Origin of the sequence: Pseudomonas sp. PDM22 (assembly GCF_014851965.1) — a bacterium.
Lineage (GTDB): Bacteria > Pseudomonadota > Gammaproteobacteria > Pseudomonadales > Pseudomonadaceae > Pseudomonas.
Window position 1 is genome coordinate 1 of record NZ_JACVAR010000005.1, and the last position, 114,655, is coordinate 114,655.

Sequence of the window (114,655 nt, forward strand, 5' to 3'; positions counted from 1 at the left end):
TGTACGTGGCCGTCGGTATCTCCGGCGCCATCCAGCACCTGGCGGGCATGAAGGACTCGAAAGTGATCGTTGCGATCAACAAGGACGAAGAGGCGCCGATCTTCCAGGTTGCCGACTACGGCCTGGTGGGGGACTTGTTCGAGGCGGTGCCGGAGCTGCAAGGCGCGATGTGAGCCGCGGCCGGCGTGCCCGACAAAAGAAATCCGGGTCGCCACGCGCATGGCCGAAAGTGATCTAGCTTGAATGGAGGGGAGCCGGCGTCGGTGCCGGCTCCGCGAGCAGATCGGCGCCGCGTCCGTGTGCGCCGCACGTCCCTCACCCCAGGTGACGAAACGCCATGGACTCCCCGAAGAAAGCCCCCAGCAAGAAAGCCGGTGCCTCCGAATCTGCCGTGCAGTTCCGCTCCCGCGAGGAGCGCCTGGACGCCGGCCGGCGCCTGCGGCAGAAGATTCCCCGCGAAAGCCATGGCAAATGGAAGTCGCCCGGGCGACAGCGCGATGTCATCGCCATCCTGGAAAAGTCCAACCGCGACCGCCTCAAGGACCTGGTGCCGATCCGCTACGGGCGCATGTTGCGCAGTCCGTTCACCTTCCTGCGGGGTTCGGCTGCACTGATGGCCCATGATCTCGCCGGGCTTCCGCATATCGGCGTGAAGGTGCAGGCGTGCGGCGACTGCCATCTGCTCAACTTCGGGTTTTTCGCGACCCCCGAGCGCAACCTGGTCTTCGATCTCAACGACTTCGACGAAACCCTGCCTGCGCCCTGGGAATGGGACATCAAGCGCCTGGCGGTGAGTTTCGCGGTGGCTGCCCGCAGTAGCAGCATCGCCGATGCTCGCGCCCGCGAAATTGCCATGACCTGCGTGCGGGCCTACCGCGAGAACCTGCGCTCCTATTCGCGCATGAGCCCGCTGGAGGTCTGGTACTCGCGCCTGGATACCCAGGCCCTGCTGGACATGGCGCCCGATGCCAAGGCGCGCAAGTTTCGCCAGCAGCTGTTCGACCGAGCCCGCGAACGGGTGGTGGAAAGCGCCTTCCCGAAGATCGCCGAGCAGGTGGCCGGCCAGCCGCGCATCATCGACCAGCCGCCGATCATCTACCACGTCGCCGAAGCGGACTTCATGCAGCGCGTACTGAGCAGCCTGGCGGACTACCGCGGCAGCCTGTCGGACGATCGCCGGGTGCTGTTCGAGCGTTACCGCCTGGTCGACGCGGCAGTGAAGGTAGTCGGCATCGGCAGCGTCGGCACGCGCTGCTTCATCGCGCTGCTGTTTTCCGAGGAGAACCACCCGCTGATCCTGCAGTTCAAGGAGTCCTGCCGCTCGGTACTCGAGCCTTACGCTGGCAAGTGCCAGTACCGCCACCAGGGGCAGCGTGTGGTGATGGGCCAGCGCCTGATGCAGTCCTCCAGCGATATCTTCCTTGGCTGGATGCGCAGCCCGGCCGGGCGCGACTACTTCGTCCGGCAGCTGCGCGACATGAAACTGTCGGTGCCGGTGGAACGCATCAGTGCCGTGCAACTGGAGCGCTACGCCGATATCTGTGGGCTGACCCTGGCCCGCGCCCACGCCAAGTCCGGCGACGCCGCAAGCATCAGCGGCTACCTGGGCAAGGGCGACGCCTTCGACAAGGCGATAGGCGACTTCGCCTTGCTCTATGCCGATCAGACCGAACGCGACCACGACGCGCTGGTCAAGGCCGCGCGCAGCGGGCGAGTAAAGGTGTTGATGGAGGAAGAGTAGGGCGTCCTGCGAGCTGTTTCGCGCAGCGGCGGCGCCTACGAGGGACTGCTCCTGTCTTCTGATCACTTCTCCTGCAAAAGAGCATGCAAATGGAAGCATCCGGCAAGAAGATGACCCTGACCGGGCTCACCACCCTGGTCGCGGTCAACATGATGGGCTCGGGCATCATCATGCTGCCCACCAGCATGGCGCAGCTGGGGGCGATCTCCCTGCTGTCCTGGATCATCACCGCCATCGGTTCGATGGCCATCGCCTACTGCTTCGCCCAGTGTGGTATCTACTGCACCCGCTCGGGAGGCATGTCGGCGTACACCGAGGAAGCCCACGGCAAGTCGGCGTTCTTCCTCTGCTCCTACCTGTATTTCCTGTCGCTGGCCATCGGAAACGTGGCCATCGCGATCTCCGCAGTGGGCTACCTGACCCCCTTCATTCCCTGGCTGGGCACCGGCGCCATGCCGCTGTTCATCGGCAGCGTGGCGCTGATCTGGCTGACCACCCTCGCCAACTTCGGTGGCCCCAAGGTGACCGGGCAAATCGGCTCCCTCACGGTCTGGGGGGTGATCATCCCGGTGGCGGGCCTGTCGATCATCGGCTGGTTCTGGTTCGACAAGCAGGTGTTCGACGCTGCCTGGAACCCGAACAACATCGCCATGGGCGACGCCATCACCCAGAGCATTCCGCTGACCCTCTGGGCCTTCCTCGGCATGGAGTCGGCGGCGCAGAACTCCGACGCTGTGGAGAACCCCAAGCGCAACGTGCCGCTGGCCTGCCTGCTGGGCACCCTGGGCGCGGCAGTGGTCTACGTGCTGTCGACGACGGTGATCATGGGTATTGTGCCGAATGCCGAACTGGCCAATTCCAGCGCGCCGTTCGCCTACGTTTATGCGCAGATGTTCAATCCCGTGGTGGGCAATATCATCATGGCACTGGCGGTGATGGCCTGCGTCGGTTCGCTGCTGGGCTGGCAGTTCACCCTGGCACAGACGGCCAAGGTCACCGCCGACCAGCACATGTTCCCCCGCCTGTTCAGCAAGGTCACGCTGCTCGGCGCACCGATCCTCGGGCTGGTGGCCAACGCCGCGCTGCAGAGCGCCATGGCGGTGTCGACCATCTCGCCCAACGCCTCGGAGCAGTTCGGCAAGCTGGTCAGTCTGGCCGCGGTGACCAACATCGTGCCGTACATCACCGCGCTGTCGGCGCTGCTGGTGATCATGCAGAAGGCCGGAGTGACCGGCTTCCCGCACCACCGCAACGTGGCGGCGTTACTGATCGCCATGGCGTACAGCTTCTACGCGCTGTACGCCTCGGGGATGGAGGCGGTGTTCGGCGGGATGCTGGTCACTGCGGTGGGCTACCTGATGTTCGGCTACATCGCCGACCGCTTCATCGATCCGCAGGCGAAGCTCAACGTGGAGGCCCGGCCATGAACCGCTGGCTCCCCCGCGCCATCCTCCTGCTGGCCGCCGCGTTGCCGCTGGTCGCTCCCGCCCAGACCCTGGAGCGCATCCGCAGCAGCCACACCCTGAACCTGGGCTACCTGCCGGAGCGCCCGCCGTTCTCCGCCAGCGAAGGCGAGGGCGCCGTCGGCTACGGCATCGACCTGTGCCAGAAGGTCGCCGACCAGTTGCGGACCCAGCCGGGTCTGGCGCAACTGCAGGTGCGCTTCGTCGCGTTGAATGCCGACAAGGCGCTGGAAACGGTGGGCGCCGGCGGCGTCGACCTGCTCTGCAGCCCGATGGTGGAAACCTTGAAGCTGCGTCAGGACCTCGATTTCTCCCTTCCGGTGTATACCGCCGGCCTGGGCGTGGTGGTCCGCAAGGATGCGTCGTTCTTCCTGGTGCGCTCGCTCAACGGCGAGGTGGACCAGAGCGGCCCGACCTGGCGTGCCACGCTGAACCGAGGTCTGGCGGCCTACACCTTCGCGGTGCCCGGCAATACCAGGGTGGAGACCTGGGTGCGCGAACGCCTGCGCCTGCTCAAGGTTCTGGTCACCGTGCAGGCCGTAGCCGGCCCCACGGAGGGAGTCGAAGCGGTCGCGGGCGGCAAGGCCGATGCCTTCTTCTACGACCAGATGACCCTGCGCAGCCTGGTGGAGCACAGCGCTGGCAGGGCCAACCTGATGGTCCTCAGCCGGCGCTTCGAGTTTGCCCCGGTTGCATTGGCGATGCCGCGCGGCGACGAGGACTTCCGCCTGCAGGTGGATACCGCGCTGAGCGAGCTGTATCGCTCTGACGATTTCGTGCCGCTGTACAGCAAGTACTTCGGCGCACCAAGCGAGCTGGACCAGAGCCTGTTCAAGGTCTATTCGCGGCCGTAGGCCGGGCCGGATTGCAGGCGGGCACTTCGTTGCCCGCTTGCGTTTCAGGGTTGCGCGAGCAGATGGGCGTTGGTGTCGATCAGCGTCTGCGCGACCTCCACCAGGCCGTTGATGGCGAACTGCACGCCCATGCACACCAGCAGGAAGCCCATCAACCGCGAGATGGCGTCGATGCCGGACTTGCCGGTGGCCTTCATGATCAGGTCCGAGGCGCGCAGGCAGCCCCAGAGGATCAGCCCGGTGCAGAGGAAGATCAGCGGTGGCGCGACCAGGATCACCCAGTTCGGGAAGCTGGTGCTGTGCTTGATGCTGGCCGCGGAGCTGATGATCATCGCGATGGTGCCGGGCCCGGCGGTGCTGGGCATGGCCAGCGGGATGAAGGCGAAACTGGTGCGTTCGGGCAGGTCCTCGCGGGAGTCAGGGGAGGGCATGGGCGCGGGGAACAGCATGCGTCCGCCGATGATGCAGAGGATGCCGCCGCCGGCGACGCGCAGGCCCGGAATCGAGATGCTGAACACTCCCATGATGAACTCGCCGATGTAGTAGGTCAGCGTCATGATGATGAACACGTAGCAGGCGGTCAGCAGCGCCTGCTGGTTCTTCTCTTCGCGGCTGAAACCCTGGGACAGCGCAAGGAACAGCGCGACCGTGGTCGGCGGGTTGATCAGCGGCAACAGGGCCAGCAGCCCGAGTAGGATGGCGTCGAACAAGCTGCTCATGAGCGGGCGTTTCTCCAGTGACGGACGGCTGGGGGAAGTTTAGGTGCGAATCCGCTGGCGGCGCGGAAACTATCGTGACCGGCTCGACGCTGGCAGTACGGCCGCTGATCTACGCTGTAGACGATAAGGTTGCCGCTTCGCTGGGCCTTTTGTCGTTTTCGCCAGGAGCCACTTCCCCGATGTCCGAAACCCCGTCGCAATCCCGATCCGGCTTCGACTGGCAGCGCTGGCTGCCCGGCCTCGTCACCCTGCGCAACTACCAGGCGAGCTGGTTGCCCAGGGACCTGGCCGCCGGGCTGGTGCTGACCACCATGCTGGTGCCGGTGGGGATTGCCTATGCCGAGGCTTCCGGCGTGCCCGGTATCTACGGGCTGTACGCGACCATCATCCCGCTGCTGGCCTACGCGCTGTTCGGGCCGAGCCGGATCCTCGTGCTCGGCCCCGATTCGGCGCTGGCCGCGCCGATCCTCGCGGTGGTGGTGCAGTACGCGGCGAGCGACCCGCAGCGGGCCATTGCCATCGCCAGCCTGATGGCGCTGGTGTCCGGCGCGGTTTGCATGATCGCCGGCCTGCTGCGCCTGGGCTTCATCACCGAACTGCTGTCCAAGCCGATCCGCTATGGCTACATGAACGGCATCGCACTCACGGTGCTGATCAGCCAGTTGCCCAAGCTGTTCGGCCTGAAGGTCGACAGCGAAGGACCGCTGCGGGATATCTGGCAACTGGGCCAGGCACTGATGGAGGGACGCGCCAACTGGACGAGCTTCGCGGTGGGCGCCGGCAGTCTGGTGCTGATCCTGCTGCTCAAGCCCTACAAGCGTATTCCGGGCATCCTTATCGCGGTCATCCTGGCGACCCTGGCGGTCAGCCTGTTCGACCTCGGCAACCAGGGTGTCAAGGTGTTGGGGCAGCTGCCGCAAGGGCTGCCGTCGTTTGCCTTCCCCTGGGTGACCGATATCGACCTGGTGGAAGTGGTGCTGGGCGGCGTCGCCGTGGCACTGGTTTCCTTCGCGGATACCAGCGTGCTGTCGCGCACCTACGCGGCACGACTGAAAAGCCCGGTGAACCCCAACCAGGAGATGTTCGGCCTGGGCGTGGCAAACGTCGCCTCAGGGCTGTTCCAGGGCATCCCCATCAGCAGCAGTTCCTCGCGTACCCCGGTGGCCGAAGCTGCGGGGTCGAAAACCCAACTCACCGGCATCATCGGCGCGCTGGCGGTGACCTTGCTGTTGCTGGTGGCACCGAACCTGATGGAGCACCTGCCCAACAGCGCGCTGGCCGCGGTGGTGATCGCCGCCGCGCTGGGCCTGTTCGAGTTCGCCGACCTGAAACGCATCTACCGCATGCAGCCCTGGGAGTTCTGGCTGTCCATCAGTTGCTTCGTCGGCGTGGCGGTGTTCGGCGCCATTCCGGGCATCTGCATCGCCGTGGTGATCTCGGTGATCGAATTCCTCTGGGACGGCTGGCGGCCGCACCATGCGGTGCTCGGCCGGGTCGATGGAGTGCGCGGCTATCACGACGTAACGCGTTACCCGAACTCCCGGCGCATACCCGGACTGGTGCTGCTGCGCTGGGATGCGCCGCTGTTCTTCGCCAACGCCGAGCAGTTCCAGAATCAGGTGCTGGCGGCGCTGGACGAGTCACCGACGCCAGTGCAGCGGCTGGTGATCGCCGCGAGCCCGGTGACCAGTATCGACGTGACGTCTGCCGATATGCTCGCCGAACTGGACAAGGTGCTGGAGCAGCGGGGCGTCGAGCTGCAGTTCGCCGAGATGAAGGACCCGGTGAAGGACAAGATGAAACAGTTCGAGCTGTTCGAGGGCCTGGGCGAATCGGCGTTTCACCCGACGCTGGGCGCCGCCGTGGATGCCTACCTGGCCGATTCCGGCGTGGACTGGAAGCCTTAGGCCGCGCGGGCCCGCGCGCGGCGGCCATCGATCCAGATGAGCATGCCGCTGGCGTAGAGCGACACCGCGAGGAACAGCGCCATGCGGATCGCGAAGGCGCGGTAGACGTCCTGGCCGCCGGCGCTGTCCGCCACCGACTGGCCAAGCAGGATCAGCATGGTGGTCAGGCAGCTGACCCAGTACGCCGGGCTCTTGCGCGTGGTCACGGCGGCGTACAGCCGACGGCCTTGCCAGAGGGTGAACAGCAGCACCCAGAGGAAGAACATCCACAGGTGCACGAACAGGCTCAGGGCGCCCCACACCATAATCGCCAGCACGCCGGCCAGCAGGGTGGAGCCGATCAGCTCGCGGCTGGCATGGCGCGCACGGGTTTCCCCCGCCTGCTGGCCGAGGCTCACCGACTTCATGATCAGCGGCATGAAACGGTCCGGCGCGATGATCGCCAGCAGAAAGGCGGGCATCACGATCAGCGTAGCGCGCAGGGCGATCCAGGCGGCTTCCTGCTCATTGGGCAGGGGCGGGGCTGGGGGCGAGGGCGCATCCGCGGGCTCCGGGAACAGGGCGTGGGCCACGGCGGTGCTCAGCACGGCCAGCAGCATGCCCTTGGCCAGCGCCTCGACCACCGACAACGCCAGGGTGAAATCGCTGGTGCCGGCGGCGGCGATCATGGTCAGGCCGATCACCAGTAGGTTCGCCAGCAGGCCGTTGCCACCGCGTAGCGCATAGCGGAACACGCAGTACAGGCCGACGCCGACCAACAGCACGCCGCTGAGGGGCGCGTGGCGCAGCAGCGGGATCAGCAGCAGGCCGATGCCGCAGCTGAGCATTACCAGCACCGCCAGGGCCGGAGCCGCCTTGAGCGGCAGGGCCTGGGCGCGCATCGCCAGCAGGAGCACGGCAAGCACGGGGGCGAGGAACGGGATCGGCATGCCGATCCCGTAGCTGGCCGCCAGGCACAGCGCCGTGCCCCAGGCCAGCCGGAGCGCACGTTGGCGCCGCAGTTCAATAGGCATACGACAGCCAGCTCATCAGCCACATGAACACGCGGCCGAGCAGGTTCAGCGGATTGCCTTCGCTGGGCAGCGCCATGACTTCGGCCTGACCGCCCACGCGCAGGCCGGCCGGGCTCTCCAGCTGGTCGCGGTCCAGCTCGACTATCACCGGGAAACGCTGCGCCGAGCGCAGCCATTCGCGGCTGTTCTGCACCGTCGGCAGCGAGCCCGGCGGCGTGCCCTGGCCGACGCTGACGCCGTAGCCGATGCTGCGGACGCGCCCGGAGAGCAGCTCGCCCGGCAGCGAGTCGAGCACCACCAGCACCGGGGTGCCGTTGTGCAGGTGGCCGAGATTGTTCTCGGTCATGTCGGCGCTGATCCACAGGTCGTGGATGGCGATCAGGGTCATCACCGGGCTGCCGGGGCCGACATAGTGGCCGACGTCGGTGCGCAGGTCGGTGATCAGTCCGTCGGAGTCGGCGCGCACCGTGGTGCGGGCAAGATCGAGGCGGGCCTTGGCGACGTTGGCCGTGGCGCTGCGCAACTGGGCGTTGTCTTCATCGTGGCCGCCTTGCTGTTCGCGGGCGCGCTCGACTTCGGCGCGGGCCGCCGCGACCTGGCTGGCCGCCTGTTCGCGGGTTGCCTGCGCGCTTTCCAGACGGCGCACGGAAACCGTGCCGGGGTCTTCCTGGTACAGCCGCTGCAGGCGCTCGGCATCCTGCCGGGCCTTGCGTTCGTTGGCCTGTGCGGCGGCAAGCGAAGCCTGGGCCGAGTCGATGCCGGCGGTGCTGGCACCGATCTGCCGGCGCACGGTGTCGAGGTCCGCCTCGGCGCGCTGCAGGGCGATGCGGTATTGCTCCTGATCCAGTTCGAAGAGCACGTCGCCCTTGCGCACTTCCTGGTTGTTGCCCACCGCCACGCGCTTTACCGAGCCGGCTACCTCGGCGCTCACCGCGATCACGTAGGCCTGCAACCGCGCCTGCTGGGTATAAGGCGTGAAGCGATCGGCGAGCAGGTACCAGACCAGGCTGACGACGATCAGCAGCAATACCAGGCGCATGCCGCGATCCGGCGCGGATTTGCCGGGGGCGGGAGGCGAGGGCGGTGCCGGCGGGGTAGCGGGGGTGTCGCTCATTTCGGGCTTCCTTGATCCTTGGCGGCTGGAGAGGGCTCATCGAGCAGGTCACCCCAGTCGGTGCGTTGCTGCATCTGTTGCCGGGTAGCGGAATCGATGGGCGCGCGCTGGCTGTCCCAGCCGCCGCCGAGTGCCTTGTACAGCGCCACCAGGCTGCTGACGGCGTTGCCGCGGCTGACCAGGTAGCCGTCCTGCTGTTGCAGCAGCAGTTGCTGGGCATCGAGCACGCGCTGGAAGTCGGCGAAACCTTCGCGGTATTGCGAGCTGGCGAGGCTCAGCGAGCGCTGCGCCGCCTGCGAGGCCTGCTCGCGGATGCCGGCGCTCTGCAGTGAGCGCACCAGGCCACTGGCGGCGTCGTCGGCTTCGCGCGCGGCGTTGCGCACATCCTGCTGGTACAGCTCGATCAGTTGCTGCAGGCGCGCATCTTCCACGCGCACGGCGTTCTTGCGTCGGCCGTAGTCGAAGGGGTTCCAGATCAGGCTCGGGCCGGCGGCGAGGTTGAAGCTGTCGGGCAGGTTGCTGGCCGAGACGAAGCTCCAGCCGAGGCTGCCGATCAGGCTCAGCGACGGGTACAGGTCGGCCTCGGCGACGCCCACCAGCGCCGACTGCGCGGCCACCGCCTGTTCGGCGGCGCGGATGTCCGGGCGGCGCTGCAACAGGCTGGCCGGCACATCCTGGAGAATCGCCCCGTTGGGCATCGGCAACTGGCCGTGGCGCGCGAGCAGCTCCGGCATCTCGCCCGGCGGGCGGCCGAGGAGGGCGCAGAGGATGTTGCGCAGAGCGTTCACCTGGTTCTCGAATTCGGGGATGGTCGCTTTGGTCGCCAGGTACTGGGTACGCGCCTGCTGCCAGTCCAGCTCGTCGTTTTCTCCGTGGCGGAACAGCCGCTCGGTGATTTCCAGGCTGCGCTCCTGGCGCCTGGCGTTCTCGCGGGCGATATCCAGGCGCGCCTCGGCGGTACGCAGGCCGAAGTAGGTGTCGGCGACCTGCGCGCGCAGCAGCACCATGGCGTCGGCGTAGTTGGCCTGGGAGGCGAAATACACGGCGTCAGCCGATTCGATGGCGCGGCTGAAGCGGCCCCAGAAATCGATCTCCCAGCCGATGTCGAAACCCACGCTGGATTGCCAGAACACCGAGTCCCGTGCGCTCGGCGCGCCGTGCTGGTTCTGCTTGAGGTAGAGGCTGTCGGCGCTGATCTGCTGCAACTGCGGATAGCGTCCGGTCTCGGCGATGGCCAGTTGTGCGCGCGCCTCGGCGATGCGCAGGCCGGCCACGCGCAGGCTGGTGTTGTGCGCGTCGGCCTCGGCGATCAGGGCATCCAGGGTCGGGTCGGCGAAGACCGTCCACCAGCGGCTGAAATCCGGCGCAGCCGCACGCTGGCCGGCCTGCTCGAGCAGCGGCGTGCTCCAGCCGTTCAGCCACGGCTGCTCCGGCTTCTGGTAGTCCGGGCCGACCTGGGTGCAGCCGCCCAGCAGGGCGGCGATGATCAGGATGCCGCGTGTGACGCGCTCTGCCATGGCGATCCCTGGTTCATTCGGCCGGCGTGGCGGGCTTGTCCATCTTCGGCACCTGCTGGTCCACCCATTGCCAGAACAGCTTGTAGGTCACGGCGAGGATCACCGGGCCGAGGAACAGGCCGATGATGCCCTTGACCACCATGCCGCCGAGGGCGCCGATCAGCACCACCGGCATCGGCACGTCGACGCCGCGTCCGAGCAGCAGCGGCTTGAGTACGTTGTCGGCGAGCCCGGCGACGAAGATATAGATGGCGAACACGATGGTCGTGCCGGTGAAACCTTCGGTACTCAGCACATAGATGATGACTGGCAGGGTGACCAGGCTCGCCGGTGCCTGGGCGATGCCCAGCACCAGCACGATCAGCGCGAGGATGCCCGCGCCGGGGATGCCCTTGATGACGAAGCCGATGCCGATCAGCAACATCTGGATGAAGGCGATGCCGATCACCCCCAGGGCCACTGCACGGATCGTTGCGGTACACAGCGCGGCGATGTGCAGGCCGCGTTCCGCACCGGAAATCCGCTGGGCGATGCGCTGCGCGGCGATGGTGCCCATCTCGCCGAAGGCCATGATGATGCCGGAGATGATGATGGCGCCGACGAACAGCAGGAAGGCGCCGCCGGCACTGGCGGCGGCGCCCAGCAGCATGCGCCCGGCGTCCTTGATGTTGGGCATCAGGCCGCGCAGCACATCGGTGAGGCTGGTGGAGGCGGCCAGCCAGAGGTCATAGACGCGCGGACCGATCAGCGGCCACTCGGCCACCGAAGGCTGGGGCGCCGGCACGTGCAGGGTGCCGCTCTTGAGGATGTCGCCGACGCTGCCGGCGGACTCGGTGATGGACATTGCCATCAGGTAGATCGGCACAATCAGCACCAGCAGCACGAACAGCACCAGCAGGGTGGCGGCGTGGCCATCCTTCAGCCCGGTGCGTGCCTTGATCCTGCCCAGCACGGGATAGAGGGTGACCGCGAGGATCACCGACCACAGCATCAGTTCGAGGAACGGCTGGAACACCTCGAAGGAGAAGATCACCAGGGCGGCGACCAGCCCGGCCTTGATGAGTATGTCGAGCATGCCCTGGGAGAGGGCTCCGTCGAGCTTGAATCCTGGTTGCATGGCTGTTCTCCTCAGGCGGGGCGGTCATTGCGCTGTTCGGCGCCTGGTTGGGGTGGTTCGGGTGGTTGTGGGGTGGGTGGAGTGACACCGGCAAGACCGCTGCCATCGTCGGCGAAACAGCCACCCGGTTCGTCGTCGCGGCCCTGGCGGTGCAGTTCCAGCAGCGATTGCACTTCCTGCAACTGGTAGCGGCGTACCCAGGCGGCGGCCTGTTCCTCGCTCACGCCCAGTTCGATAAAGGCGCGGCGGCCCATCTCCAGGCTGGAGTGGAAGGTCTCGCGCACCGGGTTGGCGCCCCGGTCGAGTAATTGCAGGACCTGCTGGCGGTTCAGTGCGCGGGCGATCACCCGGGTCCTGGGGTAGAGGCGGGAGAGGGCGTCCACGGTGTTCAGGTTGATCTGCGGGTCGTCGGTGGCGACTATCACCAGTTCCGCCTCGCCGACCTTGGCGGCGTGGAGGATTTCCGGCCGCGTCGGGTCGCCGTAGTACACCGGCACGCGACCTTCCTTGCCTTGGCGAACGATGGCGTCCATCGAGGTATCCAGCGCCACCACCGGCACACCCTGGGCCTGCAGCAGGTTGGCGACCACCCGCCCCATACGGCCCATGCCGGCTATCACCACGCGCGGCTCGCCGCTGACTTCCGGCGGCCCATCCGGCACCTCGCCGACGGACGCATCGCCGCGCAACTGACGGGCCAGCGCCATCATCACCAGAGGCACCACGGCCATCGACAGGGTAATGACCAGGACCAGCACGTCGTGGACCCGCTGCTCCAGGAGTTGGTGATCCAGAGCCAGCTTGAACACCACGAAGGCAAATTCGCCACCGGACGCCAGCACCACGCCCAGGCAGAGCGCCTCGGAACGTTCCAGTCCGCCGGTGAAGCGCCCAAGGCCGAACAGCAACGGCAGCTTGATGCCCACCAGCAGCACCGTCAGGCCCAGTACCAGCAGCGGCGCACTGACCAGCAGGCTGAGGTCGGCAGTCATGCCCACGCCAACGAAGAACAATCCAAGCAACAGGCCCTTGAGCGGCTCGATCTGGGATTCCAGTTCATGGCGGAACTGCGACTCGGCCATCAGCATGCCGGCGAGGAACGCGCCCAGCGCCATGGAGACACCGACGTGCTCCATGATCCAGGCGGTGCCCAGCACCACCAGCAGCGCGGTGGCGGTGGAGAGTTCGCGCAAGCCCGAGCCGACCGCCCAGGTGAACACCGGGCGCAGCAGGTAACGGCCGCCGATGATCACGATGCCGATGCCCACGGCGACCGTCAGCAAAGGGCGCACGCCTTCGTTGGAAGGGTCGCCGCTGCCCGCCAGCAACGGCACCACGGCGATCAACGGAATGGCCGCGATGTCCTGGAACAGGAGGATGCCGACAGCCAGCCGGCCATGGGGTTTGCCCAGTTCCTTGCGCTCGGCGAGCACCTGCAGGCCAAAAGCGGTGGAAGAGAGCGCCAGGCCCACACCCAGTACCACGGCAGCGGCAGGTGACTGGCCGAACAGCAGGAAGGCGATCAGCCCGAGTACCAGGGCCGTCAGCCCTACCTGCAGCGACCCTACGCCGAACAGCGAGCGGCGCATCATCCACAGGCGCCGCGGGGAAAGCTCCAGGCCGATGATGAACAGCAGCATCACCACGCCCATCTCAGAGAGGCGGCTGACGTTCTCCGGGTGGCTGACCAGGCCCAGCACGGACGGGCCGATCAGGATGCCGGCCAGCAGATACCCCGGCACGGCGCCCAACTTCAGGCGTTGCGCCAGGGGTACGAGAATGACGACCGTCAGCAGGAAGATTACCGTCGCCTGCAGCAGGCTCCCGTCATGTGGCATTCATCAGCCCTCTTGTGGTTCCTTGCGGGCCACTTGGCCCTGTCGATACTGCCCGGCAGGTGTTCTCCCGCCGGCTGCTTCCTGGCTGCCACGTCACCCCGCTCCCAGGGCTTCTCTGGGGAAAGAGAGCAGGGGGCTTGCATCTGCTACTGCGCCGCTCAGGCACACGCATCGCACAGGCCTCACGTTGTGGAGGACCTGGCGAGTGCTGATCGGTGAGAAATGAGTATGGGTGATCCGCAGCTTTTTGCCGGCCGGCGAGCTTAAGTCGCTATCGCCCACCTAGAAAGGCAACTCCAGCAGATTCAAATACTTACGATGGTTCGGGGAAAACTAGAGCTTCCAGATCGGACCGTAGCTGCCAAAGCAGGCCTTCGACAGCGCCTGCGGGCGTACGCCGTGGGTTTCGTATCCGCCGAATTCGTTGATTTCCAGGGTCAACTGAGGGGTGAGTTCCTTGCCACTTTTCAGCCGCACGCTGTCGAACACCCGCAGCTTCTTGCCGGTGTTGACCACGCTGGTCTCCATCCAGGCGTCGGGCGTGCTGGCTTCGTCCAGACGCGCCAGAAGTGCGTTGTAGAGCGGCAGGTAGCGGCCATCGGGAGCCTTGCAGTCGATATTGATCTTCTTCACCAGGGCCTCCGCCTCGGCGGAGCTGAAATACAGGCGGCTACCGAAATCCTGCTGCAGCCTGTCGACGTAGCTGCCCTGGCCATCGTTCTTCGCGGCAGCCGTCATCGGTTGTGGGGAAAGGTCCGCCAGACACGACTGCCGGCTTTTATAGAAGGTGTGAGAAACGCGAACACCCGTGGGCTTGTAGATCGCCGAAGTGATCAGCACGTCGCCATTGGCGCTCAGGTGATCGCCATCGGGAACGTATTCGCCGCCATTGCCCCAGACACCGTCCGGGAGCCCGTTCGGCCATTCGCTGCAGGTGGCTGGCGAAGTATCGCGGCGAAGCTCGTAGAGACGGCCCTGGAGAAAAGCCACCTGGGCATGAGCGAAGAATGAAATCAGCGACAGGCAGGATGCGATAAGCAGTCGAGTCCGATTCAAGAAGTGTCTCCTTGTTGCCCATCGGTGTTCCGGCAGGCCATACGCACAGAAGAATAGTCGGGCTCGTGCCAAATGCTTTCGAAGTTGTCGCAGGGAGCGCCCAGGGGGAAATGTACGCAACCCGCTGATTGATTCACATCGAGCAAGAGTTGGCCCAAGCGACAGGCGGGGGAAGAACGGACCGATTGATTGACTCAGGTCCATGAACCGCGAAGGTCGATTTGTCCGCCATTTCCGCGTCCTTCAGACTGGTTGTCTTGTATACAGTTTCTGGAGTCGATGATGCGGAAGTCCCTCTCAGCACTTGCTTTTACCATCCTGGCGTCACAAGGCGTCATGGCCGGCGAGACCACGACCACGGCGGTCGGAGGCGGTATTGGAGGCGCTCTGGGGAGCGTGGTGGGCAATGCCGTCGGTGGCAGCACTGGTGCGGCGATCGGCGCCGGGGTCGGCGGGGCGGCAGGCGGCGCGATGTCGGCGAAGGACGGGAAGAAGACCGAAGCGGCCATTGGTGGCGGCCTCGGTGCGGCGGGCGGCCAGGTGGTCGGGAGCAAGGTGGGCGGATCTACTGGCGGCCTTGTGGGCGCGGGCCTCGGTGGCGCGGCGGGCAGCGCCATCGGCAACAACCTGGCCGACGATGGCCATGACCACCACGACAACCACCACAAGCACAAGCACCATCATTGACCGCCATTGCCGGCGCGCTCCTGCGCTCTGGCAATCTGCCTCTCAGGACGTGGTCAGGGCCACGATGATGGGGCCGCAGACTGCCAGCAGCACGTTCGAAATGGCGTAGCAGACCGTGAAGCCGACGACCGGGGTGTTGCTGCCGGATTGCTCGATGATCTTGTTCATCGATGCGGCCTCCGTCTGGGCGCCGGCCAGGGCACCGAACAGGATCATCGGGTGGAGCCCCAGGACGTAGCGACCGAAATAGAGCGTCACCAGCGGCGGAATGATCGTGACGATCGCTCCCGCGACCAGCAGGGCGGCGCCTTGCTCCTGGATGGCGGTGATGGCGGCGGGTCCTGCCAGCAAGCCGACGACGGCACCGAATGCTGTCAGGCCGAACTCGGAGAACGCCCATTGTGCGGCCGGAGGCAGCGCACCGAGCTCGGGATGACGCGAGTTGAACCAGCCGATCAGCAGCCCCGCCAGCAGCACGCCGCCGCCGATGCCCAGCTCGACGGGAATCATGCCGATATGGGTCGAGAGCATGCCGACCAGGGAGCCGATCACCATCCCCAGGGCATGGATGGCAATGTCGCTCTTGTAGTTGCTTGTGCGGATGCGACCGATCTGCTCGGCCAGGGCCTCGACACTCGCGGTACGGCCCACCAGCGTAATGACATCGCCCCGGTGCAGCACCGTTTCGGGCAGCAGTGGCAGCTCCAGCCCCTGGCGGGTGATGGTGCGGATATAGCAGCCCATGCGCTCGGCGCCGATCAGCATGGCCTTGATCTGGTGAATGGTCTTGCCGGCCAGCTTGCGGGAGGTGAGCACGATGTCGGCGTCGCGGGTGGGAAACGACATGCTTTCCGGGTTGTCGATTTCCGGGCCTATCCATTGGCTCAGCTCGGGCACGGCCTCGCGCAAGGCATAGACCGCGAGTATGTCGCCGGCGCTGAGCTTCAGGTCCGCTGAACGCTCCAGAATCTGCCCGTTGCGAATGACCCGCTCGATACTCAGCGACGCGTGAAGCGCTTCGATGTCCTGGATGCGCTGGCCAAAGGCGGCGGGCACGCTCAGGCAGTGGGCGCGCACGACGATGCGGGTGTAGGGAATGCTGATGGCGTTCTCTTCCCGTTCGATGCCCAGTTGACGCTCCAGCTCCCTCGCCGACTCCTTCAGGTCGACCCGCAGCAGCCTGGGGGCGATGCTGCCGACGAAGACCACCAGCCCGATGGTGCCGAACACGTAGGTAATGGCGTAAGCGACCGCCATGTGGCTGTTGAGCTGGGATTTCGCCGCTTCATCGATGGCCAGTTGTGCTATCGCGCTGCTGGCGGTCCCCATGATGGCCGTGTCGGTCAACGCGCCGGCTCCCAGCCCGGCGGTAAAACCCGCGTCGAACTGGAAGATTCGGTTCATGACCAGGATGGTGGCCAGTGCGGTGGCGCACAGGACGACGGACAGCACGACCAGTTTGACCGTGCCGCGGTTGAGGCTGCCGAAGAACTCCGGCCCGCTCTTGAAGCCCACGGCGTAGATGAACAGCGCGAAGAATACCGACTTCAGCACGTGCGGCACTTCCAGGCCGATCTGACCGATCAGCAAGCCCATCAGCAGAGCACCAGCCACCGATCCCAGGTGAAATTCGCCGATGCGTACGCGGCCCAGGAGCACGCCCAGCGCGATGCCCAGGAAGACCGCTATCTCAGGGTTGGCGCGCAATGCATGCAACACGAAGTCGACCATCGACGAATCTCCCTCTCGTAATGGGCTGCAGTTGAAAAGCCGGGGCTGGACTCAGTATGGCTGGACCCGAGGAAACCGTGAGCAGGCCCGCTGACCATTTGGTCCGGCACTCTTCAAGCGGCCCCCGGCGATTATTCGACTAGTCTTCCCCGACATAAGCGTGGCGCGAATCGGGGGCAGTAGCGCGTACACGGCAAGCCGAGAGTCCGCATGTCGACCTCCAGCGATCTGATCATTTGCGAATACTGCGATGCGGTGTACCGGCGTGAGCCGCTCCAGCGCCATCAGCGTGCCCTGTGCGAGCGCTGTGGCGGAGTCCTTCACCGGCACAATGCGCTGACGATTCAGCAGCGACTGGCCCTGGCCATTACCGGCGCCATCCTGCTGGCGTTCGCCCACAGCTACCCGGTGATGACCATCAGCATGCAGGGGCTGAGCAACTCCGCGACGCTGTGGGATTCGGTGATGATCCTCAGCAGCGGCAGCATCACCCTCATCGCGCTGGTCGTGGCGCTGGCGATCATCCTCGCCCCGGTGCTGCAGATAACACTGCTCATCTGGGTGCTGGCGTTCGCCCAGGCCGGGCGCCGGGCGCCGGCTTTCGCCTTCAGCATGCGCTGGCTGGAGGCCCTGCGCCCGTGGAGCATGCTGGAGGTCTGCCTGTTGGGAACCATGGTCGCGGTGATCAAGCTGGCCGGCCTGCTCGACGTGATCCCCGGCATCGGGCTGCTGGCCATGGCGGCGCTCAGCGTACTGATCCTCTATATCGCCGGGAAGGATATCCGCGAACTCTGGGAGCGCGTATGAGCCGTCCCCCCCTGGCGACCGAACTCAACCTGTGCCTCTGCCATGGTTGCGGACTGGCCTGCGATGTCCGTGAGCACGGCCATCACTGCGGGCGCTGCGGTGCGCCGCTGCATGTGCGCAAGGGCGAGGCCGTTACGCGCGCCTGGGCGTTTCTCATCGCCGCCCTGATCTTCTACATCCCCGCCAACCTGCTGCCGGTGATGCATACCGAGATGCTCGGCCAGGGCATCGACAGCACCATCGGCGGCGGCGTGCTCGAGTTCTGGGAAAGCGGGGCGTGGGATATCGCCCTGATCATCTTCATCGCCAGTATCGGCGTGCCGGCGGTCAAGTTCCTGGCCATGGGCATGTTGCTGCTGACCGTGCAGCGACGCAGCAGCTGGGCGCAACGCCAGCGCTCCCAGCTGTATCGCCTGGTCGAACTGATCGGCTACTGGTCGATGCTCGACGTGCTGGTCGTCGCGCTGGTGGCCGCCCTGGTGCAGATGCGCGAACTGGGCACCATCGAGCCGCGAGCGGGCATTCTTTTCTTCGGCCTGGTGGTTGTCTTCACCATGCTTTCCGCCATGAGTTTCGATCCACGGCTTATCTGGGACGACGGAGACCCTATCGATGCAGCAGGACACCCTTAAGCCAGGCACGCCGGGGGCCGCGCCGGTGCGCACGCGGCGCTGGAACGTGTCGATGGTCTGGATTGTGCCGATAGTCGCGCTGCTGGTGGGCGCCTCGCTGATCGTGCGCAACTGGATGGAGCAGGGGCCGACCATCGAAATCTCGTTCAGGACCGGCGAAGGCCTGGTCGCGCACAAGACCCAGGTCAAGTACCGCAGCGTGGTCATCGGGGAGGTCGAGGCGGTGGAGCTGGCCAACGACAAGAACAGCGTCAACGCCACGGTGAAGCTCAACAAGGAAGCGGAATCCTTCGCCACCCAGGGCGCCAAGTTCTGGGTGGTGCGCCCACGTATCGGTGCCGGTGGCGTTACCGGTGTGGACACACTGCTGTCGGGCAACTTCATTGGCGCGGATGCCGGGGAGTCGCGGGCGCCGCAGAAGCGCTTCACCGGGCTGGAGGCTCCTCCGCCCATCACCTATGGCGAGAAGGGCAAGAGCTTCGTATTGCGCGCTGAAGACCTCGGCTCGCTGGATATCGGCTCGCCGATCTATTACCGCAAGATCCCGGTGGGGCAGGTGACCTCCTATGCCTTGCGCAGCGATGGCAAGGGCGTGGACCTGGGCATTTTCGTCGAGGCACCGAACGACGCCTTCGTCACCCAGAACTCCCGTTTCTGGAACGCCAGCGGCGTGGACGTCGATGTGGGCGCCAACGGCCTGAAGGTCAATACCGAGTCGCTCTCGGCACTGCTGGTGGGTGGGCTGGCCTTCGGCACGCCGGAGGGAAGCACCGACGTGGCGGCTGCCAACGACAACCAGGTCTTCGACCTGTACGCCGACCGCGAGGGCGCCCTGGCGCCGCCGTCGGGTATCGCCCAGTACCTGCGCCTGCGTTTCGACCAGTCGATGCGCGGGCTCAGCGTGGGCGCGCCAGTCGAGTTCATGGGCGTCGAGTTCGGCAAGGTCACGGGCATCCAGCTGGACTACGACGAGAAGCAGCAAAGCTTCCCGGTGCTGGTCGATGCGGTGATCTACCCGCAGCGACTGGGCCCGGTGCACCAGAAGATGGTCCGGGCGTTCAACAGCACGACCGGGGATGAGGCCGGGGTCACCCGTGTGATCAGCAGCTTCGTCGAGCACGGTATGCGTGCCCAGGCGCGCAGCGGCAACCTGCTGACCGGCCAGCTGTACATTTCCCTGGACTTCTATCCCGACGCCAAGCCCGTGGCCTTCGATGGCACTGCCCGGCCGCTGCTGATCCCCACGGTTCCCAGCAGCCTGGAAAAACTCCAGGAGCAGTTGCAGGCAGTGGTGGAGCGTATCCGCAAGCTGCCGCTGGAGAGCATCGCCAACAATCTCGATGGCAACCTGCGCGAGCTGCAGGGCAGCCTCAAGCAGTTCAATACCCAGACCTTGCCCGCGGTGACCAGCACCCTGGCCGAGGTGCGTTCGACCCTGGCCACGGCCAACTCGGCGCTGGGCGAGAACTCGCCGCAGCGGGAGAAACTCAGCGATACCCTGAATGAGCTGGATCGCATGTCACGCTCGCTGCGCGATCTCTCCGACTACCTCGGACGTCACCCCGAATCGCTCATCCGTGGCAAACCCAAGGGTGCGGATGCGGACAACCTGCAGCCATGAGCAAGCACCGTACACAGGAGAGAAAGCCGATGCCGAAGTCATCCCTGCTGCCATTGGCGGGACTGTTCGCGCTGCTGGGGGGCTGCAGCAGCGCGCCGGTGCACTATCACACGCTGCTGCCGGCCCAGCCCGGCAGCCCCGCCAGCGGCCAGGTGCGCGTCGAGCGCGTGCTGCTGCCGCCGCAGGTGGATCGCTCGCAGATGGTGGTTCGCCAGGGCGGCAGCGGCCTGGTGATCCTCGAGACCGAGTGGTGGGGCGCGAATCTGGTCGACGAGTTCGGCAACGCCCTGCAGGACCAGCTCGGTGCGCCTGCACCCGGCGCGTCGCTGTTGCGAGTGGAGGTCCAGCGATTCGATTCGGTGCCGGGGCAGTATTCACTGCTGGAGGCTCAATGGCGCTTGCGCAAGCACGGCAGCGAGAAATCCCTGACTTGCCACAGCAGCCTGCAGAGCCCTGCGGAGAATAGCGTGGACAGCCTGGTGAGCGCGCATCAGAGCAACCTGCGCAAGCTGGCGGAGCAGGTGGCGCGGGCCAGTGCAGGGGGCGCGAGCGCCTGCCCCTGAGCGGCGGCGGGGAAGGGCAGTGCTGCCCCATCGAGAAAATTCGATACCGAAAAAGGGTACCCTTGGCAGCGCTTGCGCCCGCTTCTGGCACAGGCTGACGCGTTACAGGAGATAACACTTGATGGAGACTTCGTCCCGCCCCCACAGCACCCTCAATCCACCGGTTTTCTATACCAGCGCCGCACTGATCTTCCTGCTCGTGCTGTACGCCGTGGTCTTCCAGGCCGAGGCCCAGACGCAGTTCGACAGCGTGCAGCGCTGGATCTTCGGCAATGCCAGCTGGTTCTACATCCTCGCCGTCGCGCTGATCCTGATCAGCGTGGTGTTCCTCGCCATCAGCCGCTACGGTGACATCAAGCTCGGCCCCGATCACAGCGAGCCGGAGTACCGCAGCAGCAGCTGGTTCGCCATGCTGTTTTCCGCCGGCATGGGCATCGGCCTGATGTTCTTCGGCGTCGCCGAGCCGATCATGCACTTCACCAGTCCGCCGGTGGGCGAGGCGGGCACCGTCGCTGCGGCCCGCGAGGCAATGAAGATCACCTTCTTCCACTGGGGCCTGCACGCCTGGGCGATCTACGCCATCGTCGGCCTGATCCTGGCGTATTTCAGCTTCCGCAAGGGCCTGCCGCTGACCCTGCGTTCGGCGCTCTATCCGCTGATCGGCGAGCGCATCTATGGCCCCATCGGTCACGCAGTGGATGTCTTCGCCATCATCGGTACCGTATTCGGCGTCGCCACTTCCCTGGGCTACGGCGTGCTGCAGATCAACAGTGGTTTCCACCACCTGTTCGGCCTGCCGGTGAATCCCACGGTGCAGATCATCCTCATCACGGTGACCTGCGGTCTGGCCACGCTTTCGGTCGCCAGCGGCCTGGACAAGGGCATCCGCATCCTTTCCGAGCTGAACCTGGCGCTGGCCGTGATCCTCATGCTCTTCGTGCTGCTGCTCGGGCCGACGGTCTTCCTGTTGCAGACCTATGTGCAGAACACCGGCGCCTACCTGTCAGACATCGTCAACAAGACCTTCAATCTCTACGCCTATCAACCGACCGACTGGATCGGCGGCTGGACGCTGCTCTACTGGGGCTGGTGGCTGTCCTGGTCGCCCTTCGTAGGGCTGTTCATCGCGCGCATCTCGCGTGGCAGGACGATCCGCGAATTCGTCTGCGGCGTGCTCTTCGTCCCGGCTGGCTTCACCCTGCTGTGGATGACGGTGTTCGGTGATTCGGCCATCCACATGATCCTCAACGAGGGGGTGCGCGACCTGGCGACAATCGTCGACCAGGACAGCTCGCTGGCGTTGTTCGCCTTCCTGGAGCACTTCCCACTGTCGAGTGTGGTGTCCATGGTGGCGGTGCTGATGGTGGTGGTGTTCTTCGTGACATCCGCCGATTCCGGCGCACTGGTGGTGGATATGCTGGCCTCTTCCGGGCATGCCCATTCGCCACTGTGGCAACGTATCTTCTGGTCGGTGAGTATCGGTGTGGTCGCCGTGGCGCTGCTGCTGGCTAACGGGCTCAAGGCGCTGCAGACGGCGACCATCGCCAGTGCGCTACCTTTCTCGATCATCCTGCTGGCGTCGATCTGGGGCTTGTTCCGCGCGCTGCACCTGGACGCCACGCGGCGCGGCTTGCGCAACCAGGCGTTGCCCGCACCGCGCCATGCCCCCCATCACGAAGGCGGCTGGCAGCGCCGCCTGCGCAACATCGCCATGAAGCCACGCCGCGCCCACGTCACCCGCTTCATCAGCGAGGTGGTCCGCCCGGCCTGCGAGGAGGTGGCAGCAGAGCTGCGCAAGCAGGGGCAGGAGGTCACGGTGGTGGAACTGGACGATGGCCGTGTCAGCCTCGACCTCTCGCCTTCGGGCGAGGCGCACTTCCGCTATGAGGTTCGCCCGCGGGCCTTTACCAGTCCGAGCTTCATGGTGCTCGACGACAGCGATGGCGGTGAAGCCCGCAAGTACTTCCGCGCCGAGGTGCATCTGCGCGAAGGTGGCCAGGATTACGACATCATGGGCTGGAGCCGTGACGACGTGATTGCCGATATCCTGGATCAGTACGAGCGGCATCTGCACTACCTGCATGTAGTGCGCTGAGGCCTGTGGTGGGCTCCGCCGCCATTGGCGGGGCCCGTCGACAGGGGCTGCGGGAAAGTCTCAGTCAGTGCCGGCCGGGGCTTTCCCGTCCAGGTAGGGAGCGGCCAGCTCCAGCGCACCGCGTCCGCCCCGGCGAAGGCAGGCCAGCAGCGAAAGCCAGGGGATATCGGTCATCACCACGGCATTGCTGGTCAGTGTCTGCACCTCGCCAGCGGTGCCGCCTGCGGGGCCACCGTCAGGCATGTAGACCAGCAGCCAGTCTTCCCGGCTTTCCAGGCACAGGCCGAATCGGTAGCCGCTGTCCTGGATGACCATCACGACGCGGGCGCCTTCGATGTTCTCCATGCCGGTGAATCGGGCTGTCGCGTCCTTGAGCAACTGGTAGCCCGGCAGATTGCCGAGCAGCCGGTCTTCCAGCGCCCGTAACGCGCTGGAAGCTGCTGCAGTCCTGGCCAGCAGACCCGCCAGGAAGCAGAAGAGCAGCAGCACGAAGATGGCCGCCACGGTGACGGAGGTGGCTCCCGCGACAGAAAAACCCGCGAAGATCGGCAGCACCTTCTGCAGCGGGCCACTGAGCAGATGGATGGCCTTCTCGATGAGGATGAACAGCAGTACCAGCGGAAGAATGAAGAGCAGCCCGCCGGCAATGGTGGTCTTGATGAATCTGAACATGCGCAGTCTCCCTGGCTTGGCGGCCTGACTCCATGGGATAGCCCCAGGCCCTTCATATCGCATGAGCTTAGACGTGCGCTGAGCAAGCACCCGGCGAATCTGCCCGCCAGTCAAGCCGGGCACTGAGCCCTCCACGACAGGGCATGCGCCAGGCGAGAGCCTGGGCGGAGGGCTGCCGCTCCTATCTTGCTTCCAGATTCGGCAATTGCTGTCGCCAGCGGGCAATGCGATCGGCTGCGCTCATACCTAAGTATGAGTTTCTGAATCCCTACTTCGTCGCTTACGTCGTTCTCTCGTACTGATTAGTTTTCCCGGGCCAACACCAACCACGGGAAAGCCGCATGACAACAACAAAAGCGCGCGCCGGATTCGCCCCCAACGCACTGGCGCTAGCCGTTGCACTGGGCTGTGCCGCACAGGCCCAGGCCGTCACGTTCAATATCGGTGAAGTCGAGGGAACCTTCGACTCGTCCCTGTCCGTGGGGGCCAGCTGGGCGCTACGCGGTGGTGATCCGGACCTCATCGGCGTCAACAACGGCGGCAAGGGCCTGTCGCAGACCACCGATGACGGGCACCTGAACTTCAAGAAGGGCAAGACCTTCTCGAAGATCTTCAAGGGCATCCACGACCTCGAGCTGAAGTACGAAGACACCGGCGTGTTCCTGCGCGGCAAGTACTGGTACGACTTCGAACTCAAGGATGAAAGCCGGCCGTTCAAGGACATCGACGACAGCGGTCGCAAGGAGGGCGCGAAGTCCGCTGGCGCGCAGATGCTCGATGCCTTCGTCTACCACAACTACACCATTGCCGATCAGCCGGGCTCGGTCCGCCTGGGCAAGCAGGTGGCGAGCTGGGGGGAGAGCACCTTCATCCTCAACAGCATCAACTCGATCAACCCGATCGACGTTGCCGCCTTCCGCCGCCCCGGCGCCGAGATCAAGGAAGGCCTGATCCCGGTGAACATGTTCTACGTGTCGCAGAGCCTGACCGACAGCCTCTCGGCAGAAGCCTTCTACCAGCTGGAGTGGGACCAGACGGTCGTCGACAACTGCGGCACCTTCTTCTCCCAGGCGGACGTGGTGGCCGACGGCTGCAGCAACAACCTGCGCCTGCTGACCAACAACCTCGCCGCCGGCAATGCCATCAACGCCGCGCTGCCTGGAACCACCATGGACATCGACCAGAACGGCGAAGGCACCCTGGTGCGCCGCAGTGGCGACCGCGATGCCCGTGACGGCGGCCAGTGGGGCCTGGCGCTGCGCTACATGTTCGACCCGCTGAACACCGAGTTCGGCGCGTACTTCATGAACTACCACAGCCGTGCGCCGTTCCTCAGCGTGACCGCACCTTCGCAAAGCCTCTACAACGTGGCTGGCCGCACCGGTGCAGCGGCCCCCCTGGTGGTGGCGGGGAACTCCAGTTACTTCATGGAGTATCCGGAAGATATCCACCTGTACGGCCTGAGCTTCTCGACCACGCTGCCCACCGGAACCGCCTGGAGCGGCGAGGTCAGCTACCGGCCCAATGCGCCCGTCCAGCTGAACACGACGGACCTGCTGTTCTCCGGCGTCGGGCCACTGGCTGCCATCAACCCGGTAGCCTATGCCGCCTACGGCAATGCCTCGGTACTGCAGGCCACTCCGGGAGGCGACCTGCACGGCTATCGCCGCAAGGAAATCACCCAGTTCCAGACCACCCTGACGCACTTCTTCGATCAGGTGATGGGCGCCGAGCGCCTGACCCTGGTGGGCGAGGTGGGTGTGGTGCATGTCGGTGGGCTCGACTCGACCAGCGAGGCGCGTTACGGCCGCGACCCGGTCTACGGGCCGGGACCGCTGCCCGCTACCGGCCCGGTCAACACCTGTCGCGCGCTCAACCAGACCACCATCGCTGGCGCGGTGGGCAACAACGACTACACCAACCTGACCACCAACTGCACCGATGACGGCTACGTCACCGCCACCTCCTGGGGTTACCGCGCCCGCGCGATCTGGGACTACAACAGCGTCTTCGCCGGGGTGAACCTGCGGCCGAACATCAGCTGGTCGCACGACGTCCATGGCTACGGTCCCAACGGCCTGTTCAACGAGGGCAGCAAGGCCGTCAGCTTCGGCCTCGATGCGGACTACGCCAACACCTACACCACCAGCCTTTCCTACACCGACTTCTTTGGCGGCGACTACAACACGTCGGTCGACAGGGACTTCGTCGCGCTCAGTTTCGGCGTGAACTTCTAACCCAGGGGACCCTGCCATGCAGACTCAGAAAACACTGTTGAAATCCGGCGTTCTGGCCCTCTCGCTACTGGCCAGCAGCGTGATGGCAGCCGCCCCGGCGGCCGAAGTGGCGCAGCTGGGTGGAACCCTGACGCCCATGGGCGCCGAGAAGGCCGGCAACGCCGACGGCAGCATTCCGGCCTGGACCGGCGGCCTGCCGGTGAATGCCGGGGCGGTCGACGGCAAAGGCTTCCTGGCCGACCCGTTCGCCAGCGAGAAGCCGCTGTTCGTCATCACGGCGGTCAACGCCGAGCAGTACAAGGGCAAGCTCACCGAAGGCCAGATGGCGATGTTCAAGCGCTATCCGGACAGCTACAGGATCCCGGTATACCCGACGCACCGCACCGCGGCGCTGCCCGATGACATCTACGCCGCGATCCGGACCAGTGCCCAGCACACCGAGCTGGTCGGGGGCGGTAACGGCCTGCAGAACTTCGACAGCCACTACTACGCCTTCCCGATCCCGAAGACCGGCGTGGAGCTGGTGTGGAACCACGAAACACGTTACCGCGGCGGTAACATCCATCGCTACATCACCCGCGTGCAGCCGCAGGTGGATGGCTCCTTCTCGATGGTGCACTTCGAGGATGAAGTGTCCTATCCCGCCAACCTGCCGGATTTCGACAAGGCCAAGGGCGACAACATCCTCTTCTACTTCATCCAGCGGGTGACCGCGCCGGCGCGTCTGGCGGGCAACGTGCTGCTGGTGCACGAGACCATCGACCAGGTGAAGGAACCGCGCCAGGCGTGGCTCTACAACGCCGGTCAGCGCCGCGTTCGGCGTGCTCCGCAAGTTGCCTACGACGGCCCGGCAACCGCTGCCGACGGCCTGGCTACCTCCGACAACTACGACATGTACAACGGCTCGCCCGATCGCTACGACTGGAAGCTGGTCGGCAAGAAGGAACTGTACATCCCCTACAACAGCTACAAGCTCGACTCGCCGTCGCTCAAGTACGACGACATCATCAAGCCGGGGCACATCAACCAGGACCTGACCCGCTACGAGCTGCACCGGGTCTGGGAAGTGGTGGGTACGCTGAAGGACGGTGAGCGGCACATCTACGCCAAGCGCCACATGTTCTTCGACGAGGACACCTGGCAGCTGGCCGAGGTCGACCACTATGACGGCCGTGGCCAGCTGTGGCGTGTCGGCGAGGGCCATGCGCAGCAGTATTACAACCAGAAAGTGCCGGGCTACACCGCCGAGACTCTCTACGATGTCATCTCCGGCCGCTACTCGGTCATGGGCCTGAAGAACGAAGAGAAGCAGAGCATCGTGTTCGGCGCCAAGGCGCTTGCCGCGGACTACACCCCGGCAGCATTGCGCCAGACGGGCGTTCGCTGACGTCATCAGTTCACCGAGCAACTCCGTGTTGGGCGGCCGAACAGCCGCCCTTTTTTATGCCTGATCGTCGGCAAGCCCAATACAGCCTCAAGGGCAAGCCGTACCATGGCGGACTTTGTATCAGCGAGTAACGCCATGCCCACGGCGAACATCTATTCAGACCCGTGCCGCGTTCCCTCGTTGCCTACCGGCTTTCTGCCGCGCCCCCGACTCAGCAAGACCTTGCTCGCTGCGCGCTGCCGGCTGCGGCTGATCTGCGCCCCGGCGGGAAGCGGCAAGAGCGTGCTGCTGCGCGAGTGCGCCCTGGCCCGTCCCGAACAGACCCAGGTGCTGTGGCTCGACCTGAAAGGCCTGGTGCTGGATGACGTGGCCTTGCTGCGCCTGCTCGCTTCGGCGCTGGAGCTCGTCGACAGCGATCCCATCTCGGTGCTCAACTGCCTGGCGCAGCGCGAAGCTGCGCTCTGGATCATGCTCGATGACCTGCCGCGAGCGGCAGACGAGCGCATCGACCGTCTCCTCGAGCTCCTGCTGCGGGCGTCGGCGCCGACGGTGTCCTGGTGGATCGCCAGTCGTCGCAGGCCTGCCTGCAAGCTGGAGCGCCTGTTGCTCGACGGCGAACTGCTGGAGCTCGGCGCAGAAGACCTGGCCATGACGGCCACCGAATTGAGCGAGCTTTTGGGCAGCCTGTATGGCGAGGTGCCGGTTACCAGCGTGCAGACCCTGATGATGCAGACCGATGGCTGGTTCGCCGGCATCCGTCTGCGCCTGCATGGTCGAGACCCCGGGCAGTTGCCGGAAGCGATGCAGGGCAACGCGCTGGTGAGACGCTACCTGGAACAGGAAGTGCTGGCGGAGCTTTCGGCGGAGTTGCGGGATGCGCTGTGCAAGCTGTCCTGCCTGCAGGACTTCGACGATTCCCTGTGCGATCACGTACTGGGCGCAGGCGAAGGCAAGCAGCTGCTTCAGCAACTGCTCGACGCGGGTGTGTTCATCGAGACGCTCGATGCGGACCTGGGATTGCATCGTGTTCGTCCGGCGGTGGGTAGCATTCTGGCGACGGAAGTTGCCCAGGGCCTGAAGCGTGCGTTGTACCGCCATGCCTGCCAGTGGTCCGCCGGGCGCGAGCAGGTTCGCCAGGCAATCGATTACGCGCTGCTCGCGGAGCAACCCGAGATTGCCGCCAGCCTGTTGCAGCACTTCACCCGCGATCGACTGCTGCACGGCAGCCAGATGGCCCGAGTGCTCCGATGGCGCAACCTGCTGCCTGGTGAGCTGATCTCCAGTACGCCGCGCCTGCTGATCCTGAACTCCTGGGCGCTGCTCATCAGCGGCCGCCTCGACGAGGCGGAGGTCTGCGCAGCGCAATTGCAACGCTTCCTGCCGCAGCCGACGGCGCAGCGTCAGCGCGAGTTGCTCGCACAATGCCAGGCGCTGACCGGCAAGCTCGAATACCACCGGGGCAAGGCCGACGCACGGCATATGCGCGAGGCGCTGGATCATCTGCCGGAGTCCGCCTGGGCGCAGCATGTGATCGTGCTCACCGCGCTGATCGAAGTGGAAATCGTCGACGGGCGAATGGAGACGGCCGAGCAGTTTCACCGCGATGCCATCAAGATGGCGCGCCGCCATGGGAGCCGCATGCTCGAAGCAGTATTGCTGCTGCAGCAGGTGCAGCTGCTGGAAATGCGCGGCGAACTCGCTCAGGCGCTGCACCTGACCGAGCAGTTGCACCGGGAGTTGTGCGTTGAAGGCAAGGGCGAGGCCAACCCCCTGCGCGGCCGGACACGACTGCGCCTGGGTGCCTTGCTGGCGCGGCGCGGCGACTACGCCGTTGCCCGCGGGCATTATGAAGCCGGGTTGCAGGAATGCTTGGACTGCGAAGACCCGGCGGCCTCCTGGGGCTACATCGGCCTGGCCGAGCTCGATGCGATGCAGAAGTCGCTCGGCCAGGCTCATCAGCGTCTGGCCGATGCAGAGCGCCTGCTGCAGTTCCGCAACATCACCGAGCCGCTGTACCAGAACCTCCTGCTGCTCGGTTACGCCCGGCTGTGGATTCAGGAAGGCAATGCCGGCCGCGCTCGTAGCGCACTGGAGGAGGGACTGCGGCAGTACAGCGGTGCAGAGTGCTGCAGGCCACCGTACGGCAATCCCGAACTGGTCCAGCATCTGCAGGTGGCGCTGCTGCATGCACGGCAGGCGATGGGTGAAGAGGTCAGCGATGCCTTCGAGGACATGCTCAAGGCGGCCCTGCGGCAGGAGCGTCGCAGTCTTGCCATAGAGTTGTGGTTCGGCATGGCCGAAGCACTCTATGCCAAGGGGCAGCAGGGCGGCGCGCAGCGGGCGTTGCTCGATGCGATGGCACTGTCCCGGCAGACTGGCATGCTAAGCGCCGAGTATCACTGCAGCCTGCGCAATCCCGGCCTGATTCGCTGGGGCAAGGACTCGCTCAGGCCGAAGGACCAGCAGGCCGCCGCAGTGTTGCTCAGCCCGCGTGAGCTCTCGGTGCTGAAGATGATTGCCCAGGGGTTGTCCAACCAGGACATCGCCGAGCAGCTGTTCATTTCACTGCACACCGTGAAGAGCCATGCGCAGAAGATCAACGTGAAACTGGGAGTGGCCCGGCGCACACAGGCCATTGTCCGGGCCAAGGAACTGGGGCTGGTGCGGTAGCCTCCAGCTACGCTAGCGGTAGGGCGGATCTTCGGGGTCAATTGCGGCGCTGCCGTCGAGCAGTTGTCGCCGGATCGCGCGCGGCGTGTCATCGAACCAGCGGCGACAGGCTCGGTTGAACACGCTCTGTTCGCTGTAGCCCAACAAGCCCGCGACCTGGGACATCGGCATGTGGCGCTCGGCAAGGTAGCGTTGCGCGCAGGAACGTCGAGCCTGTTCGAGCACCTGCTCGAATCCCGTGCCCAGCTCCGCCAGGCGACGTTGCAGCACCCGCTCATGCAGGCCGAGTTGCTCGGCGATCAGGCCGATCCGGCAGCGCTGGGTGGGCAGGGTCCGCAGGATCAGGTTTTCCACCTGACGTACCAGGCCGGCGGCGGCCTGGGCATCGAAGGGCCGCAGGTAATCCAGCATCACCCGGTGCAGCTGCGGGTCCTGTTGTTCGATGCGCATGCCCAGTTGCTCATTGCTCAGGACCAGGGCGTTGCAGTCCTGGTTGAAGTAAGCCGGGCTCCTGAAGTAGCGCTTGTAGCGGGCGGGGGGCAGTGCGCCGGCTCCGCTGAGCAGCACGGAGCGAGCGCTGAACTGGCTGCCGCACAGAAGCTTCAGGGTGTTGTGGCCAACCCCCAGTGCCAGCTCCTGCATCTGCCTCAGGCGCGTGGGGCCGGGCAGGCGAATCTCGATCAGCAGCCGCGGCGCCTGACGATCACTGCGGTCGAGCTGCACATCGATGCCGGGACTGTGATAGCCGATGAACCGCGAGATTTCCTCCAGCGCCTGGCCTACCGTGGCCGAATTCCGCGCGATCAGCGCCACCGGCCCGAGCACCTGGAGGTCCTGGTACTCGGCCATTCGCAGGCCCAGGTCGGGGCAGTCCAGTTCGTTGGCGGCACATTCGAGCACGCCCACCAGGGCGCGCAGCGGTACCCGTGCCTCGTCGTCTTCGAGTGCGGCGGGGGCTATCTGGAAGCGGTGCAGCAAGTGCTCGCAATCCCCGCCCAACTGAGCGATCAGTTGCGGAAAGCCGATGAACGAGGTCGTGCGGATGAGGGCGGTCACAGTCGTCGAAAGTCAAAAACAAGTCGTTGAAAGTCAATTAATGTGCGCCTCGGCGGCGAAGAATTCCAGCGGTCTGCGCCGAGACATGCTGCTCGGTGCGTATCGCCCGCGAACCGAGAAGAACAAGTATGGAATTCGACTACATCATCGTTGGTGCCGGCTCGGCCGGCTGCGTACTGGCCAATCGTCTGAGTGCCGACCCTTCGCTACGGGTGTGCCTGCTGGAGGCGGGTTCCGAAGACACCTCGCCACTGATCCACACGCCGATCGGCGTAGCCGCCATTCTGCCGACACGCCACGTCAACTGGGCGTTGCAGACGGTCCCGCAACCCGGCCTGGGCGGCCGTGTTGGCTACCAGCCGCGCGGCAAGACCCTGGGCGGCAGCAGCTCGATCAACGGCATGATCTACATTCGCGGGCATCGCAGCGATTACGACGACTGGCAGGCCCTGGGCAACGCGGGCTGGGGCTATGACGACGTGCTGCCGTACTTCCGCAAGAGCGAGGGCCATCATCTGGGGGGCTGTGACTACCACGGTGGCGATGGCGAGCTGTACGTCGGCCGGGTGCAGCCGCACTCGGTCACCAATGCCTTCCTCGATGCGGCCCAGCAGGCCGGGCACTCTCGCAATGCCGACTTCAACGGTGCCGAGCAGGAAGGGGTAGGGCACTACGACGTGACCATCCGCGAGGGCCGGCGCTGGAGCACTGCCTCGGCATTCCTCAAGCCCATCCGCGAGCTTCGCGGTAACCTCTCGGTCATTACCGGAGCCCAGGCCCAGCGCATCCTGCTGCAAGGCAAGCGCGCAGTGGGCATGCAGGTGTCGGTCAAGGGTGAGCGCCTGGAAATCAGGGCACGCAGGGAAGTACTGCTGAGCGCAGGGGCCTTTGGCAGTCCGCAACTGCTGATGCTTTCAGGCATTGGTGCGGAGGCCGAACTCAACCCCCACGGTATTGCGCTGCAGCACGAGCTTCCGGGCGTTGGGAAAAACCTCCAGGACCACCCGGACTTCGTCGCCTGCTACAAGAGCCATGACACCACCCTGTTGGGCATCTCCGCCAGGGGCACGGTGCGCATGGGCAAGGCCTTCTTCGATTACACCCGCCAGCGTACCGGTCCCTTCGCGAGCAACTGTGCCGAGAGCGGTGGCTTCCTGAAAACCTCCGCGGGCCTGGCCCGCCCGGATATCCAGCTGCATGCGGTGATCGGCCCGATCGACGACCACGGTCGCAAGCTGCACTGGGGACATGGCTTCAGCTGCCATGTCTGCGTGCTGCGGCCGAAAAGCATCGGCAGCGTCGGTCTGCACTCGGCCGACCCTTTCGCCGCGCCGCGCATCGACCCCAATTTCCTCGGCCATGACGACGACGTCAGCACGCTGCTGAAGGGATACCGCATGGTGCAGGACATCGTCGGCCAGGCACCGCTGGCCAGGTACGGCCTGAAGGACCTGTACAGCCAGAACCTCTCCAGCGACGAGCAACTGATCGAACTGCTGCGCAAGCGCACCGATACCGTCTACCACCCGGTTGGTACCTGCAAGATGGGCAGCGACGAGATGGCGGTCGTGGACGGGCAACTGCGTGTGCACGGTATCGAAGGCTTGCGGGTCGTCGATGCCTCGATCATGCCCACGCTGGTTGGCGGCAACACCAACGCCCCTTCGATCATGATCGCGGAGCGGGCCGCGGAGTGGATCATCGCTGCCTGAGTGCCGCCAGAGCAGCAGGACCCCCGAAGATCGTGGCGGGCCCGCCCAGCCCAAGTGGGCGGCCCGTCAGCGAATGCCCAGCGCGCGATCCAGCGACCAACTGCCGGCACCGCGCCCGATCAGCCACAGCAGCAGGCCCGCCCAGACCAGGTGGGTGGGCCAGGCGTCCGGATAGACGAACACCTCGATCACCGTGGTCATCCCCAGCAGCGCCAGGGCCGAAAGGCGGGTGAACAGGCCCAGCACCAGCAGCAGCGGGAAGAGGTGCTCGGCGTAGGTCGCCAGGTGGGCGGCGATCTGCGGCGGCACCAGCGGCAGCATGTACTCGGTGCGAAACAGCTCGTAGGTGCTCGGGGTGATGGTCAGGAGCCCTTCGACCTTGGTGCGCCCGGAGAGGAAGAAGGTCGCGGCGATTCCCCAGCGCGCCACCAGGCAGAGAAAGGTGTCGCCGAGCAGGTGCTGCAGGAAGTCGGCCATGCGGTTCCAGCGTTGGCGCAGGCCGGTGCGGGGCAGGGTAGTGCGGGCGATGTCCATGGTGGTCTCCTCACGCGAGGGCGATGGGACGGAAAACCCCGGCGCCGAGCAGGCGGCCGAACAGGTCGTGGAAGTCGAGATCCGGTTGCGCCTGAAGTGCCTGGGTCGATGCCTGATCCAGGTTGTCTCCGGCTGCACAGGCGTCGAGAAAGGTACAGCCGCCGACCTCAAGCGCGTGCCAGGCGACGCCATCGGAATGGCCGACCAGTAACGCGCCTTCGCCTTGCCAGGGCAGCTCTTCGGGTATCGGCAGGGCTTCGCGGTTGCAGCGCCAGATGCTGTAGATCGGCTGCTCGGCAAACCAGCGCCAGCGCACGCAGGCACGCGTTTCCAGGAGGCAGGTGGCAAGATCCGAGGCGGTCATGCCGGCCAGGCTGGCGAGGTCGAGGCGCGCCTCCTGAGGTGCGACGAAGGCCTCCGTCCATGACCGGTCCAGGCGCGCCACGGCGCCAAGGTAGGGCAGTTCCCGTGCGGGTTCGAATGCATCGAGGAAATCGGCAAAGCGCTCACCGTAGAGGATCAGGCGGGCATCGTCTGGCGGCGTCTCGCGGGCGTGAATGGCTGCCGCCGCGCGCATCCAGTCGGTACCGACCAGGCGCTCGATGGTCGGGAAGTTATCGCACAGCGCATCGACGCAGCCCTTGAACACGGTGTTGCGATACACCTCGAAGGCCGCCTGTGTGATCACGCCTTGCAGCGCCGGAGCAGGGCGCCGGTAGATGGCGTCGACAAAGGCATCCTGGAAGGCGCCAAGCGAGCTCTTCATGGTTTCACCTCCGCCAGGTTGAGGATCGCCTGAGCGATCTCGCGCTCGGCCAGCAACTCTTCGAAAGCAGGCAGATGGTCGTCGCGCTCAATCAGTGTCGGCCTCGGGCCGATGCGCTGGATCAGGTGTTCGTAGAGCGCCCAGACCGGCTCGGCGACCGGCGCATCGTGGGAGTCGATCAGCAGTTCGCCACCCTCGTCGCGGCTGTGGCCGGCCAAGTGGATTTCAAGGATGGCCGCTGCCGGGAAACGGTCGAGGTAGCGTCTCGCATCGAAGCCGAGATTGTGCGAGCTGACATGCACGTTGTTGACGTCCAGCAGCAGGCCGCAGCCGGTGCGCAGCGCGAGCTCCGTGAGGAATCCGATTTCGTCCCAGTCGTGGCCCTCCAGGCGCAGATAATGGCTGGGGTTCTCGATGGCGATACGCCGGCCCAGGGCTTCCTGGGTGCGCTGGATGTTCTCGGTGATGCGCGCCAGGGCCGCATGGCTGCGCGGGAAGGGCAGCAGGTCCGGCAGGTACTGGCCGCGCCAGGTCGACCAGGCCAGGTGCTCGGAAATCAAGTGCGGTTGCACGCGCTCGACCAGCGCGCGCAGATGCCGAAGATGGGGCTCGTCAGGTGCAGCATCGGCCGCCAGGGACAGCGAAACCCCGTGCAGCGATAGCGGATGGCGTTCGGCGATCCGCTCCAGCCAGGCAAGGCGGGGACCGCCGACCATGTAGTTCTCCGGATGCACTTCGAACCAGAGACCCTGGGCGGAGCAGGCCAAGGCCTGGGCGTAGTGTTCGCCCTTGAGCCCCAGCCCGGCGCCCGGTTGATGGAATGCGTTCATGGTCGGCGGCCTTGGCTCAGGCCTTGCTCGGCGTCAGCGAGCCCATGCCGTGGGGCGTCTTGATCGTGGTGCAGGTGCCGGCCGGAACGTTCTTCCAGTGCATGCCGTCGTAGTCCTTCTTGGCGCTGCCCGCGCAGGTGGTGCCGGCGCCGGCCTTGCAGTCGTTCTTGCCGGCCATGGCGACGCCGTAGCACTTCTCCATGGCCGCGCCGTCGCTGGCCTTGGTGTTCATGTCGTCGGCCAGGGCGGTGCCGGTGATGGCGGCAAGGGCGAGGGCGGCGGTGGCAAGGGTCAGGTTTTTCATGGTGCGGTCTCCCGTTCGGTTTAGGGGCCGCGGAAGGCTTTCCGGCGGCTCGGTGAGTAGTTCGCCGGGAGAGGCGGTCCGGTTACAGCGTCGCGAAATTTTTTTGAGAATTTTTTGGCGCGGCCCTAACGTATTGAACCAAGGCCTGTTTTTTCGCAGGCGAACGGGACGCCAGCAGGCTGGGGCGAGACCGGGAAAGAATTCACCTTCGGTGTAACCAGGACGGTCGATGCAACGAACTACCAGCCAGGAAACGTTGATCGCGCGTGAGGCGCAGCTGCAGGCACTGTTGCTGCGTGGCATGGACGGTGACGGCAGGGCCTATCGCGAGTTCCTCAGCGCACTCGCCACGCACTTGCGGGCCTTCCTGGGCCGGCGCCTGAGCCAGCGTCCCGGCGAGGTCGAAGACCTGCTGCAGGAAGTGCTGCTGGCGGTCCACAATGCCCGCCACACCTACCGTGCCGAGCAGCCGCTGACCGTCTGGGTGCAGGCAATCGCGCGCTACAAGCTGGCCGACCACTTCCGCGCCTTTGCGCGCCGGGAGGCGCTCCACGATCCGCTGGCGGATGACGAGGGAGAACTGTTCGCCGTCGAGAATGGCGAACCCGCGCAGGCCAGCCGCGACCTCGGCAAGCTGCTGCAGCAACTGCCAGACAAACAGCGCCTGCCGATTGTCCATGTGAAGCTGGAAGGGCTGTCGGTAGAGGAAACCGCCAGCCTGACCGGGCTTTCCAGTTCCGCCGTGAAGGTCGGCATCCACCGCGGGCTCAAGGCCCTGGCGAACATCATCCGAGGGTTGCGAAGCGATGAAGACCAATGAACTGATCGACCTGTTGAGCGCAGGCGAGGGCGCAGTGGACCGTCACGCTCTGGGCAAGCGCTTCGCCATCGCGCTGCTGGCCGGTGCCCTGGGCGCACTGCTGTTGATGGCGGCAATTTTCGGTGTACGCCCCGACCTGGGCGAGGTGGCGCGCACACCGCTGTTCTGGGCCAAGGTCGCGCTGCCCGGCAGCCTTGCCCCGCTTGCCCTGTGGCTGAGCAGCCGCCTGGCACGGCCAGGCGTGGGCGGCGGGGCGGCCTGGGTGCTGCTGGCGCTACCCGTGCTGCTGGTGTGGATCGGCGGAGCGGTGGAGCTGGCCGGAGTACCCGCCGACGCCCGCACCGGCCTGATCCTCGGCAAGACCTGGCGCACCTGTCCGCTGAACATCGCGCTGCTTTCGGTGCCGACTTTCATCGGCGTGTTCTGGGCACTGCGCGGCCTCGCACCGACGCGCTTGCGCATTGCCGGCGCCGCCGGCGGGCTGCTGGCGGGAGCCACGGCGACCCTGGCGTACTGCCTGCACTGCCCGGAGATGGGCATTCCATTCTGGGGTGTCTGGTACCTGCTCGGCATGCTTCTGCCGACCGCGCTGGGTGCAGTGCTCGGGCCACGGCTGTTGCGCTGGTAACTGCGCGGCAACCCGTCCGGGATAGGCATTGTGCATGCCGGACATGGATTTCTCTCGCAGCTTGCGAGCTCCTTCGGCCATTGCCTCCGTTCAGCGGCAGCTATCGAGTCAAAGAATTTTCCCCGAGGCAGGGGCCGCTTCTGTCACCAAGACCTCCAGAAGCTGGCTACGCTTGATTCAGTTTGTTCTCAGCAGATCGGCTTTGCTTCCAAGGAGCGATGGGATGGGGCGTTGGATCGGCGCAAGGCTCAGCTTGATGCTGGTGGTGTTGGGATTGGCCTGTACGGTTGCAGCCAGGGCCGAACCTGCGTCAGGCCCCGATGCAACCGAGGGCATCGCCGCTGACCCCGTGGAGCTGAAGATCGCCAACCGCAGCATCGTCGTGTTCCGCGCCACCTTGCTGGGCGAGACGCCGGCAGGCCGACAGCAGCGGGCCAAGGCAGTTATCGAGGATGTACTGCAAGGGACCGACGACCTGCAGGTCAGCACTGCCCCCATCCTCCACAGCTACATGGTTCTGCTGGGCGGCCGGCGCGCCTTTATCGTTTCGCCACAGGACCTCGATTCGCCGGAAGGCTCTGTGCAGGAGGCCGCAGCAAGGGCTGCCGCGAACCTCAAGGTGGTGGTGGAGGAAACCGGCCAGGCGCGCAACCTTCGATTCCTGCTCAAGGCCCTGGGGTACTCTGCAGTTGCCACCGTCCTGTACGTGTTGCTGCTGAGGCTGGTGCATTTCCTCAGGCGCAAGGTGCGAGGCCGGCTACCACAGCTGATGCGCGAGCGGGCCCGGCAGATCAGGGTGGGGCAACTGCAGCTGTTCGACATGCAGTATCTCTACTACCTGGCGGATCGGCTGATCTGGCTGTTCTGTTGGGCAGTCGTGTTTCTGCTGAGCTACGAGTGGCTCAGCTATGTGCTGTCGCAATTCCCCTATACCCGGCCCTGGGGAGAAAGCCTCGACGTCTACCTGTTCCGGCTGCTGGATTACCTGCTCAGCGGGATCGTCAGCGCGATACCGGGCATTGCGGTCGCCGTGATGATCTTCTTCATCGCCCGGGGCATCAGCGGGTTCAGCAAAAGGCTGCTGGAGCGCCTGTCCCGGCCTGGCACGATTCGCTGGTTGACCGAAGAGACCCTGCAGCCCACCACGCGCCTGACTTCGCTCGCCATCTGGTTGTTCGCCGTCGTCATGGCGTATCCGTACCTTCCCGGTTCAGGGACCGAGGCGTTCAAGGGGCTGTCGGTGCTCGTCGGCCTGATGATCTCGCTGGGGGCTTCCAGCGTGGTGGGGCAGGCTGCCTCCGGCCTGATCCTGACCTACTCGCGGACCCTGCGTGCCGGGGAGTTCGTGCGCATTGGCGACCACGAGGGCACCGTGACGGAGGTCGGTATGTTCAACACCACTATCCGCACTGGCCTTGGCGAGGTGCTGACACTGCCGAACTCGATGATCACCGGGTCGGTCACCAAGAACTACTCGCGGATAGTGCAGGGCCAGGGTTACGTCGTCGACACCGTGGTCACCATCGGCTACGACACGCCCTGGCGGCAGGTGGAAGCGATGCTCATCGAGGCTGCCCGGCGTACGGATGGCATCTTGCAAGTCCCGTCGCCTTACGTGTTCCAGACGGCCCTGTCGGATTTCTATCCCGAATACCGACTGGTTGCCCAGGCCATCCCCAGCGAGCCCCGTCCACGGGCGCAATTGCTGAGCATGCTGCATGCCCATATCCAGGACGTGTTCAACGAATATGGCGTGCAGATCATGTCGCCGCACTACCTTGGGGACCCCGATATTGAGAAGGTGGTGTCGCGCGAAAACTGGTATGCAGCGCCTGCCAAGCACCCTGAGGCTGACTAGAAGAAACAGGGAAGGGTCGGCCCGGTGCCGACGTAACCTGAACAAACCCACCAGGGCGCGCCCATGCCTGTGTGGCCGCCGCGAGCTAATCATTCCCGGCGGCCGCTATGTAGCCGTTATCGGCGAGAGCATCTGGCCGATCTATCGAGACTGGCTGCCGAACAGCGAAGAACTCCGCAAGCACCTGTTCCTGGGAGTCGAGACGAGCTCGACCAGCGACAGGTGCGCCGGGCCCTGATCGCAAAGGGCGACGAGTTTTTCGCCTGCCTGCAGCGATGAGTGAGTTTGCTGGAAGCCTGTTGGCTGACGAGTTGCTGCGGTTGCGAAGCCTGCTGGAGAAACTGCTGTCGCTGCAAACACCGGAAGCTCGCGTGGAGTTATCGTCGAAGTTTACCCAGCTTCGATCCCCAGCTTTTTTAGAGCAGGAGTGAACGCACGCACCGAACGCTGTGCAAGCAAATGGGGTCGGTGCAGGTGAAGGGTATGGGGGACATCGGTAGAAACCGGATATGGAGCGATGGCCATGGGAGAGCGGCCTGAACCTGATATGTAATTTAACATAATATACATTATGCGAAGTTATCTATGCAGCGCACAGGGTCGAGTGTCACAGAATCAAAGTCCCCGGTTGGCTGTTTTGCCCTGGTGCCTGTCTTTCCTGAAAACTGGATTTCCGTCGTCCAAGGCAATCCATCGCTCATGGTGCGCCTCGACTCCTGACTGAGGTTCTTCAGAAGCTGCACCTGTTCTTTGTCGTTGATGGCGCGGCAGTACCTGTTGAGGCAAATCGCATCTCTTATCCTGTCCCGGCCTGCGGGCGGAAACCCATGGCCGCCTTGCAATCGAAAGCGGCCAAGCCACGCAGATCACTCGCTACTCGGAAGCTTTCCCTGTTGTACCGCTGACTCCCAGTTCCCGAGCGACTTGCTGCAGCCTTTCCAATGACACCGGCTTGCTGACATGCGAGTTGAAGCCGGCGGCATGGGCATCCTCCGCATCCGCGGCAGCGCCATAGCCAGTCAGCGCCACAGACGGTGTCTGGGCGTGCTGTGGCAATTGGCGAGCTCTGCGCATCAGCTCGTATCCATCCATGCCAGGCATACCGATATCCGAGAGGATCAGATCAAAGGACGAGTCTTCCAGGCATCTCAAGGCTGTCGGACCATCCTCGGCGGTCGTCACGTCCGCGCCCTCGATCGTAAGCAGTTGCTCCATGATCAGGCGGATATCCGGTGAGTCGTCCACCAGTAGCAGACGGGCTCCGGCAAAGGGGCCGGTAGACTCCTGCAACGTGTCCACGGGCAGGTCGAACTGACGGTAAAGCGGCAGCCACACCGTAAATAGTGCGCCCTGCCCTCGCCCTGCAGACGACGCTTCGATCCGCCCTTGCTGCGCTTCAACCAGCTCGCGCACCAGTGCCAGGCCGATACCAAGGCCCGGTGTGTGACTTCGTTGCTGCTCATTGCTGGCCTGGCCGAACAGTTCGAATATGCGTGGCAGATCTTCCACCGGGATACCTTGGCCATTGTCCCGCACCTGGATGCGCAACATGCCCTCATCCTGCTCGAGGGCGACCTGGATATGGCCGCTGGCGGGAGTGAACTTCACCGCATTGCTCAGCAGATTCCAGAGGATCTGTTCGACACGTACCGGGTCCGCCTCGGCCACCAGCGGGTCATTGCCACGCGCGGGCATCTGCAGATCGATCAGCAGGTCCTTCTCATGAGCTTCCGCGGACAAGGCGCCAACCACTTCCTCGATCACACTCTGCAGGATGACCGGCGCCAGATTGAGCTTGAGTTTGCCGGTATTGACCCGCGACAGATCCAGCAGGTCATCGATGATGCGTGCCTGGCTGCGTACCGAGCTCTGGATGCCTTCGATGGCGCGCGAGGCCACCGCATGCGAGCGCACCGCAGACAGGCGCGCAATCAGCTCGGCATTGAGCTGGATGATATTCAGCGGATGCTTGAGTTCGTGGGACATCATCGCGAAGAACTCATCGCGCAGACGGATCTTCGCCTGGTTCTGCTGCAGGCGGTGTTCCTGCTCCGTTTCCGCGCGCTTTTTGCTGGTCACGTCACGGCCGATCTTGGCATAGCCATGTGGGCCGCCATTGGGCAGCGCAGTGGTCACGCTGCTGCAGAAGAAGGTGCTGCCGTCCTTTCGCAGGTGCCAGCGATCGGTCTCCACCCTCCCCACCTGCCGCGCCACCCGCAGTTCTTCGCGCAGCACGCCGGAGCGCTGGTCATCCTCGCTATGCAGGATATCCAGGCTCTGCCCTATCACATCGGCCTCGCGGTAGCCGTAGGCGCGTTCGGCGCCCTTGTTCCAGCCAGTGATGCTGCCGCTGCGGTCCAGGGTGACAATGATGAAGTCCTGAGTGCTTTCCACCGCGAGGCGCAGGCGCTCCTCGCTTTCCCGGGCCTTGTCTTCAGCGAGGCGCCGTTCAGTGACGTCGATGAATGTCAGCACCGCACCGTCGATGATGTTGTCGGTCGTCCGGTACGGCAGCATCCGCACCAGGTAGCGCCTTTCATCCTGGCTGGAAACTTCGCGCTCAATGGTTCGCAGGGACTCGAAGCTGCTCGACGCATCGCGGGCCAGGTCCGGGTAATCCAGCCGGTGGGTGATATCCAGCAACGAGCGTCCAGTGTCGGATGCGATGATGCTGAAAATCTCGGTGGCGCGCGGGGTGTAGGACTTGATGCGCATGTCGCGGCCGACGAAGACGGTGGCGATGTCGGTGGACGCGATGAGGTTCTGCAGATCGTCGTTGATCTTGCCGGTTTCCTCGACCTTGGTCTTGAGCTCCTGGTTGACCGTGATCAGTTCCTCGTTGATCGACTGCAGCTCTTCCTTGCTGGTCTCCAGTTCCTCGGTCGTCGAACGCAGCTCTTCGTTGATCGCCTGCAGTTCTTCGTTGGACGCCTTGAGCTCTTCCGTGGACGTTTCCGCCTGCTCGATGGTCGCCTGCAGCTGCTCCTTGTTGCGCTGAAGTTCACTCTCCAGCTGCGAGAGCACGCTGTCCTTGACGTTCTGCTGATGGCCGTTGGCGTCGCCACTCATGGTCTCTTCGACTTCATCGAAGATAACCAGGGCGAAGTCCGAGTCCATGTCGCGGAATGGCCGGATGACCATGTTGATGTAGGACGTGGTGCCATCGCGCTCATGCTTGACGCGCCGCGCCTCGACACTCTTCCCGGTCTGGAACGCCTGGAACAGCGCGGTGCGCAGCTCCAGGCGCAGCGACGGATGGACCAGAGACAGCAGATTGTGCGACGGCTCGCCGCCGACATAGCGCAGGTAGCGCCCTGCCTGGTCGGACATGTGCACGATGCTCGACTCGTGGTTGACCACCACGCTGGGCGGCGCGTACTGCTCCAGCACGCGCTGGTGCAGGTCGGCAAAGGACACACGGCGACGCTCGGCCGGGCGCTCGTTGCTCGCCTGCGGCGTATCGGCAAGGGGCATCACCGGCAGTGGCGAGGTCGGCCGGCCCATGACCGCGCCGGCCTTGGCGCGGTAGATGCGGTTCTTCTTGTCCACCGGGGTGAAGAGCTCCTGACAGACGTCAGCCGATTCGGAACTGCCCAGGAACAGGTAGCCGCCCGGCGCCAGGGCGAAGTGGAACATCTGCAGGATGTCCGCCTGCACTTCGCGGTCGAGGTAGATCAGCAGGTTGCGGCAACTGATCAAGTGCAGCTTGGAAAACGGCGGGTCGCGCAGCAGGTTGTGCATGGCGAACAGCACGCGCTCGCGGATTTCCTTTTTCACCCGGTAGCGCGTCTGCTCCTTGGTCACGTACTGGCGCAGGCGCTGGGGCGTGATGTCGGGAAGGATCGCTTCGGGGTAGACCCCGCTACGGCCGATGGCGATGGCGTGCTCGTCGATGTCGGTGGCGAACACCTGGAACTGCCGGTCGATCTCCCGGTAATCCACGTGCTCGGCGAGCAGGATGGCCAGCGAGTACGCCTCTTCACCGGAGGAGCACCCGGCGCTCCAGACACGCACCGGGGCATCGCTGGTTTCCGGCATGTCGAACAGGCCCGGGATGATGTCGCGCTCCAGCGCTTCGAAAGCCTCGCGATCACGGAAAAAGTTGGTGACCCCGATCAGCATGTCGGCCAGCAGGTGCCGGGTTTCTTCCGGCGCGCCCTGAAGGAAGGCGCGGTAGGCCGGCAGGTCCCCCAGGCGATTGACCTGCATGCGCCGTTCGATGCGCCGCAGCACCGTGGCGCGCTTGTAGTGCTTGAAGTCATGGCCGGTGCGGGTGCGCAGCAGACTCAGGATGTCCTTCAGAGCGGTTTCGGCGGCGCGCGACTGCTCCGGGTCCTCGATGGAGCGGAACGGCGTGGCGACGTCGGCGTCTGCGGGCAGTTGCATGTTGCGCATGCTCTGCCACAGGTCGATGAGTTTCTGCGGCATGTCGCCCACCGGCAGGACGAAGTCCACCTGGCCGGTGGCAATGGCACTGCGCGGCATCTCGTCGTACTCGGCGTCGTCCGGTGACTGGGCGATGGTCACCCCGCCCTGCTCTTTCACCCGCGACAGCCCGGCCGAACCGTCGCTGCCGTTGCCGCTCAGGACAATGCTCACCGCGTGCTCGGCGTGGGCGTCCGCCAGCGTGCGCATGAAGATATCGATGGCGATGTGGCGCGGCTGGCCGGGGTTGAGCTCGGTCACGCGCAGGTAGCCATCGTTCATGGTCAGCTGCATGGCCGGGGAAATCAGGTAGACACAGTTGCGCTCGATGGGCGTCGGCTCACTGACCTGCTGCACCTTCATCTTGGTGACTTTCTGCAGGATCTGGTGCGCGCTGCTCTCATGATTGGGCGAGAGGTGCATCACCACCACGAAGGCCATGCCGTTGTCGTTGGGCATGTTTTCGAACAGCCGCAGCAACGCACCCAGACCACCCGCCGACGCGCCGATACCAATCACCGGGAAGTTGAGGTGGCTGGGCTGCACCTTCAGCTTGAGGCCTTCGGCGGCGGGGATCTCTTCACTCATGGCTCAGGGTTCCTTGGATCGTGTTCCTGCGAGTCAGGCGGCCGGATCGCCGGCAGGCCGAAGAGTAGCAGCGTTGAGCATCGAAACCGAGATTCGGCGCGCCAAATTCGAAAGCGGCTATCGACGTCTGCGCCACCTGGAACGGGCGTACCGTCAGGCTTCGTGCATTGCTGCTTGCTCCAGCAGAAGACCACGGGTCGGGCAATCGGGTTCGTAATTCCTGCGCTCGTAGGAGGTGGATCGTGCATTCTGCCGCCGCCGAGCCCGGGCGCCATGCGTTCTGCATACCTTGCATGCGCACCTTCAATCACAACCATTTGAAAATATTGATTTTAATATTTTGAAACAGCTGGCATGCCCGGTGCAAAGGCAGGTTCAGGCCCAGCCAAAGGAGCACCGCCCATGATTGCCAGCGCCGATACCTCCCTCACTAGCACTCTCGATCACTCCGGCGTCGCCTGGCCGGCGATCTTCGCCGGCGCGGCCGCCGCCGCGGCACTGTCGCTGATCCTCATTGTCCTAGGCTTCGGCCTCGGGTTCTCCGCAGTGTCGCCGTGGCCTGGCGATGGCGGCAGCTTCAAGCAGATGAGCATCTCCACGTTCATCTGGCTGGCGATCACCCAGGTGCTCGCTTCCGGTCTGGGCGGATACCTGGCCGGACGCCTGCGGGTGAAATGGGCCAGCCTGCACGGCGATGAAGTCTATTTCCGCGATACCGCCCATGGCTTCCTCGCCTGGGCCATCGCGACGCTGGTCACCGCCACCCTGGTGATCGGCTCGGTCAGCAGCCTGGTGGGTGGTGGCCTGCAGGCGGGCGCCACGGTGGCCGCCGGCGCGGCGGCGAGTGCCACCAGCGCTTCCTCCGGCAAGGACGATAACGACGCCGCCTACTTCATCGACACCCTGTTCCGCGACAACCGGCCGGTCGCCGTCAGCGATGACGCCGCCCATGCAGTCGCCTCTCGTATTTTCGTGCGCGGTCTGGCCGAAGGGCAATTGAGCGCAGACGACCGCACCTACCTCGCCCGAGTGATCGCCCAGCGCACCGAGATCAGCCAGGCCGAGGCCGAGCAGCGCATCGATGCCGTGTTTGCCCAGGCGCAACAGGCCAAGCAGCAGGCATTGCAGGCCGCCGACACGGCCCGCAAGGTCGCTGCCGGTTCGGCGCTGTGGATGTTCGCGGCGCTGCTGTGCGGTGCGTTCTTCGCCAGCTTCATGGCCATCCACGGCGGCCGCCGCCGTGACGCAGAGCTGCTGGTGGCTCACCACCTGCACTCCACTTCCCCCGCCCACTCCATTCGCTGACAGGAGACTCACCATGCGCTCGATCCTCCTTTACTTCCTCGGCGTGCCGATCCCGATCATCATCCTGATCGCGCTGTTCTGGCATTGACCTCCCGTTACGGGGATGCGGGAGGGTAACCCCTACCCTCCCGCAGCACTTCTGCGTGACAGACTCCCGCGGCACCGCTCGTGCATTGCGGCTGAACTTCTGCCCCCTACCCGGCCCCAAACCTACTCCTGTCATTCGCGATAAGGAGCAACCATGGAGTCGCTGTATGCCTGGCTGGACCTGAGCCAGCTCGGCCGCTTGCTGTTGGTAGTGGTGGCCGCCGCCGCGGGATTCCTCATCCTGCGCTTTCTGATCAGTCTGGCGCGCAAGCGCCTGGAGGGGCGTACCAGCCAATGGGCGCGCTACGCCGCGGCAATCGCCGGGCGCACCAGCAACGTGCTGGTCTTCGTCTTCGCCTTGATGCTCGCGCTCAAGCTCACCACCCTGCCCGACAACTGGAGCACCGCCCTGTCGCACGCCTGGTTCGTCGTGCTCGCGCTGCAGGTCGCCTGGTGGCTGGATGTCTGCGTGCGCCTGTGGACGCACAACCTGTCCCGCTCGCGCTTCGGCGGCATCCAGAACCCGGTAATGGCAACGATTGTCTCGGTGGTGGTGCTGGTGGTGGTCTGGGCCGTGATGCTGCTGTCGATCCTGGCCAACCTGGGCGTGGACATCACCGCGCTGATCGCCAGCCTCGGTGTCGGCGGCATCGCCGTGGCACTGGCGGTGCAGACCATCCTCAGCGACATCTTCGCCTCGCTGTCGATTGGCTTCGACAAGCCCTTCGAGATCGGCGATTTCGTGGTGTTCGGTGACGTGGCCGGAACCATCGAGCACATCGGCTTGAAGACCACGCGCATCCGCAGCCTGAGCGGCGAGCAGATCGTCTGCTCGAATGCCGAACTGCTCAAGCAGACGCTGCACAACTACAAGCGCATGAACACCCGCCGCATCGTTTTCCAGTTCGGGATCAGCTACCGGACCTCGGCTGAGCAGGCCAAGGCGGTTGCCGACCTGGTCAGGGAGATCATCGACGAGATCGACGAAGCGAAATTCGATCGCGCGCATTTCCTCTCCTTCTCCGAGAGCCGCTTGCTCTACGAAGTCGTCTACATCATGCAGACGGCTGACTACAACCGTTACATGGACGTGCAGCAGCGGATCAATCTGAGCTTGCTGGCCGGCATGCAGGAGCTGGGCGTCGAGTTCGCCTTCCCGGTGCGCGAGCTACGCAATGTCTCGGCTGTTCGCGACTTGCGCGAGCGGGATCGCGGGGTATTCGATGCACAGCGCCAGGAAGGATCATCGCGCGGCACCAGCCACTAGCGTCAGTCAGTGGGAGCCGAGCGCTCGTAACGGGCGTTGAAGGCCTGGATGAACGCGTTGCGCAGGATACCGAGGAAAGCCTGGAAGGCACTGATGTCCTGGCGATGGATATTGCCGTTCAGATCCACACGGGTAGCGAACTGGTCCTTGCGCTGGTTCTTCAACACCGTCTCGCCACCACCGACCAGGGCTTCCCAGATCGAACGGAACAGGCCCTTGTCCTTCTCCTCCACATCCTGTTGCCAGTTGAACACGTCGACATCGCGCAGCAGCGGTTTGATGTAGCCGCTGAGGCGGCCGTTGTCCGCTTTCGCTTCGATCACCAGGGTGCCGTGGCCACGATTGAAGTCGAACTTGCCGTAGGCGGAGGCGAAGTCGTTGACCCGGCGCAGCTCCACCTCGCTGGCGCGCAAGCGCAACTGGAAGTCCTCGAAGTCGGTGAACGGGTCGAATGACGCCTCGACCTCCACCGGCGCCTGGTCGAACAGGCGCCCACGCCCCTCGAAACGGGCGACCCGCTCGCCCTGCTCGTCCGCCACGTTGGTGAGGTTGTACAGGCTTGCGTTAACCGCGCTGGCAGACAGGTGCACCGGTGGATTGGACTGGTAGTTGTGGAAGCGGATGCGCCCATCCTCGATGCGCAGCTCGTCCAGAGTGATCGGCAACAGCTTCTCCAGCTGCGCATGCCAGTTGGTGCCGGCACCGCTCTGGGATTCCTGGCTGCTGCCGCCATCGACGAAATTCAGCTCCGGCCGCAGGAAGATCACCCGCGCCACGATCCCGTGCTCGTACCACAGCGCATGCCAGCTCACGGAAAGGTCTATCACTGGCGCGTCCAGCAGCGGCACCGGCACCTTGCCGCTGACCTTGACGATCTTCAGCCCGTTGATGCGGTAGGCGCCGCGCCACAGCGCGAGGTCCACATCGGTGATCTGGCCGTGATAATCGCCCATGCGCTCCAGTTGGCCGTTGAGGTAGTCGCGGATCACATAGGGCAACGCGATATGCGCGACCAGCAGCAACAGCAGGATCGCCAGGACGCTCGCCATGGGCACGCTGTAGCGCCTTTTCATCCCTGTCTCCAAAGGTTCTCAGGCAGTGGACCGGCCTGGTGGCGAGCGAGTTCAGGGAATTGCTGCCGCCCGGCTGCGACAACGGCGCGGCGGCGAATGATATTCAAATGCCATCATTCTGTGGTTTATTCGGGTTTTCAGGCTTTGACCCGGAGGTTGCGTGCCGCCGATTTTCAGCAAAGGCACCTACGAGCTGTTCACCCCCGGCGGGGTCGGCAAGCGTATCGGCGTGCTGCGCAACGGCCGCGTCGAGTTGCTGAGCAGCCCGGATCGCTTCCGCGTCTACGCCAACCATCTGTTCATCGAACTGGATGGCCAGGACCTTGGCGAATGCATCGGCGAGATAGACGCCAGCGGCCAGGCCCAGTGGCTGGATGGGCGCGCCCTCTTCCGCGTAATACCGGTGTCCTCCTGAGGCGCGCCGCGTCAGATCAGGAGCAGACCGACCGCGAGCTACGCGGCAATGGCCTCATTTCTCGGCAATGCCACTGAGGGTGATGCCGTACCGGCGCAGCAGCTCGGTACTGGAGGCATCGCCGTGGTGGTCTCTTGCCGCTCCGTACTCACCGGCGGGCAGGTTCTGCCGCACCCAGCCCAGGAGGAACGCCGTCGCCTGCTCGATGCTCGGGCGCCCGTCGTGGTTCATGTCCAGCGTGCTGGTGTTGTTGTCCTTCTGGTAGCTGATCACCCATTCAGTCATAGGTACCTCCTCGGTTCGCTGCATTGCGCCTGTGCAAGTGAGTCGCCCGGCCCGCTGGAGTTGCCCCGGTGCGACAGACGGACCGACCGCCTGCGAGTCAACTCGAACCAAACGCCGCCAGCACCTGCCTACGGAATACCGGAGGCCCTGGCGCCTTGGCATTCAGCAGCGGGAGAGCGACATGAGCAAACAGAATCTGAGCGGATGGGAACGGGCGGCCTCCATCGCCGCAGGCATTGCAGCAATCGGCCTGGGCGTGCGACGTGGCGGGCTGGCCGGCTGGTTGCGCGTGGGCGCTGGAGTGCTGGCGGCCAAGCGCGGCCTGAGCGGGCACTGCCAGGTGAAGGCGGCGTTGAACAAGCCGGTCCTGGAACCGTTGCGCTCCGAACGGGCCGCTGCGGTGCCCTCCCCTGGCGTGGCGGATTCGACGGTGTCGGAAGCGCGCATCGACCATGCCCTGGAAGAAACCTTCCCGGCGAGCGATCCGATCTCGCCCTGATCCTGTGCGGCACCCCGGCCGTCAGTCATGCAGTTCTCCTGTTCGGTCACGCAGCCTTGAGCGCTTCGCCCAGTGCCTCGTTGAACGCCTTCAAGTCACCGGGGTTGCGCGACGTGATCAGCGTCCAGCCCTTGGCCGGGCAAACCTCCACCTGGGCGTCGCACCAGTCGGCGCCGGCGTTCACCAGGTCGGTGCGCACACTGGCATAGGAAGTCAGTGATTTCTCGGAGACCACACCGGCGTCGATCAGCAACCAGGGGCCGTGGCAGATGGCGGCGATGGGTTTGCCTGCCTCGCTGAATGCCTTGACCAGTCGTTGAGCGTCCGCGTCCTGGCGCAGGGTGTCGGCATTCACCGTACCGCCGGGGATCACCAGCAGGTCGTAGTCACCGGCCTTGAGGCCCTTGATCCTGGCGTCGGAGTTCACCTGGATGTCCTTCTCGCTGTCGTGCACCCAGGTCTGCGCCGAACCGCCCTTCACGCTGGCATGGATGACGGTGGCGCCCTGCGCTTTCAAGGCACGCATCGGCTCGAGCAGTTCATCGCGTTCGATGCCGGCATTGGCGGTGATGATCAGGACGTTCCTGCCTTGCAGATTATCAGTCATGGATAGACCTCCTCTGGAGCAGGACGCCGCTGGGGCGCCCTGCTCGCGGATGGGTTGCGGTTGTGACGGATCAATGCGCCCGCGCCACCGAGCGCAGGAGATTGGCACTGAGCTTGTCGGCATTGCAGCTGGCGACGTTGGCCAGGGAGACGATGCCCACCAGACGCTTCTCGCGGTTGACCACGGCCAGGCGGCGCTTCTCGATCTGCGCCATGTTCTTCGCCACATGGTCGACGGATTCGTCATCGAAGCAGTAGCAGACGTCCTCGCTCATCACTTCGCTCACCGGCGTGCTCAGGTTCAGCCCGTCGGCCAGGCCGCGCACAACCAGGTCACGGTCGGTGAGGATGCCGCTGAGGTGGTCGTTGTCGTTGACCAGCAAGGCGCCGACGTCCACCTGCCGCATCAGCAGTGCAGCCTCCTGCAGCGTGGTGTCCGGGGAAATGGTGCGCACCTCGCGGCTCATGATCTCGCGTACGGCCATGGAGCTGCGTTCGGTCGAGCGGTCGCTTCGGGCTTGGTCTCTCATGACATGTCCTCCTGTGTCGTGGCTGTCGTTCGGTGGAAAGACAGTCGCCGCGATCGTTCGATGTTTCCGTCGCACCGGTCATTCAGAAGTGCTTGTTTCATCGGCAGTCTTCGGCGCCAATCTGCGCGCCGTCGACCTCGTGGATCAGCCCCGGCTGCAGCTCTTAGGACTCGCGCTGAGTCCGCGTGGCGCCGTGGAAAACCATCGCCGCGAGGCATGACTGGATCTCAATCCCCCGGATTGCGCTCCTGCTGTTCTTCCCGGTTGGCCACTTTCTGTGGCGAACCTTCCGTGGCGTTGTTCTCCTCGCCCATTTCCTCGTAGGTCTTGCGCAGCTTCTGCAGTTCTTCGCTGCCCATGTCGTCCAGCCCCATGAGCACGCGGTGGGCGTGATGGGTGGTGCGCAGGAGTTCGTCGATCTTGATGTGCAGCGCGTCGGTGTCGCGGTTCTGGGTGCTCTGGATGAGGAACACCATGAGGAAGGTGATGATGGTGGTCGAGGTGTTGATCACCAGTTGCCAGGTGTCGTTGAAATGGAAGAACGGCCCGCTGAGCGCCCACCCCACCAGCAGCACGCAGGCCAGGGCGAAGGTCAGCGGGCGCCCGGCCCATTGCGACAGGGCCTGGGCGAAGCGCGAGAAGCTGGCCCCGGCCTTTTTCTCGTCGGGGGAATCATTCGCCGCGTTCGACATGGACAGTGCGCTCAGGGACGGTGATGGTGACTTCGCGCGGCGGCGTCGGCTTTTCCAGGACCTTGTGCTTCCGACCGCCGGGTTTGCCGGCGGAAGCAGTCCGAGGGGCGGTCATGGCGTGCTCTCCGCAATAGGGGTACCTGTCCGGTAGAGGCGGCGCCCGCGCCACGAGTTCAGAAAAACCATGGCCGGGAGCCGCGATCGGCTGAAGGCGAGTTCACGGGCATGGCACGCTCCTGCAGGTCGCCCCACGGGATGCAAGCGCCTGCAACGCACACCCGGCTCAATACGCGTCAGGCGTCGCGCCCTTCTTCTGGGTGTTGTCGTGGTTCTTGCTCTTCTGCTTGTCCCTGCTTTCCTGGGACTGCACCTGGCTGTTGTCGTCGGTGCGGCCTTCGTCCTTCTGCTTCTGCTGCGAAGCCGGCGGCGTAGGCGCCTGGCCGGGGCTCTGGCCGTGGGGCTTTTCGTTGGTCGGCACCTGGTTGGTCGCCTCGGCGGCGTAGGCTGGAATCAGTCCGATGGACAGCCAGGCCAGCAGAACGGCGGCAAAGGGCCGGGTGAGTCTGGTCTTGTTCATGGTGCGCTCTCCTCTGGTTGGATCAATTCGGGGTTGGATCAGTTCGGGGGTTGGATCAGTTCGGGTTGGATCATTTGCGCGCCAGCAACTGCCGCGCGCTCTGGCGCAGCACGCCCCAGCGGCGCGGGTCGCCGGGCAAGGCGCCGAGCAGGTTGCGCGCCTGCTCGAAGCTGATGTGCGGCGGCAGTGGCGGTACGTCGGGATCGGTGAGCACCTCCAGCAGCACCGGGCGGTCGGATTCGAAGGCTTCCTGCCAGGCTGCGCCCAGATGCGCGGGGTCGGTCACGCGGATGCCGCGAAAGCCCAGCAGCTCGGCATAGCGCGCATAAGGGAAGTCGATGACTTCCTGGGCAGCGGCAAACTCCGGGTCGCCGGCCAGGGCGCGCTGTTCCCAGGTGACCTGGTTGAGGTCGCCGTTGTTGAGCACCAGCACGATGAATGTCGGGTTGTCCTTCCAGCGCTTGTGGTACTGCTGCACGGTGACCAGTTCGGCGTTTCCGTTCATCTGCATGGCGCCGTCGCCGACCATGGCAATCACCGGGCGCTCGGGGTGCGCCAGCTTTGCCGCCAGGGCGTAAGGCACTCCGCTGCCCATGCTGGCCAGCTTGCCGGAGAGCGAGCCGAGCATGCCGGGGAGCGCACGCAGGTCGCGGGCATACCAGTTGGTGTGGGAGCCGCTGTCGCCCGCCAGGATCACATCGTCCGGCAATTGCGGCGAAAGCTCCCAGAACACCCGCTGCGGGTTGATCGGTTCGGCGGGCTTCATCGCCTGCTCGCGCAGCTCCTTCCAGCTGTTCTCCACCGCCTTCTCGATACGGATGCGCCAGGTACCGTGGCGCTTGGGCTTGAGCAGCGGCAACAGGCGCTGAAGGGTTTCCCCGGCGTCGCCCAGCAATACCTGGTCGATGGGGTAACGCATGCTGACGTTGCGTGCCTGCAGGTCGATCTGCACCGCCCTGGCCTGCCCCGGCCTGGGCAGGAATTCGCTGTAGGGAAAGGTGGTGCCGATCATCAACAGCGTGTCGCAGCGCTCCATCAGCTCGGCGCTGGCGCGGGTGCCGAGCAGGCCGATGGAGCCTGTCACGTAAGGCAGGTCATCGGCGATCACCATCTTGCCCAACAGCGCCTTGGCAACACCCGCGGAAAGCGCCTCGGCCACCGCTTCGACTTCCTGGTGAGCCCCCAGCGCACCGGCACCGACCAGGATGGCGACCTTGCGCCCGGCATTGAGGATTTCCGCGGCGGCCACCAGCTCTTCCTCGCGAGCGTAGGGCCGCGGTGCGATGAAGCCGACGCCCGAATAGACATGGCCATGCTTGTGTGGCGGCTTTTCCGCCGGCATCTGCTGCACGTCGTTGGGGATGATCACCGTGGCGACCTGGCGCTCGCTGCAGGCGACCCGCAATGCCCGGTCGATCACATGGAGCAACTGGCTCGGGCTGGCCACGGTCTCCACATAATTGCTCACGTCGCGGAACAGCGTATGCAGGTCCACTTCCTGCTGGTAGTCGCTGCCCAGGGAAGTCACCGCCTGCTGGCCGACGATGGCCAACACCGGCTGGTGGTCCATGCGCGCATCGTAAAGGCCGTTCAGCAGGTGGATGGCGCCCGGCCCGGAGGTCGCCAGGCAGACGCCCACTTCACCGGTGAACTTGGCGTGGGCGCCGGCCATGAAGGCAGCCATTTCCTCGTGGCGCACGCGAATGTAGTCGAAGTCTTCGGCGTGCCGGCCGAAGGCTCCCATGATTCCGTTGATGCCGTCGCCGGGATAGCCGAAGACGCGTTGTACGCCCCACCGGGTGAGGCGTTCGAGCAATTGATCGGCGACCGTCTGGGACATGCTTTCCTCCGTTGGATTGGCGAGGGAATTGCGCAGCGCAGGCATTGCGCCCCTTTCTCGACCGACCGGCCCTGTCGGGACGGGTTCAGAACAATTCGTCAGCGGCGAGGCTTTACGAGGTGTCTTTCCAGCGTGGTCGCCTTCCCTACGAACGGCACGCAGAGGGTTTGAACCCATGCGCGGCAAAGTCAGTCCGGATGAATAAGCCCCTCACCATCGGACATCGCCATGACCCAGGATGGCCTGAATGCACTGTGCGCCCTGCTCCAGGATTTCGAACTGCCGCTGCACGCCGACCAGCAGCAAGCCACGCTCGGCCACGCGCTGCGCACCCTGAGCGACAGCGGCCTGGACCTGCTGCCCAGCCCTGGGAGCGGCGCCACCCTGCGCCGCTGGCAGGCTCTGTCGGCGGTAGCCGGCAGCGATCTGTCGCTGCTCAAGCTGTACGAGGGGCATACCGACGCCTTGGCCATCCTTGACGAACTGCAGGGAGAAACCCGTCCCGGCACCTGGGCGGTCTGGGCGGCCGAGCCGCCGGGTACCAGCGTGAGGATCGTTGCCCGCGAGGCCGGGTTGGTGCGCATCAGCGGCAGCAAGCCATGGTGCTCGGGCGCCTCGCTGGTGGAGCACGCGCTGGTGACGGCCAAGGATGAGCAGGATCGCCCGCAGTTGATTGCCGTGACCCTCGACCAGCCGGGCGTAAGGATGGGCGATGGTGATTGGCATGCCGTCGGCATGGCGGCAACCCGCAGCGCCACGGTTGATTTCCAGGGGGTACTGGCGCGCTGCGTAGGCAATCCGCAGGCCTATCTGCAGCGGCCGGGTTTCTGGCACGGCGGCGCCGGCATAGCCGCCTGCTGGTACGGCGCTGCCAGTTGCCTGGCCAGTTACCTGCGCAATGGTCGGGCCGAAGACGTGCACGCCATGGCCCACCTGGGCGCGGTGGATGCCGCGCTGGCGGGCGCCGCCGGTGCATTGCGCGAATGCGCCAGCTGGATCGACGACAACCCGGAGGCCGACTCCGAGCTGCCCGCGCGCCGGGTACGTGCCCAGGTCGAAGGCGCGGTCGAGGCTGTGCAATGGCACGTCGGCCACGCCCTTGGCGCCACGCCTTTCTGCCGCGACCGGCGCTTCGCCCGGATTGCCGCCGACCTGCCGGTATTTCTCCGCCAGAGCCACGGCGAGCGCGACCTGGCGCACCTTGGACTGCAGCTGGCGAACCAGCGCCACGAACGGTGGGCGTTGTGAGTGACGCTTTCAACCTGATCGCCGGTTCGGCCGGCACGCCCACCTCAGCCTGGCGGGCCGGCGGGCAGTTGGACCGGCTGCCGCGAATCAGCAGCCGCGAGCTGTTCCCGGCGGGCCGGCGGTTGGTGGTGGTGGCGCCGCATCCCGACGACGAGGTACTGGCGTGCGGCGGCCTGTTGGCCAGTCTTGCCGGTGATCGCGAGGGGCTGCTGATCTCTGTCACTGATGGTGAAGGCAGCCACCCGGACTCGCCGCACTGGACGCCGCAGCGCCTGCGCACGACTCGGCAGGAAGAAAGCCGTCGCGCACTGGCCGAACTGGGTCTCGATCTCCTCTCATGGCAATGGCAACGCCTGCACCTGCCGGACAGTGGTGTACAAGCCGATGCCCTGGCAGAGGCGCTGACCGAATGGCTACGACCCGGCGATCGGTTGATCAGCACCTGGCGCCACGACGGCCACCGCGACCACGAGGCCACCGGGCTGGCCTGCGCCCAGACCGCCGCTCGCTGCGACGCCCGGCATATTGAAGCGCCGATCTGGGCCTGGCACTGGGCCTCGCCCGGCGACCCGCGCCTGCCCTGGGCCAGGGCGCACCGACTGGATATCGACAAGGCCGCGATGCAACGCAAACGCCGGGCGATCCACGCGCACGCCAGCCAGCTCGAAGGCCCCCGGCCGATCCTCGATGCGCGCCTGCTGGAGACCCTGCTGCAACCCTTCGAGGTGTATTTCCTGTGAGCGCACTGACCTCCAGCCATTTCGACGAGATGTTCCGTGACGATCCTGACCCCTGGTCATTCCGCTCATCCTGGTACGAGCGCCGCAAGCGCGGGTTGATCCTTGCCAGCTTGCCGCGCGGCCGGTTCGCCAGTGGCTACGAGCCGGCCTGCGCGAATGGCGAGACCAGCGCCGAACTCGCTGGCAGGGTCGACTCGCTGCTGTGCAGCGACTTCAGTGCCGAGGCCCTCGCCCTCGCCCGCCAGCGTCTTACCGGGCTTGAGAACGTTCGGCTGGCCAGGCACTGCCTGCCCGCCGACTGGCCTCGGGAGCGCTTCGAGCTGATCGTGCTGGGTGAACTGGGCTATTACCTGGCGCCTGACGACTGGGCCTGCATCTGCCAGCGCGCGGCGGCCAGCCTGCAGCCGGGCGGCGTGCTGGTCGCCTGCCACTGGCGCCATCCCATCGACGGCTGCTCCCTCACGGGGGATGCGGTGCATGAACACCTCGCACGGGCAATGGCCGCTGCAGCCACGGTCAGCCATGTCGAGCCGGATTTTCGCCTGGAGCTGTGGTACGGCGAGGCCGCTGCATGATCGGCGTACTGGTGCCGGCACATAACGAAGCGGAACTGCTCGGCGCCTGCCTGACGTCGCTGCAGCAGGCGGCACGGCATCCGGAGCTGAACGAGGAAACGGTGTGCATCCTTGTCGTGCTGGACGCCTGCACTGACGGCAGCGAAGCCGTGGCGCACGCAGCGGGTGTCTCCGTGCTGCGAGTCGAAGAACGCAACGTTGGCCATGCCCGCCGCGCCGGGGCGGCGCGTCTGCTGGAACTGGGTGCCCGCTGGCTGGCCTGCACCGACGCGGACAGCAGCGTCGACCGCGACTGGCTGGTGCGCCAGCTGGCTTTCGGCGCAGAAGCTGTCTGCGGCACTGTACGCGTGGAGGACTGGTCGCCCCGCCTGGAGCCGGTTCGCCTGATCTACGAAGATCATTACCAGAGCCACGAGGACCACCGGCATATCCATGGCGCCAACCTGGGCGTCTGTGCCCGCGCCTACCAGCGCGCCGGCGGCTTCCGCCCGCTGCCTGCGGACGAGGACGTGCACCTGGTCCGCGACCTGGAGCGCAGCGGCGCTCGTATCGTCTGGACGCACCAGACCTGCGTGACGACCAGCGCTCGTCGTGATTGCCGGGCGCGCCACGGTTTCGGCGAGTTCCTTGATGGACTCGCGGCACCTTCTGGATGAACGGGCGGCGCCGTGTGGCTCAGCCGACGATCAGCCGGTTGGCCCGCTCGCCGACCACCATCTCGGTGATCCAGCGCACCAGGATGTCGGTGTAGGCGGCCTGGGACGTCTCGCTGCTCAGCGCATGGTCGGCCTGGTCGATGATCCGGTGAGTCAGCGAATGTGTGCGCTGGAAGGCTGCGCGGTAACTCATGATGGTCGGGTGCGGGATATAGCTGTCGTGCTCGGACTCCACCAGCAACACATCGCCGTGAAATCCGGAACAGGCCTTCAGTGCGCGGTTGCTGGCCGCCGGGATCAGGCTGGAGCGGTAGGCCATCAGGTCGTCGCGGGGCAGGTCGCGCTTGGGCACGTCCCAGTCCTCGTCGCGGTAGATCGCCGGCACGCGCAGGGCGAGCCAGCGCACAGCGCGCAACTCGGTGAGGATCGCGGCGAGATAGCCGCCATAGCTGGTGCCGACCACCGCGATGGCGCTGGAGTCGATGCGTGGGTGCGCCGCCAGCCGATCATAGGCGGCCAGCAAGTCGCGCAGGTTGTCTTCGCGGGTGATGGAAGCCTGCAGCGCTTCGCCAGCGCCGTGGCCGGCCAGGTCGAAGGTCAGGCAGACGCAGCCGAGCCCGGCGATACCGCGAGCGCGATTGAGATCGCGCTCCTGGCTGCCGCCCCAGCCGTGCACGAAGAGTACGCCGGGTACATGAGTGCGCGGGCTGAGGAAATTACCCTGCAGGCGCAGGCTGCCGACATCGATATCGATGCGCTCGTCGCTGGAAAACTCACGGGGAAACAGCTCGTCACGGGAAGACATAAGGCGCCACCATTGCGTACTTCATGAGGAAATCGCCGTGCTCGTCCGGCCCGCGATACAGCACGCGAACGTTGTCCGGCAGGGGTTTGTCCTCGAAGATTTCGAACGTCGAGGCACGCACCACGCACAGCGCCGGATCGGCGACGAAGGCTTCCAGCGCCGCCAGTTCCGCACCGCTGGCACCGCCGATGCGCCAGGACTGCTCCAGCACGCCCGAGCAACGCTGGCCGTGGACGTCCAGGCCCTGGGCGACGTCATAGTTGCGCCGCGAGGCGAAAAAGGCCGGCAGCAACTGATGCGCGGCGCGGTCGAACTGCATCGCCTGGTGGATTGCCAGTTTCACCGATTCCACCAAGTCCAGTGCGAGCAGGCAGGCGAAGTCGCCACGCACCACCAGCAGGTCACTACCGCCGTAAACCCGCTCACCGCGCGGATTGCGGTTGCGCTGCTGGACGCCGTGATAGCTGAGCAGAACACCATTGATCATTACCTGGCCGACGCTGTGGGTCTGCGGCTCGTCCAGGTCGTCCTCGATCACCAGCCCTTCCTGGTAATCATCTTCCTCGTAGCAAGCCAGGGCCTCTGCCAACTGGTCCGTATCCGCCACGACCTGCTGGCCCTGCCCGCCCCGGCTGGCTGCCGGCTTCAGCCGTTGCGGGCCTCGCTGCAGGCGGGCGCTGGCACAACGCACGGCGTCGTTGTGGGAGAACACGCTGTGGCCATCGAGCACCAGCGGTTTTACCCGTGCAGCGAATGCGTCGCTCCAGCCGCGCGGGGTCAGGGTCGGTCGGTCGATCAGCGGGTGGACGATGGCCTTGCCGCCCTGGAAGCCGTATTGCACATAGCCGCCGAACAGGTCCAACGGGCCATGGATGCCAAACTCCTCAGCCTGTTCTCGACCTGCCACCGTGGCATCCGGCACCCAGTAGAACTGCTGGCCGGGCTGCCGGTGCGAGGGCGGTTCGGAGCGGAAGTCCAGGCCCTGGATCTGCGCCAGCCAGGAGGCCAGCGCCTCGTGGGTCTGGCGGTCTGCAGGCTGCGCATCCGGGTCCAGCGAGCAGGCCACGACCAGGCGTGGGCGATCGGCATCGTTCATGAAGCGTCCCTCGGTCAGGCTGTATGAACAACCTGACTGACGCAGCAGTCATCGGTTCTACACAGATGACGAACTGCTGGAGTCGACCATGAATCAGCACCGCAACGACCAGGACCGCGAAGCACAGATACGCCAGAAGGCCTATGACCTCTGGGTTGCCGAAGGCAAACCCAGCGGCCAGGCCGCCCGCCATTGGCAGATGGCCGAAGAGCACCTGGGTCGCTCGTTGCCCGTCGAGCGCGCTCAGGAGCTGGACTACAAGGGCAAGCGCAACCCTCGCCGCGAAGCGTAGCGGCAAGGCGTATTGCAACCGACGCAGAGGGCCATCGTGCATTCTGCTGGTCGCACATCGCCACGCTCCCTTCCGAATTGCCCATCCGATCAAGCAGTTAGCGCCACGTCGAAGACTGGTACGGACCCTGCTTGCAGCAATGCCTGTCGGCCACAGCATTTTCGGTCGCGTCTTCTGCCCCTGCCTGATGCCCCTCCAACCGAGCGGCTCCCGCGCTGACCGGGATGCCGCCACGTCGGTAGTGCGCGTCGGCAGAAATTCGAAACTTCGCCCGCTGGGGGCCGGTCCCCCGCAGGACAGGACAAACACCACGGAGAACCACGGGGCTGGCAGGAAACGCCAGTCGCCCTGACGAATCGAGGAGTCAACGATGCGTAACCAGCTGGCCGATGTGCGCCTGGAAGAAGCCACAGTCAACCTCACCCCGATCCCGTCGGCCGATGGTACGCCGCCGCAGCGGCGCAAACGGATACTCTTCGCCACCTCCGAATTCAGCGACTTCGTCAAGGCCGGCGGCCTGGGTGACGTCTCTGCCGCCCTGCCCCGCGCGCTGCTCGCTGATCACGATATCCGGGTGCTGATCCCCGGTTATCCGCAGGTGCTCAAGGGTGCTATCGCCTGCAGGATTGTCGGACGCCTGCCAGGCCGCGCCGCGCTGCCGGCCTGTGACATCGGCGAGCTGAAGCTGGCCGACGGGCTGGTGGTCTACGCGGTGATCTGCCCTGAGCTCTATGACCGTCCCGGCACCCCCTATGTCGACCAGAACGGCCACGAATGGGCCGACAATCACATTCGCTTCGCTCGCCTGAGCCTGGCCGCCGCCGACATCGCGGCCGGCGTGAGCGCGCTGGCGTGGTCGCCGGACCTGCTCCACGTCAACGACTGGCCCACCGCACTGGCACCGGCCTACATGGCCTGGCGCGGGCAGACCACACCCAGCGTGCTGACCATCCACAACCTCGGCTACCAGGGTTCCTGCCCGCTGGGCTGCTGCGCCGAGCTGGGCCTGCCGGACTCCGCCGGCTTGCCGGGCAGCATGGAGTTCTACGGCAAACTGTCGTTCCTCAAGGCCGGTATCAGTCATGCCAGCCACATCACCACGGTGAGCGAGACGTATGCCCGTGAGATCACCGGGCCGGACCTCGGCTGCGGCATGCACGGCGTGCTTGCCCAGCGTCGTGATCGCGGCCAACTGAGCGGCATCACCCATGGCATCGATGCCGGCTGGGACCCGCTGACCGATCCGCACCTGATCGAAGGTTTCGACGCCTCGCACATTGCCGGCAAACGCCGCAATGCCGACTACGTGGAGAAGCAGTTCGGCCTGCTCCCAGGACGCGGCCCGCTGTTTGCAGTGGTCTCGCGGCTGGTCCAGCAGAAAGGCATCGACCTGACCCTGGCGATCGCCGACGAGATGGTTGCCGCCGGTGGCCGGCTGGTGTCCATCGGCTGCGGCGAGCCGGAGCTGGAGCAGGCCATGCGCGAGCTCGCCGAGCGCTATCCGGGCCGGGTCGGCGTGCAGGTCGGTTTCGACGAGACCACCGCCCGACGCATCTATGCCGCCAGCGACTTCCTGCTCATGCCCTCGCGCTACGAGCCGTGCGGCCTCAGCCAGATGTACGCCCAGCGCTTTGGTTCGCTGCCCATCGCCCGGCACACCGGCGGGCTGGCCGACACCATCATCGATGGCGTCACCGGCCTGCTGTTCCGCGACGAGACCCCCGCCAGCTACTTCGACGCCGTGCGCCGCGCACTGAACATCTACCGCTACCCCGAACTGCTGCACGCCATGCGCTGCAAGGCCATGGAGTCGCCGCTGCCCTGGGACGAGGCCGTGCGTCCCTATACCTCCCTCTACCAGCGCCTGTTGCAACGGGTGCCGGCGCAGGCCGTGCGATGACCTTGCAGCACGGCGCGATGACACTGCCCGACGGCAAGGTGCGGTTTTCGCTGTGGGCGCCGGATGCGCAGCGCGTTGAGGTGGAACTGGGCGGTGGCAAACGCCACGACCTGGAAAAGATCGACGACGGCTGGTTCAGCGCCGAGGTTCCAGCCATCGTCGGGCAGACCTACCGCTACCGCATCGACCACGACCTGCTGGTGGCGGATCCGGCTTCGCGGGACCAGGCCGGTGGTGTCGAAGGCGAAAGCCGTGTGGTCGACCCCGGCGCCTACCGCTGGCTGTACCCGAACTGGCGCGGCCGACCCTGGCACGAAGCGGTGATCTACGAAGTCCACGTCGGACTGTTCGATGGGTTCTCGGCGCTGCAGGGGCGACTGGAAGAGCTCGCCGCGCTGGGTATCACCGCCATCGAACTGATGCCGCTCAATGCCTTCCCCGGTCGGCGCAACTGGGGTTATGACGGTGTGCTGCCCTACGCGCCGTCGTGTGCCTATGGCGACCCGGACAATCTGCGCCGACTGATCGACACGGCCCACGGTCTGGGGCTGATGGTGTTCATCGATGTGGTCTACAACCACTTCGGCCCGCAGGGCAACTACCTCGGCCGCTACGCCAGCGCCTTCTTTCGCGCCGACCAGCAGACGCCCTGGGGCCAGGCCATCGACTTCCGCCATCCGGCGGTGCGCGAGTTCTTCATCGGCAACGCCGAAATGTGGGTGCGCGAGTACCGCGTGGACGGCCTGCGAATCGACGCCGTGCACGCCATCTCCGACAAGGGCTTCCTTCTTGAACTGGCCGAACGCGCCCGCCGGGCCGCCGAAGGCCGTGAGCTGCACCTGATCCTGGAGAACGAACACAACGAGGCCAGCCTGCTGCAAGGCGAGCGCGGCTTCGACGCCCAGTGGAATGACGACCTGCACCACTGCCTGCACGTCCTGCTCACCAGCGAGAACGAAGGCTACTACGTCGACTACTCGCACACCCCGATCGAACAGTTGTGCCGCTGCCTGCGCGAGGGCTTCGCCTTCCAGGGCGAGACCGACTACCGCGGTATCGCCCGCGGCGAGCCCAGCGGCCAGCTGAGTCCTCAGGCCTTCGTGGCCTTCCTGCAGAACCACGACCAGGTCGGCAACCGTGCGCTGGGCGAGCGCCTCACCACCCTTGCGCGCACGGACCAGTTGCGCGCGGCGAATGCGCTGGTGCTGCTCGGCCCCATGGTGCCGATGCTGTTCATGGGCGAGGAATGGGGCGAGCAGCAGCCCTTCCTGTTCTTCACCGACTATCAGGGTGAGTTGGCGCGGGCTGTCACCGAAGGCCGACGAGAAGAGTTCAGGCGCTTCAGCCGATTTTCCTCGCCGGGCGCTGCCGCCTGGATTCCCGATCCCAATGACTACCAGACCTACGTGGCTTCCCGGCCTCGTCCCGAGCCGGGTGACGACACCTGGCGAGCGCACTGTCGGCAGTTGCTGGCGCTGCGTCAGCGCTGGCTGACACCCCACCTGCCCGGCAGCCGCGCACTGGATGCGCAACCGCTGGCCGAGCGTGCACTGAGCGCGAAATGGCGGCTCGGCGACGGCAGCCTCTGGCGCATCGACCTCAACCTCAGCTCGGACGACGTCGCCATCGAACCGCCGGGCGAAGGCGCCCAGGTGCTGTTCTGCTGTGGCCAGGGTGTGGCGCACTACCGCCACGGCTGGTTGGGCGCCGCCGCGTTGGTCGCCAGCCTGGAGACGACCTGATGAGCGGTGCGCAACTGGAACGCCTGGCCAGCGAAGCGGGCCTGGCCATCGACTGGATGGATGCCGATAACCGCCCGCAGCGCCTGACCGCCGAGGTGCAACGCTCTGTGCTGGAAGCGCTTGGCTTCCCGGCGCAGAGTCCGGAGCAGATTCGCCAGAGCCTGGATGCGCTGGAGCGCCGCCAGGCAGAACTGCCACCGCTGATTACCGCCGACCAAGGGCAGCCGATTGCCGTTCCGGTGCCACCTGGGAGTCGCTACAAGCTGTTCAACGAAGACGACAGCGGCCACAGCGAAGGCCAGGTCGACGAACACGGACAATTACCCGCGATCGAGCAATCGGGCTACTACCCCCTGCACCTGGGCGAGCGGGAAATCATCCTTGCCGTGGCGCCCCCGCGTTGCCCGTCGGTGGCGCAGTATTGTGGCGGAAGGCAGCGTGTCTGGGGCCTTTCCGCGCAGCTTTACTCCCTGCGCCGCGAGCAGGACGGTGGCGCCGGCGACATCGCCGCCCTCGCCCAACTGGTGCGTACGGCAGCCGGGCAAGGCGCGGATGCCATCGCCATCAGTCCGGTGCACGCCATGTCCCCCGCCTCGCGGGAGATCTACAGCCCGTACTCGCCGTCGAGCCGGCTGCTGTTCAACGAACTCTATGCAGCGCCTGGATTTGTACTGGGCGACGAACCGGTACGCGAGGCGCTCGCCGCCGCCGGGCTGGAAGCCGAACTGGCGCGCCTGCAAGCGCTGCCGCTGATCGACTGGCTCGGCGTCGCCCACCTGCGCGACCGCCTGCTGACGCAGCTCTACGGGCAGTTCCAGCATGAGGCCGGCGAGCTGCACGAAGACTTCCTCGCCTTCCGCAATCTCGGTGGCGCCGAACTGCTGCAGCATTGCTGCTTCCAGGTCCTGCAACTGCGCCGCGCCGAAGCCGGCGACGGGCTGGACTGGCGCTTCTGGCCCGAGGATTACCGTAACGCCGGCAGCACCGAGCTGGGCCATTTCATGGTCGACGAAGAACAGGCGATCAGCCAGCAGGCGTTCGGCCAGTGGTTGATCGCCCGCGGCCTGCGGCAGGTGCAGACCGACGCGAAAGCCGCCGGTATGGGCATCGGCCTGATCGCCGACCTCGCGGTGGGTGCCGAACCGTCCGGCAGCCAGGCGTGGATGCGCCAGGATGAACTGCTTACCGGCGTCAGCGTCGGCTGCCCGCCGGACATCCTCAACCACGCCGGGCAGAACTGGGGCATCTGCGCCTTCTCCCCGGACGGTTTGCGGCGCAATGGCTTCCGCGCCTTCATCGAGATGTTGCGGGCGAACCTGCGCTACGTCGGTGGTCTGCGTATCGATCACATCCTCGGCCTGCGCCGGCTCTGGGTAATTCCAGCCGGCGCGGAGCCACAGGACGGCGCCTACCTCGATTATCCGATCCAGGACCTGTTGCGGCTGATCTGCCTGGAAGCAGAACGCGCCCAGGCAATCATCATCGGCGAGGACCTCGGCACCGTGCCACCGGGGCTGCGCGAGGCACTGGCCGAGCGCGGCATCCTGGGCATGCGCGTGCTGCTGTTCGAGCAGCAGCACGGCCGCTTCATCGCACCGGCACAGTGGCCAGACAACGCCCTGGCCACCAGCACAACTCATGACCTGCCGACCCTGGAGGGCTGGCAGAAAGGCCGCGACATCGACTGGCGCGAGCAGCTCGGCCAGCGCAGCCGCGAGACCGCCGCGGACGAGCGCAATACCCGCCAGCACGAGTCCTTCGCCCTGCGCCGGGCCCTGGGCGAGAACCAGATCCAGTCAGACCCGGTGCTGGACGGCGCCATCGAGTTCCTGGGGGCCACGCCTGCGCCGTTGGTGTTGCTGCCGCTGGAAGACGCCCTCGCCTGCATCGAGCAGCCCAACCTGCCAGGGCCCGGCGATGCGCATCCGAACTGGCGACGGCGCTTCGAGCGCAACGCCGCAGAGATGCTCGACGACCCGCAAGTGCGTGCGCGCATGGAACGCCTGCGCCGTGCGCGTGACGGAGGGCGTGAACATGGCTGAAATCCGCGCCACCCTGCGCCTGCAGTTCCACCGGGAGTTCACCCTGGATGACGCCCTGCCCTGGCTGGACTACTTCTCCCGGCTCGGCATCAGCCACCTGTATGCCTCACCTCTGCTGGCTGCGCAGCCGGGCTCGATGCACGGTTACGACTCCGTGGACCCGACCCGCATCAGCGAGGAGCTGGGCGGCGAGCCAGCGCTGCGCCGGCTGGTGGCGGGCCTCCGGCAGAACGGCATGGGGCTGATCGTCGACACCGTGGCCAACCACATGCGTATCGGCGACGCCAATCCCTGGTGGCAGGACGTGCTCGAGTGGGGCCTGGACAGCCCCTATGCGCACTTCTTCGACATCCGCTGGCACAGCGACGACCCGCTGCTGGACCAGCAGGTGCTGCTGCCGTGCCTGGGCGAGGACTATATCGACGAGGTGACCTCGGGGCGCATCTGCCTGGATTACGACAACGCCAGCGCGCGCTTCCTGCTGCGCTACGGCGAGCAACGATTCCCGGTCTGCCCATCCAGCTACGGGATGATCCTCTGCCACACCGAATGCCCCGAATTGCTGGCCCTGGCGCCGCGCTTCGTCGAGTTGCACCACCATCCGCTGGGCCGTCATCTGGCGCAGGCGCTCTGCCGGGAAGCGGCCGCTCCGATTGCCGACAGCGGACGGCTCACCACCCTGCTGGCGTCCTACCGCGAGGATTGGCACAGCCTGCACCGCCTGATCGAGCAGCAGCATTACCGCCTGGCCAACTGGCGGGTGGCGGCGGACGACATCAACTGGCGGCGCTTCTTCGACATCAACGAGCTGGTAGGCCTGCGCGCCGAATACCCGGACGTGTTCCAGGCCAGCCACGCCTACCTGCTGCAGCTGATGGACGAAGGGCTGATCGACGGCCTGCGCATCGACCACGTGGACGGCCTCGCCGATCCGCGCGGCTACTGCCGACGCCTATGGCGGGCCACCCGCGGCGCACCGGTCTACGTGGAAAAGATCCTCGGCCCCGACGAAGCCCTGCCGGCGGACTGGAAGGTGCAAGGCACCACCGGCTACGACTTCATGAACCAGGTGTCGCAGCTGCTGCACGACGCCCGTGGCGAGCCGTTGTTGCGCCATCTGTGGCTGGAGGTCAGCGGCCGGCAGGACGGGTTCGCCGAGGAAGTCCGCCAGGCGCGCAAGCATGTGCTGGCCTCGCTGTTCGCCGGCGACGTCGAAGGCCTTGCACAGCAGCTCTGGCACATAGCCCGGTTCACCCTGGCCAGCCGCGACATCCCCTTGGGCTCGATCCGCCGCGCGCTGTTCCAGTTGCTCGCCGCCTTCCCCGTCTATCGCACCTATGTCGACGCGCTGGGCCGCTCCGAGCAGGACGAACACTTCTTCAGCCAGGCGCTGGAGCAGGCCCAGCAACACCTGGAACCGGGCGACCAGCGCACCCTCGGCTGGCTTGATCGCATGCTCGGCGGCGAGGCGCTGCGCAGACAGCCGCCCGGCCCGATGCGGCAGCTGCGCAAGCTGGCACTGGACCGATTCCAGCAGCTCACACCACCGATCGCTGCCAAGTCCCTGGAGGACACCGCCTGCTACCGCTCGGCGGCAGCGCTGGGGCGCAACGATGTCGGCTTCGATCCGCAGACCCTCGGGGGCGATACGGACGCCTTCCACCTCGCCTGCCTGAAGCGCCTGCGCAACTTCCCCCACGCGATGCTGGCCACCGCGACCCACGACCACAAGCGCGGCGAGGACTGCCGGGCGCGCCTGGCGGTGCTCAGCGAGCGCGCCGGGTGGTTCGCCGAGCGTGCCTGGAGCTGGTGGAAACTCGCCGCGCCGCTGCGCCAGCACATCGCCCGTGGCCCCGCGCCCAGTGGCGGCGACGAACTCATCCTCTACCAGTGCCTGCTCGGCAGCTGGCCGCTGGAACTCGACACCGACGACGCGGAAGGCCTGCACGAGTATCACCGGCGCATCGAGCAATGGCAGCGCAAGGCGATTCGCGAGGCCAAGCTGGACAGCGACTGGAGCGCGCCCAACGAAGCCTATGAACGCGTCTGCGGCGAATTTCTCGCCGGCATCCTGCTGGCGGACGACGGCGCAACGCTGCGCCGGTCCATTGCCGAAGCAGCACGCAGCCTGATGCCCGTCGGAGCGCTCAATGGACTGACTCAGTGCGTGCTGCGCAATACCACGCCCGGGGTTCCGGATCTCTACCAGGGTTGTGAGCTCTGGGACTTCAGCCTGGTCGACCCGGACAACCGGCACATCCCGGACTTCGCCAGCCTGGAGGCCACGCTGGACGGCCCACCGGATTGGCCCGCGCTGCTGCGCGACTGGCGCACTGGCCGCATCAAGCAGGCGCTGCTCGCTTGGGCCCTCGGGCTGCGCAAGCGCTGGCCGGCACTCTTCGCAGCTGGCGACTACCTGCCGCTGGAAGCACGCGGCGAGCACGCCGCACAGGTCGCCGCCTTCGTCCGCAGCCACGCCGGCCAACACCTGCTGGTCGTGGTGCCGCGCTGCGTAGACGGGCTGCTCGGCGACTCTTCACTGCCGCAGGTGCCACCAGCGCGCTGGACGGACACGCGCCTGCACCTGCCTTCCTCGCTGGCCGCCATCCGCTGGAACGGGCTGGCTGGCCCGCTCGAACCGCACAACGGGGAACCCCGCCTGGCTGAACTGCTCGGTGAGACCCCGGTCAACCTGCTCATATCCGGAGGTGAACGATGAAGGTCAATGAGCGAAGAGTCCGCGAACTGGCCTACCAGATCTGGGAGTCCGAGGGACGCCCGGAAGGCCAGCATGACCGCCACTGGCGCATGGCGCGCAGCCTCGCCGAAGCCGAGGCAGGAAATGTCGATGGTACGCAGGAGCCGGTGAAACCCCGCTTCGAGGGGGACAAGGAACCGGAGAAACCTGCCCTCCTCCAGGAGCCGCCGCGGCGCAAGGGACGCCTGCCCAAGGCAGACCCGGAAGTGCCGAACCAGGACGAAGGCGAAACCGTGACGCCGACACCGCCGGCGGCCGAGCGCAAGTCCCCGGCCAAGGCCAAGCCGACCAAAAGTGCGCCGACCGTGACGCCCACTGCCAAGCGCAAGCCCAAGCCCAGCCCGGCCGAGGCAGCGACGCCCGGCAACCCAACGGCGCCCAAGCCACGCACGAAGAAGCAGAGTATCTGACCCCAGGAGCCGGCCATGACCCGACGAGCACAGTCCCGCGTCACCGAAGGCCGCCCCTTCCCGCTGGGGGCTACCTGGGATGGTCTGGGCGTCAACTTCGCGCTGTTCTCCGCCCACGCCACGCGGGTCGAGCTGTGCCTGTTCGATGCCCAGGGCAAGCACGAGATCGAGCGCATCGAGCTGCCCGAATACAGCGACGAGATCTGGCACGGCTACCTGCCCGATGCCCATCCGGGGCAGATCTACGGCTATCGCGTGCATGGCCCCTACGAACCCGACGCGGGGCACCGCTTCAACCCCAACAAGCTGCTGATCGATCCTTATGCGCGGCAGCTGGTGGGTGAACTGAAATGGTCCGAATCACTGTTCGGCTACACCATTGGCTCGCCGGATGCGGATCTCAGCTTCGACGAACGCGACAGCGCGGCATTCGTCCCCAAGTGCAAGGTCATCGATCCGGCCTTCACCTGGGGCGAGCAGCAGCCGGTGCGCGTGCCGTGGGACGAGACTGTCATCTACGAAGCCCACCTGCGCGGCCTGAGCATGCGCCACCCCGCGGTGCCCGAGCGCCTGCGCGGCACCTGCGCCGGGCTGATGAACAGCGAGCTGCTGCAACACCTGCGGCAGCTGGGCATCACCAGCCTGGAACTGCTGCCGGTGCATGGCTTCCTCGACGACAAGCACCTGCTGGAAAAGGGCATGAGCAACTACTGGGGCTACAACAGCATCGCCTTCTTCGCGCCCCAGGCCCGCTACCTCGCCAGCGGCCACGTCAACGAGTTCAAGGAAATGGTCGCGCACCTGCACGCCGCCGGTATCGAGCTGATCCTCGACGTCGTCTACAACCACACCGCCGAAGGCAACGAGCTGGGCCCGACCCTGTGCATGCGCGGGATCGACAACGTCTCCTACTACCGCCTGCAGGCCGACAACCGCCGCTACTACGTCAACGATTCGGGCACTGGTAACACCCTCGACCTGAGCCACCCGTGCGTGCTGCAGATGGTCACCGACTCGCTGCGCTACTGGGCCACGGAGATGCGCGTGGACGGGTTCCGCTTCGATCTTGCGTCGATCCTCGGGCGCTACGCCGACGGTTTCGACGAGCGCCACAGCTTCCTCGTCGCCTGCCGCCAGGACCCGGTGCTCAGCCACCGCAAGCTGATCGCCGAGCCTTGGGACTGCGGCCCCGGCGGCTATCAGGTGGGCGGTTTCCCGCCCGGCTGGGTGGAGTGGAACGACCGCTTCCGCGACACCGTGCGCAGCTTCTGGCGTGGCGATGAAGGCCAGCTGCCGGACCTGGCGCGGCGTCTCACCGCCTCGGGCGACCTCTACGACCAGCGCGGCCGTCGGCCCTATGCCTCGGTGAACTTCATCACTGCCCACGACGGTTTCACCCTGCGCGACGTAGTCACCTACGACCACAAGCACAACCAGGCCAACGGCGAGGACAACCGCGACGGCCACGACGACAACCGTTCCTGGAACCACGGCGTCGAAGGCCCTACCGACGATGAGGGCATCCGCCGCCTGCGCGTGCAGCAGATGCGCAACCTGATGGCCACGCTGCTGCTCTCCCAGGGCACGCCCATGCTGCTGGCCGGTGACGAGTTCAGCCGCACCCAGCAGGGCAACAACAATGTCTACTGCCAGGACAACGAACTGGGCTGGGTGGACTGGAACCTCGACGACGAAGGCTACGAACTGCTGGCCTTCACCCGCCGGCTGATCCGTCTGCGCCAGGCCTACCCGATCCTGCGGCGCGGGCGCTTCCTGGTAGGCGAGTACAACGAGGACCTGGGTGTGCGTGACGTCACCTGGCTCGCGCCCGAGGGCGAGGAAATGACCGAGGATCGCTGGCACGACCCGCAACGGCGCAGCCTCGGCATGCTCATGGACGGTCGCGCGCAACCCACGGGTATCCGCCGCAGCGGCGGTGACGCCACCCTCCTCCTGCTGCTGAACGCCGGGCACGAGGGGCTCGATTTCATCCTTCCGGAGACAGCCCAGGGCCGCGACTGGCAGTACCTGCTGGACAGCGCCGAACCGCAGGAGCATGAGCATAACTGGGAGTTCGGCGCTGCCTACCCGCTAAGCGCTCGCTCGCTGGCCCTGTTCACCCTGCGTCGCAGCGACGACTGACCGTCGGGCAATCCGGCTGAACGTCGCCCGCGTGGCTCAGTCGGAACCAGTAGACGCGGAGGCCCGAAATCGCCAAAGGCAGGCCCGGCGTCGGAATATCAACTCCATGGGGAGGAGGCACATGACCCAGGCCGAGGCCGGTCCGCAGAGCCTTGCCCAGGCGCAAGCCGGAACCTTGCTGCGCGTGCTCACGGTGAACACCCACAAGGGCTTCAACGCCTTCAACCGTCGCTTCATCCTTCACGAACTGCGCGACGCGGCGCGCGCCACCTCGGCGGACCTGGTGTTCCTCCAGGAAGTCCACGGCGAACACCAGTTGCACGCCGAGCGCCATGCCAACTGGCCCCCAGCGCCCCAATACGAGTTCCTCGCCGACAGCATGTGGCCGGCCTTCGCCTATGGACGCAATGCCGTCTACCCCGAAGGCCATCACGGCAACGCCCTGCTCTCGCGCCTGCCGATTCGCTGTTGGGACAACCGCGATGTGTCGGTGGCCGGTACCGAGGAGCGCGGCCTGCTGCACGCACAGATCGACCTGCCCGGCGAAGGCACGCTGCACGCGGTCTGTGTGCATCTGGGGCTGCATGAAGCGCAGCGGCAGAAACAGCTCCAGCTGCTGTGCGCGCTGATTGGCGACCTGCCCGCCAACGACCCGGTGGTGGTCGCCGGTGATTTCAATGACTGGCGCTGCAAAGCCACCGGCGTCCTTGCCGGCTGCGGCCTGCGCCCAGCCTTCCCCGAGAGCGGCGGCGAACCGCGCAGCTTCCCCGCGCGCTGGCCGCTGCTGCGGCTGGACCGCATCTACGTGCGCCACCTCAAGGTCACCTTGAGCGAAGTGCTCAACCGCAAGCCCTGGCCGCACCTCTCCGATCACCTGCCGCTGCTCGCGGAGGTGTCGCTATGAACGAGGTATGGCGCGACGGCAACCGCGTGGAGCTGCTGATCAATGGCGAGGAGTTCTTTCCCAGCGTGTTCCGCGCCATCGAGAGCGCGCGGCACGAAGTTCTGCTGGAAACCTTCATCCTGCGTGACGACAAGGTGGGGCGCGGGCTGCGCCAGGTACTGATCGACGCTGCCAATCGCGGCGTCCGCGTGGAAGTGACCGCCGACGGCTACGGTACGCCGGACCTGGACGCAGGCTTTGTCGGCGGCCTGCTGGATGCCGGTGTGCGCCTGCACCTGTTCGACCCGCAGCCACTGCTGCTGGGCATGCGCACCAACCTGTTCCGCCGCCTGCACCGCAAGCATGTGGTGGTGGACGGTGCCGTGGCCTTCGTCGGCGGCATCAACTACTGCGCCGACCACCTGGCCGACTTCGGCACCATGGCCAAGCAGGACTACGCGGTGAGGATCGAAGGCCCCGGCGTGGAAGACATCCGCCGCGCCTGCCTGGATCTGCTCAGCCCTGCTCCTTACCTTGAGGGCGGCGACATTCCCGCCGCTGACGCCGTGCCCCCCGGCGGGTCGGCGGGCCCTTGCAGGACCTGCCTGGCCATCCGTGACAACCTCTACCGCCGTACCGAGATCGAGCAGCATTACCTGCGCGCCATCCGTCAGGCGAAGGAGCGGCTGCTGATCGCCAATGCCTACTTCTTCCCCGGTTATCGCCTGCTGCGCGCCCTGCGCGATGCGGCCGGGCGCGGGGTGAAGGTGCAGCTGATCCTCCAGGGACTGCCCGACATGCCGCTGGTCCGGCTATGCAGCAAGCTGCTCTACGACACACTGTTGCGCGACGGCGTGGAAATCTACGAGTACTGCGAGCGCCCGCTGCACGGCAAGGTCGCGGTCGTCGACCGGCACTGGGCCACAGTGGGCTCGAGCAACCTCGACCCGCTGAGCCTGTCGCTGAACCTGGAAGGCAACCTGATGATCGAGGATGAGGCCTTCGCCGGTGGCCTGGACGAGCACCTGCAGGGCCTTGCCGTCGACAGCTGCCGCCGCGTCACCCGCCAGCATGCCCGCCGCGGCTACTGGTGGCGCGCGCCGCTGGTGTTCCTGAGCTTCCACTTCCTGCGTCACTTCCCCGCCATCGCCGGGCAGTTGCCGGCACACCGGCAGATGCTCCACCCCGCCAGCATCGACGATGAGGCCGGCCATTCGCCGGTGCAGCCATGAACCACAAGCGCTTCTGGAAGCGGGCCAACCGCGCCTTCAACATCGTGCTGCTGATTGCCCTGCCGGTGCTGCTGTTCCTGCTGCTGCGCGCCACCGACTGGGACGAGGTATTCCGCCTGCTGCGCGAATACCCGCTCAGCACCCTGGCGCTGGGCATGCTGATCGCATTTTGCAGCTACGGCATCTTCAGCAGCTTCGATGTGCTCAGCCGGTTCTACATCGGCCACCCGCTGCCGGTGCGCCGGGTGTTCACCGTGGCCTTCGTGTGCAACGCCTTCAACCTCAACCTCAGCTCCTGGGTCGGAGCCATCGCCTTGCGTTACCGCCTCTACGGGCGACTGGGGATGAGCACGGGGGACATCACGCGCATCCTCACCTTCAGCCTGATAACCAACTGGTACGGCTACCTGCTGCTGGCGGGGGCGCTGTTCGTCTCTGGTTTCCCCGACCTGCCGCAGAGCTGGTCCCTCGGCCAGAGCGGCCTGCGGGCAATCGGCGTGTTGCTCCTGCTGCTGGGCGCGACCTACCTGCTGGCCTGTCGCTTCGCCAGCCGCCGCGCCTGGGGCTGGAAGCGCTACCGGCTGAACCTGCCGACCTGGCGCCTCGCCGCTCTGCAGGGCATCGCCGGGGCCAGCAACTGGTCGATGATGGCGCTGCTGATCTATAGCCTGCTGCCCGCCTCGGCGAGCTATCCGGAAGTGCTGGCGACCCTGATGATCAGCAGCATCGCCGGCGTTGTATTGCATGTGCCGGCGGGCCTGGGGGTCATCGAGACAGTGTTCATCACCGTGCTGCGCGATCATTTCTCCCGCGGTGAACTGGTCGCCGCGCTGATCGGTTATCGGGTGCTGTACTTCCTCATTCCGCTGCTGCTCGCCTGCCTGGTCTACCTGTGGCTGGAACGGCATGCCAAGAAGCTGAAGCGGCGCGCGGATCGCCGGGAAGCCGCGCGGGCGTCCTGACCGCCGACCCTGCCGGCGGATCAAGGCGTGGCCTGCCGCTACAGGTCGACGGCGTCGCCGGTGGGGCGCAGGATCAGGCAGCCCAGCGGCGGCAGGTCCAGCGCCAGGGACTGAGTCTGCCCGTGGGACTCATGGGGGTCGCTTTCCAGCGCCCCCCGGCTGCCCGCACCCGAGCCGCCAAATGCGTCGGCGTCGCTGTTGAGCAGTACCTGCCAATGGCCGGCCAGCGGCACGCCGATGCGGTAGTGCGGACGTGGTACCGGGGTGAAGTTGTGCACCACCAGCAGCGGCGCGCCGTCGCCAGCCAGACGCAGCCAGGCGTAGACGCTGTTGCGCTGGTCGTCGCCGATCAGCCAGTGGAAACCCTCGGCGCGGTCGTCGAAGGCGTGGAGCGCGGGCTCCTCACGCAACAGCTGGTTCAGCTCGCGAACCAGCGCCTGGGCGCCGAAGTGCTCGGCGTAGCGCAGCAGGTACCAGTCCAGCTGGCCGTCGTGGTCCCATTCACGCCACTGGCCGAACTCGCACCCCATGAACAGCAGCTTCTTGCCCGGATGGGTCCACATCATCGACAGGAACAGCCGCAGGTTGGCGAACTGTTGCCAGCGGTCGCCGGGCATCTTGCCCAGCAGCGAACCCTTGCCGTGCACCACCTCGTCGTGGGAGATGGGCAGGATGAAGTGCTCGGAGAAGGCGTAGAGCAACCCGAAAGTCAGCTTGTGGTGGTGATGGCCGCGGTTGATCGGGTCTTCGCGGATGTACGCGAGGCTGTCGTGCATCCAGCCCATGTTCCACTTGTAGGCGAAGCCCAGGCCGCCCTCTTCCGTCGGCCGGCTGACGCCCGGCCAGGCGGTGGACTCCTCGGCGATGACCAGCGCGCCCGGCGCTTCGGTGTGTACCACGCTGTTGAGGTGGCTGAGGAACTCGATGGCTTCGAGGTTCTCCCGCCCACCGTGGCGGTTGGGAATCCACTCGCCGTCCTTGCGCGAATAATCGCGGTAGAGCATCGAGGCCACCGCATCCACCCGCAACCCGTCGATATGGTATTCACGCAGCCAGTGCAGCGCCGAGGCCAGCATGAAGCCATGCACCTCGTTGCGGCCCAGGTTGTAGATGTAGGTGTCCCAGTCCTGGTGGAAACCCTCGAACGGGTGCGCGTACTCGTACAGCGCGGTGCCGTCGAAGTGCGCCAGGCCATGGGCGTCGGTGGGGAAATGCGCCGGCACCCAGTCGAGGATCACGCCGATCCCGGCCTGGTGGCAGCGGTCGACGAAACGGGCGAATTCCGCCGGGCTGCCGTAGCGCGCGGTGGGCGCGAACAGCGACAGCGGCTGGTATCCCCAGGAGCCGCCAAAGGGATGCTCCATGATCGGCATCAGCTCGATATGGGTGAAACCCAGGTCGTCGATATAGGGGATCAGTCGATCCGCCAGCTCGTCCCAGGTCGGCGCGCGGTTTTCCACCCACTGCCAGGAGCCGGCGTGCAATTCGTAGATTGACAGTGGCCGGTCGAATCCCTGGCGCTCGCCACGTTGCAGCATCCATTCGTCATCCTGCCAGGCGAAGGGTGTCGGGTCCGCTACCCGCGAGCCGGTGGCCGGCGGCATCTCGGTGGCCAGCGCCATCGGGTCGGCCTTGAGCGGCAGCAGGCCGTCCTGGCCAAGCAGTTCGTATTTGTAGACCTCGCCCGGCTGCAGGCGCGGGATGAACAGTTCCCAGACGCCAGCCGGGTAGCGCAGGCGCATCACATGCCGGCGACCGTCCCAGCCGTTGAAGTCGCCCACCACCGAGACCCGCCTGGCATTGGGTGCCCACACGGCGAAACGCACGCCGGGCACGCCTTCGTGCTCCATCGCCTGCGCGCCGAAGCATTTGCCGAGCTGGCGATGGTTGCCCTCGGCGAACAGGTAGAGGTCCAGTTCACTTACGGAAGGGCCGAAGGCATAGGGGTCCTCGGTGACCTGCTCATGCTCGGGCCAGTGGATGCGCAGCCGGTACGGTGTCTTCCGGGGCAGGCGCGCAACGAACAGCCCACCGGCATCCAGCGGCTCCATGGCGACGAGGAATTCGTCCTGCGGCGACAACAGTTCCACCGCCAGCGCACCGGGCAGCCATGCCCGCACCAGTTCGCCCTCTGCGTCACGGTGCGGACCGAGGAAGGAGAAGGGATCGGCGTGGTCGGCACGCTGCAGATGGTCCAGGTCGCGGAGCGGTGTCATGTACGTCCTCCAATCAGATGTCGCGCCAGTTCGAACAGCCCTTGCAGCGGAACGTCCAGCCAGTCAGGGCGATGTCCGGCTTCGTACAGCACTTCGTACGCGGCCTTCTCCAGGCTGAACAGGGCCAGCGCCGCGCCCTCGCCTTCGCGGCCATGCCATTCGTGCGGCAGGTCCACAGCGGCGGCTCGATAGGCTTCGAGGAAGGCGTCGCGGGCTTCGCGGCGATAGCGCAGCGCCAGTTCCGCGCGCGCCGCCTGGAGTTCTGCGGGCGCCTCGGTGCCCTGGGCGCTGCGCAGGGCCATGGCGGCGGCATAGTCGAAGGAACGCAGTACGCCGGTCACATCTTTCAGCGGGCTATGGCGACGACGGCGCTCGGCCAACGGGCGGTTCGGCTCGCCTTCGAAGTCGATGAGGAACGCATCGCCCTGCACCACCAGGACCTGGCCCAGGTGCAAGTCGCCGTGGACGCGGATCATCACCCCGCCCTCGGCCAACCGCGCCAGGTTGGCCACGGCCTGCAGCAGTTCGCCGCGTTTCTCCAGCAACCAGTCGACCATCACGCCGCCACGCTCCTCCAGGTGGCCACGAGAGCGTTGCAGAGCCTCCAGCGCCTGTTCGATCTGCGTGCCGATGCTGCTGTTCCAGGCGGCGCTGTCAGCGGCGCCACTGCGGTGCAGGCCGAAATCCGGCACGTCGGTGGCTTCGGCCAGCAACTGGTGCATCTCGCCCAGTCGCTGGCCAAGCTTGCCGGCGAACAGGCGCAACTCTTCCATCACGTCGAACCCAGGCTCGGCAGCTTCCACGCCCGGCAGCACGCCGTCGCGCATGGCGCGTTCCAGCTGGTTCAGTGTCCAGCTCCAGGCATCGCCCTGGTTGCTCAGGTAGCCCTGCAGCAACATCAGGGTATGCGGCTCGCCCCTGGCGTCGATACGCCGTACCTCGCCCAGCAGCGGAGCGATGTTGGCGTAGCCGCGGCGGCTCAGGTAGCCACCCATCTCCGCCTCCGGATGTACACCGGGGAATACGCGGCGCAGCAGTTTGAGCAGCAGCTTGTCGCCGATCAGCGCGGAGCTGTTGGATTGATCGACGCTGAGTACGCGGACTTCCGCCTCCTCGCCAATCTCACCGTACTGCGGCAGGCCGGGTTGCGGCAGGAACTGCAGCTCGCCGGCAGGGCCTTGCATCGTCGCTGTCTCGCGCAGCATGCGCAGGACCAGGCGGCTGAATGCGGGCAAGGCAAAGGCGTCGGTCAGCAGCCCGACCTTGCGCCCGCGGCGTAGCCGGGCCATGGCCAGTTGCTGAGGCAGATCGTTGCCGGCGCTGCCTTTCTCCGGCACGGCAGCCAGTGGCAATTGATAGTGCTCCGCGCCCTCGGCACCGGCGACTTCCACCTCCGCCAGCATCGGCGCCGCATCGTCCTCGGTCAGTGGCATCGCATACAGCAGGTGGGCGCTGCCGGCTTCCAGGCGGCCGCCGGCGAACCAGCGGCGCTTGGGCAGGTAGCGCGGCAGCGAGTCGTTCTCCAGCAGCTCGCGTGCTGCACCGTTCATGATCTCGCCCAGGCGCTGGGCCAGCACCAGGGTTGGCAGCTCGGGCATGCGCTCCACGGGCTGCACGTGCCAGGCCGGCATCTGCTGGCTGTCGGCGAGGTAGAACCAGTAGAAACCGTAGGGCGCCAGCGTGAGCAGGTAGGTCAGCCGACCGATGGGCGGGAAGGAAGCGCCACCGAGCATCTCGACGGGCACCCGGCCGTCGAAGGCTGCCAGGTCCAGCTCCACCGCCTGGGCGGCGTTGGACAGGTTGGCGACGCACAGGATGGTCTCTTCGCTTGCGCCCTCGCCCTCCGGCTGGTACTGGCGCAGGTAAGCCAGGATGCGCCGGTTCGGCGGCGAGAGCATGCTGATGCTGCCGCGGCCGAAGGCCTTCTGCTGCTTGCGCACGCCGAGCATGCGACGGGTCCAGTTGAGCAGTGAGTGCGGGTCGCGCGCCTGCGCCTCGACGTTGACACCCTGGTAGCCGTAGAGCGAATCGAGAATCGGCGGCAGCACCAGGCTGGCCGGGTCCGCACGGGAGAATCCGCCGTTGCGATCCATCGACCATTGCATCGGCGTACGCACGCCATCGCGGTCGCCCAGGTAGATGTTGTCGCCCATGCCGATCTCGTCGCCGTAGTAGAGGGTCGGCGTGCCCGGCATGGACAGCAGCAGGCTGTTGAGCAGTTCGATGCGCCGGCGGTCGCGCTCCACCAGCGGCGCCAGGCGGCGGCGAATTCCCAGGTTGATGCGCGCGCGGCGGTCGGCGGCGTAGTAGTTCCACAGGTAGTCACGCTCGTCGTCGGTGACCATCTCCAGGGTGAGCTCATCGTGGTTGCGCAGGAAAATCGCCCACTGGCAGTTGTCCGGGATCGCCGGGGTCTGGCGCAGGATGTCGCTGATCGGGAAGCGGTCTTCCTGGGCGATGGCCATGTACATGCGCGGCATCAGCGGGAAGTGGAAGGCCATGTGGCACTCGTCGCCGGGGCCACCGTCCGTCCCGCCAAAATAAGGCCGCGTGTCCTCCGGCCACTGGTTGGCCTCGGCCAGCAGCATGCGGTCCGGGTAGTGGGCGTCCAGCTCGGAGCGGATGCGCTTGAGCACCACGTGGGTCTCGGGGAGGTTCTCGTTGTTGGTGCCTTCACGCTCGATCAGGTAGGGAATCGCATCCAGGCGCAGGCCGTCCACGCCCATGTCCAGCCAGTAGCGCATCACCCCGAGCACTGCGCGCAGCACCTGCGGGTTGTCGAAGTTGAGGTCCGGCTGGTGCGAGTAGAAGCGGTGCCAGAAGTACTGCCCGGCCACCGGGTCCCAGGTCCAGTTGGACTGCTCGGAATCGATGAAGATGATCCGCGTCTGGTCGTACTTGCCGTCATCGTCGGACCACACGTACCAGTTGCGCGCCTGGGAGCCCTTCTTCGCCCGACGTGCGCGCTGGAACCACGGGTGCTGATCGGAGGTGTGGTTGATGACCAGCTCGGTGATCACCCGCAGCCCGCGTTCGTGGGCCGCATCGATGAAGCGGCGGGCATCGGCCAGGGTGCCGTAGTCCGGGTGCACGCCCTTGTACATGGCGATGTCGTAACCGTCGTCGCGGCGTGGCGAGGGATAGAACGGCAGCAGCCAGAGGGTGTTCACACCCAGGTCGGCGATGTAGTCGAGCTTCTCGATCAGCCCGCGGAAATCGCCGATGCCGTCGTTGTTGGCGTCAAAGAAGGACTTCACGTGCAACTGATAGATAACCGCGTCCTTGTACCAGAGCGGATCATCGAGAAAGGGGCGGGTCTTGCGCTTGGCCATGGGTCGCGCTCCTTTACGGGTCAGGTCTCGGGATGCAGGCGCCAGATGCCGAACGGCAGGTGCCAGGGCTCGATGCGCATCCACTGGCGCTTGCCGTGCCAGGTCCAGCGGTGGCCGTTCATCAGGTCCTCACCGCCCATGGACGCGTCATCGGGCAGGCCGAACTCCCAGAGCGGCAGCTCGAAGTCGGCTTCCTGGGCGTTGTCCGGGTCGAGGCTGACCGCGACCAGGATGAAGTTGGACAGGTCTGCGGTGCGCTTGCCGAACAGCAGGATGTTGTCGTTGAACGCGCAATAGGCCTGGAAGCCGAGGTGGCTGTGCAGCGCCGGGTTCTCCCGGCGGATGCGGTTGAGCCGGGTGATCTCGCCGACGATGTTGCCGTGGGCGTGGTAGTCGCGCTGGCGCAGCTGGTACTTCTCGGAGTCGAAGTATTCCTCCTTGCCCGGCACCGGGTCCGCCTCGCACAGCTCGAAGCCCGAGTACATGCCCCACAGGCCCGACCCCATGGTCGCCAGCGCCGCCCGGATGAGAAAGCCGGCGCGCCCGGAACGCTGCAGGAAGTAGGGGTTGATGTCCGGCGTGTTGACGAAGAAGTTCGGCCGGTAGCAATCGCGCAGCGGCGACTGGTTCAACTCGGTGAAATACTCCTCCAGCTCCTGTTTGGTGTTGCGCCAGGTGAAGTAGGTGTAGCTCTGGCTGAAGCCCACCTTGCCCAGTCGCGCCATCATCGCCGGGCGGGTGAAGGCCTCGGCGAGGAAGATCACCTGCGGATGCTCGCGGCGCACTTCGGCGATCAGCCACTCCCAGAAGGGCAGCGGCTTGGTATGCGGGTTGTCGACGCGAAACAGGTTGACGCCCTGCTCCACCCAGCCCAGCACCACCTGCAGCAACCCCATCCACAGATCGGGTACGGCGTCCGGCGCATAGAAGTCGACGTTGACGATGTCCTCGTATTTCTTTGGCGGGTTCTCCGCGTGGCGGATGGTCCCGTCGGCGCGCCAGCTGAACCAGCCGGGATGTTCGCGCAGCCAGGGGTGGTCCGGCGAGCACTGGATGGCGAAGTCCAGGGCGACTTCCAGGCCGTGTTCGCGGGCGGCTCCCACCAGGTCGCGGAAATCTTCCAACGTGCCGAGCTGCGGATGCACGGCGTCATGGCCGCCCTCTTCGCTGCCGATGGCGTAGGGGCTGCCGGGGTCGTCCGGACCGGCCTGCAGGCTGTTGTTACGGCCCTTGCGGTGTTGGCGGCCGATGGGATGGATCGGCGGGAAATACAGGACGTCGAAGCCCATGGCGGCGATGTCCGGCAGGCGCCGGTGAACGTCGGCGAAGCTGCCGTGCTGGCCGGGCACGCTGCTTTCCGAGCGCGGGAACAGCTCGTACCAGCTGGCGAATTCGGCCAGTGGTCGCTCCACATCCAGTTCGAAAGTCAGGCTGCGGGTCAGGTACGGGCGGTGTTCTGCGCGCTGCATCACCTCCAGGGTACGCGGCGCCATGAGCAGGCCGAAGCGCGCCTCGCGCTCTTCGCTGCCCTGCAGTTCGCGCACGATCTGCGCCATCTCCGATTCACAGTCCTCCGGCGCCGTCTGCAGCACGTGCTGCAGCAGTTCGATGCCCTCGCGGAACTCCAGATCCACCACCTGTCCAGCGGCGTACTTCTTCTCCAGCTCGTAGCGAAAACTCGCATAGCTGTCGATCCAGGCCAGCACGATGAATTCGGTGCGGCCAACCTGGGTCGGGGTGATCTGCGCTTCCCAGTGGTCATTGCCCAGCGCCAGCAGCGGTGTCTTCTGCCACGGCTGGCCCTTGCCTTCGCGCCAGGCGACTTCGGCACCGAGCTTGTCGTGGCCATCACTGAAGATGCGCGCATGGATGCGCGACGTGCGGTGGCTGATGGCCTTGGCAGCAAAACGACCGCTTTCCAGGCGTGGCTGCACGTCCTCGATGACGATGCGCGGCTCATTGGCGGCGGCCTCGGCCCGGCTGGCCGGATTTTCCCGTTCCATTGCGGCGCCCTCCTCGCGGCGGTGCGCGCTCCGTGGCGCGCTCGTGGTGGATTGGCGAGCTACAGGGGTTGGGAACGACGCTGCGGCGGCAAGTTCAGGCTAATTGCGCCAGTGGTTGGCTCAGGAGGTCTTGCGCTTGGGCGCGGGCTTGCTGGTTGCGCTCTTCTTCGCCGGCGCACTGGCCGTCGAGCGCCGCTTCCCGTCGCCCTTGAGGCTGCGTTTGAGCAGCTCGGTGAGGTCGATGATGTCCGCACCTTCGCCACTTTTCGCTTCCGCTTGCGGGACGCTCTCCAGTTGTCCCTTGGCGGCCTTCTGCTCCACCAGGCGGTGGATTTCCTCACTGAAGCGGTCTTCGTAGTCCGCCGGTGTCCAGTGGCCGGACATGTCCTTGACCAACCGCTCGGCCATTTCCGTTTCGCGCTTGTCCAGCTTCACCTTGTCCAGCGCCAGGCCCAGCTCGTCCACCTCGCGCACGTCCGCCGGCCAGCGCAGGGTCATCAGCAGGATGGCTTCGCCTTCCTCGCGCAACATCGCCAGGTGTTGGCGGCTGTGCATCACCAACTGGCAGACGGCGGCCTTGCCGGTCTTCTTCAGGGTGTCGCGCAGCAGCACGTAGACCTTTTCGCCGCGCTTCTCGGGCGTGAGGTAGTACGGCGAGTCGTAGAACGGCACGGGGATTTCCTCGATGTCGATGAAGCTGAGGATGTCGATGCTCTGGGTCGCATCCGGGCGTGCGGCGCGGATTTCCTCCTCGCTGATGACCACATAGCGGCCTTTCTCCAGTTCCACACCCTTGACGATGTGTTCCCTGGGTACCTCCTTGCCGGTGATCTTGTTCACCCGCTTGTAGCCAACCGGCTCCAGGCTGCGCTCGTCGAGCCAGTCGAAATCGGTGCCGCTGGAGCGCGAGGCGCTGTTGAGCGCTACCGGGATGTGCACCAGGCCGAAGCTGATGGCGCCTTTCCAGATCACACGGGCCATGGGCAGTCCTCCTGCAGGGGCACGCCGTCGTCAAAGTGCACGCGGCCCTCGCCGTCGATATCGCGTACCCGTGCGAGCATGCGGCGCGCCGCTGCTTCGGCTTCCGACGTGTTTCGGCTGCCGGGGGCATAGACCCACAGCACCTCCACCGCGGCGCCCTCGCGGATGACCTGGTATTCGATCAGCCCGCTATAGCGGCCGTTTTCGAACATGGCGTCGGTCCAGGCGCAGGCCTGGGCGAATTCACGGAACATCGCGGTCCTCTCTCGACTCGTGAGGGGCATGTTTGTGGTTGCGCTCCAGCCAGCGCGGCAGGCAGTGCAGTACCAGCAGCGCCAGCAGCGTGCCGAGCACCGCCGTGGCCGAATGCCCGAGCCCGACGCTGATACCGATGGCCGTACTCAGCCAGAGCCCGGCGGCGGTGGTCAGGCCCTTCACTTCGGAGACCTGGCTGCCCTTGAGAATGGTGCCGGCGCAGAGGAAGCCGATCCCCGCGGCGATGCCCTGGATCACCCGGCTGACGGCATCGGCTTGCGCGCCGCCTTCCCGGATCGCCATCACGAACAGTGCCGCGCCCAGGGTCACCAGCATGTGCGTGCGCAGGCCGGCGGCCTTGCCCTGGCTCTCGCGCTCATAGCCCACCACACCACCCAGCACCACGGCGAGGCTCAGGCGCAGCGAGGCGCGGGTGATCTGCTCGACTTCGCTGAGGTCGGAGAACTCGGCCACCAGCGTCAGCCAGATTCGCTCCAGTGTGTCCATGTCCGGCTCTTGTTGAAGCCCTGATAAGAGTCCAGACCCGGACGAGCGCCATTTGGTTTGCTTGATTTCGCCTGCAACCGCTGACCGCCCGGCAGAAAGTCAGCGCTTCCTCCGCGGCAAGCCCCGCGTCTTCGTAGCCAGGGCTTGCCGGCTGTCGCTGTGTCGCGAGCGGTTCACTCCCCGCCGACGGGCACCTGCCAGATGTCCTGGGCGTACTCGCGAATGGTCCTGTCCGAGGAAAACCAGCCGACTCGTGCGGTATTGAGCATCGAGGCTTTCCACCAGCGCGACGGCTTTCGCCAAAGCTGCTCCACGCGCTCCTGCGCGTCCCAGTAGGCGTCGAAGTCCGGGCAGACCATGAAGCGGTCGTCATGGCGCAGGCTGTCGATCAACGCGGTATAGCGCTGTGGGTCGTCCGGCGAGAACACGCCGCTGCTGACCGCCATAAGCGCCTCCTGGAGACGCGGCGAATCGGCTATTTCGTTGTGCATGGCCAGCTCCCCCGCCCGCTTGCGAGCCTCCACCTGCTGCGCCTTGAGGCCGAAGATGAACATGTTCTCCGGGCCGATACGCTCGCACATCTCCACGTTGGCGCCATCCAGGGTGCCGATGGTCAGCGCGCCGTTGAGGGCGAACTTCATGTTGCTGGTGCCTGACGCCTCCAGGCCCGCGGTGGATATCTGCTCGGACAGGTCCGCCGCCGGAATGATGGATTCGGCCAGGCTGACGTTGTAGTTGGGGATGAACACCACCTTGAGCAGCCCGCGCACGGTGGGATCGGCATTGACCGTGCGGCTGATGTCGTTGGCCAGCTTGATGATCAGTTTGGCCAGCACATAACTGGGGGCGGCCTTGCCGGCGAATATCTTCACCCTGGGCACGCGTTCGGTGGTCGGGTCGTTGCGGATGTCCTGGTACAGCGCCACGGTGTGCAACAGGTTGAGCAACTGACGCTTGTACTCGTGGATGCGCTTGACGTGCACGTCGAACAGCGCGTCCGGGTCGACACGCAGGCCCAGGCGCTCCTCGATAAGCACGGCCAGGCGCTGTTTGGCGTTGCGCCGCTGCTGGGCGAAGCGCTGGCGCACGGCGGACTTCTCGGCGTGGGCCGCCAGGTCGCGCAAGCGGCTCTCGGGGTTGTCCAGGACGTCGTCACCGAGGGTGTCGACCAGCAGTTCGGTCAGTTCGGGGTTGGTCTGGAACAGCCAGCGGCGGAAGGTCACGCCGTTGGTCTTGTTGCTGATGCGATTCGGGTATAACCGGTGCAGGTCACGGAACACCGTCTCGCGCATCAGTTCGGTGTGCAGTGCAGAGACACCATTGACGCTGTGCGAGCCAAGAAATGCCAGGTTGCCCATGCGCACGCGGCGGCCGTGGTCCTCCTCGATCAGCGAGACCGACCGCAGCAGGGCGAAGTCGTGGATGTCCTTGGCGCGCAGGGCGTCGATATGGAAGGCATTGATCAGGTAGATGATCTGCATGTGCCGGGGCAACAGGCGCTCCATCAGCCCCACCGGCCAGGATTCCAGCGCCTCGGGCAGCAGCGTGTGATTGGTGTAGGACAGGGTCGCCACGGTCAGCTCCCAGGCGTCGCTCCAGTCCAGCCCGCGCTCGTCCAGCAGCAGGCGCATCAGCTCGGCCACGGCGATGGCCGGGTGGGTGTCGTTGAGCTGGATGGCGACCCGCTCGGGCAGGCCGTACACGTCCTCGCCCTTGCCCAGGTGGCGCTGCATCAGGTCCTGCAGGGAGGCGGCGACGAAGAAGTACTCCTGGCGCAGGCGCAGCTCCTGTCCGGCCTCGGTGCTGTCCGCCGGGTAGAGCACGCGGGAGATGCTTTCCGCGCGCACGGTGTCGGCCACTGCCCCCAGGTGATCACCGGCGTTGAAGCGGTCGAGCTTGAGGGTTTCCTCGGCGCGGGCGCGCCACAGGCGCAAGGTGTTCACGCTGGCAGTGCGCCAGCCCACCACCGGCATGTCATAGGCAACCGCGCGAACGCGCTCTACCGGTTCCCAACGCTGGCGCTCGACACCATTGGCGTCCGGCTCGCTGTAGACGCTGCCGCCAAAGCCGACGCTGTAGGCGGATTCGGGACGCTCGAATTCCCAGGGGTTGCCGAAGTCCAGCCAGGTTTCGGTGTGCTCCTGCTGCCAGCCATCGCCGATCACCTGCTTGAACAGCCCGTGCTCGTAGCGGATGCCGTAGCCGTGGGCGGGGATGTCCAGCGTCGCCATGCTTTCCATGAAGCACGCTGCCAGTCTGCCGAGGCCTCCATTGCCCAGTGCCGCGTCTGGCTCCAGCAGGCGGATGCGTTCCAGGTCCACGCCCAGTTCCGACAGTGCCTGGCGTGCCACCTCGAGCAGCCCGAGGTTGCTCAGGTTGTCGATCAGCAGACGGCCGATGAGGAACTCCAGGGAGAGGTAGTACACGTGCTTGCGCGCGCTGCGATCGATGGCGCGGGTGGTTTCTTCCCAGTTATCCACCTGGTACTTGCTCGTGGCCAGGGCCACCGCTTCGAACCAGTCATGGTCAAAGGCGTCGGCCGGGTCCTTGCCGACCGCATAGCGCAAGCGGGTGAGCACGGCGTGCTTGAATATCTCGACTGCCGACTGATCGGGAATGCTGTCCAGGGCCATTGCCGTCTCCTGCTTCTGTCGGTGACTGATTGCCGATGGCGCACAAGGCGCCCCAGTGCATCTGTCCGCGAGGAAAACGCTGAGTTCAGACCTTTTCCTCCACTGGCATGGCCCGTTCATCAGAAACGCCGAACGATCGGCGACGAGCGGTTTCTCCCCACTGTGGCCCGCGCTGGCGGGCCCGGCGCTCGAAGAGCGTGCACTGACGCATCAGCCAAGGGAGAACAGCCATGCCACGGGGCGATAAAGACAAGTACACTGACAAGCAGAAGCGCAAGGCCGAACACATCGAGGAAAGCTACGAGAGCCGTGGCGTCCCCAAGGACGAGGCAGAAGCCCGAGCCTGGGCAACCGTGAACAAGCAGTCCGGCGGCGGCGAACGCAGCGGCGGCTCGGGCCAGAACAAGAGCGCACCGGCCAAGGCCGCCGCGCGGCGCAGCTCGGCCAAGCGCGCGGTAGCCACCAAGCAAGGCGTGCCGCGGCCTGACCAACCGCTGGAATCCATGACCAAGGCCGAATTGCTCAACCGCGCCCGGACCCGGCACATCGCCGGTCGTTCGAGCATGCGCAAGCAGCAGCTGATCGAGGCCTTGCGAAGCGCGGCCTGATCTCCTGCGGCTCAGCCGTTGACCACCGTCCCGCCGTTGACGTGCAGCACCTGCCCGCTGACATAGGAGGAATCGCTGCTGGCGAGGTAGACATAGGCCGGGGCCAGTTCTTCGGGCTGTCCTGGTCTCCCCATCGGCGTGTTGGTGCCGAAGGTCGCGACTTCCTCGGCATCGAAGGTGGATGGAATCAGCGGTGTCCAGATCGGCCCCGGTGCCACCGCGTTGACGCGGATGCCGCGCCTGACCAGGTTCATCGCCAGCGAGCGGGTGAACGAGGTGATCGCGCCCTTGGTGGATGAGTAATCGATCAGTTTCGGGTTGCCCTTGTAGGCGGTGATCGAGGTGGTGTTGACGATGGTGCTGCCCTCGCCCATCAGCGGCAGCACCGCCTTGGTCAGCTGGAACATGCCGAAGATGTTGGTGCGGAACGTCCGCTCCCACTGCTGCTGCGTAATGTCTTCCAGGCACTCCTGGGGATGCTGTTCCCCCGCATTGTTCACCAGTATGTCCAGACGTCCCCAGCGCTCCTCGACGCGGCGCGCCACTTCCGCGCAGAAGCCCGCATCGGCGACATCACCGGACATCTCCAGGCATTGCTGGCCGAGGGATTCGATGATCTGGCAGGTCTTGAGCGCGTCCTCGGATTCGTCGAGGTACAGCAACACCACATCGGCGCGCTCGCGGGCGAATGTCACCGCGACGGCACGGCCGATGCCGCTGTCGCCACCCGTCACGATGGCGACCTTGCCGGCCAGCTTGGCAGCAGCACGGTACTCGCCGGAGACGAACTCCGGCTGCGGGCGCATCTGTTCCTCCAGGCCCGGCTGCTGGTCCTGGTGTTGTGGTGGCAGGGTTTCGGTCTCGCTCATGGGGTTCTCCTTCGATGCACCAGGGCATCTCGGATGGGTTCAACCACGCGGCGGCTTTTGCTGTCCGCAATGGCAGTGCGTGTCCTGACAGTGTTTTTCGCCATCCGGATGGCCGTCGGCGCAGGCCTGGCAACAGTAGGCACGGCCTTCGCGGTACACGGCCGTGGCTCCCAGGCTGCAGGAACAGCCGGGGCAGGAGCAGCGTTGTTCATTCATGGATTGGTTACTCCAGCAGTGATCGACTCACTGGGTAGGCCGATGCCGGGGAGCTTGGTTCAGGCTTTTTCACCAATGGTTCAGGCCGCCAACCGGCTTTTCTGAACCGTGCGCCCAGGGCTGCGTCCACTGCGGTAGTCGCAAAGCCAGAAGAAGGAGAAATTCCCATGTCGACTCCCCTCGCCTCCTCTTACCTGCGCTGGTTGTTGCTGAGCTTCGCAGTGCTCGCCGGCAGCAGCTTTGCAGAGGGCAAGGCCGATGAATCAGCTTTCATCTCCGCCGCCCTGACCAACAGCCAGCAGCAGCTCGCTCGCGCCCAGCAGGCCATCCGCTACGGCAAGACCCTGGCGGTGCGCGACCAGGCCCAGGGCGTGCTGGACGAACATTCGGCGATGCTCCGCGACCTGCAGACCCTGGCGCAGAAAAAAGGCGTGCCGGCGCAGAGCGACGCCCCGCTGAAGCCGGAAAACAGTCAGGCGCCGCTCACCGCCAGTGACCGCTTCGATCATGACTATGCGGTGGCGCAGCTGCGATCGAGCAAGGAAGCGGTGACCTCCTTCGATCGCATGAGCAAGGAAGCCGCCGACGCTGACTTGCAAGGCTTCGCCCGTCTCTGGCTGCCGATGCTCTATCACCAGCGCGAACTGGCGGACCAGCTGGTGGCGTCGCAGGCCCCCTGAACCGCCACCTTCAGCCTTCCAATTGGTCGATCATCCGGCGAGTCAGGCGCTGCTTGGTGTTGGCCCAGCCCGCCCACGGATCGGCCGCCACCAGGCGTTCGTCGACGCTGGCAATCGTCCACTGATTCGCCGCCTTGAGCGTGGCAAGCTCATCGCGACGAACCGGTACGGATACCGGCAAGCCCTCTCGCGCCCGCACCGACCAGACGCAGACCGTGCTGGCGCCCCGAGTGTTGCGCAGATAGTCGATGAAGATTTTCCCGACGCGGTTCTTCGGCCCGGAAACGGCACTGAAACGATCGGGCATCAGCTTGGCCATATGCCGGCTGATGGCATGGGCGAAGTCCTTCACCTCGTCCCAGCTGTGACGCCGCTGCAGGGGGACGAGGATGTGCATGCCCTTGCCGCCGCTGGTCTTCAGGTACGCCGAGAGTCCGAGCTCATCCAGCAGCGTCAGGGTCAGCTGCGTCGCCTCGATCATCCGCTGCCAGGGCAGTGACGGGTCCGGGTCGAGATCCAGGACGAAGCGGTCAGGCTTCTCCAGATCATCCAGGGTGGCGTTCCAGGTATGCAGTTCCAGAGCGCTCATCTGCGCAGCGCCCACCAGCCCCCTGGCCGTGGCGATCCGCAGCAGCGGCGCATGGCCCGGATCGAGTTTCGGATCGAGCGGCTGCGCGCCTGGGATTTCCGTGCGCGAGGCATGGCGCTGGAAGAACTGCTCGCCACCGACACCATCCGGTACGCGCACCAGCGACACCGGGCGGTCAGCCAGCCAGGGCAGCAGGCGCTCGGCGGCCTTTTCGTAGTAATGCGCCACGTCGATCTTGCGCAGTTGGCTGGCAGGGTCGATCACCCGGTCGGGGTGGGTGATGGTCACGCCCTGCAGGGTGTTGCCCGGTGCTCCCTTCGCAGTCTTTTTTTCAGCGCCATGTGCGGCCTTTTTCGGTTTTTCCTCGACGATGGCCTGCACCGGCTTGTCACTGCGCAGGCCCTGGAATACCGCCTGGCGCACCAGCCCCTCGTGGGTCATTTCGGCAAAGGCGACTTCGCACAGCAGCGCCGGGCGTAGCCAGGTCACGCCCCTGGCGTCCGCGCCCTTGGGCGCGTCCTTCAGCGGAGAGGTCTTGCGCTGAAGAGGTTTGAGCTGCTGATGAAGGGTTGCGAGACTCGCTGCGCTGAAACCGGTTCCGACCTTGCCGGCGTAGCGCAGCGCGCCATCCTCGTCATGCAGGCCGAGCAGCAAGGCACCGAAGTGCGAGCGCGAGCCTTTGGGCTCGCTGAAACCGACAATGACGAATTCCTGCCGGCGCTTGCACTTGAGCTTGATCCAGTCGTGCGAGCGCTTCTCGGAATAAGGGCTGCCGGCACGCTTGCCGATCAGGCCTTCCAGGCCGAGACGACAGGCGCTGTCGAGGATGCTGCGCGGGTCGTCGGTGAAGTCTTCCGAGTAGCGCAACGCTTCATTGTCATTGCCGCGCAGGACCTGCTGTAGCGCCTGGCGGCGTTCCTCCAGCGGCTTGCTGCGATAATCCGCGCCGTCCAGCCAGAGCAGATCGAACAGGGTGTAGTGGATCGGCGCGGAGACATTGGCATCGAAGGCGTTCTGCAAGCGCTGGAAGTCCGGGCGCCCCTCCTCGTCCATCACCAGTATCTCGCCGTCCAGCCAGGCGGACTGTACCTCGAGCGCTGCCAGAGCCTTGCTCAGCTCCGGTAGTTTTTTCGACCAGTCGTGGCCGTTTCGCGTCATCAGGCGCACCTTGCCTCCATCGAGGCGAGCGAGGATGCGGTAGCCGTCGATCTTGATCTCGTAGCGCCAATCGCCGGGAGGCGGTGCGTCCACCAGCGTGGCGAGTTGCGGGGAAATGGCGTCGGGGAGCGTGGCTTTGCGGGTTGTCGTGGTCTGCTTGGCCGCCCTGGCCCGTTTGGGAGGCGTCTTTTTCGCCCCGGAAGACTCGCTGGGCAGCGATTGCCCGGTCACGACGCTCAGCGGCTCCTCGGCCAGGATGTCGAAGCGCGGATAATCCCGCGCCTGGTCGTCGCGTCCCTTGATCAGGAACCATTGCGGCTGGCGACCCGCCATACGGGTTCGCACCAGGTTCCAGCTGCCGGCGAGCTTGCTGCCTTCCAGGCGAAACTTCAGGTGGCCGCTCTGCATACCCTGGTGGGGATCGCCGATGGGCGTCCAGCGGCCTTCGTCCCAGACGATCACGTCGCCTGCGCCGTAGTGTCCTTCGGGGATGTGCCCTTCGAAGCGCGCGTAATCCAGCGGATGGTCTTCCACCTCGATGGCCAGGCGCTTCACGCTGGGGTCCAGGCACGGGCCCTTGGGCACTGCCCAGCTTTTCAGCACCCCATCCAGCTCCAGGCGAAAGTCATAGTGCAAGTGGCTGGCGTCGTGCTTCTGCACCACGAAGGCATACTCCCCGGCATGGCTGCCCGGCGCTTCACCACTGGGTTCCGGGGTGCCGCTGAAGTCACGCTTGCGGGCGTACTCCTTCAGGGTCTGATTCGGGACGGCGGCGCGGGCCATGGGTCATTGCTCCTCATCGGGGTCGGAGTCATCCCAGGGTTTGCCGTCCAACGGACGCACGCGGCCTTCCTCCGCCTCATCCAGGCCGATACCACCGCCAATCTCGCTTTCGCGGCGAATGTGCAGCTGCTTGTCCACCGGTGCGCTGTCGCCCGGCTCCAGCGGCGATTCGGTACCGTCCTCGTCGATCAGGGTTTCCGGGGCCAGATCGTCCATGCTCACGCCATCTTCCACGGCGCTGTCGCCCAGGGTCTCGCCACCGGTCTGGCCCATCTCGCGGCGGCGCTGCGCAGGAAACTCGCGCTCCACCTCTTCGGGCGAACGCTCGTCGCCGATGCGTCCTTCGGGAGCCTTCTCGAAATCCAGCTCGCGCACGCTGCCCATGCGGTCTTGGGTGTCGTCGATCTCGATGTGCTGCGGGTTGGGTTCTTTCTTCGCGGAGCTCTTGGCGGAACTGGTCATGGCGCTGCCTCCAGGGCTGAATGGTCCTTTGTGCGTTCAGGCCGGTTGAGCCGGCGCATAGCGCTGGAGTTCAGGTTTTCTGCTGGGAGGATCGGCAAGGACGGCAAGCCATCCGCCCGTCAGCCACGCGCTACTGCACCCGCCGCCAACCGGTTCTCCGCCAGCAGATGGTGCACCACCGCAACCAGCGCAGCCGCATCGGTTTGCCCCTTGCCACGCGCCGATTGGTAGGCCATGCGCTGCCGATCCGCGCTATTGCCTCCCTCGATGATCCTGGCGGCATGGGTGAACAGCCGCTGGCTTTCGTCGTCCCGCCAGTCTTCCACGGCTGCCTCCGCTCGCTGGAGCCAATCCCGCGCACTGACCACCTGATCGCCTTCCACCAGAAAGTGCCCCGCGCAGCCATGCCGCCGAGCCTGCCAGAAGTTCTCCGCCAGCAAGGCTCGCTGCCAGTTCGGCTCTTCAGGTTCGTGTGCCTCCCGCGCCTGGCTGACCAGCAGACGGAACAGGCCGGCGATGCACAGCGCATCGTCGATCCGCGGACAGGCGTCGGGGATGCGCAGCTCCAGGGTCGGGTAATGCGCCGAGGGCCGCAGGAACCACCAGGCGTGACCGGGCTCGTGCATCAGGCCGTACTGCAGGAGCAACGCGATGTAGCGTCGCCACTGCGACTCATCGGTGAATTGCGCGGGTGGCCCCATGCGCGGCCACTCCCCGCAGAGCGACTGGCGATAGCTGACCAGCCCTGTGTCACGCCCGCCCCAGAACGGCGATGACGCACTCAGGGCGAGCAGCAGCGGCATCCAGGGCAGTACACGGTTCATCACGCGTACACAGTCGATGTCGCGCACCTCCACATGCACATGCAGACCGCAGAGTAGGCTTTGCCGCGCCACCACGCCTGCCTCGTCGAACAAGCGCTGGTAGCGCGCGCGGAATGCAGGGGGCTGAGGGTGCGGATGGGTGAAGGGATGGGCAGCGACGCAGAGGGTTTCCAGCCCGTGGGAACGGGATATCCCGCGCAATCGGCGGCGGCGGTCGCTCAGAAACGCGGCTGCCTCGTCGAGCTGGCGCAGGACTGGGCTGACCAGTTCGTACTGGCACTGGAAGATTTCCTCCGCGACCTCCTCGCCCAGTACGCCACGGCAGGCATGGGAAAAGCCCAGTGGCACGTCGCGAGCGAGGTCCAGGCTGGCGGGATCGAGCAGGAAGAACTCCTCCTCGATGCCAAAACGGGGCAACGCGGGGCGTGCTGGCATGGCGGACCTCGCGGTATGGCAGTCATGGCTGGGACGCGCCGTCGCCGGTGGCGTTCAGTCTTTCGGCCCTTCGCCCCCTGCGCTTGGGCGTTTACTTGAAACCTTTGTTCGCCCGCTCACTCGCAAGAGAAAGCGTCCCGATTTTTCCAACGAGGAGCCCCGCATGACGCCACCCGCCTCCCGGAATGCTGTCGCCTCGTACCGCGAGCACTGCTCCATCCGCGATCTCTATCAGTCCCTGCTGCGCACTCCGCAGGACTGCCTGGAGCGTGCAGCCACGCTTCTTGATACGCAGCTGGACCTGCAGGCTGCCCACGACGACGAGCTGCCCGCCGACCCGCAACGCTGGGACAGTTGGCTGTCCAACCGCGCCGAACGCAGCGCACAGGGCTATGCCACCTACCTGAGCGAGCGCCGGGAAGGCGCACCGCGTCGGCACTTCGCCAACCGCGCCCATGCCCTGCACTTCCTCCAGGCCATCGCTCCCACCAAGCGGGTAGACGGCGCCTGGCTCTACGGTGTGCTCGACCACTGGAGCGACACGCGCCTGCTGCCGCTGGTACATACCTGCCTGGAAGAGCTGGGCCACGGTATCCCCGCGCGCAACCACGTGCTGGTGTACCAGCGCCTGCTGGACAGCCTGGGTTGCGATGCCCCGCCCGACCTGAGCGATGCGCATTACCTGCAAGGCACCCTGCAGCTGGCGCTGGGCTATCTGTCCGACGACTACCTGCCCGAAGTGCTGGGCTACAACCTGGGATACGAGCTGCCGCCGCTGCACCTGATGATCACCAGTTGCGAACTGCGCGAGTTGGGTATCGACCCGGAGTACTTCCGCCTGCACGTGACCATCGACAACGCTGCCACCGGTCACGGTCGCAAGGCATTGCAGGCGCTGGAAGCCAACCTGCCGCAGCTGGCCGATCGCGGCGCTTTCCTGCGCCGCGTGCACGCCGGATACCGACTCAACGACGCGGGGCTATCCAACCAACAGCTGCTCGATGGTTTCGACCTGGAAGCCGAAGTGGTCGCCATGCTTGAGCGCAAGCGGCCCTTCGCCAGGCAGATGCACGATGACCGTGCACGCATCGGCGGGCGCACGGTGAACCAGTGGATGGCCGGCCCCGGGCGCATGGGCGAATTTCTTGCTGCGTTGCAGCAACTCGGCTGGATCAGGCGTCACCAGGACCCCGCCAACAGTCGTCTCTGGGGCCTGATCTCCGGAGACAGCGCGGCCATGTTCGGTGTGTTCAATCCCTACGAGCGGCAGCTGCTGCACGACTGGATCGCCGGCGACTGGAGCGAGCCTGCGCAACGCAATCCCTGGGGCGGTAGCGAGAAAGCCAGCGCCGCACCACCGTCGGCACGCTCGGAGTTCGCCACCGAGGAGCGCGCCCTGCTCAACGAGCTGTCCACGCTTTCGCCGCGCAGCCGCATGCATCGCCTGGTCGCTCTCATGGCCCCGCACCGCCACTGGACACCAGCCGGGCTGCTGGCCACGCGCATCTACACCGACAAACTGGGGATCGAACCATGACTACATTCTTCGACTCGCGCCTGGAGACATTGATCACCCTGGGGCAGGAGTTGCAGGCGCAAGACTACCGTTTCACCACGGTCACCCCCGCGACCCACGCGCGCGTCAACGCCCGGCCGGAAAACCAGCTGGCCGGCGATCTGCAGGGCGTGTTCGGCTGGAGCCGGCTGTTCCCCGACGCGCTAGTCAGCGAGCGCATGCTCGCCCTGCTGGAAACCGGCGGACTGCTGCAGCGCCAGGACAGTCAATGGCGCAGCGCGGTGCGCTGGTCGAGCCTGGACGACCAGCTGTTCGCCCACTCCGCCTACCCGACGCTGGAAACTGACGCGGTGTTCTTCGGCCCGGACACCTACCGTTTCGCCCACGCGCTGCACCAGTATTTCCAGAGTGGTGAGGCCGGCAACGTGCGCCGCGCCGTGGATATCGGCTGCGGTGCCGGCCCCGGCGCCATCCTCATCGCCCAGGCCTTCCCGGAGGCAGAAGTCACCGCCGTGGACATCAATCCGCGCGCCCTGGACTTCACCCGTGCCAACGCCTATCTCGCCGGCATCGATGACCTGCAGATCCGCCAGAGCAACCTGCTGGAGCGCATCGAGGGGCAGTTCGACCTGATAGTCGCCAACCCGCCGTACCTGCTCGATCCGGACGAGCGCACCTACCGCCATGGCGGCGGAGCGTTTGGCGCGGGCCTGTCATTGCGCATCGTCGAAACCGCCCTGCAACGCCTGAACGTCGGCGGCTCCCTGCTGCTCTATACCGGCGCCGCGGTGGTCAACGGCGAGGCGCCCCTGCGCCGACAGCTGGACGCATTACTGATCGATCGTCCGGTGAGCTGGCACTACGAGGAGATGGACCCGGATGTGTTCGGCGAGGAGCTGGACAGCTCGGCCTACCAGCAGGCCGAGCGGATTGCGGCAGTGACGCTGACGGTAAAACGGCTGAGCTGATCATTTAGCAGGGCGGATAACGCTGCCGGCGTCATTCACCCTGCATTCTGACCTGCAGGAGCGGGACACGACCACTCCTGCAGGGCCAACTCAAGCCGGAATCTTCGCCACCTGCGCCTCCCTCGCCCAGATGCGGTGCAGCTTCAGCGCCTTCTCGAAAGCGGCGAACACATCCGCTGCCGAGCGCCCCTGGACGATGCCCTCGTCAGGCGACAGACCGAGTTGCCCCGGTAATGCCTGCGCATCGCCGCAGAAGGCCAGCGGCTTGAGGTGCTTGTAGGCTTCCAGCAGGTAATGCAGTGCGCGCCCGTCACCGCCGATCTGCTGGATCGCCTTGGCGCCGCCGGGGACGTACACCGCATCGAAGGCCACTGACGGCAAGCCATCCCAACTGGCGTCTGGAGTCAGCCATGCACCACCTTCTGCCTTCACCGGCGAAGTGCTCGGACCGATAAGCTTGCCGGCAGCTCCTGCCTTCTCGAGCGCATCTTTCAGGTCGCGCACATCACTCTCCCTGACGCCATCGGCGATCAGGACCGCCACCTTGCGCGAGCGGATATCCCCGGCCAGCAGGTTGGCCTGGCTCAGCGCCGGTGACGGCTTGGGCTGTGGCACCCTGGCTGCCTTGTGGGTGACCTTCACGCCGATCTGGCTGGCGACTTTCTCCGCGAGTTTCGGGCAGATATTGGCGAGGATTTCGTTTACCTCGCGCTCACGGATCGGCATCCGTTCCACCTTGGACAGCTCGAACACATAGGCCGAAGCGACATGCCCCTGCTCCGCCTCGCTGAGGCTGTGATAGAACAGCGCCGCCTGGGTGAAGTGGTCGGCAAAGGAATCGGCACGCACCCGCACCTTGGCGCCTGTCATAGGCTCGTGGTAGCTGGTGAAACCACCCTGGCGCGCGGCTGGCGGCGTCTCCTTCGGCCAGCCGTCATCGATGGAGTTCGGCTCATAGGCCGCGCGCCCCTTGTGCAGCATATGCTGGTGCAGGCCATCGCGCTGGTTGTTGTGGAACGGGCATAGCGGCTGGTTGATCGGGATCTGGTTGAAGTTCGGGCCGCCCAGACGCAGTAGCTGGGTATCGGTGTAGGAAAACAGCCGGCCCTGCAGCAGCGGGTCGTTACTGAAATCGATACCGGGCACGATATGGCCGGGGTGGAACGCGGCCTGCTCGGTCTCGGCGAAGAAGTTGTCCGGGTTGCGGTTGAGCACCATGCGCCCGAGCAGCTTCACCGGCACCCGTTCCTCGGGCACCAGCTTGGTTGGGTCGAGCAGGTCGAAGTCGAACTGGTCCGCATCGGCCTCGGGAATGACCTGCACGCCCAGTTCCCATTCGGGGTAATCGCCCCTCTCGATGTCGTCCCACAGTGTGCGGCGGTGGAAGTCCGGGTCCTTGCCGGCAAGCTTCTGCGCCTCGTCCCAGAGCAGCGAACAGACGCCGGATTTCGGCCGCCAGTGGAATTTCACCAGCGAACTGTCGCCTGCCGCATTGATCAGGCGGAAGGTGTGCACGCCAAAGCCCTGGATGTGCCGCAGCGAGATGGGAATCGCCCGGTCCGACATGGCCCACATCACCATGTGCGCCGACTCCGGAGTCAGCGAGACGAAGTCCCAGAAGGTGTCGTGGGCCGAGCCGCCGGTGGGCATCTCGTTGTGCGGTTCGGGCTTCACCGCGTGGACGAAGTCGGGGAACTTGATGGCGTCCTGGATGAAGAACACCGGCATGTTGTTGCCCACCAGGTCGTAGTTTCCCTCGTCGGTGTAGAACTTCACGGCAAAGCCGCGCACGTCGCGCACGGTGTCCGCGGAGCCGCGCGGGCCCTGCACGGTGGAAAAGCGCACGAACACCGGCGTCTGCTTGCCGGCCTTGCCCAGGAACGATGCCTTGGTGAGCGAGCTCCAGTCCTCGTACGACTCGAAGAAACCATGAGCCGCCGCACCGCGGGCGTGGACGATGCGCTCGGGAATCCGCTCGTGGTCGAAGTGGGTGATCTTCTCCCGCAGGATGAAGTCTTCCAGCAGCGAAGGGCCGCGTTCGCCGGCGCGCAGGCTGTTCTGGTTGTCGGCGATGCGCACATCGGTGTTGGTGGTCAGCGCCTCGCCAGTCGCGTCTTCACGGTAGCGCTCCAGGGCTTCCAGTTTTTCATTGGTGTTGCCCCGATCGATAGTCTCGGTGCCCGCCAAGCGGCTCTTCTTTGCAGTGGGTTTGGCCACGGTAGAGTCCTCCTCATCAGGATTCGAATCAGCGCGCGGCATGAAAGGACAGCCGCGTCGGGATCTACCTGATGGGACAGACCTGCCTCTGAGAGTTCACATATTCGCTCGACCTGCACCGAGAGCGACCGCCTTCGTCCTCGCCTGCGGCCCCTGCAACCGCTGACCGCCCGTCCCACGCGACAAACTGCTCTTCGAGCGGCCAATCCTTCCGCTCGCGACCGTTCATCCCCAGCACTGAACGCTCCCCGGCCAGGCTCGTCATCCGGACATGCCCCTGCTCGCGGGGCCTCATCCGACCAGAGGAATCACCATGAACATGACAGGCCATCTGCGAAACGGACTACTGTGCGCCCTCCTCCTCGTCGCCGCCCCGGTGATGGCGGAACAGAAGTCCGCACAGGACCAGCATTTCGTCAGCGAAGCGTCAGCCGCCGGCATGGCGGAGATCGACGCAGCAAAACTGGCGCTGAAGAAGAGCCAGTCTGCCGATGTGAAAACCTTCGCACAGCACATCATCGACGATCACGAAAAGGCCAATGCCACGCTGAAGTCGCTCGCCGCAAAGCACCAGCTGCAACTTGCCGACAGCGCCAGCCTGACCAGCCAGGCAAAGGCCAAGGTGCTCGACGTGCGCGAGGAGTCGTTCGACGCAGCCTATGCCAACAACCAGGTCAGCGCTCACGAGGAAGCGGTGAAGGTCTTCACCGACGCAGCCAACCATGCCGCCGACGCGGACATCAAGAACTTCGCCCAGCAGACCCTGCCCGTGCTCCAGCAGCACCTGGAGATGGCCCGGGATCTGGTCAAGGCGCACCCCTCCAGTTAATCCAGGGAGCGAATCTTCCCCCTCGCTTATCGTTCAGCGTGCAGCTGACCCCGAGGGTTCAGCTGCACCGCAGAACTGCCACCGCTTCTCGCCACGGCCCACCAAATGAGAACGACCATTTATTAACAGCCGACAGGCGAATATCGCCGCCACTCTCGGATTGATAGATAAGAGCGGCGTTTGATGAAATTGTGCGGAGCCTCGCTGACCGTCCTGCTGGCGATCGGAGCGCGGCGTTGCTGGGCGCGGAATCGACACGGGCGGCTTCGGATGACGACGGCATCGGATGACGACGGCATCGTGGTCTACGATGCCCAGCACGAGTCGCTGACCAAAGCCTGGAGCGAAGGCTTTACCCAGGACACAGGGATCAAGGTGACCTTGCGCAAAGGCGACGATATCGAGCTGGGCAACCAGACACGACCTCAGTCCCAGCCAGGTTTCGCCCCGTAGGCTCTCCTCCACGCCACCCAGTTGCCGCGAAGGAGACGCCTCGCCATGAATCCCGGTATGAGCTGAACAAGGTCCCGGAGGCCACGCTGGCCTTCCGGGTCAACAAGATCATGTCCACCACAGTGGGCGTGATGCTGTGCGGCGCCCTCCTCGCCGCCATTTTCGCAGCGTGGAAGCTCGGCGTGGATGCCGTGCCGAGCTTCTGGGTCACCTACACCCTCACCCGCCTCTTCGGCGCCTCGCTTACCACATCACCCGCACGCCGACCTTGGCGCCGACCGAGTGGCTGTCGCCGAAGTCCTGCAGGCTGGTGCGGCCCAGCAGTTCGCCGAAGAGCATGGAACGGTCGTCGTCCCAGTTCAGCGATGCGCCGACACCCAGGCCGGCCCACAGCGCCTGTTCCTCACTCTTCACATGCAGGTCCGACACGTTGGCCGAAGTCCCGTTGGCGAAGTCGTAGTACAGGTTGGTGATGCCGTAGAGGTGCGAGCGGCTGGTCTTGCCGTTGCTGGCGGTCCACTGGGTTTCGCGGTCCAGGGATACGCCCAGGCGCGAGACCTGACTGTCGCCGTTGTCGTCGGAGACCTTGGCGTCGTAGTCGTCGCGGAACGAGTCGAAGCTCACCTGCGACCAGCTCAGCTGGGCCTGCGGCGTCACCGACCAGGTCTGGTTCAGCGCCACGCGATGGCCGACTTCAACGCCAACGGCCACACCGTTGCCACGGTTGCCGTTCTCCAGCTTCTTGCCCAGCTGCGAAGAGCGCAGGTCGCTGTCGTACCAGCTGACAGTCGCCTGGCCGTCCACATAGGTGCCGTCGTTGCCGTACCAGGTGGCCGCGCCGCCGAAGCCGTAGCCGGTCACGTCGATGGAGCCATCGCCGTACTTCGAGGTCACGCCGGAGTTGGCGGTGCCGTAATGCAGGGTCGGGCCGACGACCAGGGTGCCGGCGTCGCTCTCATAGACCGGTGCGTCGAAGCCGGCTTCGAACTTCCACAGGTGCACGTCGTAGTTGGCGCTGCTGGTGCTGGACGATGGGTCGATCTGCGAATCGGAGCCCTCTGCCCTCACCCACGCACCGCGACCGATGGCAGGCCGGCCATCTTTCGCTTCGCTTTGCAGTTCGGCGTCCGGCTGCCAGTAGCGGTTGCCGACGCGCTGCTGCAAGGTGCCAAGTTCGTTGAAGCGCTGCAGGACGCTGGAGTAGCTCTCGTACAGGGCAACTGTCGGCGCCAGCAGCGGTCCGGACGGCGGCGTCACCGGAGGAACTACGGGCGGTGTCACCGGAGGCGTTACTGGCGGAGTCACGGGAGGAGTAACCGGAGGAGTGACCGGCGCATCCAGCGAGGAACGCAGGTACCAGCCGCCGTCATTGGAGGCCGTCACGCCGTTCTGGTACAGGCGATAGGCGTAGGCGCCCGCCACGACAGCCGGCTGGCCCTGATAGGTGTAGTTGCCAGCGAGGGTGAACAGGCCGTTGGACAGGCCCTGGACGTCGATCAGCTTGATGCCTTCCACGGTCGGTGCACCCAGCCCGCCGACGTTGGTGACCCGGATGGTACCAGTGCCGGAGGTATCGCCGGTGATCACCAGGCGGCCAGTCGCCGAGCTGTCGTCGCCCAGCACGGTGTTGACGGCCACCACGCCGCCATTGCCGATGTAGTCGCCATCGATGGTCAGCACGCCGGAACCGCCGCCCGGGGTGATAGTGCCACTGTTGCTGACGTTGCCGATCACAGTGCCGCTGCCGGACAGGGTGCCCAGGGCATTCACCGTCACCGGGCTGGTGATCGAGCCGTCGATGGCCAGGGTGCCGAGGTTGACGGTGGTCGGGCCGGTGTAGGTGTAGACGTCGGTCAGGAGCGTAGTGCCGCTGCCGTTCTGCGCCACGCCACCCGCACCGGTGATCTGCCGGTTGAAGGTATAGGTGTCGCTGCGGTTGAAGGCGAAGGTGGCGCCGCTGTCGACGACTACATCGCCGGCGAGGGTGCCGCTGGTGCCGCCGTTGCCGAGCTGCAGGGTGCCCTGCTGTACGTTCCAGGGGGCAGTGACAGTACTGTCGCCGATCAGCGACCAGGTGCTGCTGCCGGTTTTCTGGAAGATATCGAAGTTCTGATACTGCGCACCGAGGCTGGATACGTCGAACTGGTCATCGAGGTTCCCGCCCAGGCGGAAGATATCGGCGGTATTGGTCGCGCTGGCGATTACATTGCCGCGAATGTCCGAGCCTGCCTGCAGCTCCAGCGTCGAAAGGCCGGCGCCGGTGGCGAACTCGACGGCGTTGGCATAACCGCTGCCCGCATTGATACGCCCGGAGTTGACGATGGTGAGGTTGCCGGTGGGCCTGAACATGTAGATCGCCGCAGCACCGTCACCGGCCTCGATCAGCCCGGAGTTGGTGATCGTGCTGGTGCCCTGTGTGAGGCGGATGCCCATGCCGCCGGTACCGCCGTTCAGAGCGGCTCCGCCGCGGATGATGCCCTGGTTGATGATACTGGTGCCGACCGACACTCCATTGAAAACCCCTGCGGCAGACACGCCGCCGTCGCTGGTCCCGCCAACGATGACGCCGCTACCGGAGTTCACCAGGTTGGAAGCGGTGCTCGCCAGCGAGACCCCCGAACCCAGGCCGGTGCTGGACGCATTGAAATTGGTCGCAGCGCCGCCGGTGATCGTGCCGTTGTTGGTGAGCGTCGCTCTGGTCGAAACGGCGAGGCCAGTATTGCCGGAGACGTTGCTGCCAATGCCCTGGCCGCCGGTCACCGTGCCGTTATTGACGAACACGCCATTGCCAACGGCGAGGCCATATCCCGGCGTGGTTGCACTCGCCGCGCCGACGTAGGTGCCTTCGAAGGTGTAGTTCGAATTGATCGGAATGGTGCTGTAGATACTGGTCAGCACGAAGCCCTGGGTATCGATGGTGATGGACTTCGTCGTGACAAGGGTCGCGCCAGTGAAGGAAAAGCTGGCGGTCAGGTTGATCGTGGAGCTGCTGTCGGCGTCGGCGTTGGCGGCGACGACCGCTGCCTGCAACTCGCTCTGGTTGGAGGCGGTATAGACCCCTGCACAGGCAACCTGGGGAGCCAGGTTCGCTGCGACGAGGGCAAGAGTGATTGCAGAAAGTTGAGGCGCACGCACGCAAGTGCGCTGCATTCCATGGCACTTATAGGAGGACTTCATGTGATCCCGCTCGGTGTGTTTTATTTGTTACAGGGTTGAAGCGGCGGCGAGCTTAGATCACGGCTTGATCGGGAGATGCGAACGGTTAACAGCGGGGGGATTTAATGTTGTCAGCAGAACTCAATATTTATCAAACACCCGTCATTACTGGGTTTTCTGCGAATTTCCGGCACGCCGGTACTGGCACGATCGTAACGCGTTACGCGGAAATCGCTCGATTTAAGGTAACGCGTTACCAGGCGTATTCTTGTAGCTTATCCTGTACAGAATCCGCGCAGACATTAGAGCCGGAGCACCGGGTGCGTGCCGGCAGCGCCTAGTCGGCCAAGTCCTCCAGCACGCTTTTCAGACGCTCCAGCGTTGTCGGCGTGCAAGCCTGCATCGGTTCGCGCACCTCGTTGGCGATCAACCCCTGGAGCGCCAGCGCACCTTTCACGGCAGCAGGATTGGGCTCGGCGAAAGCCGCCTGCATCCACGGCAACAGCCGGTAGAACGTACGTCGCGCGGAGATCAGGTCGCCCTCTTCCATCTGCCGGAACATCCGCACGTAGAGATCGGCGCGCACATGGGAAGAAGCCGAGATGGCGCCGGCGCCGCCCAGGCAGAGGTTGGTGTAGATCTGCAGGTCTTCGCCGGTGAGCACCTCAACCTGGCCGTCCGCAATCAACGCCAGGGTGGTTTCCACATCGCCCGCGCAATCCTTGATCGCCACGATGTTCGGATGGCGCACGATACGACGCAGCGTCTCGCGCTCGATGCGCGCGCCGGTGCGGTAGGGAATGTCGTAGAGCACCACCGGGACACTGGCGGCGTCGGCCACGGTGCGGAAGAACGCCTCCAACCCGGCCTGGGATGGGCGAATGTAGTACGGCGCCGGCACCAGCACGCCCGCCACCGGGCGGCGCTGAATGTCCTGCAGGAAGGTCAGCAGCTCGCGCTGATTGTTGCCTGCCAGCCCCATGATCACCTGCTGCGCGGGCACCCACTGCAACACGGCATCGAGCACTTCCAGCTGTTCTTCATGGCTCAGTGCGGCCGCCTCGCCCGTGGTGCCGCAGACCACAAAGCCCGCGACGCCCTGTTCCAGCAATTGCGCCACCAGCCCCTGCAGCGCCGGATAGTCCACCGCACCATCACGAAAGGGAGTGACCAGTGCCACCCAGATTCCACGAAAATTCGACATGCAAAAACTCCTGTTGGCTGACCGTCGGGTCGCCGTCAGGGAGGGATGCGGGAATCAAGCGGGAGGGAGGTTCGACCTTGCGCCTTGTGTCCTGTCAGCCCATCTGACGGGACAGCGCCCCGGTCAAATGAGCGACTGTTTCTTCGATTTCTTGGCAACGACAACGCACGCGCAGGCCCGGGCAAGGAAGCCCGAAGCGGAGAGCGAGTGGTTGAAGATGGAGAACATGGAGCTCTCTTACCCAATATCAGGTTGCGCGAAATGTCTGACGGATACTGCTGAAGGAGCGGGAGAGCTGTCAACTCCCCCGCTTCGCTTTGCGTGTCCGCAGGTAGTGCCGGTCAGTCCTTTCCGCAACGGCTCTCATCGTGCTGCAGGCTGGCCTGACTGACCTGGCTGCCCGGCGGAACGCTGCGGGTCAGCCAGACGTTGCCGCCGATGGTCGAGCCCTTGCCGATGGTCACGCGGCCGAGAATGGTGGCGCCGGCGTAGATCACCACTTCGTCCTCGACGATCGGGTGACGCGGTTCGCCCTTGTGCAGCTGGCCGGTTTCGTCGGAGGTAAAGCGCTTCGCACCCAGGGTCACGGCCTGATAGATGCGCACCTGTTTGCCGATGATCGCCGTTTCTCCGATCACCACACCGGTGCCATGGTCGATGAAGAAGCTGCTGCCGATCTGCGCGCCAGGGTGGATGTCGATGCCGGTCGCCGAGTGCGCCAGCTCCGAGATGATCCGCGCCAGCAGCGGCAGGCCGGCGTTGTACAGATGATGCGCGAGGCGGTGGTGAATGATCGCCACCACGCCCGGGTAGCACAGCAGTACCTCGTCAACGCTGCGTGCAGCAGGATCTCCCTGGTAGGCGGCCATCACGTCGGCGTCGAGCAGCCTGCGCATCTCCGGCAGCGCGCGTGCGAAGTCGCGCACCAGCACCACGGCATGCTCATCGACCCGGCCGTCCACCACATCACCGCGCTGCCGCGCGCTGTAGCGCAGCTCCAGCCGGGCCTGTACCAGCAGCGCATTCAGCGCGGCGTCCAGGGTATGGCCGACGAAGAAGTCCTCACTCTCTTCGCGCAGGTCGTTCGGGCCAAGGCGCATGGGGAACAGCGCGCTGGCCAGGCGCTCCACCACTTCCTCGATGGACTGGCGCGAAGGCAGTTCACGACCGCCCTGCTCCGGGTGGCGGCCTGTGCGGCTGCGCCATTCATTTCGGGCGCCACGCAGGTCCTCGACGATCTGCGCCAGTTGCCAGTTCACCGGGCCATTCTCGTTCAGTCGATTGGCGTCGTTCATCGCTTGCTGTGTTCCTTGATTCACGGGGGCTTTCAATCACGATTGCCTATCCTGATCGGTCGCGCCGCGCAGGACAAATCGCCGGAAGGCATAACCTAATGTCTTTTTCGTAGGACAGAAGTGTTTCTGTAGCAACAGCGAATCAACAGTGATGTTGCTGCGGCAACACCCTTTTGCCATCAGAGGCGCGAAATCCGCGGCCTCCCGCTCTGGCACAGGCCTTGCTGCCGTGCAATGCCCGCCATGCAGCCGCCCTTTTCTCTTTCTGCCTGACCGAACGTACCGACGACGGCTGCCGGGCCCGAATTCCAATGAAGACTTGCCACGCGTGCACCGACGGGGCGACGCCCCATTTCGACGATGGCAACGAGGACATCCCATGAGTCTCGATATTTTCTGGTTCCTGCCGACTTCCGGCGACACCCGCTACCTGGGCCATTCCAGCAGCGGCCGCCCGGCCACCAACGAATACATGCGGCAGATCGCCGTGGCCGCCGACCAGCTCGGCTATGACGGCCTGCTGATCCCCACCGGCAGCAGCTGTCTCGACCCGTGGGTAACGGCCGCCAGCCTGGTGCCGGTCACCCAGCGCATCAAGCTGCTGGTTGCCCTGCGCACCTCGCTGGGCAACCCCACAGCCTCGGCGCGCCAGGCTGCGACCCTGGACCAGGCCAGCGGTGGTCGCTTGCTGCTCAATGTCGTGCCCGGCGGCGACAGCACCGAACTGGAAGCTGACGGCGTATTCCTCAGTCATGATGAGCGTTACGCCGCTTCCGACGAGTTCCTGACCATCTGGCGCCGTCTGCTATCAGGTGAAACCGTGGATTTCGCCGGCAAGCATCTGAAGGTCAACGGCGCGCAGAATTTCTTCCCGCCCGTGCAGAAACCCTACCCACCGCTCTACTTCGGCGGCTCCTCCCCTGCCGCACATGACCTGGCCGCCAGGCACGTGGATGCCTACCTGACCTGGGGCGAGCCGCCCGCCGCCGTGGCCGAGAAGATCGCCGACGTGCGCGAACGCGCGGCGCGCCAGGGGCGTACGGTTCGCTTCGGTGTGCGCCTGCATGTCATCGTTCGCGAGACCAACGAGAAAGCCTGGGCCGCCGCGGACGAACTGATCAGCCACCTGGATGACGCCACCATCGCCGCCGCGCAATCCAACTACGCGAAGATGGATTCGGTCGGTCAGCAGCGCATGGCTGCGCTGCATGGTGGTGATCGCAACAAGCTGGAAGTGGCGCCGAACCTCTGGGCCGGTGTCGGGCTGGTGCGCGGTGGCGCCGGCACGGCGCTGGTGGGCGATCCGCAAACCGTTGCCGAACGCTTGCTGGAGTACGCCGCGCTGGGCGTTGACAGCTTCGTGCTGTCGGGTTATCCGCATCTGGAAGAGGCTTATCGCTTCGCCGAACTGGTGTTCCCGCTGCTGCCCGGCAAGGGCCGCGTGACGGTGGACGGCGTACTTACCGGCGGTGCCTTCGACGTACGCGCCGGGCGCGAGAAAACCACGGAAGCGGCCGCCTGAAGCTCAATCCAGAGCGCTCGGCCGATGGCCGGCATTGCCCCTGAGTGATCAGGGGCTACTCTTGCCCAAGCCCATTCTGCAGGTCGGCTCTGCCAAGGAAGCAGAACGACATGCACTGGCTGATCGAGTATCGATTCAATGGCGAGGACCGCCATCTGTTCATGCGTGCGCGAACTCTCCCTCACATCAAGGCCGTCGCCTTTTCCATCTACGTCCGTGAATTTCCCGAGCAACCCCGTCCGTTGCACGCCACCGCGGAGGTCGAATCGTGGCTGGGCGCCTGCGGCATCACCATCAGCGACGTAAGCCTCGCCGCGCTCAAGTCTGAGGCACTTTCCTAGTCGCCAGCCCCCACTGCTCGAAAGGAAACGTCCTGCACGTTGTGCGCCTCCACATTGCGCCGGATGGTGTGGTAGCGCTTCTGGTAGCCGCGCAGGTCGTGGGTCGGAATATGCAGGTATCGCGCGACATGGCTCCACGCCCGCGCCTCGCTCATGGACTCGTCTTCGGCCTCGAATTCGAACGCCCGTCCATCTCTCACAAAGCTGACGTGGTACCGCTTTGTCAGGGATTCGTCCTGCATGGCGCCTCCGGGTATCTGGCTGTATTTCAAGCACTGACCGGGCGTCGGCGTGGGCGGTTCAAAGAGAATGGCGACCAGGCCATCGGCATGCGGCTCAGTCCATCACGACCAGGGAGATCGTGCCGCCTTCGGCAGGTGCATGGTGCAGGACGAGGTCGATCCGGTGGGCGGCGTGAAGCAGGGTTTCAGCGTCGTGTTCCAGCAACAACGCGGCCGCCATCAGCGCCGTTGCCGTATCGGGAGTGGCGGCCTTGAGTGCGGCCTCACGCAGCACCTGAACCACGCAGGTCTCGTTGAAAGCCGAGGCCATCAGTACCTTTCGCAGTCGTTCCACGTCAGCCTCCTTCCTTGTCGGTGCGTGCTGTGGGTGTGCATTGCAGGAATAGCCCGGTTTTATCTTCCCCACCCCGCCAGCCGACGATTGGCGGGGCCTGCCGCTACAGCTATTATTAGTAACGCGTTACCCAAAGATCGACCATATTTAGGTAACGCGTTACCAGACCTTCAAGAGAGCCAGCATGAAAGACGCCAAGGACAAAGCCACTCGCGACGCCTTCGAATCGCCGCGCAAGGGCCGCCCCCGCAAGGAAGGCGCCATGACCAACGCCGAGAAACAGGCCGCGTATCGCAAGCGCCGGGCGGAGTCCGGTGGCGGTGCAGTGATGCTCAACAACGAGGAAATCTGGCTGATCTGCCATGCACTGGACGGCAAGGTCTGGGAAGCAGACAGCGAGCAGCGGCAGAAGCTCATTGCCCGACTGCGTAAACGAGTCGTCTGAAAATTCCTACATCAACCCGCAAATCAGCTCCATGCCAAGGTCTCTTACCTGTCGGTCGGTGCGCAGCTCATTGCCGTGAATGCCGATCACATTGGTTGGCGGTGTGGAGGTATAGCGGCTCTGCAGGCTGATCAGGTAACGGCCGTCTTCCTGTCGGTCGCAGGTGAAGTCGAACAGCGGATAGCTCCGATGAAGGAGCTCGGCGACATCGTGACAGCTTGGCGGATTCATGGGGTTCTCCTGCGTTGCTGCGCCTATCCTGCGCCGCTGCGCCGGGAATGGAACCGCGGCCACTGGCCATCACCCGTTTCGCCTATTTCGTCGCCACCGCGCAAAGGTCAACGATTTGAGCGGCTTGAGCCGGGCGCTACGACCATTTTCCGGCTTCGCCAATAAACCAGCCCGGACCGACGGCAAGACTTTACATATAACGATTTTTCGCCGCCGCCATGACGGATCGTTCTGAAAAAGAGTCGAACACCCCTGCGCGATATGTTTCGGATGAAGGGAATGCACGGCATTCGCCTATTCATTTCTCACATACATTGCCCACGGAGTAGTTCCCATGGCCGAACATAGAGGCGGTAAAGGCAACTTTGCAGAAGACCCCCAACGTGCTTCCGAAGCCGGCAGGAAAGGCGGCCAGCACAGTGGCGGCAACTTCAAGAATGATCCGGCGCGCGCATCCGACGCGGGCCGCAAGGGAGGTCAGCGCAGCCACAGCGGCCACTGATCGCCGGGCTGGCGAGGCGTTTCCACGCTCGCCAGCTCGTTGCACATCGCGCAAGTACGAAAACGGCGCCGAAGGATCGGCGCCGTTTTTCATGGAGCGTCAGGCTCCCGATCACTGGGTGCAGAGCACCTCGCTCACCTGGATATCCGAGCGCGAATCGCGCCCGACCGGGCCATGCAGTGCGCGGACGAATTTCTGTGCCTGCTCGCGACTCAGGCTTTCCTGTCGCAACACGGTGCTCATGGACTGGCCATTGCGGCTGTAGCGGATCAGGTATGCATGCATGGTGCTTCTCCTCCCCGGTGAAGGCGGCCGTTCCGCTGATCGGACGGCCTTTGTTGCGCAGGAGTCTAGTTCAGCATCCAGGGTTGCACGGGCGGGCTGAGCAGCGTGCGCTGAATGGCACCTTCGAGTTCGTCGAGGTCCGCCGACTTGGGCAGCACGGGGTAAGGCGCGCCCTCCTCGCCCTTCTCTGCCCAGGGCGACAGCACCAGCACGCGCATGCGCGGGCGCAACGGCAGGCAGGCTTCGATCAGGGCAGCGCCCGTCAGTGGCCCGGTGAGCTGCTCGTCGATCAGGAACAGGTCGATGACCGAGGACGATACCAGGTGCTCGATGGCTTCTTCCTCGCTTAAAGCGCTGAGTACCGCGTGGCCCTGGCCGAGCAGGTGGTCTTCCAGGCGCTGGAGTTGCTCGGGCCTTTCCTCGAGGACCAGCACCATCTTGCTGTCGTGTGTCTGCATGTTGTGCCTCTTCCTTTTCGAGTCAGGGCTTCAGAGAGGTTCGTGCAGCAAGTTCCACGCCTGTTTGGCGCTGTCGGCCAGAGGCTCGGCGCAGAGCGGTTTGCACATCGGGTGATTGCACGGGGCCGGTAGCAGAACGCCCGAATGCGCCGATTGTTCGATGCAGAATGCCCGGTCGGGGCGGGGTGAATTCGAAGTCGAGGCACCGCCTGACGGCGATTTCGCGGGCATGGCCCGCTCCTACAGTCGAGGTAGCGGCAGGGGCACCCTGTAGGAGCGGGCCGCGCCCGCGACCCGTGAGCAGGGCTCACGGGGTTGAAGGTAGGAGGAAGGCGCGGGCTTTGTCCGCGGTTCGCGGGCATGGCCCGCTCCTGCAGGGTGTTGCAGGCGCGGGCCATGCAGTGCTGTTTCAGCGCCCTGCCCGCTCCTCGCCCTCCAGCAGGCGCGCGGCGTCGCTCAGGCGCATCCAGACGCCACCCTGCCATTGCAGCATCGCCAGTGAATGGCCCTGGACCTCGCGCTGGAAATGGCGCGGACCGGTACCGAACTGCTGCTGCGAATCGCGCAGCACGGGCACCACTTCGTTGCTCAACCACTGGCGCAGGTTACGGTTCTCCGGGTGGAAGAAGTACACCAGCAGCAGTGTGTAAAGGCCGCTTTCGCTGACCAGCAGTTCGTCCTCGCGCCCGCCGGCCAGTCGTTCCCGACGGTACTGGTCGGGGTCGAGCTTGCGCGGGACGTGGGCGCTCAAATGGGTATTGGTCAGGCGGGCCAGGTCGCGGGCGACGAACCACGGCTGGCGGTCGAGCATCAGCCCGCGCAAGGTGCGGTCGAAGCGCTGGAAGTTCTGGCAGTGCAGGCCGTTGTCGGCCGGGAAATCAAGGGATTTCATCTTGCGGTCACTCCATGTACAGCTGGATGAGCCGCCACCCGAAAGGGAGGCGGACCGTGCGAGGGTGGAAGCCGGTGGACATCGCCATAGACCGGTCGGGCAATAGCCCGCCTCACACGGTCCGCCATAGACAACCGAGGGCGCACCAACTGGCAAATGCCGGTTGAGCCGTCCTCACTACAGCGCTAGCGATGTCCACAGGCTTCCACACCTGGCCACGGCTGTTCCGTGGCGGAGAGAACGCTAAGCAGCAGGCTTGTAAGACCGCAATGCGGTTGGTGCGTCAGGGGTTTCCGTTCTGTGCCAGGTCAATCTGTCGGATATCAACTGGCTGAAGAAGCGCGGCTCCGACTGGTGCGGCGATTTCCTCGACGATCATCATGCCGCCCGGTGCACGCACCGCAAGGGTGACGGAATTTTCCGCGATGGCCTTCACCTCGATCTCGATGCCCTGGGTCAGCAGCAGGTGCATCAACCGCTCCCCGGCTTCGCCCTGAAGGATGTTGAGGGACAGTACGTCGCCGACCTTGCTTTCGCCCTGATGGATCTGCATGTCGAACTCCTCCGCCGCATGCCGATGAAGTGCGGTGGAGGATGGCGGGATATCGGGTGAGGTGTATGTAGGCTCGTTCTTTTCAGCCGTGGAGAAAGGTCCGTATACGCAAGATCGCCTGTCGGCGATTTCGCGGGCATGGCCTGCTCTTACAAGGGGCGTCGCTGCCGGCTTCGTCACGACGGGGCATATGCCCTCAACCGAAACGGCCTATCGCCACAAGTTGCTTGGCACGACAGGCCAGGCTGTTAGGGTAAGGACACTTCCCAGACTTTCCCCTGGCCCCTTTCCGACGGGGCCTTCTTTTTGCCCTGCCGGTACACGCTGGCTCGGCGCTGGGCTGGCCTAACCTGCCGCCACCTGGGTTTTCTCCAGCAGGCGAGCCAGGCTTTTCCGGTCCACCGCTTCGCTGAACAGAAAGCCCTGCACTTCGCCACATTGCTCGTCTTCGAGGATGCGCAGCTGATCTTCGGTTTCCACGCCCTCGGCAGTGACTGCCAGGTTCAGCGCCCTGCCCAGGCCGATGATGGCCTGGACGATGGAGCGGTCGCGGCCGGTGGTGTCGAGGGTGGCAACGAAGCGGCGGTCGATCTTGATGCTGTCGAACGGGTACGCGCGCAAGTAGCCCAGGGACGAGTAGCCGGTGCCGAAGTCGTCCATGTTCAGCTTCACGCCCAGTTCCTTGAGCGCCTGCATGGTCAGCAGCGCACACTCCACGTCGCCCAGCATGGTGTTCTCGGTGACCTCCAGTTCCAGCCGCTCGGCGGCCAGTCCCGAGTCCACCAGCGCCCGTTTTACCTGACTGACGATGTCGGCGTGGGTGAACTGGCTGGGCGAGATGTTCACCGACACCAGCATCGAACCCGGCCAACCGGCCGCCTCGCGGCAAGCCTGCGCGAGCACCCATTCGCCGATATCGATGATCAGGTCGCTCTCCTCGGCCAGCTTGATGAACTCCTCCGGCCCCACCAATCCGCGCGAGGGGTGATTCCAGCGCAGCAGCGCCTCGGCGGAGACGATGGCCAGGTCACCGATGCGGTAGCGCGGCTGGTAGTACAGCTCCAGCTGGCCCTCGCGCAGGGCCTCGCGCAGTTCGGTCTCGCTGCGCTTGCGCGCCTTCAGTTGCAGGTCCATGTGCTCGGAATAGAAGCGCCAGGCGTTGCGTCCGGCGGTCTTGGCTTCGTACATCGCCACGTCCGCGCAGCGCAGCAGGTTCTGGGCGTCGCCCTGGGCATCGCCCGAGAGCACGATGCCAATGCTGGTGCCGATGTGCAGCAGGTTGCCGTTGTACTCGATGGGCTGATTGATGATGGCCACCAGGCGCCGGCAGAAAGCCTCGGCGTCATCGCGCCCCTGGGACTGGCTGTCGACGATGACGAACTCGTCGCCACCCAGGCGCGCCACCAGGTCCTCGCCGCGGATCGAATCGCGCAGGCGCTCGGCGACTATCTGCAGCACCGCATCGCCGGCCGGGTGGCCGAGCGTGTCGTTGATGGGCTTGAAGCGATCCAGGTCGAGCATCAGCACGGCCAGTTGCTCCTCGCGACCGCTGCTCAGCAGGTCATCCATGAAACTGGCGAGCTTGGCGCGGTTGGGCAGCCCGGTCAGGGCGTCGTGCAGCGACAGGTGCTGGATACGCGCGTGGGCTTCGACCTCGTGGGTGATGTCGGCGCTGGTGCCGCGATAACCGAGCCCGCCCGCACCGGACGCCGTGAACTTGCAGATGCGCCGCAGCCCGTGGGCGTCTCGAAACCCGCAGGTCAGCGTGGTGGAGTGGCCTTCCTGGGGGATCTTCTCCAGCCAGGCGACCAGGCTCGTCGTGTCGCAGGTGATCAGGTCATCGATCCGCCGCCCGATCCAGTCATCGATGCGGTAGCCGGTCAATGTCTCGAAGCGCGCGGAAAGATAGGTCAGCCGGAAGCTCTCGTCGGTTTCCCATATCCAGTCGGAACTGGCCTCGGCAACAGCCTTGAAGCGCTGTTCACTGGTTTCCAGCGCCTGATTGGTGCTCTTCAGGCTGCGCTGATAGTGATCGACTACCCGCGCGTTGGTCAGCGAAGCGCGGATCAGCCAGACCAGGAAGATGAACACCAGCAGCACCACGGCCGCCCACACGCCGGCCATTCGATGCAGCATGTCGCTGCCGGGCGTGGGGGTGCGCCAGCTGAGTTCGAAACCGGAATCACCCAGGTCGACGGCGCTGCCGTCGCTGACCCGGACATCGTCAGCGCGCACCTGCAGCGCGATCAGGCCGAAATCCCGCGCGATCTTCTGCAGTTTTGCGGGGGTGAGCCGGTCGACGAAGATCATCAACGGGCCGTCCAGCGGCGGGTTGGCTCGTGTGGGGCGAACCAGTGCGGCGGTGGCAATGGCTGGCTGATCGCCCAGGGTCACATAACGCGTTACCACTGCGTCACGCCGCGCCGCCACCGTAGCGGCATCGCGCAGCTCGTCGAGGTTCACCGGCATCTCGCGGGTGCAGTGGCTGCGCGTCGGCTGGCCGTCGCGCATCACGTACTCCTCGCCGGCCTGGTTGAGCACACAGACCATCTCGTACTCGTTGGCGGTGTACAGCAGCGGGCCGACGTTGTCCTCGCGGTAGGCCCAGTCAGCGTTGAGCGGCGGACTGAGGTATCGGTAGGCGTCGTTCCAGAAGGCGTAGGTGCGGATCAGGGATTCCGAGGCGGCGATGCGGTTCTGCAGTGCCTTGCCGGCGTAGAACCGTGTCTGCTCCCGGGCCATCTCATCCTGCAGCGCTGCGATGTGCCCCATTACCGCCCCGCTCACCCCCAGCGCTCCGATCAGGATCAGGATGAACAGCGTCAGATGCCAGGTGACAGTGCGCTGGGCGGATATCTCGCGTGGCGCGGCAAGCCGGGTGACATGGGTATTCATCGGCGTCTCTTCTGGGAGGACTTACCACTAGGAGTGACGGGGCGTGCGGATGTTCAACCTGAGCGCCGGGCGCAGGGAGCCGGCGACCGTTCGCGCGCAATACCTGAACCTTCGATAGGGTTCTAGCTCACAGCCAACAGCAGGCCCGCCCGCGCCCAGCTCGTCCGGGCTGGGCGCGGGCGCAATCGCTTTCCGGCAGGTCGCAGGCGCCAAAAGGTCCGTCTAACCTCCAACCGGAAACGCATCCGCGAGCTGCCCAATCACCCTGGACAAGCTGCTGTGACTCGCGAAAGGAGGTTCAGATGCCCAGTCCGCGCTACACCAACCGCCGCCACGCCGGAATCGCCCTGGCGATGGTCCTGCGCGACATGCCCCTGGTCGCCCCGCTGGTCCTCGCCCTGCCCCGTGGCGGCGTGCCGGTTGCCAAGGAGATAGCCCGCATCCTCGGCGCCCCGCTGGACGTGCTGCTGGTGCGCAAGATCGGCGCACCGGGCAACGAGGAGTTCGCCCTCGGGGCCATCGTCGATGGCCCCGAGCCGAACTGGGTGGTGGACGAGCAGATGATCGAGCGCTTCGACCCGCCGCCGGAGTGGTTCGAGCAGCAGGTGCTGGAGCAGCTCCGCGAGCTGGAGCGCCGCCGCGTGCTCTACCGCGGCGTGAAGGCTCCGGCGCAACTGGAGGATCGCGACCTGATCGTGGTCGACGACGGCCTCGCTACCGGTAGCAGCATGCGCGCCGCGCTCAAGTGCCTGCGTGCGCAGCACCCGCACAAGGTGGTGCTGGCCGTGCCGGTCGGCCCGGCGGAAACCGTGCAGAAGCTGCGTGATGAGGTGGATGCGCTGGTGTGTCTGGATACCCCGTCGCCGTTCCGCGCGGTGGGCGACCATTACCGCGATTTCCACCCACTCAGCGACCAGGAAGTGATCGACCTGTTGGCCAAGTAACGGGCCCCGTGTAGGAGCGAGCGATCCGTGAGCAGGGCTCACGGCTTCAATGCATGCAGGAGTACGCGGACTTTGTCCGCGGTTCGCGGGCATGGCCCGTTCCTACAGGTCCAATCGTCGGCCAGACCATTGCCGCGATGCTGGGCAACGTCCGCGATCCGTCAACGCGGCAGACGGTGTCCAGGTACGGCTGGCGCGCACCTCAGGCGCTTTCGCGTTCCAGTACCCGGCAACCGAGCAGGTTCAGCCGCTCCACCGCTCCCTCCAGCGGCACCACGCCAATCGACTGCAACACCCGCAGCGCGGCGATCTCGCCGATCTCGCGGGCCGGCGGTTTGATGGTGGACAGGCTCGGCAGCAGCATCGGCGCGAAGGGATAGTCGCCAAAACCCAGCACCGCGCAATCCTCGGGAATCTTCAAGCCGGCGCGCTGACCGGCCAGCAGGCCGCCGGCGGCGAGGTTGTCGTTGGCGAAGATGATCGCCTCCGGCCGCTGCGCCCCCCGCGCCATCAGCGCTTCCATGGCCTGTCGCCCGGCTTCGAAGGGCGCGCTTTCGGTGGGCACGAACATCCACGGCTCGCCGCCCAGTTCGCGCAGGGTATCGGCGTAGCCGTCGCGACGGTCCAGGGCACTGAAGTCGCCGGGCGCGCTGTTCTGCACGAAGGCGATGCGTCGATAACCCTTGCCGTGCAGATGGCGCACCGCATCCACCCCGACCTGATAATGAGAAAACCCGACCTGGATCGGCGCGCGCGCGGGCTGGTAGTCCCAGACCTCCACCACCGGCATGTCCGCCGCCGCGATCAGTTTCTCGGTGGCGGCGCTGTGGAAGTGGCTGGTGAGCACCAGCGCCGCCGGGTTCCAGCCGAGGAAGGCGCGCACGGCGCTTTCTTCCTTGTCCTCGGAGAAGTAGCTGGAGGCCAGCAGCAACTGGTAGCCGTGGGCGGCCAGGGTGTCGCTGAAGGCCTGGATGGTGTCGGCAAAGATCGGCCCGGAAATGTTCGGCACCACCATCCCCACTACCCTGCCCCGTGCTGACGCCAACCCGCCGGCCACCTGGTTGGGCACGTAGCCCAACTCCTCCACCGCCGCGCCGATCCGCTCGCGCAGGTCATCCGACAGCTGCGCCGGCTGGTTGAAATAGCGCGACACGCTGATGGCGGAAACGCCCGCGCGTTCGGCGACCGCGGTCAGCGTTACGCGTCCTGCGCCGCGGCGCTTTCGGGGTGTCTGACTGGCCAAACCGGCACTCCTGCTATGGGTCCTGAACTTATATTTAAGGAATATAAACGTAATTTTTAATTATTTGACGATCTATCTGGCGATTCAGGATACTCGCCGATGTTAGCGCTACCAACACAAACTGTCCGCAACGATCCCAGCCACTCGCACGAGCGAGCGCTCATGACAGTCCCGCAGAAAAAGGCGCCCCGGCAAAGAGAACCGAGGGCGGACCAGGGCACGAAGGAGTGGCTATGCAATCGCAACAACGGGGGACGCTCGGCCGTCCACAATTCACTGGCCGGCGCAGCGCACTGGCGCTGGGCATCGCCAGCGTGATCGGCGCTCTGGCCTGCAGCGTGCAGGCAGCCGAAACCAGCCATGGCGACAACCAGTCCGCCGATGCGGCGCCGACATTGAAAGCCGTGACTGTCACCGCCACCCGCCGCGAAGAGTCGCTGCAGAAGGTGCCGGTGGCCGTCTCGGTGATCGATGGTGAGCAACTGGAACGCGACAACCGCAACAACGTGTCGAGTATTGTCCAGCAGGTACCGACCCTGAACTTCCGCACCGGTGCCTCGAACAAGGACACCTCGCTGTTCGTCCGCGGCGTGGGCACCATCTCCACCTCCCCCGGCGTCGAGCCGAGCGTGTCGACGGTGATCGACGGCGTGGTACTCGGCCGTCCCGGCCAGGCGACCCTGGACCTGCTCGACGTCGAGCGCATCGAAGTGCTGCGCGGCCCGCAGGGCACGCTGTTCGGCAAGAACGCGTCGGCCGGCGTGCTCAACGTGGTCACCCGCGAGGTGCCGGACGAAACCACCGGCTACATCGACTACTCGCATTTTGGCGGCGGCAACGAGAACCGCACCCGCTTCGGCATCGGCGGCACGCTGATCCCCGGCAAGCTCAAGGCCAGCGTCACCACCCTGCTGGGCAGCTACGACGGCAACGTGGACAACGTCTACAACGGCCACGAGGTGAACGGCTACAACCGCGCCGGCGCGCGCACGAATTTCGAGATCACCCCGAACGACGACCTCAAGGTCACCCTGATCGCCGACTACATGAAGGGCAACGACGACAGCCCCAGCGGCGTCATCACCAGCACTTCGAGCGCGGCCTTCGCCAGTGCCCTGCGCCCGGTGACGGCGGACAGCGACAACCGCAAGATCAACAGCGACTACCGCACCCACGTCGACGACACCAACAAGGGCCTGTCGGCGCAACTGGACTGGAACCTGGGCGACTACACCCTGACCTCCATCAGCGCCTGGCGCGGCTGGGACAACACCCAGTGGCAGGATGGCGATCGTCTTTCCCAGGTCACCGCGAGCATCCCCAGCTCCCACGACAAGGGTGAGCTGAACTACGACCAGTATTCCCAGGAACTGCGCCTGGCCTCGCCCAAAGGCGAGTTCCTCGAATACGTCGGCGGCCTGTACTACATGCACGCCGTGGACGACGAGACCTACCGCCGCGTGGTGACCTCTACCACCGCGCAGAACACCGGCGTGGCCGACTACAGCACGCGCAGCGACACTTACGCGGTGTTCGGCGAGAGCACGCTGAACTTCACCGATGACTTCCGTGGCATCGCGGGCCTGCGCTACACCCACGATGATCTGGAATACGACCATCGCCGCCGATCCACTTCGGCCACGGCGGTGACCGGCATCCAGCCGTCCACGTCCAGCTCCGGCTCCACCGATGAAGACGGCTGGTCCGGCCGCCTGGGCCTTCAGTACGACCTCAGCGAGCAGCTCACCAGCTACCTGACCTACTCGCGCGGCTACAAGGGCCCGGCCTACAACGTGTTCTTCAACATGCAGCCGCGCGACACCGAGGCGCTCAAGCCGGAGACCTCCAACTCCTGGGAAGCGGGCCTGAAGGCCACCGCGCTGGACAACCGCCTGACCGCCAACCTCGCGGTATTCCACACCGTCTACGACAACTACCAGGCGAACTTCTACGACACC

95 protein-coding genes and 5 pseudogenes (1 of these 100 cut by a window edge) are annotated in these 114,655 nt (G+C 65.5%); 50 read left to right on the plus strand and 50 right to left on the minus strand.

The annotated features are described in order from the left end of the window. From IB255_RS18020 to IB255_RS18035, 4 genes and pseudogenes are all read left to right on the plus strand, one after another. Nucleotides 1-173 (plus strand): annotated as a pseudogene (locus IB255_RS18020) (FAD-binding protein); the annotation flags it as partial. Nucleotides 174-337: 164 nt separating this feature from the next. Continuing rightward, complete coding sequence (locus IB255_RS18025) at nt 338-1,741, plus strand: DUF2252 domain-containing protein (RefSeq protein WP_081520024.1); 1,404 nt, start codon at nt 338-340, stop codon at nt 1,739-1,741. Between the two features lie 89 nt (nt 1,742-1,830). Further along, nucleotides 1,831-3,168 (plus strand): putrescine-ornithine antiporter, encoded by a 1,338-nt coding sequence (gene potE, locus IB255_RS18030; protein WP_192210614.1) that lies wholly within the window; start codon nt 1,831-1,833, stop codon nt 3,166-3,168. Beyond that, complete coding sequence (locus tag IB255_RS18035; protein WP_192210615.1) at nt 3,165-4,058, plus strand: amino acid ABC transporter substrate-binding protein; 894 nt, start codon at nt 3,165-3,167, stop codon at nt 4,056-4,058. The genes potE and IB255_RS18035 overlap by 4 nt, the downstream gene beginning before the upstream one ends. Nucleotides 4,059-4,102: 44 nt before the next feature. Here IB255_RS18035 and IB255_RS18040 read toward each other — a convergent pair whose 3' ends face one another. Then, nucleotides 4,103-4,777 carry a MarC family NAAT transporter gene (locus IB255_RS18040; RefSeq protein ID WP_192210616.1) on the minus strand — a complete coding sequence of 225 codons (675 nt, stop codon included), beginning with the start codon at nt 4,775-4,777 and terminating at the stop codon, nt 4,103-4,105. Between the two features lie 179 nt (nt 4,778-4,956). Between IB255_RS18040 and IB255_RS18045 the strand changes: the two genes are divergently transcribed. Further along, on the plus strand, nt 4,957-6,684 hold the full coding sequence (locus IB255_RS18045; protein WP_081520020.1) for a SulP family inorganic anion transporter: 1,728 nt from the start codon (nt 4,957-4,959) through the stop codon (nt 6,682-6,684). On the opposite strand, the gene IB255_RS18050 is transcribed toward IB255_RS18045, so the two are convergent. The 6 genes from IB255_RS18050 to IB255_RS18075 form a co-directional block, all read right to left on the minus strand. Continuing rightward, on the minus strand, nt 6,681-7,697 hold the full coding sequence (locus IB255_RS18050; protein WP_192210617.1) for a DUF2955 domain-containing protein: 1,017 nt from the start codon (nt 7,695-7,697) through the stop codon (nt 6,681-6,683). The genes IB255_RS18045 and IB255_RS18050 overlap by 4 nt on opposite strands. Further along, the gene (locus tag IB255_RS18055; protein WP_192210618.1) at nt 7,687-8,811 is read right to left on the minus strand and encodes an HlyD family secretion protein; all 1,125 of its coding nucleotides are present in this window, start codon (nt 8,809-8,811) and stop codon (nt 7,687-7,689) included. Before IB255_RS18055 ends, IB255_RS18050 begins: the two co-directional genes overlap by 11 nt. Then, nucleotides 8,808-10,328, minus strand: coding sequence for an efflux transporter outer membrane subunit (locus IB255_RS18060; protein WP_081520017.1), 1,521 nt, complete (start codon nt 10,326-10,328; stop codon nt 8,808-8,810). The genes IB255_RS18055 and IB255_RS18060 overlap by 4 nt, the downstream gene beginning before the upstream one ends. 13 nt (nt 10,329-10,341) lie before the next feature. Further along, complete coding sequence (locus IB255_RS18065; RefSeq protein WP_192210619.1) at nt 10,342-11,445, minus strand: AI-2E family transporter; 1,104 nt, start codon at nt 11,443-11,445, stop codon at nt 10,342-10,344. Nucleotides 11,446-11,456: 11 nt separating this feature from the next. Beyond that, nucleotides 11,457-13,283, minus strand: a complete 1,827-nt coding sequence (locus tag IB255_RS18070; RefSeq protein WP_081520015.1) for a monovalent cation:proton antiporter-2 (CPA2) family protein — start codon at nt 13,281-13,283, stop codon at nt 11,457-11,459. Nucleotides 13,284-13,616: 333 nt separating this feature from the next. After that, complete coding sequence (locus tag IB255_RS18075) at nt 13,617-14,339, minus strand: hypothetical protein (RefSeq protein ID WP_192210620.1); 723 nt, start codon at nt 14,337-14,339, stop codon at nt 13,617-13,619. A gap of 282 nt (nt 14,340-14,621) precedes the next feature. On the opposite strand from IB255_RS18075, the gene IB255_RS18080 reads away from it, so the two are divergent. Further along, nucleotides 14,622-15,026 (plus strand): glycine zipper domain-containing protein, encoded by a 405-nt coding sequence (locus IB255_RS18080; protein WP_081520013.1) that lies wholly within the window; start codon nt 14,622-14,624, stop codon nt 15,024-15,026. Between the two features lie 42 nt (nt 15,027-15,068). Here IB255_RS18080 and aspT read toward each other — a convergent pair whose 3' ends face one another. After that, nucleotides 15,069-16,757, minus strand: a complete 1,689-nt coding sequence (gene aspT / locus IB255_RS18085) for an aspartate-alanine antiporter (RefSeq protein WP_192210621.1) — start codon at nt 16,755-16,757, stop codon at nt 15,069-15,071. Between the two features lie 210 nt (nt 16,758-16,967). Between aspT and IB255_RS18090 the strand changes: the two genes are divergently transcribed. From IB255_RS18090 to IB255_RS18110, 5 genes are all read left to right on the plus strand, one after another. Then, nucleotides 16,968-17,564 carry a paraquat-inducible protein A gene (locus IB255_RS18090; RefSeq protein ID WP_081520011.1) on the plus strand — a complete coding sequence of 199 codons (597 nt, stop codon included), beginning with the start codon at nt 16,968-16,970 and terminating at the stop codon, nt 17,562-17,564. Beyond that, nucleotides 17,561-18,196, plus strand: coding sequence for a paraquat-inducible protein A (locus IB255_RS18095; protein WP_081520010.1), 636 nt, complete (start codon nt 17,561-17,563; stop codon nt 18,194-18,196). The genes IB255_RS18090 and IB255_RS18095 overlap by 4 nt, the downstream gene beginning before the upstream one ends. Beyond that, the gene (locus tag IB255_RS18100) at nt 18,177-19,817 is read left to right on the plus strand and encodes an intermembrane transport protein PqiB (RefSeq protein ID WP_081520009.1); all 1,641 of its coding nucleotides are present in this window, start codon (nt 18,177-18,179) and stop codon (nt 19,815-19,817) included. Before IB255_RS18095 ends, IB255_RS18100 begins: the two co-directional genes overlap by 20 nt. Nucleotides 19,818-19,846: 29 nt before the next feature. Next, nucleotides 19,847-20,380, plus strand: a complete 534-nt coding sequence (locus tag IB255_RS18105; RefSeq protein ID WP_081520008.1) for a membrane integrity-associated transporter subunit PqiC — start codon at nt 19,847-19,849, stop codon at nt 20,378-20,380. 121 nt (nt 20,381-20,501) lie between these two features. Next, nucleotides 20,502-22,475, plus strand: coding sequence for a BCCT family transporter (locus IB255_RS18110; protein ID WP_192210622.1), 1,974 nt, complete (start codon nt 20,502-20,504; stop codon nt 22,473-22,475). 60 nt (nt 22,476-22,535) lie between these two features. Here IB255_RS18110 and IB255_RS18115 read toward each other — a convergent pair whose 3' ends face one another. Next, entirely contained in the window at nt 22,536-23,147 is a 612-nt protein-coding gene (locus tag IB255_RS18115; RefSeq protein ID WP_192210623.1) for a hypothetical protein, read from the minus strand. A 341-nt stretch (nt 23,148-23,488) separates the two neighbouring features. Between IB255_RS18115 and IB255_RS18120 the strand changes: the two genes are divergently transcribed. The 4 genes and pseudogenes from IB255_RS18120 to IB255_RS31310 form a co-directional block, all read left to right on the plus strand. Then, nucleotides 23,489-25,384, plus strand: a complete 1,896-nt coding sequence (locus IB255_RS18120) for a DUF1302 domain-containing protein (protein WP_192210624.1) — start codon at nt 23,489-23,491, stop codon at nt 25,382-25,384. Between the two features lie 16 nt (nt 25,385-25,400). Then, nucleotides 25,401-26,771 carry a DUF1329 domain-containing protein gene (locus IB255_RS18125; RefSeq protein ID WP_192210625.1) on the plus strand — a complete coding sequence of 457 codons (1,371 nt, stop codon included), beginning with the start codon at nt 25,401-25,403 and terminating at the stop codon, nt 26,769-26,771. 1,230 nt (nt 26,772-28,001) lie between these two features. Beyond that, nucleotides 28,002-29,141: pseudogene (locus IB255_RS31305) on the plus strand (helix-turn-helix transcriptional regulator); the annotation flags it as partial. 111 nt (nt 29,142-29,252) lie between these two features. Next, nucleotides 29,253-29,441, plus strand: a pseudogene (locus tag IB255_RS31310) (response regulator transcription factor); the annotation flags it as partial. 12 nt (nt 29,442-29,453) lie between these two features. Here IB255_RS31310 and IB255_RS18135 read toward each other — a convergent pair. Beyond that, entirely contained in the window at nt 29,454-30,497 is a 1,044-nt protein-coding gene (locus tag IB255_RS18135; RefSeq protein ID WP_192210627.1) for an AraC family transcriptional regulator, read from the minus strand. Nucleotides 30,498-30,625: 128 nt separating this feature from the next. Here IB255_RS18135 and IB255_RS18140 point away from each other — a divergent pair, with 128 nt between their 5' ends. Then, on the plus strand, nt 30,626-32,209 hold the full coding sequence (locus tag IB255_RS18140; protein WP_192210628.1) for a GMC family oxidoreductase: 1,584 nt from the start codon (nt 30,626-30,628) through the stop codon (nt 32,207-32,209). Between the two features lie 66 nt (nt 32,210-32,275). On the opposite strand, the gene IB255_RS18145 is transcribed toward IB255_RS18140, so the two are convergent. Genes IB255_RS18145 through IB255_RS18160 form a run of 4 tightly spaced genes read right to left on the minus strand, consistent with a single transcriptional unit; the run spans nt 32,276 to nt 34,643 of the window. Next, complete coding sequence (locus IB255_RS18145) at nt 32,276-32,743, minus strand: DoxX family protein (protein WP_081520000.1); 468 nt, start codon at nt 32,741-32,743, stop codon at nt 32,276-32,278. A 10-nt stretch (nt 32,744-32,753) separates the two neighbouring features. Next, a complete protein-coding gene (locus IB255_RS18150; protein ID WP_081519999.1) occupies nt 32,754-33,509 on the minus strand; it encodes a DNA-binding domain-containing protein in 756 nt (251 codons plus the stop codon). Next, nucleotides 33,506-34,339 carry a DUF692 domain-containing protein gene (locus tag IB255_RS18155; protein WP_081519998.1) on the minus strand — a complete coding sequence of 278 codons (834 nt, stop codon included), beginning with the start codon at nt 34,337-34,339 and terminating at the stop codon, nt 33,506-33,508. The genes IB255_RS18150 and IB255_RS18155 overlap by 4 nt, the downstream gene beginning before the upstream one ends. Nucleotides 34,340-34,355: 16 nt before the next feature. Continuing rightward, entirely contained in the window at nt 34,356-34,643 is a 288-nt protein-coding gene (locus IB255_RS18160) for a DUF2282 domain-containing protein (RefSeq protein WP_081519997.1), read from the minus strand. 229 nt (nt 34,644-34,872) lie between these two features. On the opposite strand from IB255_RS18160, the gene IB255_RS18165 reads away from it, so the two are divergent. The 4 genes and pseudogenes from IB255_RS18165 to IB255_RS30845 form a co-directional block, all read left to right on the plus strand. Continuing rightward, entirely contained in the window at nt 34,873-35,463 is a 591-nt protein-coding gene (locus IB255_RS18165; RefSeq protein WP_081519996.1) for a sigma-70 family RNA polymerase sigma factor, read from the plus strand. Continuing rightward, complete coding sequence (locus IB255_RS18170; RefSeq protein ID WP_081519995.1) at nt 35,450-36,091, plus strand: DUF1109 domain-containing protein; 642 nt, start codon at nt 35,450-35,452, stop codon at nt 36,089-36,091. The genes IB255_RS18165 and IB255_RS18170 overlap by 14 nt, the downstream gene beginning before the upstream one ends. Nucleotides 36,092-36,347: 256 nt before the next feature. Further along, on the plus strand, nt 36,348-37,949 hold the full coding sequence (locus tag IB255_RS18175; protein ID WP_081520037.1) for a mechanosensitive ion channel family protein: 1,602 nt from the start codon (nt 36,348-36,350) through the stop codon (nt 37,947-37,949). A 73-nt stretch (nt 37,950-38,022) separates the two neighbouring features. After that, nucleotides 38,023-38,127, plus strand: a pseudogene (locus IB255_RS30845) (AraC family transcriptional regulator); the annotation flags it as partial. Between the two features lie 695 nt (nt 38,128-38,822). On the opposite strand, the gene IB255_RS18180 reads toward IB255_RS30845, so the two are convergent. After that, entirely contained in the window at nt 38,823-42,962 is a 4,140-nt protein-coding gene (locus tag IB255_RS18180) for a CheR family methyltransferase (protein WP_192210629.1), read from the minus strand. 402 nt (nt 42,963-43,364) lie between these two features. Between IB255_RS18180 and IB255_RS18185 the strand changes: the two genes are divergently transcribed. Further along, nucleotides 43,365-44,267 carry a hypothetical protein gene (locus IB255_RS18185; protein WP_081519939.1) on the plus strand — a complete coding sequence of 301 codons (903 nt, stop codon included), beginning with the start codon at nt 43,365-43,367 and terminating at the stop codon, nt 44,265-44,267. Between the two features lie 241 nt (nt 44,268-44,508). Continuing rightward, nucleotides 44,509-45,621, plus strand: coding sequence for a mechanosensitive ion channel family protein (locus IB255_RS18190; protein WP_081519938.1), 1,113 nt, complete (start codon nt 44,509-44,511; stop codon nt 45,619-45,621). Between the two features lie 2 nt (nt 45,622-45,623). Here IB255_RS18190 and IB255_RS18195 read toward each other — a convergent pair whose 3' ends face one another. Then, nucleotides 45,624-46,694: a DUF748 domain-containing protein gene (locus IB255_RS18195; protein ID WP_192210630.1), complete on the minus strand. Its 1,071-nt coding sequence runs from the start codon at nt 46,692-46,694 to the stop codon at nt 45,624-45,626. A gap of 160 nt (nt 46,695-46,854) precedes the next feature. Between IB255_RS18195 and IB255_RS18200 the strand changes: the two genes are divergently transcribed. Beyond that, the gene (locus IB255_RS18200) at nt 46,855-47,109 is read left to right on the plus strand and encodes a hypothetical protein (protein WP_081519936.1); all 255 of its coding nucleotides are present in this window, start codon (nt 46,855-46,857) and stop codon (nt 47,107-47,109) included. Nucleotides 47,110-47,163: 54 nt separating this feature from the next. On the opposite strand, the gene IB255_RS18205 is transcribed toward IB255_RS18200, so the two are convergent. Continuing rightward, a complete protein-coding gene (locus IB255_RS18205; protein WP_192210631.1) occupies nt 47,164-47,394 on the minus strand; it encodes a hypothetical protein in 231 nt (76 codons plus the stop codon). Between the two features lie 181 nt (nt 47,395-47,575). On the opposite strand from IB255_RS18205, the gene IB255_RS18210 reads away from it, so the two are divergent. Further along, nucleotides 47,576-47,893: a YgaP-like transmembrane domain gene (locus tag IB255_RS18210; protein ID WP_081519934.1), complete on the plus strand. Its 318-nt coding sequence runs from the start codon at nt 47,576-47,578 to the stop codon at nt 47,891-47,893. A gap of 46 nt (nt 47,894-47,939) precedes the next feature. Here the strand turns inward: IB255_RS18210 and IB255_RS18215 are convergent, their stop codons facing one another. The 6 genes from IB255_RS18215 to IB255_RS18235 form a co-directional block, all read right to left on the minus strand. Continuing rightward, the gene (locus IB255_RS18215) at nt 47,940-48,500 is read right to left on the minus strand and encodes a type 1 glutamine amidotransferase domain-containing protein (protein WP_081519933.1); all 561 of its coding nucleotides are present in this window, start codon (nt 48,498-48,500) and stop codon (nt 47,940-47,942) included. Nucleotides 48,501-48,570: 70 nt separating this feature from the next. Then, nucleotides 48,571-48,984, minus strand: a complete 414-nt coding sequence (locus IB255_RS18220) for a CBS domain-containing protein (protein ID WP_081520032.1) — start codon at nt 48,982-48,984, stop codon at nt 48,571-48,573. A gap of 272 nt (nt 48,985-49,256) precedes the next feature. Then, entirely contained in the window at nt 49,257-49,721 is a 465-nt protein-coding gene (locus IB255_RS18225) for a low affinity iron permease family protein (RefSeq protein ID WP_192210632.1), read from the minus strand. Continuing rightward, a complete protein-coding gene (locus IB255_RS30950; RefSeq protein ID WP_263864851.1) occupies nt 49,702-49,836 on the minus strand; it encodes a hypothetical protein in 135 nt (44 codons plus the stop codon). The genes IB255_RS18225 and IB255_RS30950 overlap by 20 nt, the downstream gene beginning before the upstream one ends. A gap of 168 nt (nt 49,837-50,004) precedes the next feature. Continuing rightward, the gene (locus IB255_RS18230; RefSeq protein ID WP_192210633.1) at nt 50,005-50,298 is read right to left on the minus strand and encodes a hypothetical protein; all 294 of its coding nucleotides are present in this window, start codon (nt 50,296-50,298) and stop codon (nt 50,005-50,007) included. 70 nt (nt 50,299-50,368) lie between these two features. Continuing rightward, nucleotides 50,369-52,138: a thiamine pyrophosphate-requiring protein gene (locus tag IB255_RS18235; protein WP_192210634.1), complete on the minus strand. Its 1,770-nt coding sequence runs from the start codon at nt 52,136-52,138 to the stop codon at nt 50,369-50,371. Nucleotides 52,139-52,360: 222 nt separating this feature from the next. Here IB255_RS18235 and IB255_RS18240 point away from each other — a divergent pair, with 222 nt between their 5' ends. From IB255_RS18240 to IB255_RS18255, 4 genes are read left to right on the plus strand one after another with little or no spacing between them, the layout of a single operon-like run. Next, nucleotides 52,361-53,386 (plus strand): acyl-CoA dehydrogenase, encoded by a 1,026-nt coding sequence (locus IB255_RS18240; RefSeq protein ID WP_412548125.1) that lies wholly within the window; start codon nt 52,361-52,363, stop codon nt 53,384-53,386. Next, nucleotides 53,383-54,126, plus strand: coding sequence for a PIG-L deacetylase family protein (locus IB255_RS18245; protein WP_192210636.1), 744 nt, complete (start codon nt 53,383-53,385; stop codon nt 54,124-54,126). The genes IB255_RS18240 and IB255_RS18245 overlap by 4 nt, the downstream gene beginning before the upstream one ends. After that, nucleotides 54,123-54,701, plus strand: a complete 579-nt coding sequence (locus tag IB255_RS18250) for a class I SAM-dependent methyltransferase (protein ID WP_318652763.1) — start codon at nt 54,123-54,125, stop codon at nt 54,699-54,701. The genes IB255_RS18245 and IB255_RS18250 overlap by 4 nt, the downstream gene beginning before the upstream one ends. Further along, the gene (locus IB255_RS18255; protein WP_151187099.1) at nt 54,698-55,357 is read left to right on the plus strand and encodes a glycosyltransferase; all 660 of its coding nucleotides are present in this window, start codon (nt 54,698-54,700) and stop codon (nt 55,355-55,357) included. The genes IB255_RS18250 and IB255_RS18255 overlap by 4 nt, the downstream gene beginning before the upstream one ends. Nucleotides 55,358-55,376: 19 nt before the next feature. Here the strand turns inward: IB255_RS18255 and IB255_RS18260 are convergent, their stop codons facing one another. Then, entirely contained in the window at nt 55,377-56,162 is a 786-nt protein-coding gene (locus tag IB255_RS18260; protein ID WP_081519926.1) for an alpha/beta hydrolase family protein, read from the minus strand. Beyond that, the gene (locus tag IB255_RS18265; protein WP_192210637.1) at nt 56,149-57,258 is read right to left on the minus strand and encodes a DUF3182 family protein; all 1,110 of its coding nucleotides are present in this window, start codon (nt 57,256-57,258) and stop codon (nt 56,149-56,151) included. Before IB255_RS18265 ends, IB255_RS18260 begins: the two co-directional genes overlap by 14 nt. 88 nt (nt 57,259-57,346) lie before the next feature. Between IB255_RS18265 and IB255_RS18270 the strand changes: the two genes are divergently transcribed. The 10 genes from IB255_RS18270 (at nt 57,347) to IB255_RS18315 (ending at nt 71,621) form a co-directional block, all read left to right on the plus strand. Next, entirely contained in the window at nt 57,347-57,550 is a 204-nt protein-coding gene (locus tag IB255_RS18270; protein WP_081519924.1) for a DUF2934 domain-containing protein, read from the plus strand. 370 nt (nt 57,551-57,920) lie between these two features. Next, on the plus strand, nt 57,921-59,450 hold the full coding sequence (gene glgA / locus IB255_RS18275; protein WP_081519923.1) for a glycogen synthase GlgA: 1,530 nt from the start codon (nt 57,921-57,923) through the stop codon (nt 59,448-59,450). Then, nucleotides 59,447-61,192, plus strand: a complete 1,746-nt coding sequence (gene treZ, locus IB255_RS18280) for a malto-oligosyltrehalose trehalohydrolase (RefSeq protein ID WP_081519922.1) — start codon at nt 59,447-59,449, stop codon at nt 61,190-61,192. Before glgA ends, treZ begins: the two co-directional genes overlap by 4 nt. Continuing rightward, the gene (malQ, locus tag IB255_RS18285) at nt 61,192-63,234 is read left to right on the plus strand and encodes a 4-alpha-glucanotransferase (RefSeq protein ID WP_192210638.1); all 2,043 of its coding nucleotides are present in this window, start codon (nt 61,192-61,194) and stop codon (nt 63,232-63,234) included. The genes treZ and malQ overlap by 1 nt, the downstream gene beginning before the upstream one ends. Next, nucleotides 63,227-65,953 (plus strand): malto-oligosyltrehalose synthase, encoded by a 2,727-nt coding sequence (treY, locus tag IB255_RS18290; protein ID WP_081519920.1) that lies wholly within the window; start codon nt 63,227-63,229, stop codon nt 65,951-65,953. Before malQ ends, treY begins: the two co-directional genes overlap by 8 nt. After that, nucleotides 65,950-66,402 (plus strand): DUF2934 domain-containing protein, encoded by a 453-nt coding sequence (locus IB255_RS18295; protein ID WP_081519919.1) that lies wholly within the window; start codon nt 65,950-65,952, stop codon nt 66,400-66,402. The genes treY and IB255_RS18295 overlap by 4 nt, the downstream gene beginning before the upstream one ends. 15 nt (nt 66,403-66,417) lie before the next feature. Next, nucleotides 66,418-68,544, plus strand: coding sequence for a glycogen debranching protein GlgX (gene glgX / locus IB255_RS18300; protein ID WP_081519918.1), 2,127 nt, complete (start codon nt 66,418-66,420; stop codon nt 68,542-68,544). Between the two features lie 121 nt (nt 68,545-68,665). Continuing rightward, nucleotides 68,666-69,448, plus strand: coding sequence for an endonuclease/exonuclease/phosphatase family protein (locus IB255_RS18305; RefSeq protein ID WP_151187092.1), 783 nt, complete (start codon nt 68,666-68,668; stop codon nt 69,446-69,448). Then, complete coding sequence (clsB, locus tag IB255_RS18310) at nt 69,445-70,659, plus strand: cardiolipin synthase ClsB (RefSeq protein ID WP_192210639.1); 1,215 nt, start codon at nt 69,445-69,447, stop codon at nt 70,657-70,659. The genes IB255_RS18305 and clsB overlap by 4 nt, the downstream gene beginning before the upstream one ends. Continuing rightward, entirely contained in the window at nt 70,656-71,621 is a 966-nt protein-coding gene (locus tag IB255_RS18315) for a lysylphosphatidylglycerol synthase domain-containing protein (protein ID WP_192210640.1), read from the plus strand. Before clsB ends, IB255_RS18315 begins: the two co-directional genes overlap by 4 nt. Before the next feature lie 38 nt (nt 71,622-71,659). Here the strand turns inward: IB255_RS18315 and glgB are convergent, their stop codons facing one another. From glgB to IB255_RS18350, 7 genes are all read right to left on the minus strand, one after another. Further along, the gene (gene glgB / locus IB255_RS18320) at nt 71,660-73,837 is read right to left on the minus strand and encodes a 1,4-alpha-glucan branching protein GlgB (RefSeq protein WP_192210641.1); all 2,178 of its coding nucleotides are present in this window, start codon (nt 73,835-73,837) and stop codon (nt 71,660-71,662) included. Further along, entirely contained in the window at nt 73,834-77,169 is a 3,336-nt protein-coding gene (treS, locus tag IB255_RS18325) for a maltose alpha-D-glucosyltransferase (protein ID WP_192210642.1), read from the minus strand. Before treS ends, glgB begins: the two co-directional genes overlap by 4 nt. Nucleotides 77,170-77,189: 20 nt before the next feature. Further along, nucleotides 77,190-79,172 carry an alpha-1,4-glucan--maltose-1-phosphate maltosyltransferase gene (locus IB255_RS18330; RefSeq protein ID WP_081519912.1) on the minus strand — a complete coding sequence of 661 codons (1,983 nt, stop codon included), beginning with the start codon at nt 79,170-79,172 and terminating at the stop codon, nt 77,190-77,192. Nucleotides 79,173-79,292: 120 nt separating this feature from the next. Next, nucleotides 79,293-80,153, minus strand: coding sequence for a Ku protein (locus IB255_RS18335; protein WP_192210643.1), 861 nt, complete (start codon nt 80,151-80,153; stop codon nt 79,293-79,295). Continuing rightward, complete coding sequence (locus tag IB255_RS18340) at nt 80,141-80,407, minus strand: hypothetical protein (RefSeq protein ID WP_081519910.1); 267 nt, start codon at nt 80,405-80,407, stop codon at nt 80,141-80,143. Before IB255_RS18340 ends, IB255_RS18335 begins: the two co-directional genes overlap by 13 nt. Then, nucleotides 80,397-80,915: an MgtC/SapB family protein gene (locus IB255_RS18345; RefSeq protein WP_081519909.1), complete on the minus strand. Its 519-nt coding sequence runs from the start codon at nt 80,913-80,915 to the stop codon at nt 80,397-80,399. Before IB255_RS18345 ends, IB255_RS18340 begins: the two co-directional genes overlap by 11 nt. Before the next feature lie 173 nt (nt 80,916-81,088). Beyond that, nucleotides 81,089-83,548, minus strand: coding sequence for a glycogen/starch/alpha-glucan phosphorylase (locus IB255_RS18350; RefSeq protein WP_081519908.1), 2,460 nt, complete (start codon nt 83,546-83,548; stop codon nt 81,089-81,091). A 230-nt stretch (nt 83,549-83,778) separates the two neighbouring features. On the opposite strand from IB255_RS18350, the gene IB255_RS18355 reads away from it, so the two are divergent. Continuing rightward, on the plus strand, nt 83,779-84,156 hold the full coding sequence (locus IB255_RS18355) for a Rho termination factor N-terminal domain-containing protein (protein ID WP_081519907.1): 378 nt from the start codon (nt 83,779-83,781) through the stop codon (nt 84,154-84,156). A gap of 11 nt (nt 84,157-84,167) precedes the next feature. Here the strand turns inward: IB255_RS18355 and IB255_RS18360 are convergent, their stop codons facing one another. Both IB255_RS18360 and IB255_RS18365 read right to left on the minus strand, forming a co-directional pair. Beyond that, nucleotides 84,168-85,025 (minus strand): SDR family oxidoreductase, encoded by an 858-nt coding sequence (locus IB255_RS18360; protein WP_081519906.1) that lies wholly within the window; start codon nt 85,023-85,025, stop codon nt 84,168-84,170. A 39-nt stretch (nt 85,026-85,064) separates the two neighbouring features. Continuing rightward, nucleotides 85,065-85,241 carry a metallothionein gene (locus tag IB255_RS18365; protein WP_151187083.1) on the minus strand — a complete coding sequence of 59 codons (177 nt, stop codon included), beginning with the start codon at nt 85,239-85,241 and terminating at the stop codon, nt 85,065-85,067. A gap of 167 nt (nt 85,242-85,408) precedes the next feature. Between IB255_RS18365 and IB255_RS18370 the strand changes: the two genes are divergently transcribed. Next, a complete protein-coding gene (locus IB255_RS18370) occupies nt 85,409-85,921 on the plus strand; it encodes a DUF4142 domain-containing protein (RefSeq protein WP_081519904.1) in 513 nt (170 codons plus the stop codon). 10 nt (nt 85,922-85,931) lie between these two features. Here IB255_RS18370 and ligD read toward each other — a convergent pair whose 3' ends face one another. The 3 genes from ligD to IB255_RS18385 all read right to left on the minus strand — a co-directional run bounded on the left by ligD (nt 85,932) and on the right by IB255_RS18385 (nt 90,172). Then, nucleotides 85,932-88,451, minus strand: coding sequence for a DNA ligase D (gene ligD, locus IB255_RS18375; RefSeq protein ID WP_081519903.1), 2,520 nt, complete (start codon nt 88,449-88,451; stop codon nt 85,932-85,934). A gap of 3 nt (nt 88,452-88,454) precedes the next feature. Then, a complete protein-coding gene (locus IB255_RS18380) occupies nt 88,455-88,913 on the minus strand; it encodes a phosphotransferase system, HPr-related protein (protein WP_081519902.1) in 459 nt (152 codons plus the stop codon). A gap of 119 nt (nt 88,914-89,032) precedes the next feature. Then, on the minus strand, nt 89,033-90,172 hold the full coding sequence (locus IB255_RS18385; RefSeq protein ID WP_081519901.1) for a carboxylate-amine ligase: 1,140 nt from the start codon (nt 90,170-90,172) through the stop codon (nt 89,033-89,035). Between the two features lie 163 nt (nt 90,173-90,335). On the opposite strand from IB255_RS18385, the gene IB255_RS18390 reads away from it, so the two are divergent. Further along, nucleotides 90,336-91,709 carry an iron-containing redox enzyme family protein gene (locus tag IB255_RS18390; protein WP_081519900.1) on the plus strand — a complete coding sequence of 458 codons (1,374 nt, stop codon included), beginning with the start codon at nt 90,336-90,338 and terminating at the stop codon, nt 91,707-91,709. Next, on the plus strand, nt 91,706-92,656 hold the full coding sequence (locus tag IB255_RS18395) for a class I SAM-dependent methyltransferase (protein ID WP_192210644.1): 951 nt from the start codon (nt 91,706-91,708) through the stop codon (nt 92,654-92,656). The genes IB255_RS18390 and IB255_RS18395 overlap by 4 nt, the downstream gene beginning before the upstream one ends. Nucleotides 92,657-92,746: 90 nt before the next feature. Here IB255_RS18395 and katE read toward each other — a convergent pair whose 3' ends face one another. After that, nucleotides 92,747-94,915 (minus strand): catalase HPII, encoded by a 2,169-nt coding sequence (gene katE, locus IB255_RS18400; protein WP_192210645.1) that lies wholly within the window; start codon nt 94,913-94,915, stop codon nt 92,747-92,749. A 271-nt stretch (nt 94,916-95,186) separates the two neighbouring features. On the opposite strand from katE, the gene IB255_RS18405 reads away from it, so the two are divergent. Continuing rightward, nucleotides 95,187-95,702: a DUF4142 domain-containing protein gene (locus tag IB255_RS18405; protein WP_192210646.1), complete on the plus strand. Its 516-nt coding sequence runs from the start codon at nt 95,187-95,189 to the stop codon at nt 95,700-95,702. Nucleotides 95,703-95,981: 279 nt separating this feature from the next. Continuing rightward, nucleotides 95,982-96,119: pseudogene (locus IB255_RS18410) on the plus strand (iron ABC transporter substrate-binding protein); the annotation flags it as partial. A 279-nt stretch (nt 96,120-96,398) separates the two neighbouring features. Here IB255_RS18410 and IB255_RS18415 read toward each other — a convergent pair. The 3 genes from IB255_RS18415 to epsC form a co-directional block, all read right to left on the minus strand. Further along, nucleotides 96,399-99,305: an autotransporter outer membrane beta-barrel domain-containing protein gene (locus IB255_RS18415; protein ID WP_192210647.1), complete on the minus strand. Its 2,907-nt coding sequence runs from the start codon at nt 99,303-99,305 to the stop codon at nt 96,399-96,401. Nucleotides 99,306-99,648: 343 nt separating this feature from the next. Beyond that, complete coding sequence (dapA, locus tag IB255_RS18420) at nt 99,649-100,515, minus strand: 4-hydroxy-tetrahydrodipicolinate synthase (RefSeq protein WP_081519894.1); 867 nt, start codon at nt 100,513-100,515, stop codon at nt 99,649-99,651. 341 nt (nt 100,516-100,856) lie between these two features. After that, on the minus strand, nt 100,857-101,810 hold the full coding sequence (gene epsC / locus IB255_RS18425; protein ID WP_139791650.1) for a serine O-acetyltransferase EpsC: 954 nt from the start codon (nt 101,808-101,810) through the stop codon (nt 100,857-100,859). 379 nt (nt 101,811-102,189) lie between these two features. Here epsC and ssuD point away from each other — a divergent pair, with 379 nt between their 5' ends. Both ssuD and IB255_RS18435 read left to right on the plus strand, forming a co-directional pair. Further along, a complete protein-coding gene (ssuD, locus tag IB255_RS18430; protein ID WP_192210648.1) occupies nt 102,190-103,332 on the plus strand; it encodes an FMNH2-dependent alkanesulfonate monooxygenase in 1,143 nt (380 codons plus the stop codon). A 110-nt stretch (nt 103,333-103,442) separates the two neighbouring features. Next, nucleotides 103,443-103,673, plus strand: coding sequence for a hypothetical protein (locus tag IB255_RS18435; protein ID WP_081519892.1), 231 nt, complete (start codon nt 103,443-103,445; stop codon nt 103,671-103,673). Here IB255_RS18435 and IB255_RS18440 read toward each other — a convergent pair. Both IB255_RS18440 and IB255_RS18445 read right to left on the minus strand, forming a co-directional pair. After that, nucleotides 103,670-103,915: a hypothetical protein gene (locus tag IB255_RS18440; protein ID WP_192210649.1), complete on the minus strand. Its 246-nt coding sequence runs from the start codon at nt 103,913-103,915 to the stop codon at nt 103,670-103,672. The genes IB255_RS18435 and IB255_RS18440 overlap by 4 nt on opposite strands. A gap of 94 nt (nt 103,916-104,009) precedes the next feature. Further along, nucleotides 104,010-104,249: a hypothetical protein gene (locus IB255_RS18445; protein ID WP_139791649.1), complete on the minus strand. Its 240-nt coding sequence runs from the start codon at nt 104,247-104,249 to the stop codon at nt 104,010-104,012. Nucleotides 104,250-104,433: 184 nt separating this feature from the next. Here IB255_RS18445 and IB255_RS18450 point away from each other — a divergent pair, with 184 nt between their 5' ends. Continuing rightward, entirely contained in the window at nt 104,434-104,694 is a 261-nt protein-coding gene (locus IB255_RS18450; RefSeq protein WP_081519889.1) for a hypothetical protein, read from the plus strand. Nucleotides 104,695-104,700: 6 nt separating this feature from the next. Here IB255_RS18450 and IB255_RS18455 read toward each other — a convergent pair whose 3' ends face one another. Then, on the minus strand, nt 104,701-104,925 hold the full coding sequence (locus IB255_RS18455; protein ID WP_081519888.1) for a hypothetical protein: 225 nt from the start codon (nt 104,923-104,925) through the stop codon (nt 104,701-104,703). Nucleotides 104,926-105,259: 334 nt separating this feature from the next. On the opposite strand from IB255_RS18455, the gene IB255_RS18460 reads away from it, so the two are divergent. Next, a complete protein-coding gene (locus IB255_RS18460) occupies nt 105,260-105,427 on the plus strand; it encodes a general stress protein (RefSeq protein ID WP_081519887.1) in 168 nt (55 codons plus the stop codon). 111 nt (nt 105,428-105,538) lie between these two features. Here IB255_RS18460 and IB255_RS18465 read toward each other — a convergent pair whose 3' ends face one another. The 5 genes from IB255_RS18465 to IB255_RS18485 form a co-directional block, all read right to left on the minus strand. Continuing rightward, nucleotides 105,539-105,712, minus strand: a complete 174-nt coding sequence (locus tag IB255_RS18465; RefSeq protein ID WP_167523186.1) for a hypothetical protein — start codon at nt 105,710-105,712, stop codon at nt 105,539-105,541. Between the two features lie 65 nt (nt 105,713-105,777). Then, entirely contained in the window at nt 105,778-106,170 is a 393-nt protein-coding gene (locus tag IB255_RS18470) for a response regulator (protein WP_081519886.1), read from the minus strand. A 409-nt stretch (nt 106,171-106,579) separates the two neighbouring features. Next, entirely contained in the window at nt 106,580-107,062 is a 483-nt protein-coding gene (locus IB255_RS18475; RefSeq protein WP_081519885.1) for a Bro-N domain-containing protein, read from the minus strand. A gap of 283 nt (nt 107,063-107,345) precedes the next feature. Next, nucleotides 107,346-107,615: a hypothetical protein gene (locus IB255_RS18480; protein ID WP_192210650.1), complete on the minus strand. Its 270-nt coding sequence runs from the start codon at nt 107,613-107,615 to the stop codon at nt 107,346-107,348. Between the two features lie 345 nt (nt 107,616-107,960). Next, the gene (locus tag IB255_RS18485) at nt 107,961-110,510 is read right to left on the minus strand and encodes an EAL domain-containing protein (RefSeq protein ID WP_192210651.1); all 2,550 of its coding nucleotides are present in this window, start codon (nt 110,508-110,510) and stop codon (nt 107,961-107,963) included. Between the two features lie 302 nt (nt 110,511-110,812). Between IB255_RS18485 and IB255_RS18490 the strand changes: the two genes are divergently transcribed. Further along, nucleotides 110,813-111,454: a phosphoribosyltransferase gene (locus IB255_RS18490; RefSeq protein WP_192210652.1), complete on the plus strand. Its 642-nt coding sequence runs from the start codon at nt 110,813-110,815 to the stop codon at nt 111,452-111,454. 202 nt (nt 111,455-111,656) lie between these two features. Here IB255_RS18490 and IB255_RS18495 read toward each other — a convergent pair whose 3' ends face one another. Next, entirely contained in the window at nt 111,657-112,697 is a 1,041-nt protein-coding gene (locus tag IB255_RS18495) for a LacI family DNA-binding transcriptional regulator (protein ID WP_192210653.1), read from the minus strand. Nucleotides 112,698-112,930: 233 nt separating this feature from the next. Between IB255_RS18495 and IB255_RS18500 the strand changes: the two genes are divergently transcribed. Beyond that, a protein-coding gene (locus tag IB255_RS18500) for a TonB-dependent receptor (protein WP_192210654.1) crosses the window boundary here: on the plus strand, nt 112,931-114,655 show its 5' portion. Its footprint extends 534 nt past the window's final position; 1,725 of the gene's 2,259 nt are visible here — the first part of the coding sequence; it begins with the start codon at nt 112,931-112,933; its stop codon lies off the right edge, out of view.

Coding starts and splice junctions, on each gene's coding strand:
- IB255_RS18370 (WP_081519904.1), top strand. CDS start 85,409: ATGTCGACTCCCCTCGCCTCCTCTTACCTGCGCTGGTTGTTGCTGAGC.
- IB255_RS18100 (WP_081520009.1), top strand. CDS start 18,177: ATGCAGCAGGACACCCTTAAGCCAGGCACGCCGGGGGCCGCGCCGGTG.
- clsB (WP_192210639.1), top strand. CDS start 69,445: ATGAACGAGGTATGGCGCGACGGCAACCGCGTGGAGCTGCTGATCAAT.
- IB255_RS18160 (WP_081519997.1), bottom strand. CDS start 34,643: ATGAAAAACCTGACCCTTGCCACCGCCGCCCTCGCCCTTGCCGCCATC.
- IB255_RS18080 (WP_081520013.1), top strand. CDS start 14,622: ATGCGGAAGTCCCTCTCAGCACTTGCTTTTACCATCCTGGCGTCACAA.
- IB255_RS18190 (WP_081519938.1), top strand. CDS start 44,509: ATGGAGTCGCTGTATGCCTGGCTGGACCTGAGCCAGCTCGGCCGCTTG.
- dapA (WP_081519894.1), bottom strand. CDS start 100,515: ATGTCGAATTTTCGTGGAATCTGGGTGGCACTGGTCACTCCCTTTCGT.
- IB255_RS18340 (WP_081519910.1), bottom strand. CDS start 80,407: ATGTTCCGTGAATTCGCCCAGGCCTGCGCCTGGACCGACGCCATGTTC.
- IB255_RS18225 (WP_192210632.1), bottom strand. CDS start 49,721: ATGTCGAACGCGGCGAATGATTCCCCCGACGAGAAAAAGGCCGGGGCC.
- IB255_RS18255 (WP_151187099.1), top strand. CDS start 54,698: ATGATCGGCGTACTGGTGCCGGCACATAACGAAGCGGAACTGCTCGGC.
- malQ (WP_192210638.1), top strand. CDS start 61,192: ATGAGCGGTGCGCAACTGGAACGCCTGGCCAGCGAAGCGGGCCTGGCC.
- katE (WP_192210645.1), bottom strand. CDS start 94,915: ATGCCGCGCGCTGATTCGAATCCTGATGAGGAGGACTCTACCGTGGCC.
- IB255_RS18490 (WP_192210652.1), top strand. CDS start 110,813: ATGCCCAGTCCGCGCTACACCAACCGCCGCCACGCCGGAATCGCCCTG.
- potE (WP_192210614.1), top strand. CDS start 1,831: ATGGAAGCATCCGGCAAGAAGATGACCCTGACCGGGCTCACCACCCTG.
- IB255_RS18095 (WP_081520010.1), top strand. CDS start 17,561: ATGAGCCGTCCCCCCCTGGCGACCGAACTCAACCTGTGCCTCTGCCAT.
- IB255_RS18125 (WP_192210625.1), top strand. CDS start 25,401: ATGCAGACTCAGAAAACACTGTTGAAATCCGGCGTTCTGGCCCTCTCG.
- IB255_RS18265 (WP_192210637.1), bottom strand. CDS start 57,258: ATGAACGATGCCGATCGCCCACGCCTGGTCGTGGCCTGCTCGCTGGAC.
- IB255_RS18210 (WP_081519934.1), top strand. CDS start 47,576: ATGAGCAAACAGAATCTGAGCGGATGGGAACGGGCGGCCTCCATCGCC.
- IB255_RS18230 (WP_192210633.1), bottom strand. CDS start 50,298: ATGAACAAGACCAGACTCACCCGGCCCTTTGCCGCCGTTCTGCTGGCC.
- treY (WP_081519920.1), top strand. CDS start 63,227: ATGGCTGAAATCCGCGCCACCCTGCGCCTGCAGTTCCACCGGGAGTTC.
- IB255_RS18395 (WP_192210644.1), top strand. CDS start 91,706: ATGACTACATTCTTCGACTCGCGCCTGGAGACATTGATCACCCTGGGG.
- IB255_RS18065 (WP_192210619.1), bottom strand. CDS start 11,445: ATGCAACCAGGATTCAAGCTCGACGGAGCCCTCTCCCAGGGCATGCTC.
- IB255_RS18165 (WP_081519996.1), top strand. CDS start 34,873: ATGCAACGAACTACCAGCCAGGAAACGTTGATCGCGCGTGAGGCGCAG.
- IB255_RS18220 (WP_081520032.1), bottom strand. CDS start 48,984: ATGGCCGTACGCGAGATCATGAGCCGCGAGGTGCGCACCATTTCCCCG.
- IB255_RS18115 (WP_192210623.1), bottom strand. CDS start 23,147: ATGTTCAGATTCATCAAGACCACCATTGCCGGCGGGCTGCTCTTCATT.
- IB255_RS18205 (WP_192210631.1), bottom strand. CDS start 47,394: ATGACTGAATGGGTGATCAGCTACCAGAAGGACAACAACACCAGCACG.
- IB255_RS18045 (WP_081520020.1), top strand. CDS start 4,957: ATGTCCGAAACCCCGTCGCAATCCCGATCCGGCTTCGACTGGCAGCGC.
- IB255_RS18385 (WP_081519901.1), bottom strand. CDS start 90,172: ATGCCAGCACGCCCCGCGTTGCCCCGTTTTGGCATCGAGGAGGAGTTC.
- IB255_RS18155 (WP_081519998.1), bottom strand. CDS start 34,339: ATGAACGCATTCCATCAACCGGGCGCCGGGCTGGGGCTCAAGGGCGAA.
- IB255_RS18025 (WP_081520024.1), top strand. CDS start 338: ATGGACTCCCCGAAGAAAGCCCCCAGCAAGAAAGCCGGTGCCTCCGAA.
- IB255_RS18350 (WP_081519908.1), bottom strand. CDS start 83,548: ATGGCCCTGGACAGCATTCCCGATCAGTCGGCAGTCGAGATATTCAAG.
- IB255_RS18175 (WP_081520037.1), top strand. CDS start 36,348: ATGCTGGTGGTGTTGGGATTGGCCTGTACGGTTGCAGCCAGGGCCGAA.
- IB255_RS18270 (WP_081519924.1), top strand. CDS start 57,347: ATGAATCAGCACCGCAACGACCAGGACCGCGAAGCACAGATACGCCAG.
- IB255_RS18415 (WP_192210647.1), bottom strand. CDS start 99,305: ATGCAGCGCACTTGCGTGCGTGCGCCTCAACTTTCTGCAATCACTCTT.
- IB255_RS18480 (WP_192210650.1), bottom strand. CDS start 107,615: ATGCAGATCCATCAGGGCGAAAGCAAGGTCGGCGACGTACTGTCCCTC.
- IB255_RS18305 (WP_151187092.1), top strand. CDS start 68,666: ATGACCCAGGCCGAGGCCGGTCCGCAGAGCCTTGCCCAGGCGCAAGCC.
- IB255_RS18090 (WP_081520011.1), top strand. CDS start 16,968: ATGTCGACCTCCAGCGATCTGATCATTTGCGAATACTGCGATGCGGTG.
- IB255_RS18315 (WP_192210640.1), top strand. CDS start 70,656: ATGAACCACAAGCGCTTCTGGAAGCGGGCCAACCGCGCCTTCAACATC.
- IB255_RS18260 (WP_081519926.1), bottom strand. CDS start 56,162: ATGTCTTCCCGTGACGAGCTGTTTCCCCGTGAGTTTTCCAGCGACGAG.
- IB255_RS18470 (WP_081519886.1), bottom strand. CDS start 106,170: ATGCAGACACACGACAGCAAGATGGTGCTGGTCCTCGAGGAAAGGCCC.
- IB255_RS18435 (WP_081519892.1), top strand. CDS start 103,443: ATGCACTGGCTGATCGAGTATCGATTCAATGGCGAGGACCGCCATCTG.
- IB255_RS18455 (WP_081519888.1), bottom strand. CDS start 104,925: ATGAATCCGCCAAGCTGTCACGATGTCGCCGAGCTCCTTCATCGGAGC.
- IB255_RS18360 (WP_081519906.1), bottom strand. CDS start 85,025: ATGAGCGAGACCGAAACCCTGCCACCACAACACCAGGACCAGCAGCCG.
- glgA (WP_081519923.1), top strand. CDS start 57,921: ATGCGTAACCAGCTGGCCGATGTGCGCCTGGAAGAAGCCACAGTCAAC.
- IB255_RS18355 (WP_081519907.1), top strand. CDS start 83,779: ATGCCACGGGGCGATAAAGACAAGTACACTGACAAGCAGAAGCGCAAG.
- IB255_RS18180 (WP_192210629.1), bottom strand. CDS start 42,962: ATGAGTGAAGAGATCCCCGCCGCCGAAGGCCTCAAGCTGAAGGTGCAG.
- IB255_RS18145 (WP_081520000.1), bottom strand. CDS start 32,743: ATGGACATCGCCCGCACTACCCTGCCCCGCACCGGCCTGCGCCAACGC.
- glgB (WP_192210641.1), bottom strand. CDS start 73,837: ATGACACCGCTCCGCGACCTGGACCATCTGCAGCGTGCCGACCACGCC.
- IB255_RS18070 (WP_081520015.1), bottom strand. CDS start 13,283: ATGCCACATGACGGGAGCCTGCTGCAGGCGACGGTAATCTTCCTGCTG.
- IB255_RS18485 (WP_192210651.1), bottom strand. CDS start 110,510: ATGAATACCCATGTCACCCGGCTTGCCGCGCCACGCGAGATATCCGCC.
- IB255_RS18105 (WP_081520008.1), top strand. CDS start 19,847: ATGCCGAAGTCATCCCTGCTGCCATTGGCGGGACTGTTCGCGCTGCTG.
- epsC (WP_139791650.1), bottom strand. CDS start 101,810: ATGAACGACGCCAATCGACTGAACGAGAATGGCCCGGTGAACTGGCAA.
- IB255_RS18040 (WP_192210616.1), bottom strand. CDS start 4,777: ATGAGCAGCTTGTTCGACGCCATCCTACTCGGGCTGCTGGCCCTGTTG.
- IB255_RS18055 (WP_192210618.1), bottom strand. CDS start 8,811: ATGAGCGACACCCCCGCTACCCCGCCGGCACCGCCCTCGCCTCCCGCC.
- IB255_RS18380 (WP_081519902.1), bottom strand. CDS start 88,913: ATGACCAGTTCCGCCAAGAGCTCCGCGAAGAAAGAACCCAACCCGCAG.
- IB255_RS18335 (WP_192210643.1), bottom strand. CDS start 80,153: ATGGCCCGTGTGATCTGGAAAGGCGCCATCAGCTTCGGCCTGGTGCAC.
- IB255_RS18475 (WP_081519885.1), bottom strand. CDS start 107,062: ATGAAATCCCTTGATTTCCCGGCCGACAACGGCCTGCACTGCCAGAAC.
- IB255_RS18035 (WP_192210615.1), top strand. CDS start 3,165: ATGAACCGCTGGCTCCCCCGCGCCATCCTCCTGCTGGCCGCCGCGTTG.
- IB255_RS18460 (WP_081519887.1), top strand. CDS start 105,260: ATGGCCGAACATAGAGGCGGTAAAGGCAACTTTGCAGAAGACCCCCAA.
- IB255_RS18465 (WP_167523186.1), bottom strand. CDS start 105,712: ATGCATGCATACCTGATCCGCTACAGCCGCAATGGCCAGTCCATGAGC.
- treS (WP_192210642.1), bottom strand. CDS start 77,169: ATGGCCAAGCGCAAGACCCGCCCCTTTCTCGATGATCCGCTCTGGTAC.
- IB255_RS18120 (WP_192210624.1), top strand. CDS start 23,489: ATGACAACAACAAAAGCGCGCGCCGGATTCGCCCCCAACGCACTGGCG.
- ligD (WP_081519903.1), bottom strand. CDS start 88,451: ATGGCCCGCGCCGCCGTCCCGAATCAGACCCTGAAGGAGTACGCCCGC.
- IB255_RS18195 (WP_192210630.1), bottom strand. CDS start 46,694: ATGAAAAGGCGCTACAGCGTGCCCATGGCGAGCGTCCTGGCGATCCTG.
- IB255_RS18110 (WP_192210622.1), top strand. CDS start 20,502: ATGGAGACTTCGTCCCGCCCCCACAGCACCCTCAATCCACCGGTTTTC.
- IB255_RS18170 (WP_081519995.1), top strand. CDS start 35,450: ATGAAGACCAATGAACTGATCGACCTGTTGAGCGCAGGCGAGGGCGCA.
- ssuD (WP_192210648.1), top strand. CDS start 102,190: ATGAGTCTCGATATTTTCTGGTTCCTGCCGACTTCCGGCGACACCCGC.
- IB255_RS18140 (WP_192210628.1), top strand. CDS start 30,626: ATGGAATTCGACTACATCATCGTTGGTGCCGGCTCGGCCGGCTGCGTA.
- IB255_RS18390 (WP_081519900.1), top strand. CDS start 90,336: ATGACGCCACCCGCCTCCCGGAATGCTGTCGCCTCGTACCGCGAGCAC.
- IB255_RS18405 (WP_192210646.1), top strand. CDS start 95,187: ATGAACATGACAGGCCATCTGCGAAACGGACTACTGTGCGCCCTCCTC.
- IB255_RS18295 (WP_081519919.1), top strand. CDS start 65,950: ATGAAGGTCAATGAGCGAAGAGTCCGCGAACTGGCCTACCAGATCTGG.
- glgX (WP_081519918.1), top strand. CDS start 66,418: ATGACCCGACGAGCACAGTCCCGCGTCACCGAAGGCCGCCCCTTCCCG.
- IB255_RS18440 (WP_192210649.1), bottom strand. CDS start 103,915: ATGCAGGACGAATCCCTGACAAAGCGGTACCACGTCAGCTTTGTGAGA.
- IB255_RS18450 (WP_081519889.1), top strand. CDS start 104,434: ATGAAAGACGCCAAGGACAAAGCCACTCGCGACGCCTTCGAATCGCCG.
- aspT (WP_192210621.1), bottom strand. CDS start 16,757: ATGGTCGACTTCGTGTTGCATGCATTGCGCGCCAACCCTGAGATAGCG.
- IB255_RS18330 (WP_081519912.1), bottom strand. CDS start 79,172: ATGGAACGGGAAAATCCGGCCAGCCGGGCCGAGGCCGCCGCCAATGAG.
- IB255_RS18365 (WP_151187083.1), bottom strand. CDS start 85,241: ATGAATGAACAACGCTGCTCCTGCCCCGGCTGTTCCTGCAGCCTGGGA.
- IB255_RS18345 (WP_081519909.1), bottom strand. CDS start 80,915: ATGGACACACTGGAGCGAATCTGGCTGACGCTGGTGGCCGAGTTCTCC.
- IB255_RS18235 (WP_192210634.1), bottom strand. CDS start 52,138: ATGTCCCAGACGGTCGCCGATCAATTGCTCGAACGCCTCACCCGGTGG.
- IB255_RS30950 (WP_263864851.1), bottom strand. CDS start 49,836: ATGACCGCCCCTCGGACTGCTTCCGCCGGCAAACCCGGCGGTCGGAAG.
- IB255_RS18050 (WP_192210617.1), bottom strand. CDS start 7,697: ATGCCTATTGAACTGCGGCGCCAACGTGCGCTCCGGCTGGCCTGGGGC.
- treZ (WP_081519922.1), top strand. CDS start 59,447: ATGACCTTGCAGCACGGCGCGATGACACTGCCCGACGGCAAGGTGCGG.
- IB255_RS18185 (WP_081519939.1), top strand. CDS start 43,365: ATGATTGCCAGCGCCGATACCTCCCTCACTAGCACTCTCGATCACTCC.
- IB255_RS18150 (WP_081519999.1), bottom strand. CDS start 33,509: ATGAAGAGCTCGCTTGGCGCCTTCCAGGATGCCTTTGTCGACGCCATC.
- IB255_RS18060 (WP_081520017.1), bottom strand. CDS start 10,328: ATGGCAGAGCGCGTCACACGCGGCATCCTGATCATCGCCGCCCTGCTG.
- IB255_RS18215 (WP_081519933.1), bottom strand. CDS start 48,500: ATGACTGATAATCTGCAAGGCAGGAACGTCCTGATCATCACCGCCAAT.